Origin of the sequence: Lentzea sp. NPDC042327 (assembly GCF_040647275.1) — a bacterium.
GTDB lineage: Bacteria > Actinomycetota > Actinomycetes > Mycobacteriales > Pseudonocardiaceae > Lentzea.
The window spans coordinates 741,718-857,060 of sequence record NZ_JBEZBX010000001.1 but is presented as its reverse complement, the minus strand read 5'-3'; the positions used below and the strand labels follow the sequence as shown (position 1 = coordinate 857,060).

The following is a 115,343-nucleotide window of genomic DNA, read 5'->3' as shown; positions in this document are numbered from 1 at the left end:
GGTCGTGGAGGACAACGTGGTCCGCTGCGTGGAGCAGTTCGAGCCTCCCGGTGCCGGCTTGCTGTCCGGTCCGGTCGACTTCGGCCGGTCGTGGTCCGCGCTGGAGACCGCCGCCGGAAAGGCGGTGCTGACGCTGAAGGCGCATCGGAGCTCCTCCGGCCGGCCCGCCTCCCGGGTCGCGCACGACGACGGGGTCACTCACCGGGGTCTGCGCACCTCGGCCGTGCCGGTCGTCGCGGACGGCCCCCTGTTCGCCGCGGTGTCGGTGACCGGGCCGCAGGCGTTCGTCGCGCGGGGGGAGGTCCAGACCGCGCTGGCGCACGTGGCGCGCTTGTACGAGCCGTTGTGCGCAGGTCTGGCGAGCTGAGCCAGGCCTCAGCCGAGGTCGCGCAGCACGGCGCAGACGATCCTGGTGAGGTGCTCGACCAGGGGGTCGACGGGATCGGTCAACCCCCTGGTCACCCATTCGGTCACCACCTGGGAGATCCCGGAGACGAGCGCCAGCGAGGCCCGCTGGAACAGCACCCGGTCGTGCTGGGGGCCGACGACCCCGCGGACCAGGCGGCCGAAGAACTCCGCCTGCCTGCGCATGGACTCCCGGCGCAGTGACTCGAGGCGCGGCACGTCGATGTAGATGATCCGCGCCCGCTGCGGGTGTTCCGACAGCATGGTGACCAGCGCCTTCATCATCGGGAAGATGAGCTCGCGCGGACCGGACGGGTTGCGCGGCGAGGCCTCGACCATGCCTTCGAGCAGCCACCTGTTCTGCTCGGTGTGCACCTGGAACACCAGGTCACCGCGATCGGTGAAGTGCTCGTAGAAGTAGCGCTTCGACACCTGCGCGCGAACGCACACGTCCGCGACCGTGACGTCGTCGTACGCGCGCGCCGAGAACAGCTCCAACGTGGCCTCGACCAGTCGTTCCCGTCGCTGAGCTGACCGTTCGAGGCGGGACCTTCCGCCGTAGGAGTCTCCTCGTGGCTTCATCGGCGCGGTGCCCGGTGTCCTTCCCGGCTCGAAGTGGTCCTCACGCTCAGTACCTATCACCGGCGGCGAATCTGCGCCACCCGCGTTCCGGACCGCGGAGCCGCGCGCGGTCGTCGCACTGCGTCATCAGTCGGGAACGTCGGCGTTCTGGTTTCTTGCTGCAACGGGGTTCTGGATCGGAATCTTGATAGCCCTAAAGGGTGAATCTCCGTGTCAATTGGAATCAGCGTAACGCCTGGACCAGGCAGTTCAATCAAGAACGTTCACGTTCCAGACCTTGCGCAGCCCTCCGGTGGCGGACATACTGTCGTGAACCGGCAACCGGAGGGTGAGTGAAACCGACGGTCGCGTTTTTGGCGACCGGTGATGTCGTCGAATGCGAAGGTGTCGATTTCGGCCAGCCCGGTGCCGCGACGTGAATGGTGGTCTTCGTGGGCAACAGGGTGGAGCTCAGGCATCTGCGATATTTCGCCGCGGTGGCCGAGACGTGTCATTTCGGTCAGGCCGCGAAACGGCTCAACATGGCCCAGCCCGCGCTGTCGAACGCGATCAAACAATTGGAGGACGAACTCGGCGTCAGCCTCCTGGTCCGCACCACGCGGCGGGTGGAGCTCACCGAGGCCGGCAAGTTCTTCCTCGACGAGGCGCTGCACACGCTGGGGCGCGTCGACGCCGGCATCCACGGTGTCAGGCTGCTGAACGAGGGGCAGTCCGGACTCGTGCGCATCGGGCTCACCTGCTCGGTCACCTTCGCGCACATGCCGTTCCTGATCCAGTCGATCCGCAGGGAGCTGCCCGGCGTCGAGTTCGAGGTGCACTCGGACCTCTCGACCGAGGAGCAGTGCGTCCGGCTCCGTGACCAGACGCTCGACCTCGGGGTCGTGCACCCGCCGGTTCCCGACGGCGTGGAACTGATCCCGATCTGCGAGGAGCCCTTGATCGTCGTCCTCCCGCTCGACCACCCGCTCGCGGAGAAGAAGTCGGTCGGCATCGCGGACCTGCGGGACGAGTCCTTCATCACCGGGGCGAAGCCGGAGACGGGCATAGCCAACGCGGTGATGAAGATGTGCCTGAACGCCGACTTCAGCCTGCGGAAGAAGCACGTGGTCTCGAACATGCCGACTCTCCTCGCACTGGTCGCCTCCGGTCTCGGGATCGGCGTGGTGCCGGACGCCGCCCGCTCGGTCCCCGTCCCGGGCGTGACGTTCCGCCCGCTCAGCGAAGCGCCGATGGTGCCGGTGGCCCTGGCGTGGCTCAGGTCGAAGCAGTCCCCGGTGCTCGCCGACGTGGTGAGGACGTTCGAGGGCCTTCTGTCGAAGGTGTAGTCCCGGACTCGACCTCACTTTCGTTCTCCGGCAAGGCTTTCCTCCCCGCTCGTCGGCGGGCGGGAGAGCTGTGCGGTGACCGCTGCGGAGAAGGTGCGGTGCGGCTCGGTCTCTATTTCATTTCACGTTTCCCTCGTGTCCAAGTCCGGTTTTCGACCGGTTTATCGATGTTGCATCATTCGGATTTTAATTCATGAGTGTGCTGCTGTGGTGCTGCAGAGCGGATGTTTGACCGCGAATAATCTGCGCCGGTCTGCGCTGTCGATGCTCCGAACGGCTGGTCTGCTGATGCGCTCGTCACAGGTGTGTCATCTGTCGAGGTCGGCCGCTTGCCGGGCGGTGCACCGAATTGAGAGCGCTAACATTCTCCAGCGGTTGCGGCACCCGGTCGAAGTGGACATACTGTTGCTGGCTGACAACTGAACGTCATCGTTTGGAAGGGCTCGCACCGCAGTTGCGCGGGCGGTTCGAGACTTTCGAACAGGCTGTTTTGTTGCCGGTCGTGGAGTGCGAAGTCGGCGAGCCGTTGTTGTGGCCGGGTGATTGAGGTTGTTGATGGCGAGCAGGGTGGAACTCCGGCACCTCAGGTACTTCGCCGCAGTTGCCGAAACCTGTCATTTCGGTCAGGCGGCCGAAAAGCTGAACATGGCCCAGCCTGCTCTGTCACACGCCATTCGGCAGTTGGAGGACGAGCTCGGCGTGTGCCTTCTGGCGCGGACGACGCGACGGGTGGAGCTCACCGAGGCGGGCCGGTTCTTCCTCGACGAGACCCTGAACACGCTGAGCCGGATCGATGCCGGGGTCGACGGCGTCCGGCTGCTGGGAGAAGGTCAGACGGGACTGCTCCGGATCGCGCTCACGGGATCGGCCGCCTTGGCGCACATGCCGTTCCTCGTCCAGACGATCCGGAAGCGGTTGCCCGGCGTCGAGTTCGAGGTGCACTCGGACCTCTCGACAGAGGAGCAGTGCGTCAGGCTCCGGGAGGAGACGCTCGACCTCGGGGTCGTGCACCCGCCGGTGCACTGCGAGGACGTGGAACTGTTCCCCGTCCGCGACGAGCGGTTGGTCGTCGTCCTCCCCGTCGACCACCCGCTCGCGGAGAGGCAGTCGCTGAGCGTCGCGGCCCTCCGCGACGAAGCCTTCATCACCGAGGTGAAGCCGGAGGCAGGGATTGCCAAGGCGGTGCTGCAGATGTGCCTGAAGGCCGGCTTCAGCCCGAAGCGCAAGCACGTGGTCTCGAACATGCCGACGCTCCTCGCGCTGGTCGCAGCCGGGCTCGGAATCGGTGTGGTGCCGGAGTCCGCCCGTTCCATCCCCTTGTCGGGCATCACGGTCCGGTCCCTCGAGGACGGGGCGAACGTGGGGATCGCCCTGGCGTGGCACAGGTCGCAGTGTTCGCCCCTGATGACCAACGTGCTCAAGGCCTTCGGCGCGCACTGGCCGCAGCGCGAGCAGTGCGATGACACGCGGGCGGCCGGCTGAGCACCGGACAGAAGCCTTGTCCGCCCCCTTCCCCTTCGTTGCTGCCCAGGCGTCTGCAAGTACCACCAACACTTGATCAAACCGCCGCTAACCCTCCGGTCAGTCGCGTCGAGGCCGCTCTACACCACGAAGTCGTTTTCCCGCAACGGTTGTTCGTCGACGAACGCCCTGCGGTCGACAGGCGACGGCGGGAAGTGCCGCGCGGAAGTCGCTTGTGGACAGTGTCGGCCCGTTGCGGCTCGCGGTCGTCGTTCCGGTAGCTGGAATGTCCGGTTGTGCGACGGCTCCGCGGCTACATACTTGCGACGAAAATCGTTACGCGGACAGGGTGAGAGTGCTTCTCGAGGTGGGAAGTCGCTTCGCCGGCGGCCCACCTCTTCCGGTGAACAGCGCGACCACTTCGGACGGCCGCTGACCTGACCAACGTGGCTGATGACGAGCTCCAACCCACTTCGGCCGAACTAGGGGCGATGACACGATGAGCCCGATTGATTCCGCGACCACCACCCTCGATCTCTCGGCTCCCGTGGAGCTGGCCCACCTGGAGGCCGCGGCTCGGCCGATGCGCATCACGTTGCCCGCACAGGTCGTGGCGGACGTCGAGCGCGGGCGGCGCTTCGTCGAGGCGACCCTGGCGCGGTCCGAACGCCCGGTTTACGGTGCCACCACGGGATTCGGGCCGCTGGTCGTCTTCGACGGCCGGGAGAGCAGCACCGCGCAGTGCGACAACGTGTTGCAGCACCTCACCGTCGGACAGGGGCCCGACCTGCCGGTCCCCGTCGCCCGCGCGGCGGTGCTCGTGCGTGCGCGGTCCCTGGCCCGCGGCTTGTCCGGCGCGTCGATGTCCACGGTGAACGCACTGGCCCGGATGCTCGACAGCGGCTTCGCCCCCGCCATACCGACCTGGGGCTCGGTCGGAGCCAGCGGAGACCTGGTTCCCCTGGCGCACGCCGTGCAGAGCCTGCGCGGGCACGGGTACGCCTACTTCGACGGCGATCGGATGCCCGCGGGCGACGCCCTGCGCGCGGCGGGCCTGGCCCCGCTCGAGCTGGACGGCCGGGACGCGCTGGCGCTGGTCAACGGGACGTCGGTGACGACGGCGGCCGCCGGGCTTGCGGTGCTGTCGGCGCAACGTTCCCTGAAGGTCGCGGTCGCGCTGACGGCGGCACTGGCCGACCTGCTCGGTGCGACGCCCGCGTTCCTGGCACCGTCCCTGCTGGAGGCGTTCGGTCATCCCGAGGCCGAAGCGGCCGGCCGTGAGCTGTCGTGGTGGCTCGGGGGAACCACGCCGGTGGCGGGGCGGCCGCTGCAGGAGCCCTACAGCATCAGGTGCGCGCCGCAGCTGCTCGGCGCTGCCCGGTCGGCGGCCGGGTGGTCGGCCCGGACCGTCGCCGACGACCTGCGCGGGGTCAGCGACAACCCGCTGTTCTTCCCGGACGAAGACCTCGTTGCGCACGGGGGGAACTTCTTCGGCCAGCCCGCCGCCTTCGCCGCCGACCTGCTGTCCTCGGCGATGACCCAGGTCGGCAACCTCGCGGAGCGGCAGGTCGACCTGCTGGTGGACCCCGGCCGCAACGGAGGGCGGCCCCCGATGCTCGCGGCCGAGCCGGGCAAGCAGCACGCGGTCCAGGGCTTGCAGGTGCTGGCGACGTCGGTCGTCGTGGCGATGCGCCGGGCGTGCACGCCCGCGGCGATGCAGAGCATTCCCACCAACCTGCACAACCAGGACGTCGTCCCCTTCGGCACCCAAGCCGCGCTGACCGCCTACGAGCAGGCCAACCTCCTGCGGCTGCTGCACGGCTGCCTCGGCGTCGCGGTGCGCCAAGCCGCCCACATCGGTGATCGCGAGCCGACCGCGCCGCACTGCGCGGGCCTGGTCGCGGCGCTGGCCGAGCGGGTCGCGCCGATCACCCACGACCGTCCGCTCGACGAGGACATCCGCGCGGCTGCCGATGCGCTGGACGAGCACGTCGCGGAGGTGCTGTCGTGACCGCTCCGCCGCTGCCCCGGCTCACCGTTCCGCTTCCGCAGAACCCGCTCGCCCCGTGTGCCTGGCACCCCGGTGACGTCGACGAACCCGTCGGCCCGCCGCCGTCCGACAGCGAGGCGGAGTTCGCCTGGTACCGCTGGTTGCTGGGCCACCACGGTGCCTTCTGCGTGTGGCGGCTGCTCTCGGCCGCGCTCGGCCGCGGTGACCTCGACGAGGCCGCCGTCCTGCACGACACCTACTCGGCGCTGCTGCTCTACTCGGGCAGCTGCCGCCCCGAGGTCTACCTCTCGGTCATCCGGCCGCGGATGGCGGCGCGGCACCCGGCGCTGAGCGGGACGTGGGCGCGCGACCACCGCCACGCCGCTGCGCTGCTCGCCGGAGCACGGCCCGCACCGGGGTCGGCGCTGAGGGCGGCGGTGAAGTTCAACCGCCTCGTGCACATGACGGTGGCCGCCCGGCTCGTGCCGGTCGGCGGGTCGCTGCTGCGCGATGCCGGGCGGGACGTCCACCAGGCGCCCACCGAGGACGAGCAGGCGCTGCTCGACGACTTCTTCCTCGTCGACCGGGCCCAGGTCTGCGCGCACGTCTTCACCGCCGCGCTGCGGGCGCGGGTGGCGGCGCTGCTGGCGGACCTCGCGACGCAGCCGGTGCACGCGATCTACGACCGCGACGCGGTGAACCACTTCCAGACCGACCTGCCGGTGCACATCGCCCGCCTCGTCCCGATCGCCGAGGCGGCTCTCGCGGACGGAGCCCACGCATGACGACAACAGCGGAACAGCCCGACAAGGCGGTGCTGCTCACCCCGCAGGTGCTCGAGTACGTCCGGGGTCAGCTCCCGCCGTTCACCGACGTCCAGCGCGAACTGATCGACGCCACGCTCGCCCTCGGCCAGGTGGCCGAGATGCAGGTGCCGCCGGAACAGGGAGCGCTGCTCACGTTGCTGGCCCGGCTGACCGGCGCCCGCGTGGCGGTCGAGGTGGGGACGTTCACCGGGTACTCGACGCTCGCGCTGGCCGAGGGCGTGGGGCCGACCGGTCGGGTGATCACCTGCGACGTGACCGACCGCTGGGCGGGGATCGCCACCGCCGCCTGGGCCAGGGCCGGTGTCGCCGAGCGGGTGGAACCGCTGCTCGGCCCTGCCGCCGACACCCTGCGCGGCCTTCCGGAAGAGCCGTTCATCGACTTGGCCTTCCTCGACGCCGACAAGGCCGGCTACCGCACCTACTGGGAAGAGCTCGTGCCCCGGCTGCGCCCCAACGGCCTGATCGTGGCCGACAACGTGCTCTACGCCGGCGAGGCAGCCTCACCCGGCGCGGAAGGAAACGCCCGCGCCATCCGCGAGTTCAACGAGCACGTCCGCAACGACGACCGCGTCGAGTCGGTCCTGCTGACCGTCGCGGACGGACTCACCCTGGCTCGCAAGAAGGGCCCGGGGGAGCGGTGAGGACCGGACGGGGAGCCGCTGAAGTGCCGGTGCGGCCGTGACGGCGGCCTGGGAGGTGCCCGCCGACGCACACCTCGGCGACTACGTGCTGCGGCCGGGCGCCGCGGACGACGACCGGGTCGCGGTGGTGGACCGCTCGCGGGGCGGGCGTCTCGAATGGACGTACGGACGGCTGCGCGCGGCCGTCGCCGGACTCGCGGCCTGGTTGCGCCGGTCGGGGGTCGGCGATGACGACACCGTGGTGGTGCTCGCCGAGAACAGCGCCGAGTTCGTGGTCGCCTACCACGGCATCCTCGCGGCCGGTGCCGCGGTGCTCGCGCTCGACCCGCGGGACACCGCCGAGCGGTGGCGTGCCGCGATCGACGGCACCGGTGCCAAGGCACTGGTCGCGGAGACGGCCCTCGGACCGCCGGAGGTCTTGCTGCCGACCGTCTGCGTCGGCGCCCCCACACCGAACGGCACGCCGTGGGACGAGGCAGTGGCCACGCCACCTTTGCCGCTGTCTCCGCGCGGAGGCGACCGCACGGCAGTGCTGATGAGTTCCAGCGGCACGCTGGGCGCACCGAAGCTCGTGCCGGTGTCGCACCGCAACCTGACCGCCAACCTCGGGCAGATCGCCCACCTGCACCGGGTGCGCGACGACGACGTGGTCCTGTCGGTGCCGCCGCTGCGGCACGTCTACGGGATGCAGATGGCGATGAACCCGGTGCTGCGGGCGGGCGCCACCCTGGTCATCGGCGCGACCCCGTTCTCGGCCGCCGACTTCACCCGCGACGTCACCGAGGACGGCGTGTCGCTGGCGTACCTGGTGCCGAGCGTGGTGACCGAGCTCGGTGCGACCGGCCAGCCGCTGCCGTCGCTGCGACTGGTCGTCTCCGGTGGTGCACCGCTGCCCTCGGTGGACGCCGACCGCTGCGCCGCGGTCCTCGGTGTCCCGGTGGTGCAGGGGTTCGGGATGACCGAGGCGGGGTGCGTGAGCTTCAGCCCGGACGGCGTCGAGGTGCCGCCCGGCTCCACCGGCGTGCTCGTCCCGGGCACCGAGGTGCGGTTCACCGGCGGCACGGAGCCGGAGTCGGGCGAGCTGTGGCTGCGCGGGCCGCAGATCGCCCGCACGTCGGCGGACGCGGACGGCTGGCTGCGCACCGGCGACCTGGTGAGCCGGGACGCGCACGGCTTCCTGCGGATCACCGGCCGGGCGAAGTCGCTGATCAAGTACAAGGGCCACCAGGTGTCGCCGGCCGCGCTGGAGGAAGTGCTCACCGGCCACCCCGCGGTGGCCGAAGCCTGCGTCGTGGGCGTGCCCGACCCGGTCGCAGGGGAGGTCCCGAAGGCCTACGTCGTGCTGGCCGAGCCGGTGCCCCTCGCGGACATCACGGCCCACGTCGCGGACCGCGTCGCACCGCACGAACGGGTGCGGGCCATCGAGCGGGTACGGGCGATCCCGCGTTCCTCGACCGGCAAGCGGTTGCGGCCTCCGGCGCTGCGGGTGCTGGTCACCGGCGGCGGACGCGGGCTGGGACGGACGTTCGCGCAGGCGCTGGCCGCCGCCGGGCTGTCCGTCGCCGTCGCGGGCCGCGACCGGGACGCCCTGGAGGAGACCGCCGACGGAATCCGGCGAGCCGGTGGAACCGCGACCTGGGTGTGCCTGGACGTGACGGACGACGATTCGGTGGCCCGCGGGGTCGACCAGGTCGTGGCCGAGCTGGGTGGCCTCGACGTGCTGGTGAACAACGCGGGTGTGGCAGGGCCGATCGGTCCGTTGTGGACGGTGGATGAAGCTGAGTGGCGGCAGACCTCCGAAGTCGGGTTCTTCGGGTCGGTGCGGGTGACGCGGGCCGTGCTGCCCTCGCTCACCGGACGCGTGGTGAACGTGGTGAGCCGGGCCGGCGCGGTCGGCTGGCCGCACGCCAGCGCCTACGCGGCCGCCAAGGCGGGGTTGATCTCGGTGACAGCGAGCCTGGCCGGGGAGCTGGCCTGCTCCGCACGGGTTGCGGTGGCGTTCGACCCCGGCCTGGTCGACGCCGGCATGACCCGGTCCCACCTCGACCGCGGCCGGACGGGGAACCGCTGGGAGGACGACATCCTGACGTGGACGTTGCAGGCCCGGCGGTCAGGGCGTTTCACGGCCGCCGAGGACGCCGCAGCCGCGCTGGTCTCCGTCGTCACGGGCGCGGCGGACCACCTGTCGGGCCGGTACGTCCGGACGGACGACGTGCTGCCGGGAGGGCCGGGTTCGATCAGGTCAAGCCGACGAGAGGTGTGCTCATGAGGGCTGCGGTCCTGCGCGGAAAGCACGAGCTGACCGTGGAGGCAGTCCCCGACGCGGCGCTCCGGGCCCCCGGTGACGCGGTCGTCCGCGTTGTCGTCGCCGGGATCTGCGGCACGGACCTGCACGGCTACCACGGGCTTCCCGGTCCGGTCACCGGTCCTCGCTGCGGGCACGAGTTCGTCGGCGTGGTCGAAGACGTCGGCACCGAGGTCGCCACACTCCGCCCCGGGATGATGGTCGTCGCCCCGTTCAACTTCGCCGACGGAACCTGCTCGGCGTGCCAGGCCGGTGTGCACAGCGCCTGCGCCGCGGGTGGCATGTTCGGTGTGGACGGTGACGGCGCACAGGCCGAAGCGGTCCGCGTCCCCTTCGCCGACGCCACCCTGGTGGCGGTGCCGGTGGACGAGGACGACGAACGGCTGCCCTCGCTCCTCGCCCTCACCGACACGATGGCGACCGGCTTGCACGCCGTCCGGACGGGCCGGGTCACGCCGGGCTCGTCGGTCGCCGTCCTCGGTGACGGGCCGGTCGGGATGTGCGCCGTGCTCGCGGCGAGGGAAGCGGGAGCAGGCCGGATCATCCTCGTGGGCAGGCACGAATCCCGGTTGGGCAAGGGCCGCGACTTCGGTGCGACGGACACCTTCCTGGCCCGAGGACCCGAAAGCGTTGCCGAATCCATCGATTTCGTTCGCGCGGCCACGCAAGGGCTCGGCGCCGATGTGGTGGTGGAGTGCGGTGGTGGTCCGCAGGCGCAGAACACGGCTTTCGCGCTGTGCCGGACCGGCGGCACAGCCTGCGTGATGGGCAGCCCGCCGATCGGCGACGTGACGCCGGTCTTCTTCCGCGGAATCACCCTCACCGGCGGTCTCACACCGGCCCGCGCCTACCTCCCCGAACTCGCCGAACGGGTGCTGGCCGGCACGCTCGACCCCGGTTCGATCTTCGACAAGGCGGTGAGCCTGGACGACATCGCGTCCGGCTACGAGGCGATGGCCGCACGCACGGCCACCAAGGTGCTCGTGCGGCCCTAGCGCAGTCACATCTTCCACAATCGCAGGAAGCGAGAACCAAGATGCCGAAAAGGACCTACCGATCCCGGACCCGCTGGCGTGCGGTGGTGCCGGTCATCCTCTCCGTCACCGTGATCGCCGCCTTCAACCCGGCCGTCACCGCCGCACCCACCCAGCACCGGCAAGGCGCGTTCGAGTCGATCGCCACCCCGAAGGAAAGGGCGAACAGGGCGGTCGTCCTCGGCCTCTACTCCGCGCTGAACCGCGGGGACCTCGGCCACCTCGACAGGGTGGTGCGCCCCGACCTCGTCCAGCACTACCCGGCGATCGCAGACGGCCGGGCCGCGTTCCGGGCGTACCACGCGGGCCTGCGGAACCAGAACCCGAACCTCCGTTTCACCGTGAAGCGGACCATCGCCCAGAACGACCTGGTCGTGGTGCACAGCCACTTCGCAGGGAAGCCCGGCGACGCGGGTGTCGCCAAGATCAACCTCTTCCGCCTCGACCGGGGCAGGATCGCCGAGCACTGGGAGGTCAACGAGGCGGTCCGGCCGGTGAGCATCGGCAACGACATGTTCTCCACGCTCAGCTCGCCGAAGATCTCCCAGTCGCTGCCGTTCGCCACGGACGCCGAAAGCGAACGCCTCGGCCGGGCCGCCTTCTCCGAGATCGTCAACCAGCCCGATGACGAGCTCCGCCTCCGGGCGCTGGACCGCTACATCGGGGACAACACCTACTACCAGCACTTCCCGGACGTCCCGAACGGAACCGAGGCACTGCAGCAGTTCCTGCACGCCGCGTACGCCGCGCAGCCGGACTACCGCGCCAACGTGAAGACCGTCGTCGCAGAGGGAGACCTGGTCGCGGTCTTCGTCCACCTGGAGAAGCTGTTCGACATGGAGAACGGCGTAGGTGTCGACCTGTACCGCGTCCGTGGCGGGAAACTGCTGGAACACTGGGCCGTCCTGCAGCCGATTCCGCCGACTTCGGCCAACCCCAACACGATGTACTGATCCGAAGGACGCGGGCGGGAAAGGCGGCTCCATGCAGGACGAACTCGCACTCCGGCCCGCGTCCTCGTCATCATCGGGCCGTGGCCGGCCCACGACTCCACTGGCTCTGCTCGCGATCGTCCTCGCGGCGGTCGTCGCCTGGCAGATCCGGGACTGGTCGTCCTACTTGGACGTCAGGCCGCGGCAGTCGTCCCTCCTGCCGGCCGGTGCCGGGCACCACGCGGGAACAGGGGGCGGGGCCCTCGCCCCACCTCCCGCCATCGTTGCGCACGCCGTCCCCAACTTCGTCGGCATCACGCTGCTCGCCGCGCACGTGACGATGGCGATCGTGGTGCTGGCCGGCGCCGCCACCCGGCGGTGGGCGGCGACCAGGCGCATCACCGCCGCGCTGGTCTTCGCGGCGACGGCGGCCGTCCTCAGCGCCTCGGTGACGATCCCCCTGGCGGGACTCACCGTCGGCAACGCGATCTCACGCGGCAACACGATGTCCGCGGCGATCACCGTGTTGCAGCACTCGTTCGTGCTCTCCCTGCTGGCCGCGGTCGCCCTCCACCCGCGGATCGCCCCCCGACTCCCTGAAGGTGATCGACGTGCTGAACAGAAGAGATGCGATCAAACTCGGTTCCGTCGTCGGCGCGGCCCTGGTCTTCCCGGCGAAGCAGCTGGCCTCCGCGTTCTCTGACGATCCGCCGGAGGTGCCGCCCTTCTCACTGCCGCTGTCGATCCCCCCGGTGCTGAAGCCCACGCGGAGCACGGCGGACACCGACTTCTACGACATGCGGATCGCGGAGACCGAGCTGGAGGTCCTCCCCGGCATCCGGACCAGGACGCTCACCTTCAACGGGAGCTTCCCCGGCCCCACCCTCCGCGCCCGGCGCGGTCGCGCCGTCGTGGTCCGGCAGTTCAACGGCCTGTCCGGCCCCGCCACCGTCCACCTGCACGGCGCGGACGTCCCGGCGTCGAGTGACGGGCATCCGATGGACCCGATCGCGCCCGGCCGGTCCAGGGAGTACCGGTACCCGAACGACCAACGGGCCGCGACGCTCTGGTACCACGACCACACGCACCACCTCGAAGCTGAACGGGTCTACCGCGGCCTTTCCGGCGCGTACCTGCTGTCGGACCCCGTGGACGCGCTGCTTCCATTGCCCAGTGGCGAGTTCGACGTTCCCCTCATGCTCAGGGACGCGAAGTTCGACAGCAGGGGCCAGCTCGTCTTCGTGCCGGACGACTTCCTGAACCGGCCGACGGTGCTCGTCAACGGACGGCCGCAGCCCTACTTCGAGGTCAAGCGGAAGCTGTACCGCCTCAGGCTGATCAACGGCTCGAACCTGGAGATGTTCAAGTTCCGGCTTTCCACCGGAGCGCCGTTCCTGCAGATCGCGTCCGATGGCGGCTTCCTGCGCGTGCCTGCGGCGCGGCAGGAGGTCGACGTCTGGCCGGCGGAGCGCGCCGAGGTCCTGGTGGACTTCCGGTCGGTTCCGCCGGGCACCGCCATCGCGCTGCAGAACGTGGCGGCCCTGTCCGAGGACAAGCGCGACGTCCTGCAGTTCCGGGTCGGCGACGGGGGTGCGTGGGCCAAGCCGGAGATCGCCATCCCCGGCTGGTCCCGCGCGCGGGTTCCGTCGGTGGGGGGACAGATCCCGGGATGGCCGGCGCACGACCCGCTGCGCGGCCGGGTCACGAGAACCCGCCGTTTCGTCCTGCGGCTCGACCTCGAGCGCGGCCAGTTCGTCATCAACGACCAGGGGTTCGACCCGGACCGCGTGGACGCGACGATCGAGCACGGCTCGACCGAGATCTGGGAGGTCGTGAACGACGACGCCGCTCTCGGCATCCAGCACACGCTGCACCTGCACCTCGTGCAGTTCAGGGTCCTCGACCGGAACGGCAAGCCCGAGCCCGCCTACGACTCATACCCGAAGGACACCGTCCGCCTGTTCCCCGGCGACGTGGTCCGCATCCAGGCGACGTTCGACTCCCACCTCGGCCGGTACCCGTTCCACTGCCACTTCCTCGACCACGCGACCCACTCGATGATGGGCCAGTTCGAGGTCGTGCCGAGACGATGAGGGAGCTGGACGCGGGTGGCGACCGCACTGCCGGTCACCACCCGCGTCCAGCTCGACGTGGGAGCTCAGTCCGACCTGTCCGGACGGTTGCGCCCCAGTGACTCGTGCGCGGAGACGAACTCGTTCGCGCACTGGGCGACCGCGCAACCGACCTCGCCCGCCAGCAACACCGCGGCGATGATCTCGGCGAGCTTGGCCACCTTGCCGGCGCCGGCGCAGCCGACCATTCCCAGCGTCGCCTGGAAGGCCGGCAGGCCGGTCCCGCCACCGACCGTCCCCACGACGAGCGTCGGCAGCGTCAGGGAGACCTCCCAGTCGCCACTGCTCGTCACGCGCGAGTCCACGATTCCCTTCGCGCACTCGCCCAGGTAGGCCATGTCCTGCCCGAACGCCTGGAACAGGCCGGCCATGCCGTTGGCGACGTGGATGTTGAGCGATGAGCTGCCGTGCAGCGCGAGCGTGCTCCGGTAGGCCTGGACGTACCGGTCCAGCCGCAGCACGTCCGTCCGCCCCTGCGAAGCCACGACGTCCGCCGGGAGAACCGCCCGAGCGGTCACCGACTTGCCCTTCAGGCGTGCCGGGATGGGCTTCTTGTCCTCCGGGTACGGCAGGAACTCCTCCAGCTCGATGCCGCTGTGCCGGACGACGTGCTCCGAGACCGCGGCGATCGCCTTGCTCGCCATGTTGCTGCCCATGGCGTCACCGGTGGTGAACTCGACGGAGACCAGCACGGTGGAGCCGGCGTGGTCGAAGCTGAGGCGCTGCGCACGCAGATGACCGCTGGTGCTCTCCGCCACGGCGAGCAGCACCTGCTCCTGGGTCCGGCACCACGTCACGAGGTCCTGCGCCGCGCGGAGGCTGCTCACCCGGTAGTGGATGCCCCGCAGGAAGCGGTCGGCCGTCACGACGACCTCGCAGCCCCCCGACGCCTTGAGCATCTTCGCACCGCGGCTGTAGGAGGCCACGAGGGTGCCCTCCAGCGTTGCCATGGGGACCACGAACTCGCCTGCGGCGTGTTGCCCGTTGACCAGCACGGGACCGCAAAGCCCGAGGGGTACCGGTACGGCGCCGACGAAGTTCTCGACGTTGCCCGCGACGTCGCTCTCGGTGAGCGTCGTCTCCAACGCCGTGATCAGCTCCTTGTCGTCGGAGAGCAGTTCCGCCAGCAAGTTCTGCCGGTGACGCTCGCTGGTGCGCGAGATGTGCATCTTCACATGCCGTTCTGCTGAGTGTCGGTAGGCCTCACCTGGTGCGCCGGTCCCGCGCGAACGTTCCCGGCGTCCCGCAGGTCAGGAGTGGAGGAGATCGCCGACCGGACCGGTTTCCTGAGAAATCGGGGATTTACCCGCACTGTCGACGATCTCGGTGATGGTGCGAAGCGCGTCGTACTCCGCGTACTCGGCTTGCAGCCGTTGCGCGGCGGCGCGGTAGCTGTTGTCGCGCAGCACCTCGTTCACCGCTGCGCCGATGTCAGAGGCGCGCGGCCGGCCCGTCGCGAGGTTGATGGCCGCGCCGGTCCACGCGGCGTGCGCGGTGGCGTCCTTCTTCTCCTCGGTCTCGCCCGCCAGGACGAGCGGCACACCGCGGCTGAGGGCCATCTGCATCCCGCCGAACCCGCCGTTGCTGACGAACACGTCGATGTGCGGGAGCAGTTGCGTGTACGGGATGTACTCCGCGGCACGCACGTTGTCCGGCAGGGCGCCGAGGTCGCTCACCGGACGGCCGCCGGTGGTGGCGATCACGAGGCAGTCCTGGCCGGCCAGGGCCTCGATCGTGGGCAGCATCAGTTCGGAGTAGTCGTCATTGCTGACGGTGCCCTGCGAAACGAGCACCACCTTGTCGGCGTTGAGCACGTCGTCCCACCACTGCGGCAGCGGCACGTCCTGGTGGTCGGCCTCCCACGGCACGCCCACGAAGCGAACCGAACCGGGGAGGTCGCTGCGCGGGTACTCCAGGGAGGGGATGGACAGGTGCAGGCACTCGTCGGGCACCACGACCTGGGCGTCGAAGTAGGACGGCAGCGTGCCGGTGCCGCCGCAGTCGCGGACCAGCTGCTCCGCGAGGCTTTGCGCTGAGGAGAACGCCGCGCGCACCTCCGCGTTGAGCCGGGCGTTGCGCTCCCGTCCGCTCGGCGACGCGTCGGGCGGCAGACCCATCCCGAAAGGCGCCGTGTCCACGCTGTACAGGGGAAGCACCGTGACACCGAGACCGAGCACCCGCGCGGGCCGGATGCCCGGCGCGCCCAGCTGGATCGGCCACAGGCCGGTGAAGTACATCTCGTGCAGCACGACCGTGGGCGTGTCCGGTTGCTGGGCAAGAACTTCCTGGATCGCCTCGTGCTGCTCCCGCATGGGCTTGGCCAGCACCTCGGTGAGGTAGACGGAGATCTGCTCGACACCGGGCGCGGCGGCGACGAGCTGCGGGAAGGTCTGGTACACGTTCGGGCCGTCGTAGTCGGCGTGCCCCTTGAGCGGGTGGAAGGTGGCGCCCGTGCTGAGAACCGCGTCGCGCAGGTTGGTGCCGGTGACGAAGGTGACGTCGTACCCCCGGGCCACGAGGTGGGCGGCGATGGGGCGCAGCGGGTTCACGTGTCCGGGAAAGGGAATCGCTGCCATGACCACGCGCGTCATACCTTGACCTCCGGAGGTGTGTTTCGGGGAGAAGCCCGTCGGCGGACGGTGCCGGAATCTCGGTCGCCGACTCGTGCAGGGCGCCCGGGAGATGACCGCCGTGACCGGCGAAGAGAAACCGGGTCGGCGCTTTGCTGGTTCACAAAACTCCCTCATCGGTGTGCTCTCCGAATATTGCCCTCGCGTCAGTGGTGAACAAGGCGTCATTCCGCCTTGTGGAACAACAAGACCGTCAATTTTGACGTGATACGAGTGGCGTGGGCTGTTCTCAGGTGAAGTCGACGACGGCGCGATAGCGCACGTTGCCCTTGCGAACCCGGTCGAGTGCCTGTTCGAAGTCGGTCAGCGCGAACGTCTCCACTTCAGGACGGATGGCGTGGCGGGCCGCGAAGTCGAGCATCTGCCGGGTCTCCGTCACCGTCCCGACGATGCCTCCGGTGATCTCCTTCGCCTCGGACACCAATCCCAGGGCCGACACGGAGATGGGCCGCTCCGGCACCCCCGCGATGCAGAGACGGCCTTGTGGAGCAAGGATTCCCAGGTAGTCGTCCCAGGGCAGGTCACCGGAGACGGTGGACAGCACGAAGTCGAACGAGCCGGCCGCCGCCCGCAGGGCTCCTGGCTCCCGGGAGGCGATGAAGTCCGTGGCGCCGAAGCGTTCGGCGTCGGCCTGCTTGTCCTTGGTGGTCGAGATGGCGGTGACCGCGCAACCCCACCTGGTCAAGAACTGGAGCGCGAGGTGGCCGAGGCCGCCGATGCCCACGACGGCGACGCGGTGCGTCGGGAGTACCCGGTTGGCGAGCAGCGGTGAGAACACCGTGGTGCCGGCGCACATCAGCGGTGCGGCGTGTTCGGACGGCATCGAGTCGGGGATCGGGTGGACGTGGCGCCAATCGCTCGCCCTGACGTGGTGGGCGAAGCCGCCGCGGTCGCCGCGGAGCACCAGGGCGTCGCGACGTGGGCACAGGTTGGTGCGCCCGCTGAGGCACGACTCGCACCGGAAGCACGACCCGGCGAGTGCGCCGACGCCGACGCGCCGCCCGATCGGCAACGCCGCCTCGTCGACGGCGGAGCCGATGGCGACCACCTCGCCCACGACCTCATGTCCGGCCACGGCCGGGAACCGCGCAAGGCCCCACTCGTCGTCGATGGCGGCGAGATCGGTGTGGCAGATGCCGCCGTGTGTCACGCGCACGTCGACCTCGTTGGGCCCCAGCGGTCCCGAGTCGTACTCGTAGGGCTGCAAGGCGCCGCCGGCGGTGCGGGCCGCATAGGCGATGACCTTCATGGTGAATTCCTCTCAGGACAGCCGATGGCGACCGATCACCCGTGCGGTGATCGGTGGAACTGGTGGACGTGCTCTCTGCGGAGCCGGGATCAGCCTTGTTCGCGGGTGATCGCAGCGAGGACGACGTGCTGCACCGCGTGGACGGTCATGGGAAGTGCGCCGGGGTCCCTGCTGATCCGGTGGATGCCGGCGCGGACGGCGCCGGTCAGGAGGTCGACGGTGAGCGAGACGTCGTCGACCGCACGGAACTCGCCGGTGCCGATGCCGTCGCGGACGACGTTCTCCACCTCGGTCACAAGGGCGGTGAACGGGTTCTCCCGCCCTGCTGGGAGCTCGGCGACCAGCGGTGTGGAGTTGGGGAGGAACATCAGGCGCATGGCGTGGTTCGTGGAGGCCGACAGGATCGCTTCGATGATCGTGAGCATCCTGCCGGCAGCCGGTTCCGCGGAGCGTGCGGCGATCGCGGACACCTGGTGCGCCAGCGGGCGGCCGGCCCGCCGGGCCAGTTCGAGGACCAGCTCGCGCTTGTCGCCGGCGTAGTTGTAGAGGGTGTTGCGCGCGAGTCCTGCCTGCGCGGCGATGTGGCCCATGGTGATGGAGTCGTAGTCGCGTTCGAGCAGCAGCTGCCGCACCGCCTCGGTGAGGTCGGCCCACACCACCTCGTGGTGTTCCTCGATGGTGGCGGCTTTGATCCGCGGCATCTGCTCGTTCTCCTCGGAAAGCCGGCTCCGGCCGGATGACCTCGTCCTACGCCGTCGGCACGGCGTCCGGCAGCCGGGGCTGGTTCTCCTGGTGGATCGCGGTCAGCGTGACGTGCGTGAGCCGCCAGCCCTCCGGCGTGCGGATCGCCTCGTTGTCGTAGAAGCCGACCACCAGCCACGGACCGGCGCCATCGGCGGTGAGCTCGTCCGGCAGCCAATGCTCGGCGCGGACGTGGGCGTGAATCCTGGCCTTGTCGCCGTCGATCTCGATGACATGACCGGTGATGGCGTGGTGCGTCGCCTTGAACGCCGCGAAGCTCGCACGGAGGACCTCCACGTACTGGCTCAAGGCGATCGTCATCGGCGGAGTGCCCGTGACGGACGAGAAGTCGAACGAGACCTCGTCGGTGTAGACCCGGCCGGGCAGCGCGTCGAACTCCTTCAGGTCTGCGATGTCGGCGTAGTGGCTCATCACTTCGATGAGCTCGGCCCGATCGTTCAGCGTGGTCATGTGTGTGTCCCCGTTCCCGTGGTCTGCATGTTTACGACGATCTGTCGCAAACATTACGACAGTCTGTCGCAAACAGCAACCTGGGGAGGACGGGAGAGCGTGGTTCGACCGGAGCGTGCGCCCGTTTGTCTGTTGTGGACGGACGATCAGCACCGCTCGACGACGAGCGCGGTCGCGGTGAACCCGGCGCCGAGGCCGATGAGCAGGGCGCAGTCGCCGATGGCCAACCCGTCGAGGCGGAGGAGGTCGTCCAGGTTGGCGATCGTGTCGCCTGCACCGAGGTGACCTGTGGTGTCCCCGAACACCACGAGACGGTCGCGCACGGCTTCGGGCAACACCGGGAGCACGGTGTACCTGATGGTGTCCGGACGCAACCGCGCTGTGCAGACGACTTGGATGCGATCGGCGTCGTGCAGGTCGGCGTCGGACAGCGCTCGCTGCACCGCTGTGGCGACGGTGGTGCGGATTTCCTGGGCGGTCGTGCGGAACTCCAGCAGGGCGGCGCTGTTGTCGAGCGGGGGTGGCAGCGGCCGGAAGGGGTGGAACCGGGGGAAGGCGCTTTCCAGCCGGGGGTTGCCGGCCCGGCCGGTGGCCAGCACGGCCAGCGGGCCCCGGTCGCGGTGCAGGAGCGCGGCGGTGCCCCCGTCGCCCAGCACCACCTCCGGCGCGGTGCGCCAGCGGTCGTAGGGCAGCTCGCGGGTGTCGGTGCCGGTGCACGCGAGAGCGTGGTGGGTGTCGGGTTCGGTGAGCAGGGTGGTGATGGCGGCGTGCAGCGCCGCGTCGCCGCCGCTGGACATCTGGCTCAGGCCGACGGCGACGGCGTGGGTGGTCCCCAGCGCGGCGGCGAGCCGGTGTGCCGGGGACGCGGGTTCCTCGTCGGTCGCGGACATGCCCGCGTAGGCGAGGAAACCGATCTCCTCCGGCGTGATCCCGGCGGTGGGGAGCACGTCTCGGCAGGCGGTCAGGCCGAGTTGCCACGCCTGCTGCCCGTCGGCGACCGCGACCTCGTGGCAGACGGCCGACCGGGCGTCGATGTCGCTGAGCGTGCCCGCCGTGACCGCATCAGCGGCGCGGGACCGTCCTGCGGGCAGCCAGGTCGTGGCGGCGGAGATGCGCACCCGTCCGGACACCCTCATGCGCGCACACCGCCGAGGTCGACGGGCATCGACTCCAGCCTGCGGTCGAACACCATGTCGCTCCAGCACAGCTCGTGCGGGTCGACGGCGAGCCGCAGCCGCGGGAAGCGGAGGAACAGCGAGCGGACCGCGACGGTGATCTCCATGCGGGCCAGTGGCGCGCCGATGCAGCGGTGCACGCCGCTGCCGAACGACAGGTGGCTGGGCTCACCGTCGCGGTGGGAACGGACCACGTCGGGATCGTCGTAGACACGAGGATCGCGGTTGGCAGCGGCGAGCGACAGCAGCACGGTCGCGTCCTTCGGGATGACGACGTCGCCGACGCGGACGTCGGCGGTGGCGAACCGCCAGATCGCGAACTGGAACGGCGGGTGGTGGCGCAGCAGCTCCTCCACGATCCGCGCGGTGGACGCCTCGCTGCCCAGGGCCTCAGCACGCAGGTCCGGCCTGGCGCCGAGCGTGGCGGCGCCGTGGGCGATGGCGGTGGCGGTGGTGGGTGGTCCTCCCACGAACAGCGCCATGACCGTGCTGAGCAGGTCGCGCACCCCGACGGACTCCGACCGGGCGAGCAGCATGGAGATCAGGTCGTCGCCGGGGTCGTTCCTGCGGTGTTCGACCGTGGCGAGGACGAGGTCGACGAGCTCGTGGTAATAGCCGATCATCTCGGGGCTGTCGGTGGGCTTGCTGGACAGCAGCTCGCGCAGCAGCGCGGCGGCGACCGGCGTGTCCGCGGGGCGCAGGCCGAGCACGGTGCTGATCACCGTGACGGGGACCTGGTTGGCGAAGGCGGTCATCAGGTTGACCGGCCCGCCACCCGCGGCGGCGCCTTGGTGCTCGAGGTGGTCGAGCTGCTCGTGCACGATGCGGTCGACGGTCGCGCGCCAGCGACCCACGGCACCGCTGGAGAGCTCGGCGTTGACCAGCGACCGCAGCCTGCGGTGCTCGGCCCCGTCGGTGTTGAGCATGTGCCGTCCCGTGGAGCTGAGGGTGTCCTCGGGAACGCGCCGTCCGCCGAACTTGTGCTCGGGCGAGCTCAGCAGCCGGGGGTCGACAGCGAGCCGCTCGTCGCGCAGGCAGGCCCGCACGTCGTCGTACCTGGTCACGAGCCAGATCGGGAACCCGTTGGGCAGCTGCACCCGCTGCACGGATGCGGCTTCACGCAGTCGCGCGTAGTAGGCGGTGTTGGTGTCGTCGTCAGGCAGCGAGACCAGGGTGGGCAAGCTCATGACCGGTCCCCCTCCACAGCCGCGGCCTCGGCGGACTCGACCAGTGCCGCGAGCTGCGCCACCGTCCGCGCGGTCACCAGGTCGTCCTCGCTGAGCTTGACGCGGCTCGTGTTCTCCACGGCGGTGATCGCGTCCAGCAGCCGCAGCGAGTCGACGTTGGGCAGGTAGGCGAGCCGGTCGTCCGGCGACAACTGGTCGGCGGGGATCTCCAGCACCCTGGCGAGCTCCTGGACCACCACGGCCAGCGCGGAGGACTCGTTGCCGTGCACCGGTCCGGTCATGCCGCGTTCTCCTCTCCGAACAGGCGGCGGCGGAGCTCGTCGCGCTTCCACTTGCCGCTGGTGGTGCGGGGCAGCCAGCGGCGGTCGACGGTGCGCACGTCGGCGTCGGTGATGCCGAGGCGTTCACCGACGGCTCGCCGCACGCCCTCGGCCACCGCCGCCCGGTCGGTTTCGACGGTTTCCACGACCACGACCACCCGCTCTCTTTCCTGGTCGGCCACCGCGACGCAGTGGCGCTGGTAGACGCCCGGCACGTGCCGGGCGACGTGCTCGACCTCCTCGGCGTGGACGTTGCGGCCACGCACGATGATCATGTTCTTGTGCCTGCCCGCGACGTGCACCTCCCCGCCCAGCAGGAAGCCCCGGTCGCCGGTGCGCAGCCAGCCGTCGTCCAAGACGCCGGAGGTGGCCGCGGGGTCATCGGTGAGGTAGGCGTCCATGAGGCTGGGGCCACGCACCTGGAGCTCGCCGACACCGGCCTCGGGCAGGACGGTGCCTCCGGCGTCGACGACCCTCACTTCGGTGCCGGGCAACGGGGGACCCTGCGACACGATCGTCCAGCCGGAGTCCCCGGTGACGGGCACGACCCGGCCGTCGGTGGCCGCGGCCCGGTCGAGCGTGATGGTGCGAGGTGCGAGCGCCGGCAGGTCGATGGTGATGCCGGCGCAGTACTCGGCCATGCCGTAAGCCGGGGTCATCGCGCCGGCCGGCAGGCCGTGCCGGCCCAGCACCTCGGTGACGGCGCGGACCGTGGCCGGGGAGACCGGTTCACCGCCGTTGAGCGCCAGGCGCCAGCGTCCGAGGTCGAGCCCGTCGAGCTCCGCGGTGCGGGCGGCTTCGGCCAGCCGGTCGTAGGCGAAGTTCGGTCCTGTGCAGATCGTGACGCCGTGCTCGCCGAGGTAGCGCAACGCGTCCACCGGGCGCCGGATGAACGCCGCCGGTGAGACGAGGTGGGTGTCGAACCCGGCACACAGCGAGATCAGCAGACCGATCATGCCGAAGTCGTGGAACAGCGGCAGCCACTGGTAGCCGACGTCGGCCGGGGTGAGCTCGCAGCGTGCGACCGGGGCGAGGACGCCGTTGAGGACGGCGCGGTGGGACAGCACGACGCCCTGCGGCCGGGCGGTGGTGCCGGAGGTGAACTGCACGACGGCGCGGTCATCCGGTCCGGGGGTGTGCGTGGTCGGGACGCGGGTGGCCGGCGGGCACCGGTCGGCGTTGACGACGCGCAGTCCGGGGCACCGGCGCTGCAGCGGTTCGAGCGCGGCGGCGAAGAGGTCACCGGTCACGACGTGCCGGATGCCGACGGTGCGGATGAACGCGGCGAGGTCGTCGGCCATGCTGTCGACGTCGTGGGCGACGGCGGGCAGCGGTAGCACGCTGACGGCGGCGCCGGTGGTGAGCACGCCGAGCAGCGCCGGCGGGAAGGACGGAACAGCGGGCAGCAGCACGCCGACCACCTCGCCGGGTCCGGCACCGGCGGCGAGCAGTGCGGCGGCGACGCCGTTGGCCCTGGGGCCGAGTTCGGCACGGGTCAGGACGGTCGTGGACTCCGGGAAGAACATCCGACCGCGGTCACCGGGTGCGCAGTTGATCGCGTCCACGAGCGTGCCGGAAATGTCGATCGCCATGCGTTGTCCCTGTTGTCGCGGTGCGGTGTCAAGTCGTGCAACCGGTGCTGACCGGTGACAGGCGAATCTGTTTTCACGAAGCTTCCAGTGCGGCGGTGAAGCCGTCGCTCAACTTCGAGCGAGTGTAGGGGCAGCGCAATGTCGTGTGACTGTGGACATCCACAGCGCCGCTGCGGTCCGCAGGTCCGCCACGCCGCAGGTCACCGGTTCCCCGGTGCTGCGGAAGGCCGCAGTTCGGTCACCTGAACCTCGGCATTCGCGGCTCGCGCGGGAGCCTGCGTTCACATTTGGCGCACATCGTGAAGAGCTGGTGCGCGAATCCGGGACAGGTTCCGCACACCGGAACGTCTCATTGACGCTGATTTCCGCTCAAACTAGCGTGGAAATCCTGAAAGCACGAAATCATCATTCAGGGATTCCCGAGATCACCTGCCGGTGAGTGGCGCTTCGACGCCCCTGTGACATGAGCAAGAAGGGTTCTGAGAATGCCTGATGTGGATTCCTCGCCTTGGGAGTGGGCTGAATGGCAATGGCGATCCGCGGTGGACGAGGTGGGCGCGGGTGCCCGGTTGGCCCCGGGGAACTGGCCGCAGAACGCGAGGGTGGCCGTCGCGATCTCGGTCGACGTCGACAACGAGACGCTTCCCCTTTCCCGTGGTGAGACCGGACCCGGCCTTCTCTCGCAGGGCCAGTACGGTGCGCGTGTGGGCCTGCCGCGCGTTCTCGAAACGCTCCGCCGGCATTCCGCACCTGCGACGTTCTTCTACCCGGTCGTCTCGACCCTGCTGGATCCCGCCGGGCTCGCCGCGGTGCGGGCGGACGGGCACGAGATCGGTCTGCACGGCTGGATCCACGAGAAGTGCGGTGACCTGACCGCGGAACAGGAACGGGAGTTGGCTCTGCGCAGCGCGGACGGGCTGGAGGCCGCAACCGGCGTCCGTCCGGTCGGTCTGCGCACGCCGTACTGGGACTTCACCGTGCACACGCTGCCGATCATCAGGGAGCTCGGGCTCGAGTACGACTCCTCCCTCATGGCCGATGACCAGCCCTACGAGCTCCTGCACCGGGGTGAGGCGACCGGGGTGACCGAGATCCCGGTGTCCTGGATCCGGGACGACGCCCCCTACTTCCCCGACGACGCTCTGGGGAAGCAGGTCTTGGCGCCGCGTGAAGTGCTGCGGACGTGGCAGGACGAGTTCGACGCGGCCTACGCCGAAGGCGGGTTGTTCACCCTCGCGCTCCACCCGCACATCATCGGGCACCGCTCCCGCGTCAAGGTGCTGGACGAGCTGCTGGCGCACATCGCTGCCCGCACCGGCGTCTGGTGGGCCACCTGTGCCGAGATCGCGCGACACGCGGCGGCACACCGTTCGCCCGCAGCGAGTTGAGCCCCGCCCGTTCGTCGCGAACCGAGAGGACAGAGCACCCGTGTCGATGATCAACGCGGTTCACGAGGACCAGGCCGAGTCCCTGGTCGAGGTCTACGCCCGAGCCTTCCACGACGACCCCGTGTTCTCCTGGATCTTCCCGGACCCGGACCGCCGCATGGACGCCAACCGGGAGTTCTTCACCGTCATCGTGGAAACGACGTTCGCCGGCGGTGGACTCGCGCTCCAGGTCGAGGACTTCAGCGCGGTCTCGTTGTTCTACCCGCCGTCCGTGCTGCCCACCGCGGAGGACCACGCCGAGGTCGTCAGGCGGTTGACGGAGCGGCTGGGCGACCAGGCTGAGCGGGCGGTGGCCTTCGTGGACCTGCTGAACGACAACCACCCGCGGAACGTGCCACCGCACCTGTACGGCACCTTCCTCTCGACAGTCCCTGCGTGGCAGGGCAAAGGGCTCGGAACCGTGCTCAAGAACGCCCAGTTCGCCATCGCCGACGATGCGGACGCGGGCGTGTACGGCGAAGCGAGCTGCCTGCGCAACCTCGCGTTGTACGAACGGCTCGGGCAGGTGCGGCTGGGCGAGCCCATCACCTTGCGAGGTGGTCCGTCGCTGTACCCGATCTGGCGGCCGCAGGCGAGCAAGCGCGGCGCGAAGCCCTGAGGCGGCGAGGGCGTGGCATGGCCGGCGGTGGAACTCCAGGAGGGCCTGTGAGCCGGTGGGGCATCACCGTTCCCCTGCCCGGGATGTCTCTCGCGCTCCACCGGAAGATCGTCGAGGAGCTCCCGGACCTCGGGTACACCGATGTCTGGACGTCCGAGAAGGCGGGCACCGACGCCTTCACCCCTCTGGCGCTCGTCTCCCAGTGGGCGGAGCAACTGCGCCTGGGCACCGCGGTGGCATCCGTGTACACCCGCGGTCCGGCGCTCCTCGCGATGAACGCGGCGACCCTCGCAGGATTGGCCCCCGGCCGGTTCGTGCTGGGGATCGGCGCCTCGTCGCGGGTGATCGTGCAGCAGTGGAACGGCGCGGAGTACACCACCCCTCTCCGCAGAGTCAGGGACACGCTGCGGTTCCTGCGGGCCGCGCTGGGCGGTGAGAAGGTGACCGAGGCGTATGAGACGTTCTCCGTCAGTGGTTTCCGCCTGCAGAACGCGGTCGATCCGCCGCCTCCCATCGCGCTCGCCGCCCTGAGGCCGGAAATGCTGCGGCTGGCCGCGGAGGAGGCCGATGGTGTGATCACCAACTGGCTCGCTCCCGGTGACGTGCGCCGGGTGCGCGAAGAGGTCGGCCAGGGCGTCGAGCTGGCCGCCAGGATCTTCGTCTGCCCCACCGCGGACAGGGCGCTGGCACGCAGGCTCGGCCGCCGACTCGTCGCGGAGTACCTGACCGTGCCCGCCTATGCGGCGTTCCAGGACTGGCTCGGCCGCGGCGAGGCGCTCAAGCCGGTGCACGACGCCTGGAACCGCGGTGACCGGCGTGAGGCGCTGGAGCTGGTTCCCGACGAGGTCGTGGACGACCTCGTCGTGCACGGCGCGCCCGAAGACTGCCGCGAGCGAATTCGATCCTATGTGGACAACGGCCTGACGACACCGATCATCGCACTGGTCCCGACCGGTGACGATCCTGCTGGGCACGTCAGGAGCCTGGGTCCCGCTTGACGGTTCACCGGGTCCCGGTCGACCCCGGCGCCGTTGCGTGGTTTTCCAGGCAGGACAACGATTTCCGCGCCGAGCGGAATGACCGGCCCGGTCGGGCTGCCGCGTTCCGGTACGCGGGACGGTTCGTTGACCGAGTCATGATCCACTTCCAGAGTGGATCACGCGGGAAGTGTCTGCGACTCATCGAGAGCTGAGGAACCGAGCGATGTCCTCCGACTTGGAAATTTCCGCCACCGCAGTCGAAGAGCGGCTCGTGGAACGCCTTTCAGAGCTCACGGGCACACCCGCTCAGTTCGTCGACGTGGACGAACGGATCAACCGCTACCTCCGCGACTCGGTGCAGATGGTCCGGCTCCTGACCGATCTCGGGACCGAGCTGGGCAGGCCGTTGCGGCCCACGATGATGTGGGAGAACCCCACCGTCAGGTCACTCGCCCAGGCGGTGAGCGCCTCCGTGCGGCACGGGGAGCCGAGCCCGGCTCCCGCTCCGGCCACGCGCGGTGCCCGCTCCGACGAGGCCATCGCCGTCGTCGGCATGTCCTGCCGGTTCCCGGGGGCCGGAGATCTCGACGCGTACTGGTCGCTGCTGTCGAACGGGGTCGACGCCGTCGGCACCGTGCCGTCGGAGCGGTGGCACGCGGGCGACGCTCCGGCCGGGACCGACGGCTGGCGGGGTGGTTTCCTGGACCGGGTCGATGGTTTCGACCCGCAGTTCTTCGGCATCTCACCGCGTGAGGCGGCCGAGATGGACCCACAGCAGCGGCTGGCGATGGAGCTGTCGTGGGAGGCGCTCGACGACGCGGGCATAGCGCCCCACAGCCTCCGGGACACCCGGACCGGCGTCTTCTTCGGCGCCATGTGGCACGACTACGCCCAGTTGGCCGCAGGTGACCTCGCCGGAACCACGCAGCACACCGCGACGGGGCAGGACCTCAGCATCATCCCCGCCAGGATCTCCTACTTCCTCGGGCTGCGCGGACCCGCCATCACCCTGAACACCGCCTGTTCGTCCGCGCTGGTCGCCATCCACCAGGCACGGCAGAGCCTCCTGCTCGGCGAGTCGTCGCTCGCACTGGCCGGCGGGGTCAACCTGATCCTCGCGCTGGACAGCATGGTCGCGATGGACCGGTTCGGCGCGATGGCGCCCGACGGGCGGTGCAAGGCGTTCGACAGCAGGGCGAACGGGTACGTGCGGGGTGAGGGCGGCGGTGTGGTGGTGCTCAAACCGCTGTCCCGCGCGCTGGCCGACGGCAACCCCGTCCACTGCGTCATCCGGGGGAGCGCGATCAACAACGACGGCTTCAGCAACGGCATGACCGCCCCCAGCCCGGCCGCCCAGGTGGAGGTCCTGCGCGACGCCTGCGCCGACGCCGGGATCGACCCCGCGCACGTCGACTACGTCGAGGCGCACGGCACCGGGACGATGCTCGGCGACCCGATCGAGGCGGGAGCGCTGGGCGCGGTGCACGGGGCGGGGCGCCCGGCCGACCGACCACTGCTGCTCGGCTCGGCGAAGACCAACATCGGCCACCTCGAAGCGGCCGCGGGGATGGCGGGCTTCATCAAGACCGTTCTGGCGCTGAGCCACCGTTCCATCCCGCCGAGCCTGCACTTCGAGACCCCGAACCCGCACATCGACTTCGACGGCCTGCGGCTGCGGGTCGCTGCACGACGCACGCCGTGGCCGCGGCGGAACCGTCCCGGGCTCGCCGGGGTGAGCGCCTTCGGTTTCGGCGGCACCAACTGCCACGTGGTCCTGGAGGAAGCGGGCACGGGCGGGCCGCACCTGGTGCCGCTGTCGGCCCGTGACGAGGACGGGCTGCGCGCTGCGGCGGCAGAGCTGCTCGAAGCGTGCGAGCGACCCGGTGCGACGATGCCGGCGCTGCGTTCCGGTGCCGTGGCACGGGGAGTGGGGGAAGGACAGCGGCTGGCGGTCACCGCGGAGGGCCCCGCCGATCTGGCGAGGCGGCTCACCGCGCACCTCGACGGCCGTCCCCTGCCCGGCACGGTGACCGGCCTCGTGGAAGCGGATCGCGGCAACCCCGTCTTCCTGTTCGCCGGTCAGGGATCGCAGTGGCTCGGCATGGGCAGGGACCTGGTGCTCGAACCGGCCTTCCTGGCCGCGATGCGGCGCTGCGACCGCGCGATGCGCCCCTACCTCGACGTGTCGGTGCTGGACGTGGTGCTCGCGGACGACCCGGCCTGGCTGGAGGACCTGAGGCTGGTGCAACCGGCGATCTTCGCCGTGCAGGTCGCCCTCGCCGCTCTGTGGCGCTCCTGGGGAGTGCACCCCGGCGCGGTCGCCGGGCAGAGCCTGGGAGAGATCGCGGCAGCCCACGTGGCGGGGTGCCTGAGCCTGGAGGACGCGGTGCGGATCGTCTGCGTCCGCAGCACGATCGTGCACGGCGCCGCGTCCGGCTCGGGCGCGATGGCCGTGGTCGACCTGCCGGTCGAGGAGGCTCGCCGGGTGATCGCGAGCCGCGCGGACGAGATCTCGATCGCCGTCAGCAGCGGTCCGAACGCGACGGTGATCTCCGGAGCTGCTGACGCCGTGCGGGACCTCTCGTCCGAGCTCGCGCGGTCGGGCGTCACGCTGCGGCCGATCCAGGTGGACTACGCGTCGCACTCACCGCAGATGGACCCGCTGCTACCCGAGCTGCGGTCGGCGCTGAGCGGTGTGCGTCCCCACCGCGGTGTCATCCCCTTCTACTCCACGGTCGTCGGCCAGGACGTGGCCGGTGACGAGCTGGATGCCGAGTACTGGTGCGACAACCTGCGTGAGCCGGTCCTCTTCGCGGAGGTGGTGCGGCTGCTCGTCGCCGAAGGGCGGCGTGACTTCATCGATGTGAACCCGCACCCGCTCCTCGTGCACAACGTGACCGAGTGCCTGGCGGAGGCGGGCCGCGAAGGTCACGTGCTGCCGTCCTCCCGGCGGGCGGAGCCGAGCCGCCCGGTGCTGCTCGACTCCCTCGGCCGCCTGTACTGCCTGGGGCAGGACGTGAACTGGTCCCGTGTGCACGCCCGGACCGGCCGAGAGCCGGCGGAACACCCGCACGCACCGGACGGGCAGGAGCGGGAACCGGTGGTGCTGCCCCTGTCCGCGCACACCCCGGCCGCGCTCGCCGAGGGAGCCACGGCACTCGCCGAGGTCGTGCGGACCGCCGCTGACCTCGGGGACATCGCCCACACGGCCGCCCGCCGCTCTCCGCACGCGCGACGACTGGCCGTCGCAGGTGCTTCGCGGACCGAGCTGGCCGATGCACTCGAAGGAGCCGCGGAACGGCCGTTGGCACCGACGTGGAAGAAACCGTCCGTCGTGTTCGTCTTTCCAGGCCACGGCGCCGCCTGGGCGGGCATGGGCCTGGAGCTCGCCGCGACGGAGCCGGTGTTCAGGGATGCGCTGGAGGACTGCGCCGCGGCGATCCGGCGGGTCAGCGGGTTCTCCGTCCTCGACTACCTGCGGCGGGAGAACGGGGAAGCGGACATCCCGTTGATCGAGGAGGTGCAGCCGGCCCTGTTCGCGATGGAGATCGCGCTGACGGCCCTGTGGAGGTCCTGGGGCGTCGAACCGGCCGCCGTCGTGGGGCAGAGCATGGGGGAGATCGCCGCGGCACACGCCGCCGGCGCACTGTCCCTCGAGGACGCCGCACTCGTGATCTGCCGCCGCAGCACGCTCCTGGCGTCGATCCGCGGGCAGGGTGCGATGGCGCTGGTCGAGCTCGGCCTGGAGGAGTCGCGGAAGCTCATCGGCCGGTGGGACGGCCAGGTCGAGGTCGCGGCGAGCAACAGCCCGTCCTCGACACTGCTGGCCGGGAGTCCCGAGGCGGTGGAAGAGGTGCTGGGCGAGCTCGAGCGCACGGAGGTGTTCGCACGGCGCATGGTCGTCGACGTGGCCGGGCACAGCCGGCAGGTGGAGCCACTGCTCGGCGAGCTCCGCGCCGAGCTGCGCGGAGTCTGGCCCGCCGCGACCTCGGTGCCGTTCTGCTCCAGCGTCACCGGTGCGCTGAGCGCGGGCGAGGAGCTGGGGACGTCGTACTGGCTGCGGAACCTGCGTGAACCGGTGATGCTCTGCCCGGCCGTCGCCCTGCTCGCCGAGCAGGGGCACCAGGTGTTCCTGGAGATCAGCCCGCACTCCGTGCTCGGCCCGGCGATCGACGCGACGCTCCACTCGGTCGGCGCGACGGCCACCACGGTCGCCAAGGCGCACAGGAAGCGCGGTGAGCGGACAGGCCTGCTGGAAGCCGTCGCGGCGCTCTACACGGCGGGGTGCGAGGTCGACTGGGACCGGGTGCAGCCCGCCGGTGGCCGCACGGTTCCGCTGCCCGCCTACCCCTGGCAGCGCGAGCGGTACTGGCTCGACCGCGTACGTGGCACTCGCCGCGAGATGACGAGCGCGATCGACGACGGGTCGCGCTCGGAGCCGGAGGAAGTCGTCCCGCAGGAGGCCGCGAGCAGCTCCGACGACGGTGCGGCCTTCGAGGACCGGCTGGCGAACCGGGTGGCCAGGGTGCTGCGCCTGCGGCAGGACGAGGTCCAGCGCGACGTCCAGCTGAGCAAGCTGGGCATGACCTCCCTGATGGCGATGGAACTCCGCAACCTGGTCCTGCGTGATCTGGCCGTGGAGATCCCGGTCTCACGCGTGCTGCGGGCGGACGGGGTCTCCGCACTCGCGGCCGAGGCCCAGCCGTCGACCGGTGCCGGCCAGCCGGCGCCCGGCGCGGCGGCTCTCGTGGGATCGATGGACTGGATGGAGCTGTGAACGCGATGACCTCACTGGTGGAACTGCTGAGGCGGGGCGTGCAGCTGACGCCGGCCGGTGACCGGCTGCGGTTGCGGGCTGCTCCGGGAACCCTCGACCCCGCCGAGCGGGATGCGGTGCGGGAGCACAGGTCCGAGCTGCTGGAGCTGCTCGGCGGGCGCTCGGCCTGCCGGCTGACCGGTGTGCAGAACCGCATCTGGTTCCTCGACAGGCTCGACCCGACGGGAGTGGCGTACACGTTCACCGTCACCTACCGGATCGAGGGGCCGGTCGACGCGCCGGCGCTCGCCACCGCACTGGAGACCGTCTGGCGCCGCCACCCCGGTCTGCGGGCGACCTTCGAGGAGATCGGGGGAGTGCCGGTCCAGTTCATCGACCCGGAGTCGGCACCCGTGCTGAGGAGTGCCGATCTCCTCGGCGCCGATGCCGAGGAAGTCGACCGGGAGCTGCGAGCGGCCCTGATCGCGCCGTTCGACCTCGCTCGTGGCCCGTTGGCGCGTTCGGTGCTCGTGCGCACCGGGGAGCGGGAACACGTGTGGGGGCTGACCCTGCACCACCTGGTCGCCGACGGGTGGACCACCGGGCTCGTCGTGCGGGAGGTCTCCGAGATCCTCAACGGCGAGAGCGGTGCGGACGCGGGCTTGGACTACACCGACTACGCCGAGTGGGAACGCACACACGCCGACAGCCCCGCCTCGGCCGGGAACCTGAACCACTGGGTGGGTGCGTTGTCGGGAAGCACCCCGCTGGAGCTGCCGCAGGACCACCCGCGCCCGCCCCGGCGCGGCCACGTCGGCGCGCGGGTCGACTTCGTCCTGCGACCGGAGCTCACCACCGGGCTCACGGAGCTCGGCAGGGAGGAAGCGGCAACCCGGTTCGCCACGCTGCTCGCCGTGTACCTCGTGCTGCTGTGGCACTCCACCGAGCGCGAGGACATCTCGATCGGCACGCCGTGCGCCAACCGGCTGGACCCCGGCTTCGAGCGGACCGCGGGGTGCTTCGTCAGCACCCTGGTGCTGCGCGTCGGCCTGTCCGCCGAGCTGAGCTTCCGCGAGCTGGTGCGCAGGACCGCCGCCGTGTGCGCCGACGCCTGGGACCACCAGAACTACTCGTACGAGAAGCTGGTGAGCGAGGTGGCCGGAAGCCGCGACCTCAGCCGCAGTCCGCTGTTCCAGGCGTTCTTCGCCTTCCAGGACGCGTTCCACCCGCTGAGGCTGCCCGGCGCCACGGCCGAGCTGCGCCCGTTCGACACCGGCAGCGTCCAGTTCGACCTCGAACTGCACTTCCACCCCGACGCCGGCGAACGGGGACTGCTGGGGAGCTTCTACTACGACACGGCACTGTTCGAGCGGTCGACGGTCGAGGCCATGGCCCGCCGCTGGCAGCACCTCGCCGCGTTGCTGGTCGGCTCCCCGGACCTGCCGATCGGCGACGTCTCCCTGATGACCGAGCTGGAGCGCCGGAACCTCCGCAGGCGCAACAGCACCGCATCGGACCACGCACGGGACACGACGGTCGACCGGCTCGTGGCGGCGTGGGCCGAAGCCGACCCCGAGCGCGTCGCCGTCCGCTGCGACGGCCGTGAGCTCGGCTACGCGGAACTCGACCGCGCGGTGTCGGCGCTGGCCTGCCGCATCGATGCCGCGGGCGGTCGTGGCCGGCGACTCGGGATCTTCCTGGACCGCAGTCCCGACATGGTGGTGGCGGTGCTGGCAGCGGTCCGCGCGGGAGCGGTCTTCGTCCCGCTGGCCACCGATCTGCCCGAGGAGCGGATGGCCTGGATCGTCGAGGACACCGGCATGTCCCTGGCGGTCACGCGATCGGACCTCGCCGCCCGCCTGCCCGAGCGGGTCCGGCCGCTGCTGGTCGACGGGTCACCGGACGCGACGCCGCACCGGCCGCTCGATCCGCCCGCAGCCGGCAGTCCCGCCTACGTGCTGCACACCTCCGGGTCGACGGGCCGGCCCAAGGGTGTCGAGGTGCGGCACGACAACCTGCTGAACCTGCTGCACGCGATGGCGGTGAAGCCGGGAATCCGGCAGGACGACGTGTTCCTCGCGGTGACCAGCCTGTCGTTCGACATCTCGCTGCTGGAGCTGCTGCTCCCGCTGGTCACCGGTGCGGTGGTCGTCGTCGCCACCGCGGGGGAGGCGGCGGACCCTGCTCGCCTGGCCGACCTGCTGGACACGAGTGGTGCCACCGTCATGCAGGCGACGCCCTCCACGTGGCGGATGCTGTTCGACTCCGGGTGGAAGGGGCTCTCCCGGCTCACCGCGCTGTGCGGCGGAGAGGCCATGAGCCGCGACCTGGCCGACCAGCTCCTGGCCGGGTGCCGGGAGGTGTGGAACCTCTACGGTCCGACCGAGACGACCATCTGGTCCGCCCGCTGGAAGGTCGACGCGACCGGTCCCGTGCGCATCGGGGAACCGATCGAGAACACCCGGTTCTACGTCGTCAACGGACGCGGCCTGCTCGTGCCGCCCGGAGTGCCGGGCGAGCTGTGCATCGCAGGGGAGGGCGTCGCGAACGGCTACCTGAACCGGCCGGAGGAGACCGAGCAGCGATTCACGGACCTGGCGGGGGTGGCCGACGCGCCCGAGCGCGTCTACCGCACCGGTGACCTGGTCCGCGAGTCGGCGGACGGCACGCTGACCTTCCTGGGCAGGACGGACCAGCAGCTCAAGGTGCGCGGTCACCGCGTCGAGGCCGCCGAGGTCGAACACGCGCTGCGCCGGCACCCCGCGGTCGTCGACGCCGCGGTCACCCTGGCGGCGGACGGAGTGCTCGTCGCCCACCTGGCCGCGCATGACGGCGACACCGTCTCCGCGGGTCGGCTCAAAGAGCTGCTCGCTCCTGTCCTCCCCGCCTACATGGTGCCGCAGCGCTTCGTCCTGCACACCGCGCTTCCGATGACTCCCAACGGCAAGGTCGACCGCACGGCGCTGTCGTCGATGGTCGCGGAGCCGGCTCCGAGCGCCACCGCGCACGAACCGCCGGCCGGCGGGACCGAGGCGGTCGTCGCGGAGATCTACGGCGACCTCCTCGGCCGGACCGGGGTCGGCAGGCACGACAGCTTCTTCGACCTGGGCGGGCACTCCCTGCTGGCCACCAGGGCGCTGTTCCAGGTCGAGGAGCGCTTCGGCGCGCGGGTGGAGCTGCAGAACCTCTTCGCGCACCCCACGGTGTCGGCGCTCGCCGCACGGATCGACGACGACCTCACCCGCGGTGTCCGGGACGACCTCGCCATCAGCGCCGCGCTCGACCAGCTCGAGTCGATGTCGGACGAGGACGTCGCCCGCCTGCTCGACGGCCTCCACTGACCAACCAGCGAACCAGCGAACCAGCGAACCAGGAGACAGTGTGAACACGACCGACCGGCTCCAGCAGCTGTCCGACACCAAGCGACTGGCGCTGTTGCGGCTGCTGGAGAACAAGAACATCGGGAACGACCGGCTGCTCACCCTGGAGGGGTCGAACGTCAAGGTGCTGCGGGAGGGCACCCCGATCCTGTTCCTCTACCCGGCCACGGACGGCAGCGTGAGCTACATGAACAACTACCTGCCGCACATCCCCGAGACCTGGGGCGTGTATGCCCTGCAGACCCCGGGAATGGACGGTGAGCAGGCGCCGTACCGCACGGTCGAGGAGCTGGCCGCCCACGGCATCCGCCAGATGCGCCGCGTCCAGCCGGAGGGCCCCTACTACGTCGCGGGGAACTGCATGGGCGGACTGCCCGCGTACGAGACGGCCCGCCAGCTCCACGAGCAGGGTGAACGCACCGGTCTCGTCCTGCACCTGATGCCGAACTTCAACCGCCCCTGGAAGGAGCTGCCGGTCGACAGCGCCTCGTTGCAGCAGCGGGCGATCATGGACTACGTCTACATCATCGAACGCCTGCTGGCCGTGCGGATCGACCTGCCGTGGGACGAGCTGAACGAGCTCGACGAGGACGCACAGGTCGAGTTCGTCGTCCGCTACGTCGACGAGCACGACCTGCTGTCCGGAATGGACCTCGACGTCTTCCGCAACCGGATGGCCATCTACAAGGCGAACCTCTCGGCGATGCTCACCTACGACCCGCCGACCGGCTTCGAGGGCAGCATCACGATCCTCGCCGTCGGCGAGGCCAGCCGGCAGGAGACCGCGATCCACGCGATGTCGCCCTACGCCGCACCGCTGCGGTCGATCCACCGCGACCGGATCACCACCGTCTTCGTGGACGCCGACGGCGGCGCGCTGTTCGACGGTGCCGAGCCGGACATCGGCAAGATCGGCCGCGAGCTGCGCGAGATCGTCTCCGCGGCGGGCGAAGGCACCAGGGCGTGACCACCGAGGAACAGGACCGGTATCCGCACCTGTTCTCCCCGTTGCGGGTGGGCAACGCGCGGCTGAAGAACCGGATCGTGTTTCCGGCGATCATGAACAACTACGCGCGCCAGGGGCTGGTGACCGACCGCACGGTCACCTTCTACGCCGAGCGCGCGGCCGGTGGCGCGGCGATGGTGGTGTCCGAGGCGCTGTTCGTCCACCCGAGCTCGGTGCCCCCGCAGACGGGTCTCGCGGCGTACGAACCCGCCAACACCGCGGGCTTCGAGCGCCTCGCGGCCGCGGTCGAGGAACACGACTGCCGGATGGTCGGTCAGCTCCTGCACTCGGGCAGGCAGCAGGTGCGAGGTCCGGTGTCGGACAGTTCGATCGGGGTGTCGCCCCTGCCGGACCCGTACAGCTGGACGGTTCCGCACGTGATGTCCACGTCGGAGGTCCGGATGATCGCCGAGTCGTTCGTGGCTTCGGCCGCCGTCCTGCAGCGTGCGGGGTTCTCCGGCGTCGAGGTGCACGCGGCGCACGGTCACCTGATCACGCAGTTCCTGTCGCCGTGGTCGAACACCAGGCAGGACGAGTACGGCGGCGACCTGGACGGGCGGACCAGGTTCCTGCGCGAGGTCCTGGCCGGCATCCGGTCGGTGTGCGGGACGGATTTCCTGCTGGGCTTGAAGATGCCGGGTGACGAGCTGGTGCGGGGAGGCATCACCGCGGAGGAGTCGGCTCGCATCGCGAACCGGGTGGGCCAGGAGACTCCGCTGGACTACCTCGCGTTCGGCCAGGGCAACTCCTCGCTCAGCTTCGGCGACCACGTGCCCGACATGCACTACCCGCCCGGCCCGTACCTCGGGATCCAGCGCGACCTCAGGGCAGCGGTGGACGTCCCGGTCGTGGCGTTCGGCCGCATCACCTCCGCTGCCGAAGCCGAGGCCGTGGTCAGGGACGGGGTCGGTGACCTGGTCGGCCTGGGACGTCTCCTGGTGGCCGATCCCGGCTTCCCGGCCAAGGTGCGGGCGGGCCGCGAGCAGGAGGTGCGGCCGTGCCTCTACTGCAACGTCTGCTGGGGAGAGGTCACCAGTGGCCGCACGATCGCCTGTGTGGTCAACCCCGACCTCGGCACCGGTGGTGAAGCCGCCGGCCGGGTGCGCGGGTCGTCGACGAAGCGTGCGGTGACCGTGGTCGGCGCCGGTGTGGCAGGTCTTCGGGCCGCCGCGGCGGCGGCCGAACGAGGGCACCGGGTGACCTTGCTGGCCGGACCGCACCTCGGCGGCAAGGCGAGGGTGGAGTCGCTGTTGCCGGGACGTGCTGACATCGCCACCACGCTGGAGCACCACCTGTGGCTGGTGGAACGCAACGGCGTGCGCGTCGAGCGGAGTGCGCGCGTGACGGAGGAGATGGTCCTCGCGACCGGTCCCGACGTCGTCGTCCTCGCCACCGGGGCGCGGATGATGCGACCGCCCACCCTGGCCGCCCACGGCGAGGACGGCGTCAGCGTGCGCGACCACCTGGTCCACGGCGACGGCGGAGGCAGCGACGGCACAGCGGTGCTGTTCGACTTCGACCACTCGGCCGGGACCTACGCGGTGGCCGACCTCCTGGCGCGGCGGTACCGCGACGTGGTGCTCATGACGCCCAGGGCGTCCCTGGGCGACGCGGTGCCGTACGTGAGCCGCCTTGGTGTCCACCGGAGACTGCACGAGGCGGGCGTGCGCATCGAGTTGTCGACCGAACCGCTGCTGTACGAGGACCGCGTGCTGCGCTGTGCGAACGTCTTCACCGGGCGGCTCACCGAGATCGAGGACGTGGCCCTGTTCACCTGGTCGACCCCGCGTCAGCCGGTCGACGAGCTGTCGGGTCCGCTGTCGGCGAGCGGGGTGCCAGTCCACGTCATCGGGGACGCGTACGCGCCGGGAACCATGCTCACGTCGATCCGGGAGGCCGAGGTGCTCGGCAGGCGGCTGTGAGCGCGCCTCAGCGGTTGTTCCTCCGGGCTTCCGGTTCACCCAGCCAACTCCGTGGAGATGAGATGCTGAACAGCAGCACGGGTCGTTGCCCTGTGCAAGGGCGGTTCGACCCGCTGGCTCCCGACTACCTCGCCGACCCGTACCCGGCGCTCGCCACCCTGCGCGAGGAAAGCCCGGTCTTCTACGAACCGCAGCTCGACATGTGGCCGGTGACCCGGCACGAGGACGTCAAGCGCGTCCTCACCGATCACGAGAGCTTCTCCGGTGCGATCACCCAGACGCCCTTCTACCCGCTTGCGCAGGAAGCGAAGGAGATCCTCGACGCCGGGTTCCACGCCACCCCGACCGTCTCCAACTGCGACCCGCCCAAGCACACCAGGGTGCGCGCCTTCAACGTCAAGGCGTTCTCCGCCAGGAGGATCGCGGGGCTCGAACCGGTCATCCGCGCCTGCACCACCGAACTGCTCGACGGTGCCGCCTCGAAGTCGCGGTTCGACCTGGTGCACGAGCTGACGGCACCACTGCCCGCCAAGATCGTGTTCAGCCTGATCGGCTTTCCCGAGTCGGACTCGGAAGCGCTCAAGGCGCTCGCCCTCAACCGCATGGCCTTCACCTGGGGACGGTCCACACCGGACGAACAGGTCAGGATCGCGGAAAGGATGGTCGAGTACTGGCGGTACTGCACGGACTTCGTCGCCGCGCGCAAGGAGGACCTGCGGGACGACTTCACCAGCGACCTGCTCCGCTCGCACCTCGCGGATCCCGCCGCGCTGTCGGTCGAGGAGATCGTCAACGTCATCCACGCGGTGAGCTTCGCCGGCCACGAGACCACCACCAACGCGTCGTCGAGCACGCTGCAGCGGCTGCTCACGCACCGGGAGCAGTGGGAGGCGATCTGCGCCGACCCGTCGCTGATCCCGAACGCGGTCGAGGAGGGTCTGCGCTTCGACCCGAGCCTGCACACCTGGCGCAAGATCACCACCAGGCAGGTCGACATCGGCGGGGTCACCGTCCCGGCGGGGGCCAAGCTCCTGCTCCTCATCGGTTCCGCGAACCACGACCCGGCACGGTTCGCCGACCCGGACCGGTTCGACGTCCACCGGTCGAACCCCCAGCAGCACCTCACCTTCGGCAGGGGAATCCACGCCTGCTTCGGTGCCCCGCTGGCTCGGCTGGAGATGCGGGTCGTGCTGGAGGAGCTGACGGCACGCCTGCCCCACCTCCGGCTCGCGGACGGTGAAGTCGTGCGCTACCACGAGAACGCGTGCTTCCGCGGCCCCGTGCGGCTGTGGGTGGACAACCCGGCTGCGGCCTGAGCCACCACGACCCACGCGCCCGGATGCGGGCGAGCTGCGAACCGACTCGACCTAGGAGAACTGCACTGAGGTACTGGGAACGTCACGTCGCACTGCCGGCCGATCCTCTTCGCGTGGCTGCCACGCTCGCGGCGACGTCGACCGAGGACAACGTGCTCTACGAGAACCAAGGTTCGATCTGCTGGGGTGAGGGCGCCCATGCGACCGTCACCACGCGGGCGGGCGAACCGCTGTCGGCGCTCGCCACCCGGCTCGCGGAGGTCGACGTCGACAACTGGCGCGCTTACGGCTGGGCCACCTTCGAGCTGTCCTACGCGTTGTACGGACTGGACGACGCGCCGACGACCGACACGGTCACCTTGATGATCCCGCGGCGTGAGGTGCGCTTCGAGAACGGCATCGCCCTCCTGCGCGCACTCACCGCGGCGGACGTGAACGCGCTGGAGTCGCGGCTCGCGGCTGCCGTGCTGACCGGCGGGGTCGAGCCGGCGGAGGCGCGCGTCGAGGTCGATGTCGACGGCCACGACGCGGAGAGCTACCGGGCCGCGGTCGCGGCGGGCATCGCGGAGATCCGCTCCGGCGCGCTGGACAAGGTGATCCTCTCCCGTGTGGTACCGGTGCAGGAAGACATCGACATGCCCACGACGTACCTCACCGGCCGTCTTGCCAACAACCCGGCGCGATCGTTCCTCCTGCGCCTTCAAGGCTGGGAGGTCCTCGGGTTCAGCCCGGAGATCGTGATCAGCGTGAGCTCCAAGGGCGAGGTGGTCACCCAGCCGCTGGCCGGCACGCGCGCCTTCTTCGGTGATCACGAAGCCGACCGGGTGCGGCGTGACGAGCTCTACCGCGACGCCAAGGAGGTCTTCGAACACGCGATCTCGGTGCGCCTGGCCGCGACCGAGCTGTCGACCGTGTGCAGACCGTCGACCGTCCGCGTCGAGGAGTTCATGAGCGTGAAGGAACGCGGCAGCGTGCAACACCTCGCCTCCCAGCTCTCGGGTTCGCTCGCACCGGACCGCACCGGCTGGGACGCGTTCGCCGCCCTCTTCCCCGCGGTCACGGCGTCCGGCATCCCCAAGGCCTCCGCGTGCGAGCTGATCCGGCGCGCCGAGACGCAGCCGCGCGGCCTCTACAGCGGCGCCGTGCTGACCGTCGACCAGGACGGCGCCATCGACGCGGCTCTCGTCCTCCGCAGCGTGTTCCGCCGCGACGGCGACATCTGGCTGCGGGCAGGCGCGGGCATCGTCGCCCAGTCCACCCCTGAACGGGAACTGGAGGAGACGCGGGAGAAGCTGCGCAGCGTGTCCCGCTTCCTCGTGCCGTCCGCGGAGTGAGCCGAGCCGGCGGAGAACCCGCGTTCCACCCCGTGGAACTCAGCGATCTGGGTCACACCCTTTTCGACTACATTCATTGCCATCGTTCAACAAAGCCAGCGGGGGATTTCACCAGGAGTGACCATGAGCGTTCAAGAGCAGTTGCGCGGCGGTGCACCGGATCTCGACGACTTCCCCACGCTGTGCAGTGTTCCGCTGCGGCCGGAATGGTTCGACGACGAGGAAGAAAACCCGGCAGCGGGGGTCGTCCGGGGTACGGACTGATCAGCAGGAGATCAGCTGCTGGTGCAGCGAACCTACCCGTAGTAGGTTCGCCTGCATGACCCCGGACGCCACCGCGCACGTCGATGTCGCCGCCTCACCGCAGCGAGTGTTCGAACTGGTCAGTGACCTGCGAAACCTGAGCGGCGTCGCCGAGGAGTACGCGGGCGGTAAGTGGCTGGACGGCTCCGGCCCGTCGGTCGGCGCGCGGTTCCGCGGCGTCAACCGGCGCGGACGGCGGGTGTGGCCGACGACCTCCACGGTGACGGACTGCTCCGTGACCCGGTTCGCGTTCGAGGTGAGGTCGCTGGGGCTTGCGGTGGCGCGCTGGCAGTACGACATCGAGCCGACCGCCGGCGGGTGCCGGGTGACCGAGTCGACCTGGGACCGCCGGCCGGGGTGGTACGTGCCGATCACGCGGCTGGCCACCGGCGTCAAGGACCGGGCGGTGACGAACCAGCGGAACATCGAGGCGACGCTGGAGCGGTTGAAGAAGGTCGCGGAGTCGGGCTGACCGCGCAGAATTCCACGGACCTTAAACCGATTTAAAACCCTTTGCCCACAACCGAATTCTGAACCCGCCCCGTGATCTCCCCGTAGTCATCGGTACAACACCGATCCACCCCGAGGAGACACAGGATGGGCGCTCGACACCGCAAGCCCGCCATGATCGGCGCGGGCGCTGTGCTCGCGGTCGCCGCTGTCGCCGGTGGCATCTTCGCCTTCGGCGGCACCAACTCGAACGCGGCCGAGGACTGCGGCGGACTGGACCAGGCGCTGCGGAACAACCTCACCTTCATCGCCGGTCAGCAGGCGAACCCCGACGCCCAGTCGGACGCCCGCATCGCGAACCGCCAGGCGGTCGTGAACCTCATCAACCAGCGACGTGCTGCCGCCGGTTGTGGTGGCAACGTCCAGGCGCAACCCGAGAAGGGCCAGGCCGCCACGTCCGGTGAGGACTGCGGCGGGCTCGCCAAGGCGTTGCAGAACAACCTGACCTTCATCGCGGGCCAGAAGGCGAACCCGGACGCGCAGTCCGAGGCGCGCATCGCGAACCGGCAGGCCGTGGTCAACCTCATCCAGCAGCGGCGCAAGGCGGCGGGCTGCGCGGGTGACGGTGGCGCGGGCAACGCCGACCAGGGCCAGGCGACGGCCCAGCCCGCTCCCCAGCAGCCCGGCACCGGTCAGGGCAACGGTGGCGCGTCCGGGCAGCAGGTCTGCGCCGGCTCGACCGTCACGCTGTCCGGCGAGGGTGGCGCGCCCGCCGCGTCCAGCGGTGAGTTCCCGATCGGCACCACGCTCAAGGTGACGAACCTGGACAACGACAAGTCCACCACCGTGAAGGTCGCGTCGGTGTCCGGCAGCTGCGCGCTGCTGAACAACGCCGCCTTCGAACAGGTGCGGGAGCCCGGCAAGTTCCTGATCCGCAGGGCACTGATCGAGAAGATCGGCTGAGAGTCCACACCGGACGGTCGACGCAGGACGGCTGTTCTCCCGAGGCACGGGGGAACAGCCGTTCCGCGCGTTCGGCGATGTCGCGCTAGGACCACGACCAGCTGAACCCGCGCACACCGGGCCGCACGTTCAAAGCCACGTCCAGCAACGTGCGCCCGGGAGCCACCTCGGACCCGTCCGCGAGCTGGACGGCGGAGGCGGGAGGGGCACCCTCGAACGTCACCTCGAGCACGTACTCCCGCGTCGGCAGGCGGAACTTGCGCTCGTAGCTCGTCGCGGGAGGACAGGGCGCCTGGTTCACGATCTCGTGCTCGACCACGACGCTCTCACCCTTGCGCAGCGGCCGTTCGAACAGCAGCTCCGCGACCAGCAACCCCTCGGCCGGCTCCTGGACGACCCGTCCGACCGTGCAATTCTTCAAGGCCTTGACCAGCGGCGGCGGGCGGTCGCGGTCGTCGGCGTGCAGGATCACGACCCACCGGTCGGGCCCGTTCATCAACGCCGACAGCACCTGCCGGGAGCGGAAGACCCGTTCGGTGCGGTCCGCTCCGATCGTCACGAAGTCCTGCTGGCTCACGCGCAGGAGCTGGTCGTCCCACTGCGTGTCCAGGTCGTGCAGGGCGTGCTCGACGGGCGCGGGGACCGGCCAGAACGCCGACACCGGCGCCGGCGCCCCGCGCAGCCAGCGGCCGCGTGAGCGCGGGGGGTCGAGCAGCTCCGACAGGTGGCCGGGAGGCACCCGCAGGATGTGCTCGAGGTGGACGACGGCCTGCAGCGACTTCTGCCGCTCTGGCCGCCTGCGACCGGTCTGCCAGCAGCTCAGCGTCGCCATCGAGACGGAGACGCCGTTGTGCGAGAGGTGCTCGCGCAGGCGCTCCAGACCGAGACCGCGATTCGTGATCGCCGTCCGGAGAGCCTGCGCGAACTCGTCCACGCCGGTCACGCTAACGCACTCACCTGCCCGGCTGAAGTGGCTGGTGAGGCCGGTAGGTCACGCGACCGTCGACCACCACCACGTCGACCTCGACGGGAGCTCCGGTGTGCTCGCCCATCGGTGCCAGCACCAGCGGTGCGGTGCCCGTGCCCTGGTGGACCACCAAGGTCGTGCCCAGCCGGGTGGCGATCAGGTGGCCGAGCAGGTCGCGCGCGTTCCCCGCACCGGTGTTCTCGTTCGCGTCGGGGTGCAGCGCCCAGTTGGCGTTCTCGACGAGCGCACCGGTCAGGTGTCCGGTGTGAGCCGGCCTGAACGAGGTGAAGTCCGCGACCGCCCGGCTCACCGCCGCGGTGGTGGCGGCCTGGTTCAGCACCTGCGCGCGCAGGGCTGCCGGGTCCTGGCGCACCACCTCCGCGACCGCCGCGTACAGGCCGTCCGAGGTGACGGGCGGGGGAGCGGGCCGGTTGAGCACGTCGAACGCCAGGTGCCGCAGGTGCCGCCGCGTGCTGCTGACGTGTTCCTCGTACTCGCTGAGCCGGCTCGACGGGGCGGCCTCCGCCACCTCGGGCTGTTCGGGTCCTCCGGAACCGGTCGGCGCGACCTGGCCGTCGGCGTCGGCGAGCGGTGGCACCGGGTCGGCGAGCGGGGGCACCGAGTCGACGCGCGGTGACACCGGGTCGGCGAGCACCAGGGATGCCGACCGGCCAGGGCTGAACCGGACCAGCGGTTCCTCGGTCACGTGCCTGTTGACGATCGTGTCGAAGATCTTCCGGTCGAAGTCGGTGGCCGGGTCCCAGTACAGGTGTGCTCCGTGCTGGACCCCCACGTTGCGGTTGACCAGCAGGAAGACCATGCTCTCGTAGTCCTCCTCGCCGAGCCGGTTGCCCTCCGGGTCGTACATGCCGTACATGTCGGCGTCACCGGTCATCCAGATGAGGTCGCCCCGCGAGTTCGACCCGTGGACGACACCGTCGATGACCTTGAACTTGCCCTCCTGCTCGTACTGCTCCATCGTGCCGATCAGCTCGGCGAACTCGGCGGTGCGCTCGTGGAAGCGCTTGGCGACCTTGTCCCGCATCGCAGGGTCGACGCCGGAGAGGTCCGGGTTCGGGTCCGGCTGGAAGAACCCGACGAGCCCGACGTGCTCCGCGTCGGCACCGAGCAGCACGTCGGCCTGGTTGATGGTCTTCGCCTTGATGTCCTTGGGCTTCGGCATCGCGCCGTCGTGGAGCCAGCGAACGGAGTCCGGGTTCGTGGGACGGACGTCCAGCACGATGTTGAAGCGGTCGACGAAGTTCTGGAACCGCTCCTGGTTGCGCTTGGGGATGCCGAACTCCCCTTCGAGCCGGTCAGGGGTGAGCGGCGCGGCGTCGTCCGGAACCCGCCACTGCACGGAGTCCCGCGGTTGCGCGGGACGCGGCGCGGCGGACGTCTTGGCGTCGATCTCGTCGAAGAGGTCCTCGACGAACGGCTTGCCGAGGTCCGGTTCCGGCAGCTGCGGCTCGACCGGTTTACCTGGGGTCGTCCGCTCACCCGCACCACCGGCACGGCTGGACCCGGTTGCGTCCTGGTCCGCCGGGGGACCGGTGAGCGCGCTGCTGACCGCCGCGGCGCCGGCTTCCTGCTCCGGCGTCGTTGCCGCGCCGGGTTCGGTGGTCTTGCGCGGTGGTTCGCTTGGGCCGGCGTGCGGGTTGTCGGGCACGGTTTGCGGCTCGGCCTCGATCTCGGCCTCGGGTTTTTGCTCCGGTGTCGTCGCCACGCCGGGTTCGGTGATCTCGCGTCGCGGTTCGCTTGGGCCGGCGTGTGGGTTGTCGGTGGTGTCAGGAGTCGACGTGGCTGGTGGTGCCTCGTTCGTCTTGGGGTCTGGGGTCGCGGTCTCGGGCTCGTTGTGGAGCACGGTCTGCGGCTCAGCCTCGACCTCGACCTCGACCTCGACCTCGGCCTCGGCGGAAGCGGTCGTTGCCGCGCCGGGTTCGGTGGTCTCGCGTGGCGGTTCGCTTGGGCCGGCGTGCGGGTTGTCGGTGGTGTCAGGAGTCGACGTGGCTGGTGGTGCTTCGTTCGTCCTGGGGTCCGTGGTTGCGGCCTCGGGCTCGTTGTCGAGCATGGCCTGCGGCTCAGCCTCGACCTCGGCCTTGGCCTCGGCGGAAGCGGTCGTCGAGTGCACGGTGGGGCTCGGCGCCGCGGGCTGGACGTCCGCAGGGCCCGTGATCACCGTGGTCTGTCGCGGAAGTGACGCCTCGGCGTTGCTGCGGGTGGCCGGTGCGGCGACCTGAGGACTGGGTGTGCCCGTCTCCGCACTGCTGCGGCTGCCTTCGTTGCCCGCAGACGACTCCGCGGGCGGCGAAGGCGGCGTGGGCAGCGGCTTCTGGCTCGCACCCGCCGCGGTGTTGGTGACGTCGGCGGGTGGGGTGTTGGTGGCCGCGCCGGTGGGAGGCGTGTCCGTGGTCGCGTCGCGGGCAGGCGTGCTCGTGGTCGCGTTGCCGAGAGGCGTGTTCGTGGCCGCGCCGGTGGGAGGCGTGTTCGTGGTCGCGTCGCGGGCAGGTGTGTTCGTAGTCGCGTTGCCGGGAGGCGTGTCCGTGGTCGCGTCGCGGCCAGGCGTGCCCGTGGTCGCGTTGCCGGGAGGCGTGCTCGTGCTCGCGTCGCCAGGTGACGCGGACGGGGCCGGCGGGGCGGGCGGGCCCGACGGTGCGGGCGGTGCCGACGGCGCCGGTGGGGTCGGCGGTGCGGGCGGGGTCGAGTTGTAGAGGTCGACCTGGCGGTCCGCCTCCGCCTTCGCGTCCCACCACTTCTTCTGCTCCGCGTCCGCGGCCCTGCGGGCGTCGTCGAGCTTGGTCTCCGCTTCCTTGATCTTGTTCTCGGCCGCGGCGCGCTCGGCCGAGAGCGCCTTGTGGGCTTCCTCGGCGGTGGTGCGGGCGGTTTCGGCGTCGGCGACGGCCTTCTGCTGCGCCTGGAGCTCCGCACGGGCGTCGACGGCGGCCTTGCGTTGCACGTCGAGCTGCGCGTGGGCGTCGGTGAGCTGCTGCTGGGCGTCGGTCAACGCGGTGTGCGCCGCGTCGGCCTCCTGGCCCAGCCGGTCCAGCTCAGCCTTCGGCGCTCCGCTGATCTGGGCGTCGTCCAGGGCGTCCTTGGTCGTGAGCGCGTCCTGGCTGAGCGACGAGATCTGCGGCGTCAGGTCCTGGATCGCCGCGCGGGTCTGCGCGACGTCCGCCACGGCGGTGTCGAACGCCGTCTGCCGCGTCCGGAGCTCGGCCTCGGCGTTGACGTGGTTCTCGATCGCCGTGTTCAGCTTCGTCGCGGCGTCACCCAGCGGCTGGTCGGTCCTCGCCAGCACCGCGGCCGCGGAGTTGATGACCTCCTGGGCCTCGTGCCGGGCCTCGTCGACCTTCTTCTCCGCCTCGCGCCAGTCGTCGGCCGTCTTCTTGACCTCGGTCTGGGCGTCCTTCAACGAGTCGCTGAAGTTCTGGTTCAGCATCGACTCGACCTCGGTGGCGGGCATGCGCACGCCGGCCGAGCCGGGCACCGTCAGGTCGACGACGCCGGTCTTGCCGCCGACCGTCGCGACGACGCGGTACTCGACGTCGAACTGCACGAGACCGGTGCGCGACGGGTCCTTGGGCTTCACACCGCCGCCCTGCGCCTGCGCCGGGCCGCCGGAGACCGCGGACGACTCCTCGTTCGCGTGCCTCAGCTCGACGCCACCGGAGCCGACGTTGACGGTGTCCGCGGGGTCGCCCTGCTTGACCGCCGCGCTGCCCTGGGCGAGGCCCACGGCCACGTCGGAGGAGTCGGCGACCTTGGCCTCGCTGGAGACGTCGGTCGTCTTGGTGATCAGCGGGGTCTCGATCTTGACGCCGTCGCTGAGCGAGCCCAGCTGCGGGTTCACGAGCTTCGCGTAGACCTTGACGTCGGCGTCCTGGCCGAACGTCAGCGCCGCCTCCTTGAGGCCGGGCACGTCGAGCGGTCCGGACAGCATCGCGGGCAGGTGCGGCTGCAGGTTCTCCGGGCTGAGGGTCGAGAGCAGGCTGTTGAGCGAGCCCGTGCCCTTGCCGGTGAGGCCCTTGCCCGCACCGGCCTCCGTCATCGCCTTCACGGCGGCGTCGCGCAGGTCGCCCGCGCCGCGCAGGTTCTCCACCGACGCGGTCGCCGGCAGCTGGGTGGCCCGGCTGTCCTGCTGGAACGCGTAGGTCGCGTCCGGCGTGCCGAACTCGCTGCCACGCCTGCTCGCCGCCGACATGTAGGGCTGCGGGGCGCCGCGACCGGTCGTCGGCGCCGAGACCTTCTGGTTGTCCGCGTGCGTGCGGACGACCATGTCCTGCTCGGCGCTGCGGACCTTCGCGACCTCCTTGGCGCCCTTCTCCACGACGAGCTCGAACTCGACCGGCACGGTGTAGCGCGCCGCCGGACCGCTCGCCGTGCGGTTGTGACCGAACGCCGTGCTGGTCGAGGTCGTCACCGACGTGCTCTCGGCGGAGCCGACGTTCGCGATCGCGCTGAGACCCGCGGTGCCGGAGACGTTCGGGTTCGCGCTCCCCGGCGCGGCGAGGCCGGGCGCCCGCAGGCCGAGGCCCCAGCCGGTGCCGCGGCCCTCGCCGTCGCCGTCCTTGCGGGAGCCGCCGTCGTTGTGGGACATGTCGACGCCGTCGTTGACGACCTGGTCGAACTTCGGCTCGCCCGTCTTCGCCCGCAGCGTGACCTGGTAGGAGTCCTTGCCGAACGTGCCGGGCTGGTGGACCAGCAGCGGCACGCCGCCGTCCAGGGCGCTGTCGATCATCGCCTTGACGCTCGACGGCGAGTTGAGGTCGACGATGCGCTGCAGGTTGCTCATCGAGTCCTTGAGCACCGAGTCCGGGATCAGCGGGGCGCTGCCGAACTTCTTGGTGTTCGTGGACAGCTTCGTCGTGAGCTCGTTGACCGCCGCGGAGAGGTCGGGGACCTTCTCCACGTTGGACAGCCCGAGCGCGCCGGGCTCGCCCGGAGCCACCGTCGACGGCGGCGCCATCTTCGGGAACTCGGGCTTGGGGACGTTCGGCGCCACCTTCGGCAGCACGCCCATCTCCCGCGCGACGTCCTCGGACACCCGCACGAAGACGGACTTCGGCAGGTCCACCTTCACGCCCTCGGCGTTCGGCGTGCCGCCGTGCACGAAGTTCTCGGCGCGGCTCTCACCGACGATCGTGAACTCGGCGTCGACCTGGACCAGCACGGTCCTGGCGTCGTCCGGTGTGGTCCGGCCGCGGTCGACGTTGCCGCCGATCTCGTTCGACGTGGTCTTGTTGTCCGACCACGGCGTCCACCTGCCGGTGACCGCGACACCGCCGGACCCGCTGGGGTTCGACGGCTGGCCGGCGGGCGGCGGGGTGACGTTGGGACGCACCGGGACGTTGATGCCGGCGACGAGGTCGACCGACCGGCTCGTCGTGGACGACCCACCGGCCTTGTACCCACCGCTGACCGAGTTGTCGGTGCCGGTGGCGTCCGAGATGGACACCAGCTTCGCCGCACCGAGCTTGACCGACATGCCGATCGCGCCGGAGCGGTCGGTGACGCGGCGGTCGTACTTGAGGCCCTGCTCCTGCACACCGGTCTCGATGAGCCGCTGCAGGTTCGCCTTGATGTTCTCCGGGGCGAACATCTTGTCGATCTGCGCCCGTGACGCCGTGCCCGGCGTGGTGAGCGCCGAGTCGCCCTTGGCCGCGCGGTTGAGCGCGTCGATCGCCTGGTCCCGCAGCTCCGTCGTGTTGGCGACCGCCTCCACGTGGAGGAACTCCGGCGACTTCTGCCGGGCTTCTCCCGGGTTCAGCAGGTCCTTGACGGTCGGGGAGTTGCCGATCGGCGTGGCCTTCGGATCACCCGGCTTGAAACCGTCACCGGGGTCGTCCTTCAGCGTCGAGGAGTCCGACACCCACAGGTTGACCTTGCCGTCGATCTTGCTCAGGCCGGCGCCGGTCTTGGCGACGGTCTTCACGTCCGGCGCGTGCTGACCGGGCGCGCCCGGCACGATCGTGCGGACCCACGTCCGGGGCCGCGTGAACGTGGTGATCTCGACCTCGAACTCCACGTCGCCCTGGAACACCTGCGCGTCCGCGCTGCCGGGGTTCGACGAGGTGGCGCTCACCGCCGGTCCCGCCGAGGTCTTGTCCGTCCACGAGTGGCTGTAGGACACACCGGCCTGCGGCATCGGGGTCAGCGAGGCGACGCCGGTCTTCACCGGGATGTTGGCCCTGCCGGTGATGCCACCGGTCCAGCCCTTGGTGGTGCTGGTGTTGGCGTCGAGCTTCGGGCCGCTCGTGGTGGAGTCGCTGACCGCGCGCCCCTCGGCCTTGCCGAGGTGCTTCGGGTTGGTCAGCTTCGCCTTGACCGTGACGTTGACGTAGGTGTTCGTCGTCTTGCCGGAGTTCTTCAGCTGCACCTGGACGCCCGGACCGAGCAGGCTGTCCATGTTCGCCTTCAGCGCGGCCGGGGACAGGCTGGCGTCCAGCTTGCGCTGGTTCGCGAGCTGCACGGCCACGTCACCGAACCCCTGGCCCTTGCTGGAGCGGGGGTTCGCGTCCGGGTTGTTCCACTTCGGCAGGAACTTCTCGAACCCGGGCAGCTCGCGCAGCTTCGTCTCGACCTGGCCCTGCACCTGCGTCGCGGGCACGAACTCACCCACCTTCGCGTTGCCCGCGGCGAGCGTGTCGGCGACGTAGGGCGGCAGGAACCTGGTGTCCGCGGTCGCCGGGTCGGTCGTGGTGTTGAGGGCGCTGCCCACGGTCGGCAGGCCCACCGAGCCGGCCTCGCCCAGACCCATGCGCATGTGGGTCGTGACCTCCATGGTCACCGGCTTGCCCGCGGGTCCCTGGACCTCGACCTCGGCGGTGACCTCGTACAGACCGGTCTCGGCCTTGACCCCTATGCCGGACTTGCGGCTGGAGCTCGTCCCCGCGTTGACGCCCTCCGCGGTGCGCGCGGAGTACCCGCCGGTCGCGCCGACGGTGCCGCCGACCTGGCCGGGGACACCGATGTTGCCCCCGAAGCCGGCAGTGACGTCGAACCCGGTCTTGCTGGCCGCGGACACGCTGCTGCCCCAGGAGAAGGTGTCCTTGAGGTCCAGCGCCGCGTCGGCGTGCGTGCCGACGAGCTTCGCGTCCTTGAGCGTCGCCTTCATCTGCACCGCGGCGCCCTTGCCGGCGTGCGGGCTGATGAGGTCCGGCGAGGTGACGAAGCCGCCGAGCATGGCGGGCAGGTTGTTGCGGATCGAGGTCGGGCTCAGGAAGTTCTGCAGCGCCTCGCGCCCCGGCGAACCGATCTTGGTGATCGACGGGTGCAGGTTCTCCGCGACGTCGTTGAACAGCTTCCCGGAGTCCTTGACCACCACGGCTTCCGGCACGACGTTCTCCGCCTTGACGCCCCACGCCGCGTCGGACGGCGTGACCGCCGCGGAGGACTTGCCGGAGTCGACGATCGTGCTGAGGTCCGTCGGCACCTGCAGCGTCACGTCGGGGCCGGTGCTGAGCGTCGAGAACAGCGTGGGGTTGCCCGACGCGTCGTACAGCGTGATCTCGTACGAGACCGGCACGGTGATCTTCTTGGACCCGGAGTCCGATCCCTTGATCGCACGCTGCTCGGTGACGGAGGTGCTGGTGGCCTGCGACACCGCGGGTGTCGCGAGCGCGGCCTTGCCACCCAGCGAGCCGTACGGTCCCATCGCCACGCCGGCCGTCACCGCACCGCCGACGTCGTTGGACGTCGAGATGCTGTTCGTCGTCGTGGACGCGGCGGCGGCCTGGTAGTTCTTGTCGACCTTCGTGGTCGCGGCGTCGGTGGTGCTGCTCCCGTCCGCGTGCATCTCGGCGCGGACGTTCGCCTCGAACCAGGCGTTGCCGATCTTCACCTGGAAGTTGCGGCCGTCGCCGAGGAACGTCTCGAAGTCGTTCTCGATCGCGTTCTTGATGCGGGCGGCGTCGTCGGGCTTCAGCCCGTTGATCTCCCGCACCACCGCGTCCGCGCCGCGCACGTCGGTCGGCACGATCGAGCCGAGCGCCTTGTTGTCCTGGAAGAAGCTCGGCAGGTTCGTGTCCGGGAGCTGGCCGACCGGCTGTGGCGCCATCGTCGTCATCGGGATGACGGGGTTGGGCGTCGGCCTGGGCGGCGCGGGACGGGTGTCCGGTTCGGGCGCGGGACGGGTGTCCGCGTCCTCGTTCTGACGCGTCTCCTGGAGCTCGGTGGTGAAGTCGAGGAAGGCTTCGAGGTGAGCGGTGTTGTGCCCACCCGCCTGCGCGTCCCGGATCTGCTGGTCGACGTGGTTCCGCACGGCCGCGAGGTCGGCGTCGCCGAAGTGCCGCCAGGCCGGCGCGTCCACGTCGGCCGGCAGCTGCAGCGCGTGCGTGGTGAGAGCGGCGTCGCGGTTGTTCGTGAGCTGGTCGACCCGCTGCTGGTAGTACTCGACCTGGCGGTCCGCTGCCGCCCGCCTGGCCGCCTGCTCGTCGAGCATCGCCTGGGTCTTGAGGCGGTCGGGCACCAGGTCCGATGCGTTCCACCGGTCGCGGGCCGTCTTCATCTCGTCGAGGCGCTGCTCGGCGATCTGCGTGCGCTGGTCGTGGATCGCGGGCGGGCCCGCCTGCCGGGACACCTCGATCATGTGCTCGATCGCCGCCGAGCGCGCGGCGTCACGGCCGTACGTCTGCTGCAGGTCCCGCAGCGCCGCGGTGTCCAGGCCGTACAGCGACGCCTCGAACGACCGCTGCGGCGTGCCCTCGTGGACGGGGCCGAAGCCACCGGGCACGACGAGGTCCATGTCCGGGGCCGCGGACCGTGCCGACGGGTCCTGCATGAACGGCCGCGGCTCGGCCGCGGGGGCGGCCTGCTCCTGCCGGGCCTCGACCGGCGGGACGGTGTCGCTGTCCCGCGCGTCGGTGTCCGAACCAGCTGACGAGGGGTCGTCCGATCGGACGGACGCCGAGTCGTCCACCTCGGCCGTCGGCGTGTCGGGCCGGGACGGCACCGGCGTGTCGGGCCGGGACGGCGACGGCGTCTCCATCATCCGGATTTCCCGGATCTGGTCGTACAGGCGGTCGAGCTCCGGGGTCGGGAGACCGCCGATGCGCGCGTCACGGATCAGGTCGGTGACGCGGTTCTCGATGATCTCGGCGTCGGCCGGTGTCACCGCCTGCCACTCGGGTGCCGTCGTGTCGGCGGGCAGGTTGAGCGCGTAGGTGGTCAGCGCGTCGGTGCGGTCGTACTGCAGCCGCATGAGCTCCTGGTCGAGCTGGCGTGCGTGGTCGGTGAGCCGCTGCTGCTCCGCCTGCCGCTGCGCCTGGTCCGTGCGCATCAGCTCGGACTTGAACACGTCCGGCAGGGCGTCGGTGGTCCGCTTGAGGTCACGGGCCTCCTCGCGGGTCTGGCGGATCTCGCTCTGCAGGTCCCGCAGGTGCTGCTGGAGGCCGCCTTCCTTGTGGGCGATCTCCTGGTAGCGGGACATCTGCTCGATCTCGAACGAGCGGTCCGGGTGGGTGCTGTGCTGCGCGGCCAGATCGGCGAGCTCGGCCTGCGACTTCCCGTACAGCGAGGCCCGGAACGCCGCGTGCTCGTGCCGCGGGGTCAGCACGCGGTTGTCCGGCCGCGCGTCCACGTCGGACTGCGCATCGGCGTCGGACCGTGCGTCGACATCCGACTGCGTGTCGAAACCGGGAGCGCTGTAAATGCTTGCGGTGTCCCGCTGCGTGCGTTGCTCTTCGAGAGCGCGGGCGAGCTGGCGTGCTTGGAACTCGCGAGTCCTGACCCCGAGATCGCGCAGGCGTTCCGCACGCGCATCGAGCTCGGCGTTGAACCGCTCCAACCGCTGCATCGTCGCCTGCAGCTGCGCGTACTTCTCCGCGGCCTTCTCGAAGCGGTTGCCGTAGTCGGGATCATTCGTGAACGCCAGGTTGCGCTCTGCCTGCTGCACCAGGGCTTCGGCTTGGGCGATCTTCTGGTCGAAGTCGACGGAGGTGTCGACCTCGTGCCCGAGCATCTGGTTCAGGAAGCCCTGGACACCCGTGGTCGACGACTTGCCGTCGCGGTAGTTCTGCAACGCCTCCTTGGCGTCCTCCAACTGGGCGCTCAGGCCGTCCAGGCCACGCGTGGAGGCGTGGTTGATCACGATGCGCACGTCCGCCTCGTTGCGCACCCGCTCCTGCAACACCTTCAGGTCCGAGGCGTCGAACCCGGCGTTCTCGGCCGCCGTGATCTGCGCGGTCAGCTGGTTGTCGAGCCGGGGGAGCACGTCAGCGGGGACGTGTTCGAGCTTGTCCGCGTTCGGTCCCGCGACGAACTTGTCGATGAGGTGCGTGGTGCCCAGCGCGGGCCCCTGCGCGGCAATGGTCTCGATCTGGCTGTTGGTGCTGTCGAGGAGGTCGGTGAGGGTTTTGACCTGCGCGTCGATCTGCGCCAGCTGTGCGGTGTGCTGCGGCGTCTTCCACAGGCTGGGCTGGCGGGGTGCCTGGGACTTCACCTCCGCGATGCGGTTCTCGAGGGTCGAGGCCCGTTCCCGCAGGGCGTTCACGAACGCCTGCGGGCCACCGGGGTGCGCGGCCGCGCGCTTGACGAGCTGGACCGTCTGCGCGGCCTTGTAGAGACCCTCGTCCTGGCGGCCCTTGTAGAGATCGGCGATGGTCTGGTTGACCTCCGCCGAGGACTTGCCCGCGAGCCACGCCTCCATGCCGGCGCGGACCTCCTGGGCCGACGGGGCACCGAGCGCGCCGAAGGTGCCGTTCTGCGAGCTGATCTGCACCTGCGTCGCGCCGCCCGGGCCGTGCACGGTCTGCACGCCGTTGTTGTCGACGACGAGCTGCACGTCCAACGCCTGCGCGATCGACGCCGGCAGGTGGGAGCCGACGTGGGAGTCGGCCCACGACGGCGTCTGCAGCGCCTTGTCCACCAGGTCGGCGGGCGACGGCAACGCGCCGTTCGCTTTCAGCTGCTGGGTCAGGTGGTTGATCACCTCGACGTCGCCGGGGTTCGTGCCGGCGGCCTTGGGACCGGCGTTCACGACGTCCCAGCGCCTCGACGACCCGTTCGCCAGGTCGTCGGCGAGGTTCGCCCGCCACTGGTCGGCCTTGGCGTCGGCGGTGAGGCCGGGGAGGTTCGGCTCCAGGTCGGGGTGGAACTTCGCCAGGGTCTCCTGGCTGACCTGGTTCGCCACCCACTTCGCCAGAGCGGGCGGGGTCAGACCGGAGTGGTTGTGGTTGCGCGGGTTCTGCCGGACATCGCCGAGCACTGTGTCCACAGTGGACTTGACGTCGGTGGAACCGACCAGCGGCGAGGCGTTCGGGACCGGCGCGTTCTGGAACGCCGCACTGCGCAGCACCGACTCGACCAGACCGACGCGGTCCAGGTTCGGCAGGTGCGTCTGGTTCGGACGGGCGGCGGCGGCGGCGTCGACAGCGACGTCGACGTCGACGTCGCTGTCCGAGTCGAAGAACCGGCCGGGCATGGTCGCCGGCCTGGTTTCGAGGTCGAGGTCGGTGTCGAGGCTCGAATCCGAGTCCGTCCCGGTGTCGACGGTGCCGTCGGTGCCGGGCGCGGACACCGGGCCGTCGCTCGACGGTGGCTTGGGCGTCCAGCCCGCGGGCGGCGGCACGGTGGCGGGACCGGGCGGTTCCAGCCTCGTGTCCGGGACCATGACCTGGCTGTTCGCGGTGCGTTCGATCAGCCAGAGGTGACGGGGCAGGATGCCGGGGTCGGGCAGGTGGACGGCGGAGCCCATGAGGCCGCCGTCGTTCTCGTGCACGCCGGAGTTCGTCTCGTGCTGCTGCAGGACCCGGGTCGTGTCCTTGTACTCGTCCGGGATGCCGAGGTAGTGCAGGGTTTCATGGGCCAGGACCTCGGGACTGGTGTCGGGGTTCCAGTGGTCCTGGTTGACCTTCGGGTCGTTCGGGTCGACCTGGACGGTGGTGTGGGCGTCGGCCTTGTTGTCGGTGAACTCCAGGTTGACGTGGAACTGGTCGCCGCTGGGCAGCCGGAAACCCTGGTTGAGCAGGTTGTTGACGCCGTTGGTGGCGTTGTCCCTGATCTGCGCGAGCTGTTCGGCGGTGGTCTTGCCGGTTGGTTCGAGGTGGACCTTGACGGTGTATTCCTGCACGAACTTGCCGGGGCTGGTCTCGATGCGCCGCAGATCGTAGTTGATCAGGCCCTTGTAGGCCTCGATCTTCGACGGCGTGCTGTCGGTGCGCACGTCGCGGACGTCGAGGTCGACGGTGCGGACGTCGGTGTCGTTGCGGCGATCGGCCCACGTGCTGCGGTCAGCCGGGCTGTCCGGTTCGGACCACTCCGCGGTCCGGGCGGGGTCGTGCCGCCACGACTCGTCGGACAGCACGTCCTTGCCCTGGTGCGACTCCGGAGTGGGCGGCGTCATCCGCGGCGGCGCGCCACCGCCGCGGACCTTCTTCGGCTCCGTGGAAGTCTCCGGAGCAGCACCGGGCGTGTTCGTCCCCGCACCGCCCTGACTGCTCTCCGCCGCGGACGGCTTCGCGGGCAGCGGAGGCGGCGTGGGCACGGACTTCCCACTGCCGTCCGCTGTGGTGTTCGTGGCCGTGCCGGCGGATGACGTGGACGGGACCGGCGGCACACCGCCGTCGCGGCCCTGACCCGGGACTCCGGTGTTGGCCGGAGCAGGCCTGAGTGCGTTCGTGTCCGCACCGCCACGGCTGCTCTCCGCCGCGAACGCCTCCGCGGGCAGCGGGGGCAGCGGTTTCTCCCTGATGTCCGCCGCGGTGTTCGTGGCGTCGGCAACGGGGATGTCGCGGGGGGCCGACTGTCGATCGGCAGTCGTGGTGTCCGGGATGACCACTTCCGCGCGGACGTTGCGGCGATCGGTTTTGGGGTTCTTCGAGTCCGGAGGGACCTCGCGACCGTGCGAGATCGGATCGACGCGGATCTGCCCGGCATCCAGCCGCCGCTCGGGCGGCACGTCGCGTTGCAGCTCGTCCAGCAGACGCGCGACCTCGGACCTGGTCCACGCGGCGGCCACATCAGCGCGTTGCTGACTTGCCGCGTCGCTGTTGAGGAGGTTGTTGCTGTAGCCGTGCAACTGGATCTCAGGCAGGGGCATTCCGTTGCGATGCCGCCACAGCGCCGCTTCGACTGTCTGCTGCGCCAGACCGGTCAGCATGCTGGTCGCGTTTCCGGGCAACTTCTGCACGCCGGCCGCGACCTGCTCCGCGTCCAGGTCCTTGGTCTCGCCCATCGGCACCTGGTAGCTCGTCGTGTTCTGGTGAGACGTCGTGACAGCCACCAACGGGTTCGCCAACTGCATTGGCGTGTTCACGTCGTCGACATGGCCCCACTTGTCGAAGAACGACTGGCCGGGCTGCTTGCTGTAGTCGTTGAAGAACCACATCTCACCCGGCTGCGGCAGCTGAGGTCCCGCGATCTTGTTGATCGCCAGCCGCGCCTGGAACGTGGCCTGGTTCAGCGTGGTCTCCGCGCTCTGGCGATCGCCGCCCTGGACCGAGGGGTCGGCGAGGGCCGCACGGCTGTCCTGGATCTTCGTGAGCGCCTCGGCGAGCATGAGTTCCGCGTCCACCGTCCCCGGTGGCTGCTTGCGAAGTTCCGCCTCGATACCGGGAAGTTCGTGTTGGTGCCTGCGCAGGTTCTCACCGATCGCCTGGTTCAGCAGCTCCTTGCGGTAACCGCCCTGCCGAACGGTTTCGACGCTGATCTGCATGTCGTCCGCGGCGCTGTTCACCACGACCGAACCGAGGTGGTAGCCCCACACCTGCGGAAGCTGCTGCCCGTCACCCGTGCGGGTGTAGTTCAGACCGTAGTTGGCGCCAGCCGGATCGGGGGCCGCGATCGACTGGATCATGTACGCCTCGCCCGGCTTGGCCCAGGCGAACTGGTTGACACCCAGCTGTTCGGCCGCCTCGTCGAGCTTGGCCCGCTGCTCGGTGCCCGGCATCAGCGCGGAGCCGTACTGAGCACCCACCGGCGGTGGGTTCGTCGAGGGGGCGACCATGGCGTCGGCCACCTGCTGCGGGGCGAGCGTGGTGGACGGTGACGAGGGTTGCCTCGCCGCGTGGGCGAGCGCGAAGGCCATCTCGTGCATTCCGTTGAACTTCAGCGGACCGCCGTTGCCGACCTTGGCGACGACCGGCGCACCATCCGGTGGCCGCATGACCGCCTGGCTGTGCGTGCCACCGATGATGCCTTGGGAGAACTCGCTGCACACTCCGGGCGGCCTGCTCGCGAAGTGCGGCTTGACCATGAGCAGCGTTGTGTCCCCATGACGCACCGTGTTGCCGGGTGCCACCTTCAGTTCGAGCTTGCTGCCCACCTCCTTCAACCGCGCCTGAGCGTCCGCGATCACCTCCGGTGTCGCGTAGAACTCCCTGAACTGGTTGCCGCCACGAGCAAGCGGCAGAGCGAGGCTGCTGTCCGAGGAGAACATCATCTCCGGCTTCGCCGCCACGCCCGTCTCCACCACCGGCACCACGGACGGGAACTGACCCGGACGCGGTTCCAGCACCACCTTCGTGCCCTGCCAGACGAACTGCGGCTCGACACCGTCACTGGCGAACTCGTAGTCCCGCGTCGTCACCGGGCCGGTGTAGTCGTCGATGATCGAGTCGAGCAGGTCGTAGGCCGATTCGCGGTTGGCGAGGTGGTCCACCATCGCGTCGTGGTCCGGGCCGGCGATGCCCTCCGCCACGGCGATCTCGTGGTCGTAGCCGATCACTATGTCCCCGTAGTCGGCCAACGCCTGCGGGTCTGCGGAGCCCATCTGCGGGTTGTGCCTCGTGGGGCGGCTGAAGTTGATGGGAGCCGGCGTCTGCGGCTGTGCAGGGCCCATCTGCGGGTTGTGCCTCGTCGGGCGGCTGAAGTTGATCGGCGCCGCCGTCTGCTGCTCCACGGGACCCGTCTGCGGGTTGTGCCTCGTGGGGCGGCTGAAGTTGATCGGCGCCGGGACCTGTTGTCCCGCGGGACCCGCCTCCGGGTTCTGCGGCGTCGGGCGGCTGAAGTTGACCGGTGCACGACGGGGCTGCGCGTCCTCGGGCCTGCCGCGTCCGGAGTCGGTGGCGGGATTCGGGGTCACGGCCGCGGCAGGAGCTGGAGTCACGCCGGTGGGAGGCGGGGGAGCCGGTCGCGTCTGTGCGGGTGGCGGCGTGGTCGTCGGAGCGCTGGTCTCGGGCTTCGGCGTGGTCGCAGCCGCCGGGGTGTTGACCGGTGGGGTGTTGACCGGCGGGGTGTTGACCGGCGGTGCGCTGGTCGGTGGTGCGGGGCGCGTCTGCGCGGGCGGCTGTGTCGACGACGTCGTGTCCGGGCGCGGTGCCGGGGTGTTGGCCGGCGGCACGGTGGTCGCCGGGTTCGGCGAGGGAGCGTTGGCCGCAGGCGTTGTGACCGGCGGTGCGCTGGTCAGTGGCGCCGGGCGCGTCTGCGCGGGCGGTGCGTCGGAACGCGGCGGCTGTGCGGCCGGGGTGGCGTCCGGGCGCGGCGACGGCACGGTGGTGTTGGGCGCGGGCGACGCCGGCGGGGACGACACGGGCGGCGTGCCCGGCCGGGACTGGGCGGGCGGCGCGGTGTTCGGGTTCGCCGCCGGGGAAGCGGACGGCGTGCTGGAGGGAGGCGGGGTCGTCGGCGTCGGCTTCGGTGCCGGAGGCGGCGTCGAGGGCGACGTTCCCGGTGCCTTGGTGATGGTGTTGTCGGGCGTGGGGGACTTGGGCGCGTCGAACACGCCCTTCGAACCGCTGATCGGAACCTTGCTGCCGCCGCGTTCACCGCCGGTCGCGCCGGGGGTTCCGCCTGGTGCCATCGGCGGGGCCACGGGGGGTGCGCCCGCAGCGGGAGGCGTCACGCTCGGGGCCGTGCCGCCACGCGAGCCCGTGCTCTGCGGTGGGGTGCTGACGGCGCTCTGCGAGCCGGGGGTGTTGCCGGGGTCCTTGTAGCCGGGCGCGGACGGCGTGAACGCCGCGGGAGCCTTGGCGCCGCCACCGGGGTTCGCTCCGCCACCGGGGTTCGCTCCGCCCGGAGTCGAACCTCCAGGGGTGGAGCCGGGCGTCGAACCGGGCGTCAGCGGGATGTTGGCGTTGGGCTTCGGCGCCGGTGGCGGGGTCGAGGGGGACGTTCCCGGTGCCTTGGTGATGGTGTTGTCGGGCGTGGAGGGCTTGGGCGCGTCGAACACGCCCTTCTGACCGCTGATCGGAACCTTGCTGCCGCCGCGCTCGCCGCCGGTCGCACCCGGCGTCGCGCCACCCGCCGGCGGGGCCATGCCGGGCGCCATCGGGGGAGGCGTCGCGCCGCCGCGCGGAGGTGACGTCACCGCGCCCTGCGAGCCGGGAACGCCCGTGGACGGCTTGGTGCCCGCCGCGCCACCGGGGTCCTTGTAGCCGGGCGCTGATGGCGTGAACGCCGCGGGGGCCTTCGCGCCACCGCCGGGGGTGGAGCCGCCGGGAGTGGAGCCACCCTTGGTCCCGCTGCCGCCGGGAGTGGAGCCGGGGGTCGCGCCAGGCGTCGCACCGCCCTTGCCGCCGGCGCTGCCGGGAGCGGAGGGCGTGAAGGCCGCCGGGCTCTTGACGCCGGACCCGCCGCCCTTCGAACCGGAGGCGCCGGGAGCACCGGGCGTGCCACCGACGACCGGCGGCGCACCGGCCGCGGGACCGCCCGGCGACTTGCCGAGGCTCGGCGTGAAGTTCGCGCCGCCCTTGGGGCCTTGCGTGGGGCTGACCTTGCCGCCGCCGGCCGGCGTGGGGCCGACGCTGGGCGTGAAACCCGCGCCGCCGCCCTTGGGGCCCTGGGTGGGGCTGACCTTGCTGCCACCCGCCGGAGCGGCACCGGCGGTCGGCGTGAAGCCGGCACCGCCCTTGGGACCCTGGACGTCGCCGACCTTGCCGCCGCCCGGTGCCGAGCCGAGGGTGGGCGTGAAGTTCGCGCCGCCCTTGGGGGCCTGGGTGGGGGAGACCTTGCCGCCGCCGCCCTGCGAGTTGGGGGTGGAGCCGGGGTTGGTGCCACCGCCCTTGGGACCCTGGACGTCGCCGACCTTGCCACCACCCGGCGCCGAGCCGAGGGTCGGCGTGAAGTTCGCGCCCCCCTTGGGACCCTGGGTGGGGGTGACCTTGCCGCCGCCCTGCGGGCCGGGGGTGGAACTGGGGTTGACGCCACCGCCCTTGACCGCGCCGGGACCGGACACCTTCGGGCCGCTCTGCCCGTTCGGGCCCGGCGTGGAGCTGCCGCCTCCCTTGACCGACCCCGGGTCGCTGACCTTGCCACCCGACGTGCTCGGACCGGAGGGCGGCGGCGCGGTCGTGCCGGCCGGCGGCTTCGCGTTGGTGCTCGTGTCGATCGAGCGGAGGTTGGAGCTCTGGTTGGTGTCCGTCGTGGTCGACGTCTGGTGCGTGGCCTTCAGGCCGGACTGGACGTCGGTGAACGCCTTGGCGCCCCTGTCCGCCTGCGCGACCGCGTTGTCGTTGGACGCGTTGAGCGCGGGCACCGCGAACAGGCCGATGGGGCCGAGCGCGTTGCCGCTGAAGCTCAGGCCGCGCAGGCCGCTCGAGATGCTCGCCAGGCGGGACCCGAGGTCGCCTGCCTTGTTCTGCAACCCCTGCATCGAGGAGTCGCTCATGGAGTAACCGCTGTTGCCGGTGGGACCACCACCCGTACCGGTGCCGGCCGGTGGCGCCGAGGGGGGCGGGTTCGCTCCCGGGTTCGGCGACGGGTTGGGATTGACGTTCCCCTTGGCCATGGGCGGTGCTTCTCCAGTACTGCGTCAGAACAAGGCGGGACCTCGGATCCCGGCTGTTGGCTGGACTTACTCGGTCGGCCGGACGGAACGCTGGAACGTCGGCTGCACCGGCTCCGCCGCAGCACCGCTGGCCTGAGCGTCCACCTCGTAGGCGGCGACCGCGCGCAACGGCTCGTTCGCCACGAGCGGGTTGACGTTCTCGTAGACGGCGGACTCGGCCTCGATGCCCGTGACGTAGTAGGCCTCACGCGGCTGCGACGGTTCGAGACCGTCGTACGCGTGCGACACCTGCGTGCGCGCGAGCGGTTCATAGGCCGTGGTCTGCTGCAACGGCTCGGACTGCGTGTCCGCGCTCGTGTAGGCCTCACGCGCCTGCATCGGCTGCACGGCCTCGTGCAGCGAGCCGCCCGAGGTCATGCTGACGCCGGACACCATCGTGGAGTCCGAAGCGACGCCACGGGAGAACGCCACAGGAGCCTCCACGGCCTCCGCGCGCTGGAACGCCATCGGGGCCTGGACCGCTTCGGCGCGCTGGAACGCCATGGGCGCTGCGACGGCCTCGCCGCGCTGGAACGCCATGGGCGCCTGCACGGCCTCGGCGCGCTGCATGGGCTGCAACGGCTGAACCGCCTCGGTGCGGTGCACGGCCTGCATCGGCTCGACGGCGTGCATCGCCTCAACGCGCTGCAGGGGCTGCATCGGCTCGGCGTGCTGGAACGGCTGCAACGGCTGCAACGGCTCCGCCTGCATGGCCCGCACGGCGTGAGTCGGCTGCAACGGCTCCGCCTGCATGGCCCGCACGGCGTGAGTCGCCTGGAGCGGTTCCGCCTGCATCGCCCGCACGGCATGGGTCGGCTGCAACTGCTCTGCCTGGTGCACCGCCATGCGGGCCTGCGTCGGCTCGGCGTCGGCGAGGCGCACCGAGTTCTGCAGCGTCGCCGTGGCGGTGCCGGTCGTGCCCGTGGTGGTCTCACCGGTGGTGGCACCCGGAGCCGTGCCGCTGCCACCGCCCTGCTTGTTCTGGAGCGCCTCGTCGATCTTGTCGTTGACGCCGTCCTGGGCCTTGTAGCCCTCGTAGGTGATCTCGGCGGCGTCGGCGGAGTTCTCGAACCGCTCCCAGCCCTTGCTGACCTTCTTCATGATCTCGTCGAGGTCGCCGATGCGCTTCATCTGACGGGCGAGCGCGGCGACGACGCGGGCGACGCGCGAGGCGATGTTGACGCCGAGCGCGACGGCCTTGCCGACGGCGAAGCCGATGAAGATCGGGATCGAGGCGCCGAACGTCGGGATCATCGCGGCGGCGGCGAGGATCGCGCCACCGATCAGCGAACCGATCAGCTGGGCGATCAGGTCGCGCACGATGTCGCGCAGCACCGTGACCAGCATGCCCATGATCGCGGTGATCTTGGCCTTGGTCTCGACGGCGTTGGCCAGGTCGTCGAGCTCCTGGTACATGGAGTCCATGGACGTCTTGAAGCGCTCGGAGGACTGACCGGTCCAGCCGTCGAACGTCGCGAGACCGCTCTTGTGGTCCTCGGCCAGCACGCGCAGCTCGGCGGCACGGGCCTTGGTCGCCTCGACGTTGGCCTGGATCTCCTCCGGGTTGCCCATCAGCTGGTTCAGGGCGTCGCGCAGGAACGACACGTGTTCGATCAGCCAGCCGACGCCGGCACCGATGATGCTGCCCAGCGGGTCGATCGCGAGCATCACCGTGGCGGAGGCGGCGCCGATGGCGTTGAACGTGATGTCCAGGGCCTTCTCGGTCTCGCTCTCGGCGTCCTTGCTGATGCCGTCGATCAGGCTGCCGTAGGCCTCGATGAACAGCGAGCCCTTGAGCTTGTTCTCCTCGGTGATGTTCATCCCGGGAGGAGACGGGAGTGGAGTTTCCGGCGCGGTCATCGCTGTTCCTTACCAGGGCTGGTTGTCGTCGTCATCGTCGTCGTCCGCGCGGCGCCTGCCGCGGACGGGCGGCGGCTGGGGAGCCGCCGCGGGCCGGGACGCCGGCGGTGCCGCAGGGGCCGGTTCCGGGTCGTCGTCGATCTCGTCATAGGTGTCGCCGGTGTCTTCGGCTTCGTCGTCGTCCGGGATGGAATCCGAGACCATCTGGTAGGCCTCGGTGCCCTCGCCGAGCGGTTTGAAGAGCTCCAGGACCTGCAACGCCGCCTGCTTCTGGGCCTGCCGCGCCGTCTCCAGGATCGCCGCGGTGAGCCGGGCGGCGCCCAGCTCGACCGCGCGGTGCCCGAGCTGCAGGTTCTGCAGGCCTCCGTTCGGGCCCACCGTGACGGTCACCGAGCCGTCCTTGGACGACACGGTGGCGGAGGCGGCCGCGAAGTTCTCCGTGAGGTCCTCCGACTTCTTCTTCAGGTCGGCCAGCTTGGCCTCGTACTCTTCGACCCACTGGGTGGGGTTCGCGGGGTTCACACGGTCCTCCGGCGGCGGCGGTTCAACTGAGACGCGTCAGATCACGCGAGCACAGCGTTGATACGGGTTGCGATGCGGTCGTTGTCGGTCGGCGAGAGGCTCAGCCAGCCGTCCGAGTTGACCATGAGGTAGCGGCCCTGGTGGGTGTCGAACCAGTTGATGACGACACCCGACCGCTCCCGGCCGAGGGTGACGCCGAACTGGCCACCCGCGACGCGGTTCGAGGCCAGCTCGTCGAACTGCTTGGCGTCCTGGGCGGACAGACCGGCCTGCCGCAGCGCCTCCTGGTCGTCCACCCCGCCCTCGCCGAACAGGTCGTCCGCGGACTTGGCCCCTTCGGTCTCCTGCAGCGCCACGGCGTCCTGCAGCGACTGGACCCGCACGTTCACCGCCGTGCCCGGACCGGGCACGGCGTCGGGCAGGACCTTGACGATCTCGCGGGCGATGCCGGTCTCCCGGATTCCGAGCAGCCCCACCCGGTCGTCGTCGATGATCGCGAGCGCGGCGCGCTCGCCGTTCGAGACGGCGAGCGCCCGCACCGTGCGGTCGAGTCCGGCCACGGCGTCCACGGACACCCGGTGGTCGTCGAGCAGCCGCAGATGACCTTCGAGGCGCTCGTTGTCGACGAGACCGCGCGAGCGCAGGTCCTCGAGCGTCCTCTCGGTCAGCACACGGCGTTCCTGCTCCGTCGCGCCCTCGCTGGGCACGTCCAGCGGGTAGGGCACGCTGCCGAGGTCCAGCGCGTGCCACAGGACGTCGAACTCGCGCGGCGTGAGCAGGAACTCAGGCGTGATCACGCGGGCTCTGCCCCCTTCGGCTTCTTGACCTTCGCGGCACCGATCACCGACGGGGGCAGGTTCTCACCGGGGACCTCGAACAGGTCGCCGCCCATGATGAAGCTGGCGGAGCGGTGTTCCTTGTCCTCTTCGCCCCTGCCGCCGCCGCCCGGAGCGCCACCCATCGGCGCGCCCGCACCCATGCCGGCACCGGCCGCCGCGGCGCCACCGGGACCCATGCCCATCGGCATGCCGCCGCGGGCCGCGTTCTGGACACCCGCCGCGCCACCGGACTGCATCGCGCCACCGGCACCCGCGGTACCACCCGCGCCACCGCCGAACGCACCGCCGCCGGCGCCACCACCGCCACCCGCGCCCATCTGCGGGGTGTACGGCATCGGGCCGCCCTTCATGCCGCCACCGCCACCGGCTCCGCCGCCACCGCCGGCTCCACCGCCCGCACCGCCGGGGCCGTTGTAGCCGGGCGCGGTGGGCGTGTACGCCGCGGGACCCTTGGGGTTCTGCGGCGTGTAGCCGGGGTTCTGCGGGGTGTAGTTCGGGTTCGCGATGTCCCTGCCGACCACCGGGGTCCTGGGGATGTTCTGGTTCTGGCCGCCGCCGGGCCTGGCGGTGCCGGTGCCGCCGAGCTGCGGCGTGTAGCCCGGCGCGGTCGGGGTGTAGCTGCCGCCGCCACCACCGCTGCCGCTCGGGTACGTGTTGCCGGAGTTGCCACCCAGCTGCGGGGTGTAGCCCGGCGCGGTCGGCGTGTACGCCGCCGAGGTGTTGGTGCTCGTGTTGCCGGGGTTGTAGCCGGGCATCTGCGGCGTGTAGTTCGCGCCGGCGCCACCGCCACCGCCGTTTCCGGCACCGGTGTAGCCGGGCGCGGTCGGCGTGTAGGCCGCCGCGGCGGGCTGGGTCCCGGTCGTGGTGCCGGCTCCGGTTCCGGCACCCGCGGGGGACGGGGGAGCGGCCACACCGGCGCCGCTCTGCGCGTGCGTCGCCGTGAGAGCGTCCGCGTTGCCGTTGAGCGTGGGCACGTCTCCCATGCGCCGCACCGCCATCACCGGCTGCTCGACCTGGCCGGTGTTCGGGTTGAACGGCGGCTTGAAGGTCGGGGTCGTCGAGTCGATCTGACGGGAGTTGTTCTCCATGTCCGTCATCACGGTGACGGCCTGCTCGTGCGCCGCGCGCGAGGCGGCGTTGGCCAGCGCGATGTCCGCTGAGGCCAGCACGAACGCGGGCGTGCCCGGCTGCGACAGCGCGGCCGCCGCCTTGTTCCAGTCGAACTGGACGGGCTGGGGCATCTGCGCGCGGGCGTTCTCCATGACGCGGCCCTGGTCCGCGACCTTGGCGCCGACCTCGACCGCGGTGCGAGCGGTCTCGTCGACCCAGTCCCCGAGCTTCTTCATCGCGGCTCGGGCGGCCTCGGCGGCGTCACCGGTCCACCTGGACTCCGACGCCGCGATGACCGAGTTGATGGTGCGCGACGCCTCGGTCAGCTCGGTGCCGTACTTGCCCCAGTCGGAGCTGATCTGGCCGGCTTGACCGGGGTCGTTGTTGTTGTGCACCGCGGCGTACAGCTCTTGGTGCGAACGAGACGCCCAGTTCTGCGGGTCCGTGAGGACCGGGACGTTCTCGATGTCGCTCGGGACGGTCTCGGGGGGCATGACCGGCTCGCCTCTCACGTCGTTGGGTCAACTGGCCACAAGATCAGCTGTTGCCCATGTGCTTCTTCAGTTCGGCCTGCTGGTCCTCGTCGAGGCGGGTGAAGTTCTCGATCGCCTCGACGATCGAGTTCTTCGTCTGCTCGAGAACCGTGCGGTACGCGGTCATGACGCTGACGAACGAGTACTGCTCGCCGTCCGCGCGGTGGGTGAACTTGTCGCGCATCTTGTCGCCGACCGGGTTCGCTCCGAGCGGAGCCGGGCGGGCGATGCTGCTGGTCGCGCGTTCGATCCAGGAGTCGACCTGGTCTATCTGGGCCTGGAACTGCTTGCGGAGCTCCTCACCCGCTGCCGGGTCGAGCTGAACCTGCCCCGAGGAGACGGTCTCGCCGAGCGGGACAGCCTCTTTGTCACCGACGATGTACATGCGGGCAGTATCGGGGGTCTTTTCGCACATCGCGCGTTCCGTTCCAGGCCTGTCCCAATTGAGACTTGTCCGCGCAAAGCGTTGCAGTGGAGGGAAACCGCCGGCTCCAGATGAACGGACTGTAACAAGCATGTCGTTTCCGCAGGTTGTGGAAGCGCTCTCGGGACGTTGCCCGCTCGGGCTTTCGATCTCCGTCCACGCCATCGGATCTGCCCTCGACAGGGCCGGTGTGACCGAAGTCACAGTAGTCTGAATGTGTGATTTAGGGCTGTCTTGAGGTTAGCGGAACGCGGGCGTTCCCGTGGAAGCCCGACTTGCCCGATCCGATCAGGCCGCGGCCGGTCACGTCAGCACGGAGTCGATCCGCATGGCGATCCGGTCGTTGTCGGTGGGGGACAGGCTGAGCCACCCGTCGGAGCGGACCATGAGGTAGCGGCCCTGGTGGGTGTCGAACCAGTTGATCACCACGTCGGCGCGGTGCCGGCCGTGCGTCACGCCGAACTGGCCGCCTGCCACGCGGTTCGCCGCGAGCTCGTCCATCTGGCGCGCGTCCTGCGCGGACAACCCCGCCCTGAGCAGTGCCTGGCGGTCGTCGAGCTCGTCGTCCGCCGCACCCCACGGGTCCTCGGACTCCTCGTCCTGCTCGGCTTCCTGCAGCGCCACGGCCTGCTGCAACGTCTCCAGTCGCACCGACAGCGCGCTGCCGGGTCCGGCGACGCCGTGGGGCAGGACCCGCACGATCTCGCGGGCCAGCGCGGTGGGCCTGATCTCGGACAGGCCGACGGCGTCACCGTCGATCACGGCCAGCACGCCCTCGTTGCCGTCGGAGGCGGCCAGCGCCCGCACGGTCCGGTCGAGCCCGGCGACGGCGTCCACGGACACGTCGTGCTCGCCGAGCAGGCGCATCAGGTCCTCGAGCCGCGCGTCATCGGCGAGCCCGCGCCTCCGCAGGTCCGCGATCGTCCGTTCCTGCAACGCTGTGAGCTCGCTCGCGGTAGCTCCTTCGCTGGGCACGTCGAGCGGGTACGGCATTCTGCCGAGCCGCAGCGTCTGCCACAGCACCTCGAACTCGCGGGTCGACAGCAAGTACTCGGGCGTGATCACGAGTGCTCGGAACCTTTCTGCTCTGCCTGCGTTGCGCGCAGTATCGAGCAGGAACGCGTCGGGCGTTCATCATTGTGGGGTTGCGTACCCGGTTGAGACGGAATGTTCACGATCCGCCGCACTGCCCGCATTCGGCCCGCTTCCGTGTCGCCAGGCCTGGGAAGCCCGCGTGAGACCAGGGTCGGGGAGCGCTGCCAAGTCGCGCTCCGTGTCGACGCGGACTGGTTGCTCGTCGATTCCGGCGGGGTGCTTCAGATGAGTCGTAGTGATGCAAATCACATCCATTTGGGGGGTCGCCGATACGAACCCGTTAGCGACTTCGGGGGTGCCCGAATCTCATTTCTCGTGCGTTTGATGATTTCAGCGCAAACCGAAGGTGTTGTCCTGGCGGTCGGCGACCCGCACCCGCAGGTGTGAAGATCGGAGCGTGACCGTCTCCGCGTGGGCGCCCCTGCGCCGCAGCGCCTTCCGGGCCCTGTGGCTGGCCCAGTTCGCCAGCAACATCGGAACGTGGGCGCAGACCGTCGGCGCCCAGTGGCTCATGGGCGACCTGGGCGGCAGCGCACTGCAGGTCGCGCTCGTCCAGACGGCCACCACCCTGCCGGTGTTCCTGCTGGTGGTGCCCTCCGGCGCGCTCGGCGACATCCTCGACCGCCGCCGGGTCCTGCTCGCGGGCCAGGCGCTCATGCTGGCCGGCGCCGCCGGGTTGATGCTGCTCACCGGCACCGACCGGGCGACCCCGTCGAGCCTGCTCGCGCTGCTCGCACTGATGGCGATGGGCCAGGCGCTGTCGATGCCGTCGTTCCAGGCGATCCAGCCGGAGCTGGTCAGCCGCGAGGAGATCCCGCAGGCCGCGCTGCTCAACGGCGTCAACATGAACGTCGGCCGCGCCATCGGCCCCGCGCTCGGCGGTCTGCTGATCGCCTTGGCCGGTCCGGAGGCGACGTTCGCGTTCAACACCGTGTCGTTCCTGGGCGTGCTGATCGTCCTGGCCCGCTGGCGCCGCCCGTCCGACCACCGTCCACTCGGGACCGAGCACATCGCCACCGCCGTGCGCACCGGTGCCCGTTACGTGGCCAGCTCACCGCTGTTCCGCCGGGTGCTCACCCGGCTGCTGGTGTTCATCGTCTTCGGCAGCGGGCTGTGGGCCCTGCTGCCCGCCATCGCCCGCGGCCCCCTGGGTCTCGACGCCGGCGGCTACGGCGTCCTGCTCGGCAGCGTCGGCGCGGGGGCGATCGGTGGTGCCTTCGTCGTGCCGAAACTGTTGCAGCGCATGAGCAAGAACAGCATGGTGCTGGGCGCCACGCTGGTCTACGCGCTGGCCACGAGCACCTCGGTGCTGGTCGGCAGCTTCCCGCTGGTCATCGTCGCGATGCTGCTGACCGGTGCCTGCTGGATCGCCACCCTGTCGACCTTCAACGCCATCGCCCAGGTCCTGCTCCCCGCCTGGACCAGGGCTCGCGCGCTCGCCTACTACCAGCTGATCCTGATGGGCGGCCAGGCCCTCGGCGCCGTCCTGTGGGGCACCGTCGCCGACGTCTACGGCCTGCACCCCGCCATGATCGTCCCCGCGGTGGCGATGGCCGTGCTGGCACTGGTCGCCACCCGCTGGTGGCCCCTGATCGACCGCCCGCTCGACGTCACCCCCGCCACCTACTGGAACGAACCGCCCCAGCTCGACGACACCGACGCGGGTCCGGTCCTGGTCACCGTCGAATGGCCCGTCGCCCCCGAGAACCACGACCGGTTCGTCGACGCCATGCAGAAGGTCGGCCGCGCCCGCCGCCGCACCGGGGCGACGATGTGGGGGCTGTTCCGCGACACCGAGCAGCCGGACGTGTTCCTGGAGACGTTCACCGTGGCCACCTGGCAGGAGCACCTGCGGCAGCACCTGGAGCGCGGGACCGTCGTGGACCAGCAGAACCAGGGGATCGCCCGTGAGCTGGCGCGCGAGGAGCCGCGGGTGCGGCACCTGCTGTTCGCGCAGCCCACGAAGCCGGAGTGAGACGCTCCCATAGTGGCAGGCTATGCCGAGTAGGGATGCTCCCCGGCCTGCGGGCGGTGTGACGCTACCGAACACCTCACACCCCTGCGGAGGACCTCGATGCGATCAGCCGCCCTCGTGCGCGTTGAGCAGTACGGCTGGCTCAGCTCGCTGTGAGGGCCGCGCCGCGTTCCTCCCACCACGGCCGGAACGCCGGGCTGGCCAGCGCGGCGGCGGCGTACGCCTCCAGCACGTCGGTGAACATGCGGCTGGCCTGGTCCCAGGTCAGCCGCTCCCGCCGCCAGCAGAACACGACCCTCAGCCGCATCGGCGCCCCCGCCAGCGGCCGCACGGTCACGCCCTGTCCGCCCCGCGAGGTCGGCTCGACCAGCTGCACCGCCTTGCCCGCCGCGATCAGCTGCCGCCCGGCACCGCTGGGCACCTCGAACCGGATCTTCGGCACGAACCCGACGGCCCGGCAGGCCGCGCGCAACGCCGTCAGCGACCCGTCCTCGGCACCCGGCGGCCCCACCCACGCCTCACCGGCGAGGTCCGCCAGCTCGACTTCGGACCGAGAGGCCAACGGGTGGGAGGCGGGCAATGCGATGTGCACGGGCACCCACGGCACCACGACCCGTTGCGCCACGCCGCGTGGCAAGCCCAGGTCGCCGTCCTCGTCGACCGCGATCACGGCGGCGTCGAGGTGGCCGTTGGCCAACGCCAGCGCAAGGCCCGTGGACGACGGATCGACGTGCAGCGTGACGTCCTCCAGCGCTTCCTCCAGGCGCGTGTACAACCTCGTGACGCACTCCATGTGCACGGAACCGAACCGCACCGGCCCGCCACGACCGGCCACGGACGCACCGAACGCGTCCAGCTCCACCAGCAGCAACCGCGCGCGTTGCAGCATCTGCGCACCCAGCGGTGTGGGCTCCGCGCCGGCCCGTCCTCGGTCGAACAACCGGCCTCCGACCAGGCGTTCCACCCGTTGCAGCAGGGTGGTGAGGGACGGCTGGGAGATGCCGAGCTGGGTCGCCGCGCGGGAGAGGCTGCCCGCGTCGCCGATGGCGCAGATGGCCCGCAGGTGGCGGATCTCCAGTTCCATAGGACGAGGCTATCTCCAAGTCGGATGGGCGGAAGCCCTCCGTTCGGCGGAGGCTGTGGGAAAACAGACCCCCGGAAGGACGAGAATTGGCCCGCACACGCCGTGACATGGCGAAACTGGTGGACGCGGACGGTTTCCGCACCTACATCCGCGACGGCTGGGGCGAGTGGGACAACCCCATCGACCTCCCGGCGGGCGCGAAGGAGGCCGCGGCGCAGCACCGGGCCAAGCTCGCCGCGCAGCTCCCCGGCCGGCGCATCGCCCTCGCCGCCGGACGCGCCCACGTGCGTTCGAACGACACGTTCCACGAGTTCCGCGCGGACAGCGACTTCGTGTGGCTGACCGGCTGCCAGGTCGAGGGCGCGGTCGTCGTGGTCGAGAACGACGACGCCACGCTGTTCGTGCCGACGCCGTCCGAGCCGCACACCGTGGACTTCTTCGGTGACGCGGACCGCAGCCCGTTCTGGATCGGTGCCGCGGCGGGCACGAAGGAGTGGTCCGAGGCCCTCGACCTCACCGTGCGCCCGATCGAGGACCTGCCGCGCGCGCTCCAGGGCCGCCACCCCGAGACGCTCACCGCCAAGGGCGTCGACCCGCTGCTGGACGCGCTCACCGGCTCGCACAGCGACGAGCTGCGGACCGTGCTGTCCGAGCTGCGGCGGATCAAGGACGACTGGGAGGTCGACCAGCTCCGCCAGGCCGTGGACGCCACGGTCAGGGGCTTCCTCGACGTCGCGGGCGAGCTCGGCCAGGCCGTGCGCGGCGGGGGAGAGCGCTGGTTGCAGGGCACGTTCGACCGCCGTGCGCGCACGGAGGGCAACGGGCCCGGATACACCTCCATCGTCGCGTCCGGACCGCACGCACCGGTGCTGCACTGGACCCGCTGCGACGGCAAGGTGAGCGACGCCGACCTGCTGCTGCTCGACGCCGGCGTGGAGACCAAGACCCTCTACACCGCCGACGTCACCCGCACGCTGCCGGTCGGCGGCGAGTTCAGCGCGGCCCAGCGCCAGGTGTACGACCTCGTGCTCAGGTCGCACGTCGCCGCGCTCGCGGAAGTCAAGCCGGGCAACGACTACAGCGCTTTCCACCACACCGCCATGCGCGTGCTCGCCGAGGGCCTGCACGACTGGGGCCTGCTGCCGGTGAGCGTCGACAAGGCGCTCGACCCGTCCGGCCAGCACCACCGCCGCTACATCGTCTGCGGCACCGGGCACTTCCTCGGCCTGGACGTGCACGACTGCGCCGACGCCCGTCAGGAGACCTACCAGCAGGGCATCCTCGAACGCGGCATGGCGCTGACCGTCGAGCCGGGCCTGTACTTCCACCCGAACGACGAGACGCTGCCGCCGGAGCTGCGCGGCATCGGCGTGCGGCTGGAGGACGACCTGGTCGTGACCGGCGACGGCGCCGACGTCCTGTCGGACGCGCTGCCGATCGACGCGGACGAGATCGCGGCCTGGGTGCGGTCAAACCGCGCCTAGCCCCCTGCTGTTGGAGCATCTGCAAGTACTACCAACGTGGTGGTTGGCAGTACTTGCAGATGCCTAAGCGGACGGGGTCGAGCGGGCCCAGGCGAACGTCAGTTCCACGGCCCGCTTCCAGTTCGCGTACTCGTTCTCCCGGTGCGCCGCGTCCATCACGGGGTTCCACCGCGCGGCCAGGTGCCAGTTGCGCCGCAACCCCTCCAGGTCCGGCCAGTAGCCGGAGGCGAGCCCGGCGGCGTAGGCCGCGCCCAGCGACACGGTCTCGGCCACCAGCGGCCGCATCACCGGGATGTCCAGCACGTCCGCGAGGAACTGCATCAGCAGGTGGTCGGCGGTCATGCCACCGTCCACCTTGAGCACCGGCGTGGGCGCGCCCAGGTCGGCGTTCATCGCGTCGACCACCTCACGCGTCTGCCACCCGGTCGCCTCCAGCACCGCCCGCGCCAGGTGCCCCTTGTTGATGTACGACGTCAAGCCGACGACGATCCCACGTGCCTGCGCGAGCCAGTGCGGCGCGAACAACCCGGAGAACGCCGGCACGATGTAGCAGCCGCCGTTGTCCTTCACCGTGCGGGCCAGCGTTTCGATCTCCGGCGCGGAGTGGATCAGGCCGAGGTTGTCGCGGAACCACTGCACGAGCGATCCGGCGACGGCGATCGAGCCCTCCAGCGCGTACGTCGGCTCACCACCGATCTGGTACCCGATCGTGGTCAGCAGGCCGTGCTTCGACCGCACCAGCTCGGTGCCGGTGTTCATCAGCAGGAACCCACCGGTGCCGTACGTGCCCTTGATCGAGCCCTTCTCGAAGCACGTCTGCCCGAACAGCGCCGCGTGCTGGTCGCCCAGCGCCGCCGTGATCGGGATGCCCGGCACCACCCGCGCCGTCACACCGGAGATCTCCGACGACGGCCGGATCTCCGGCAGCATCGCCGCGGGCACGCCGAAGAAGTCCAGCAGCATCGGGTCCCACTGGCGGGTGCTGAGGTTCATCAGCATCGTGCGGGACGCGTTGGTCACGTCGGTGACGTGCAGGCCGCCGTTCACACCGCCGGTGAGGTTCCAGATCAGCCAGGTGTCCATCGTCCCGAACAGCACGTCACCGCGGGACGCCCGCTCGCGCACGCCCGGCACGGTGTCGAGCAGCCACCGCAGCGACGGCGCCGAGAAGTAGGTCGCGAGCGGCAGGCCGCAGCGTTCGCGGACCTCCTCGATGCCCGGCTGCCCCTCCAGTCGCGCGACGAGCTCCTCGGTGCGGATGTCCTCCCACACGATCGCGCGTCCCACCGGGACACCGGTGTGCCGGTCCCACGCCACGAACGTCTCGCGCTGGTTCGTGATGCCCAGCGCCACGACCTGGTCGGCGGTGATCCCCGCCTGCCGCAACGCCTGCGGCATGATCCGGTCGACGTTGCGCCAGATCTCCACGGCGTCCTGCTCGACCCAGCCCGGCCGCGGGCGGTACTGGCGGTGCTCGCGCTGGGCGACCGCGACCAGGCGGGCGTTCTGGTCGAACACGATGCACCGGGTCGACGTCGTGCCCTGGTCGATCGCCATCACGAAGCGTTGCACGCCGGTCCTCTCAGTTCTCGTCGACCAGTGAGGTGGTGACCGCGTCGGCGGCCTGCACGACCTGGCGCACCAGCGCCGTGCGCGGCCGGCCGGTGGAGTCGCAGAGCCGGTCCACGGCGCCGGAGATGCCGATCGCGCCGACCACGAGGCCGCCGGGGATGCGGATCGGCGCGGCGATGCTCGCCTCACCCGGCATGTACTCCTCCGCCTCGCCCGCCCAGCCCTGCGCGCGCACCTCGGTCAGCACCCGCTCCAACGCCTGCGTGCGCGTGATCGTGCGGCGGGTCAGCGACGTCAGCTCCCGTTTGCGCGCTGCCGCCGACAGGTCCGGGTCGTAGGCGAGCAGCACCTTGCCCAGCGCGGTCGCGTGCAACGGCAGCATCGCGCCGATGCCGAGCGTCTGCACCGAGTCGTCCGGGCGGAACACGTGGTGCACGACGAGCACGGCGCCGTCGTGGTGCATGCCGATCCGCACCTCCTGACCCGAGCGCGCGGCGAGCGTGTCGGCCCAGTTGATCGATCGGGAACGCAGCTCGTTCGCGTCGAGGTAGCTCGTCCCGAGGTGCAGCAGGGCGGCACCGAGGCGGTAGCGGCCGGTCGCGGAGTCCTGCTCGACGAACTCGACCCGTTGCAGCGTGCGGAGAATCCCGTGCGCGGTGCCGCGGGCCAGACCGAGCGAGGCGGCTATCTCCGTGAGACCGTGGTGGCCGGACCCGCGCGCGAGAAGCCGCAGCACGGCTGCGGCGCGTTCGATCGACTGGATGGGTCCCGGCACGCGAGCAACGTAATTGAGACGACCCGTGTCGGCAATGTCGAACGGCTACGACCCGCGTCACCGCTGGACACGCGCCTGAAACACCTTGTCTGAGCGCAGCGTGACCGGTCGGTCACAGCAGTGCACCCGGTCGGTGTCGACATTGTCGAACAGCACCCGTTGAGCAGGCGTGACGCGGGTCATTACGTTCCGCGGCAGTCACCACGGGGTGATCAGCCGTTCAAGGACGAATGGGAGGCCAGCGTGGGTCTCGGGACAGTGTTCCTCAGCGAGGTGCTCGGTACGGGCATCCTGCTGTTGCTGGGTGCGGGCGTGGTGGCCAACGTGCTGCTCGCCAAGTCGAAGGGGTTCGACGGCGGCTGGCTGTTGATCAACTTCGGGTGGGGTCTCGCGGTCTTCGCCGGTGTGTACATCGCGTACAAGTCGGGGGCGCACCTCAACCCCGCCGTGACGGTCGGCATCCTCACCAGCGGTGCGGCCGAGTTCGCGCCCGGTGTGCCGGTCGGCGTCGGCTCGACGCTCGTCTACTTCGCCGGCGAGATGCTCGGCGCGTTCCTCGGTGCCGTCCTCGCGTGGCTGGCCTACAAGCCGCACTTCGACGAGACGCCCGACGAGGGCCTCAAGCTCGCCGTCTTCTCCACGGGCCCGGCGATCCGCAGCTACGCCTGGAACCTGGTGTGCGAGATCATCGGCACGTTCGTCCTGGTCTTCGTGATCCTCGCACTGGGCAAGACCCCGACCCAGCTCGGCCCGCTGGCCGTCGCGATGCTGGTCGTCGGCATCGGTGCCTCCCTCGGCGGTCCGACCGGTTACGCCATCAACCCGGCCCGTGACCTCGGCCCGCGCATCGCGCACGCCATCCTGCCGCTGTCCTACAAGGGCACCGACGGTGAGGCCGTCGGCAAGAAGGACTCCGACTGGGCGTACGCCTGGGTGCCGGTCGTCGGCCCGCTCCTCGGCGGCGCGCTCGCCGGTGTCGTCGCCGCTCTCGCGTTCTGACCGTGTTCTGACCATCCCGAAAGGACAGTTTCGATGACGCAGTACGTCCTCGCCGTCGACCAGGGCACGACCAGCACCAGGGCGATCATCTTCGACCACAGCGGTTCCATCGTCTCCGTGGGCCAGAAGGAGCACGAGCAGATCTTCCCGCGGGCCGGCTGGGTCGAGCACAACCCGGTGGAGATCTCCGAGAACACCCGGTTCGTGATCGGCCAGGCGCTTGCCACGGCCGACCTCAACACGAGCGACATCGCCGCGGTCGGCATCACCAACCAGCGCGAGACCGCCGTCGTGTGGGACAAGAACACCGGGCAGCCGGTCTACAACGCGATCGTCTGGCAGGACACCCGCACCCAGGCCATCGTGGACGAGCTCGGCCGGCTCGGCGGCGGTGGTGACCGCTACAAGGCCAAGGTCGGCCTGCCGCTCGCCACCTACTTCTCCGGCCCGAAGATCCGCTGGATCCTCGACAACGTCGAGGGTGCCCGCGAGCGCGCCGAGGCCGGCGACCTGCTGTTCGGCAACACCGACACGTGGACGCTGTGGAACCTCACCGGCGGCCCCAACGGCGGCGTGCACGCCACCGACGTCACCAACGCGTCGCGGACCATGCTCATGGACCTCGACACGCTGCAGTGGGACGCCACGATCGCCGAGGAGATGGGCATCCCGCTGTCCATGCTCCCGGAGATCAAGTCCTCTTCGGAGGTCTACGGCCACGGCGGCCCCGGCGGCGTCCTCAAGGGCGTGCCGATCGCCGGCATCCTGGGCGACCAGCAGGCCGCCACGTTCGGCCAGGCCTGCTACGAGCCGGGCACCGCGAAGAACACCTACGGCACCGGCAACTTCATGCTCCTCAACACGGGCACGGAGAAGGTCGCGTCGAAGAACGGCCTGCTGACCACGGTCTGCTACAAGATCGGCGACGAGGCCCCGGTCTACGCCCTGGAGGGCTCGATCGCGGTCACCGGTTCGCTGGTGCAGTGGCTGCGCGACAACCTCGGCATCATCGGCTCGGCGCCGGAGATCGAGACGCTCGCGAAGTCGGTCGAGGACAACGGTGGCGCGTACTTCGTGCCCGCGTTCTCCGGCCTGTTCGCGCCGTACTGGCGCTCCGACGCCCGCGGTGCGGTCGTCGGCCTCACCCGGTTCGTCAACAAGGGCCACATCGCCCGCGCCGTCCTGGAGGCCACCGCCTTCCAGACGCGCGAGGTCCTCGACGCCATGAACGCCGACTCCGGCGTGCCGCTGACCGAGTTGAAGGTCGACGGCGGCATGGTGGCCAACGAGCTGCTGATGCAGTTCCAGGCCGACGTGCTGGACGTGCCGGTGATCCGGCCGGTCGTCGCCGAGACCACCGCGCTGGGCGCCGCCTACGCCGCCGGTCTCGCGGTGGGCTACTGGTCCTCGCTCGACGAGCTGCGCGCCAACTGGTCCGAGGACAAGCGCTGGGCGCCCGAGATGGACGCCGACGAGCGCGAGCGCCAGTACCGCAACTGGAAGAAGGCCGTGACCAAGTCGTTCGACTGGGTCGACGCCGACGTCCGCTGATTTTCTGCTGAGGGAGTTGAAGGTGTTCGCAAGGCTGGATCCGGCTCGACGTGCCGACTCGCTGGCTGCCCTGGACGGCACCGAGTTCGACGTGCTCGTCGTCGGTGGAGGTGTCGTCGGTGCGGGTGCCGCGTTGGACGCGGCGTCGAGAGGTCTCTCGGTCGCACTGGTCGAGGCCCACGACTGGGCGGCGGGGACGTCGAGCCGGTCCAGCAAGCTCGTCCACGGCGGGCTGCGCTACCTGGAGCAGCTGGAGTTCAAGCTGGTCCGCGAAGCGCTGAAGGAACGCGGGTTGCTGCTGCGCCGGCTCGCACCGCACCTGGTGCGGCCGGTGCCGTTCCTCTTCCCGCTGGAGAAGCAGTGGGAACGCGCCTACGTCGGCGCGGGCGTGCTGCTGTACGACTCGATCGGCGGTGCCGGTGCGGTCCCGATGCACCGGCACCTGTCCCGCAGGCGGATGGCCGAGGTCGCGCCCTCGCTCGACACCTCGGCGTTCGCCGGCGCCATCCGCTACTACGACGCGCAGGTGGACGACGCCCGCCTCGTCACCACGCTGGTGCGCACGGCGGCGCAGCACGGCGCCACCGTGCTGTCCCGCGCCAAGGTCACCTCCTTGCTGCGCAACGGCGGCCGCGTCGCCGGCGCGTCCGTGCGCGACGAGCTGACCGGTGTGACGCACGTGGTGCGCGCGCGGCGCGTGATCAGTGCGACCGGCGTGTGGACCGACTCGCTGAACTCGATGAGCCCCGGCACCCCGCCGTTCCACGTGCGGATGTCGAAGGGCGTCCACGTCCTCGTGCCGCGCGACCGGATCCAGCTCGACGGCGGCCTGATCACGCGCACCGAGAAGAGCGTGCTGTTCGTGATCCCGTGGGGCGCGTACTGGATCATCGGCACCACGGACACGCCCTACGACGGCGACCCGGCCGCGGTGTCGGCGTCCCCCGAGGACGTGTCCTACATCCTCGACCACGTCAACGCCGTGCTGCGCGACAGCGTGTCGGTCGACGACGTCGTCGGCATGTACGCGGGTCTGCGCCCGCTGCTCGACGGCGCGTCCGGCGACACCGCGAAGCTGTCGCGCGAACACGCCGTGGCCCAGCCGGAACCGGGCTTCTTCGTGATCGCGGGCGGCAAGTACACGACCTACCGCGTGATGGCCGCCGACGTCGTCAACGCCGCCGTCGCGGGTCTGGGCAAGGCCGTCGCGCCGTCGCTGACCGCGCGCCTGCCGCTGTGCGGAGCCGTTGGCTTCCAAGAGCTGTGGGCAGACCGGACCCGTGTCGCCGCCGAGTCCGGCCTGTCCGCATCCACTGTGGAGCGACTGCTGCGCCGCTACGGTTCGGCGATCTCCGACGTGCTCGCGCTGGTCTCCCGGGACCCGGCGCTCACCGAGGACGTGGCCGGCCACCTCGCCGCCGAGGTCGTCTACGCCGTGACGCACGAGGGAGCGCTTTCGCTCGACGACGTCCTTGCCAGGCGGACGCGAATCGCGGTGGAACACCTCGACGGCGGCGCCTCGGTCGTCGACCGGGTGGCCGATCTGGTCGCTGGTCCGCTCGGGTGGACCACGGCCGAACGTGATGACGCCGTGCGCGCTTATCGGGAGAGTGCAGAGTTGGCCGCCCACTAGGCGTAGGAGATGTGACGGTGCGATGCAGAGCACGGAGCTGATCGAGAGGTTGCGCCGGGAGGGTGGCTTCCGGCTGTTGCCACTGCTCGGGAACACCGGACAGGTCGCAGGGGTGCACCTGACCCGGTTCCTGCCCGGCGGCCACCTCGACGTGATCCAGGCGTGGGACGAGCACTGGGCGGTCTACGCCCGGCTGCCCGACGTGCTCGACGCCGCCGCACCGTTCGCGGTGCCGACCGGCGCGACGGCCCAGAGCGGGCCGTTCGCGCGGGTCGTCGCACCGCTGCTGCCGCTGCAGCCGGGTCTCACGGCCCGCTGAGCGGACTACTCGGCGACCCAGCCGACCAGGGCGCGCCAGGCGGGACCGGAGAACGTCAGTTCGGCACCGGTGTTCTTCGAGTCCCGCACGAGCGCGTCCTGGGTCAGCGCGACCTCCACGCAGTCCGTGTTGCCGTTGCCGCCGCTGTAAGTGCTCTTACGCCACGTCCGGTCCTGGGTCATCGGAGTCCTTTCGAAGAGCGCTGATGTACTCCGTCAGCATGCTCTTCGATTGTTCCTCATCCAAGGCGATGGCATCCAGATGGCTGAACAGCTGCCGTGCGCGCGCGACCGCCGCCTTGTCTTGTGCGAACACCTGCACCAGGTCCGATTCGCTGTAGGTGGTCGGGTCGGCCTTGTCGAACTCGAACAACGTGGTCTTTCCCTGTAGTGCGACGGCCCGATAGCGGTCGGGCACGATTCGCATGATGTGGGTGTTGAACAGCAGACGCAGGTACTGGTCCTCCATGAGCTGTGCGTCGCCCAGGATTAGTTGCAATGCAAGCTCGTGGACGTAGAACAAGCATTCCGGGCGGAAGGGGCGTCGGAGGATCGTCTGCCGTTCGATGCGGAGGTCGACGAATTTTTCGATGTCCGCCGGTTCGTGGAACGAGGTGTCGAGGAGGAGCTGGCGCGCGTACTCCCGCGTCTGGAGCAGGCCGGGCGCCTTCAGGACCTCGAAGCTCGTGATCTTCGTGGCCAGGGACTCGGTCATGGCCAGCGTGCGCAGGTTGTCGGCGACCTGGGCGTAGTACGGGTCGAAGGCGTTGGCGTAGCGGCGGCGGAAGGTCTCGATGAAGTCCAGGCTCTGGCCACAGGCCGTGAGGAACTGGACGAGGTCGATCTCGCTCGCCCGCGCCTTGCCGTTCTCGACGTTGGAGACCTTGCTCGGGTCCCACCCCAGCTGGGTCGCGAGCGCGCGGCCCGTCATCGTCGTGTACTTTTCCCGGAGTCGGCGCAGTTCGTCGCCGAGGTCTCGGCTGTAGGCCGTAGAGGTCATCGCGGTCATGCCAAATACGCTATGGCTTGTTTTTGGAACAAGTAATAGCCACATTCGGGTGAAAACAGCGGGCTAGTGATCAAGCCATGCTTTCGCGGCGACCACTAGTGCTTCAACGCCGGTTTTCACCGTTGGTTCGATATCGGGTGCGAAGGCGGGGGAGTGGTTCATCGGCACGGGGTCGGGCGTGCGCGCGTTGAAGTCGATTCCACCGAGGAACCAGAAGACCGTCGGTGCGCCGGCGGCCGTGCCGAACACGCCGACGTCCTCGCTGGCGCTGACGACCGCACCGGGGATCAAGCGCTCGGTGCCGAAGTGCTCGGTGAACGCGGCCACGGTCCGTGCGGTGGCGTCCGGGTCCGACACGAGCGGCGGCATGGCGTCCCGCCACTCGAACTCGGGCTCCTGCGGCGCACCGGAGGCCGCGGCCTCGGCGCGCACGATCCGTTCGACGGCGTCGCGGATGATGCCGCTCGTGTGGTCGTTGAACGTCCGGATGTTGATGCCCAGCTCGGCGGTGTCCGGGATGATGTTCTCCTTGGTCCCGGCGTGGATCTGGCCGACCGTGACCACCGCACGTTCGCTGGGGGAGATCTCGCGCGCGACGATCCCTTGCAGCCGCACGACGACGTGCGCGGCCATCAGCACGGGGTCGACAGCGGTCTCCGGCGACGAACCGTGACCGCCGCGGCCGAAGAGGGTGACGTTCACGGTGTCGCTGGCCGCCATCAACGGGCCGCTGCCGTGAGCGAGCATCCCGGCGGGCAGGGGAGCGACGTGCTGGGCGAGCACGACGTCCGGCGTGCCGAACCGCTCGAACAGCCCGTCCTCGACCATGTCCCGGGCGCCCCGGCCGAGCTCCTCGGCGGGCTGGCCGACCACGAGCAGCGTGCCGGACCACTCGTCACGGGTGTTCGCGAGCGCTTCGGCCGCGCCGACCAGACAGGTGACGTGCATGTCATGGCCGCACGCGTGCGCCACGGGCTGTTCGTCGCCGTTGGCGTCCACCGCGCGCGCTGTGCTGGCGTAGGGCAGCCCGGTCTCCTCGCGCACCGGCAGGGCGTCCATGTCGGCCCTCAGCAGGACGGTGGGCCCGTCACCGTTGCGCAGCACGCCGACCACACCGGTGCCACCGACCCCGGTCGTGACGGCGTAGCCCAGGGGGCGCAGTGCGTCGGCGAGGACTCCGGCGGTGCGGAACTCCTGCAACGACAGCTCGGGGTGCCGGTGCAGGTCGCGGTAGAGCGCGGCGAGGTCGAGGGTCACGCCACAGTTCCAACCCAGTTCTAGTCGAGCAGCTTGCGGAGCTCGGCGTCGAAGTCGAAGTGGTCGGTCTCGCGACCGGGCGCGACGACGTCGTAGGTGGAGTTCAGGAACTCCTGCAGCTCGGTCGAGCGCACGTGGAACACCGCGTGCGAGACGTCGGACTGCAGTTCGAGCACGGCGGTCGTGGAGTTGTGCGGGCGCAGCCGCACGTCACCGGCGCCGGCCGAGGTGATGAGGCCGTCGGCGAGCAGGTCGCGGCTGACGAGCCAGACCGTCTCCTGGCGTCCCATGCGGAACGTCATCGTCACGGCGTGCGGGTCGTCGGCGCGGTAGCCCAGCTCGACCTCGACGGGCATGGGGCGCCCGGACGGTGCGATGAAGGCGAAGACCGACTCGGCGCCCACTCGTGTCACGTTCGTCATGCCTCCTAAGACGTGCGACATCCTCCCTGGATGCCTCCATCAGGAAAATCGATGACAACGCGACTTTCAAGCGGTCCGAATATGACTTTTGACATTGGTCACGACGGGTTGCCGCGCGGGCGCAGACGGCCACCGGGCAGCGGAGGCGCAGGCAGGCGGCTTCCGGCATAGCCCTCGACACGGCCGAACCGGTCCGTCTCCGCCTGCCATTCCTCGCGATAGGCGGCGATCTCGTCGTGGGTGCGGCCGACGAAGTTCCACCACATGACGATCTCTTCCCCGAATGGCGTGCCACCCAGCAGAACTACCCTCGCACCGGCCTCCGTCGTGAGGGTGAGGGTGCTCCGACCAGTGCCGACGTACCCGAGCTGCCCCGGCGTGAGAGCGGTCTCGTCGATCTTCACGTCGCCGGTGTCGAGCAGCACGCCGTGCTCGAAGTCGGTCTTGGTACCAAGAGTGATCTTGCTGTTCGGTGCGAGAACGATCTCCGCGCCCAGCAGCGGGGTGAACGTGTGAACGGGAGATTTCGAACCCGCCAACTCGCCGAGGAACACCTTGACGGTGGCGTTGTCCAGCTGAACGGCGGGTGGCACGTAGTGTTGGAAATCACGTGCCGCATCTCGGTTGGAATCGGGTAGTGCGAGCCACAGCTGGACACCGTGCAACACCGTCGACGCCGCCGTGGACACCTCGGAATGGCAGATGCCCCGGCCGCCGGTCATCAGGTTGAGCTCACCGGGCCGCACGTAGGCATGCACGCCGTGGCTGTCGCGGTGCTCGATCTCGCCCGTGAACAACCAGCTGACCGTTTGCAGCCCAGTGTGTGGGTGCGGCGCCACGTCCATCTTGTGGTTGTCGGGCCCGTAGTGGTCGCAGAAGCACCACGCGCCGATGAACGACCGCTGCTTCTGCGGCAGCGTCCGGCGCACTGACATCGCCCGCGGGCCGCCCAACGGCACGTCGCGCGGCTGGAGGACCTCGACCCCGCCCGGCGTGGGCGTGCAGGTGACTTCGGCGGGCTCGACCTCGACGTTGCTCACGCCGGTGATCGTAGGCGTGGTTCAGCGAGCACGTGGCTCCTGAGCCGAGCCCCCCGGCGGGCTCGGCGTCCGGCCGGTGGGGGCAGCATGGGAGCAGACAGGTGAGAGCTGGGGGCAGCGGTGGCGGAACTTCGGGACGGGTTGTTCGCGCGCGTGGCGAGCAGCGGGTACGAGCTGGACGAGGCGCAGGCGCGGGCGGTCGAGCGGCTCGCAGGGCTGGGGGAGCGGCGCCGGGGCGTCTACCTGCACGGGCCGGTCGGGCGGGGCAAGAGCTTCCTCGCCGACGCGTTCTTCGACGTGCTGCCCGTGCGGCACAAACGGCGCGTGCACTTCCACGCGTTCTTCCACGAGTTGCACGCCCGGATCTCGTCACGGCTGCACGAACGCGGTGCGGTGGCCCACGCGCTGAAGGAGCTCATCGGCCGGTGTGACGTGCTCGCGTTCGACGAGTTCCACCTGCACGACGTCGGCGATGCGATGCTGATGACGCGGCTGCTGGAGGAGCTGCGGGCACGCCGGGTGATGATCATCGCCACCTCGAACTACCCGCCGGACGGCCTGCTGCCCAACCCGCTCTACCACGACCACTTCCTGCCGGGCATCGCGCTCGTGGAGGAGCTGATGGACACCGTCGAGCTCGACGGCCCGACCGACTACCGGCACCTGCGCGGACGGGCCCGCTCGCGGTTCGAGACCGGGGCGGTCGTGCGTGCGGTGGAGCTGCCGGCCGTCCCGGTGGTGCTCGACGTGGGCGGCCGGGCGATCACCGCGCTCGGTGTCGACGGGCGGCGGATCTGGTTCGACTTCGGCGACCTGTGCGAGAAGCCGACGTCCACAGCGGACTACCTGGCGCTCGCCGACCGCCACGACGACTGGGTGGTCGTGGGCGTGCCGCGGCTGGAGACGTGCGACCGGGAGGCGCAGCAGCGGTTCGCGAACGTCGTGGACGTCCTCGTCGACCGCGACGCCCGGCTGACCCTGGTGAGCGACCACCCGTTGGCCGAGATCGTCGGCGGCCGGGCCCTCGACCTCGCCCGCACCGCCAGCCGGCTGGAGCTGATCAACTCCATCGGGTGAACAGTGGAGCGCCTCCACCGCCGATAGCACCCAAAACCCCTGTGCTAGGAGCGAGCAAGTGAAGATGGTGCGCGCCCGTGTCGCGTCGGCAGTGGAGAGCAACCGGTTCCAGGCGTTCATCGTCGCGGTGATCGTCGTCAACGCGCTGGCGCTGGGCGCGGAGACGACGACGGTGCTGCACGCGGAGCTGGGTCCCGTGCTGACGTTCGTCGACCGCCTGGCGCTGATGATCTTCACCCTGGAGCTCGGCGCGCGGCTGTACGCGTTCGGCTGGAGGTTCTTCCGCGACCCGTGGAACGTGTTCGACTTCGTGATCGTGGCCATCGCGCTGATCCCGTCCGCGGGCCCGTTGTCGGTCTTGCGCGCGTTGCGGATCTTGCGCGCGTTGCGCCTCGTCGCGATGGTGCCGAGCATGCGCCGCGTCGTCACGGCGCTGGTGCGGTCGATCCCGGGCCTGGTGTCGCTGTCGGGTCTGCTGGTGCTGCTCGTCTACGTGGGCGGCGTGATCGCGAGCAACCTGTTCGGCGACACCGGTGACCCGCGATTCTCCGGGCTCGGATCGACGTTGCTGACGCTGTTCCAGATCACCACCGGTGACGGGTGGTCCGACGTGATGCGCGACCTGATGGAGCAGAAGCCGTACGCGTGGATCTTCTTCCTGGTCTACCTGCTGGTCGGCACGTTCACGATGCTCAACCTGTTCATCGCGGTGGTGTGCAGCGCGATGCAGGAGGAGGTCACGCTGCCCGCACCCCGTTCCGGCGCACACGACGACCTGCTGTTGCAGGAGGTGCGCGCGCTGCGCGACGAGGTGCGAGCGTTGAAGGCGAACGTGTGACCCCCGCCTGAGAGCCGCGACGTGGTCCGGCCGGTGACGCCGCCGTGCACCGGCCGGACCACCTCAACCCCGGGTCACGGGGTGACCGGGATGTTCGTGAGGCCCTTCGTCGCGCGGGAGACCGTGTTCGAGGCGTGCACGACGTTCGGGTTGTCCTTGCACTTCGACGTCGAGCTGACGTGGACGCCGTACTCACCGACGCCGCCGAGGTCGGAACGGTTGCCGCGCCACACGTTGCCGCAGCCGTTGCCGAACGACGGCGTGGTGCTCGGGTTGTGCGTCTCGTAGCCGTTCTTGAACGTGCCGGGTGCGGTGAACGTGCCGGTGTTGTTCTCGATCCGGTAGCCGGAGCCCTTCACGTCGACCCACGAGTCCGCGGAGTTCGCGCCGCTGATGCCGGTGCCGTCGAAGGTGTTGCCGGCGATCAGGCCGCCCTGCGTGCCCTCCTTGACGTCGACGTGCTCGGCGGAGACGTTCGGGCCGATCCGGTTGTCCAGCACCTGCACGCGGTCGGAGCGGTCGACGCCGCCGGAGTTGCCGTGGCACTTCCAGTTCGAGTTCGCGGAGCCGATGTACACGCCCTCGCCGTAGTCCTTCGTCACGACACCGGCGTCGGTGATCGTCGAGCCCTTGAGCACGCCGTCCGCGGAGGAACGGCGGAAGTGCACGCCCTCCTCGTCGGTCCTCCGCACGGTGACGCCGTCGATCGTCACGTGGTGGGAGTTGTCGAGGACGATGCCCTTCTTGGACTCCGCGACGGTGATGCCCCTGATGGTCCAGTGCGGCGCGTCGAACAACCACAGGCCGTAACCGGAGTCCCAGCCCGCTGCCGGCACCGGGCAGGGGGTCGGTGCCGTGCCGGACGGGCCGTCGTTGACCAGCACCGCGGAGGACGGGCCGGTGAGCGTGATCGGGTTGCTCGCGGTACCGGCCTTCTGCGCGACGAACGAACCCCGGTAGGTGCCGGGCGCCAGGCTGATGACGTCACCGGGCCGGGCGTTCGCCAGTGCGGCCTGGAGCTGGCCGGCGGTCGACACCGGGACCATGCCCGCCGGTTCCTCGACGGGTGTGGTCGAGTCGGGGACGTTCTTGAGGAACAACGACTTCGCCGCGTCGGTCCTGGTCGCGTCCACGCCGTGGCCGCCGGTGTAGTCGCGCTGCTCGTTCTTCGCCCAGTCGGTGATCGGCGTGCCGTTCACGTCGAGGTGCCGGTACCCGCTGCCGTTCCAGCCGAACTGGTAGACGCGCCGGCGGTCGGCGTAGAACGGCTCGTAGCCACCGTCGGCGGACAGCTGCTTGGTCATGGCGTTGTTGAAGAAGACGTTGCGCGGACCGGAGGCGCCCGACCACTTCACGGCCTTCTGACCCGCGCCCCACCAGATCGGGAACCAGTTCGAGTCGTCGGGACCGCCGCCGCCCTCCTCACCGCAGTTCGCGCGGCAGTTGCCGGAGCGGTGGGCGTGGGGGACGCGGACCGTGTTGTTCTCGAACAGGTTGTTGCGCTCCCAGCCGCCGTGCAGGTTCAGGTCGGAGTCGAAGTCGTTGCCGATCACCACGTTGCCCGAGGCCGACCACTGGAAGGTGAAGTGGCGCAGGTTGCGGGAGGTGTTGCCCGCGTAGAGCGAGTCCCACACCCGCGAGCCGCGGAAGTAGCCGTTGCCGCCCTTGCCCTTGTTCCACGCGCCGTCGAGGACGTTGTCGACGATCTGCAGGTTCTTGGCCTCCTCGGTGACGATCGGGTGCGACCCGGTCATCTCCGCGCGGATGCCGCGCACCCACGAGTTCGCCGCCCACTTGAACACGATGCCGTGCATCTCGTCGGCCGGCGCCATGTTGCCGTAGTCGTGGACGGCCGCAGCGGGGTCCAGACCAGGTATCTCCTGCGTGAAGCCGAAGTTCTCGAACCCGACGCCGAGGACCGGGTCCACCAGCGGCGAGACCTTCGAGTCGTACGTCGTCCCGTCGATCGCGGGCGAACCGTCCGAGGTGGAGTTGACCGGGACGTCGAACTCCAGCGGCTTGTCCAGCGTCACCGTCGTGCCCGAGACGGACGCGACGGTGAAGATCTGCTGCCGCATGTGCATGTTCAGCAACGGGTGCGGGGTGCCGGTGGCGTTCTGCTGCTCGTAGAACTTCACCGAGTTCGCCGCGCGCACGTTGACGAGCGACCCGGCCGTGATGTTCGTGGTGGACGCCACCTTCACCGTGCGGTCACCGGTCTTCGCGGCGGCGCTGACCTTCGTGCCGGCCTTCCAGTGCACGTTCACCGTGCCTTCGAAGATGTCCTTGCGGTTCTCCGGGGCCTGGGAGTGGTCGCTCGCGTAGCCGGGGTGAACGCCGCGCGACTGCACGCGGAACAGGCCGCGGCCCGGCCACAGCCAGCCGCCCTTGCCCTGCCCGAACGTCATCCCGTCCTCGTCCCAGTCCGAGCCGTCCGGGGTCAGCGCGTCGTAGCGGGTGGTCGCGTCCGGGGTGTAGACGATCTTCGTCGCGGTCGCGCCCGCGCCCCTGATGACCAGGTGGTCGGCATCGACGTGGAGCTCCTTCGACACCTTCAGCACCCCGGCGGGCAGGGTGATCAGGCTCAGCCTGGAGTAGCTCGCGCCCGGTGAGCACGACGTGCGGACGAAGTCGATCGCGGCCTGCAGCCCGGCGGTGTCGTCGGCCGCGTCATCGGGCCGGACGCCGAACTGGGAAGCCAGTTCCGCAGCCGTGATCCGGCAGCTCGCGCTCGGGTTCACGTCATTGTCGCCGGGCAGCACGCCGGTGCCGCGATAACCGGCTTTCGACCAGTCGTAGAGGCCGGGAATGGCGGCCCGCCGGTTGCCGGACGAGACGTCCAGGCCGGTCGCCGCAGGTGTGGCCGTCGCGGTCACGGGTAGGGCGAGACCGGCTATCACAACCGCGGACAGCAGAGCTATCGGAGTTCGCATCTTTGCGGGAACCCTTCGGCAGGGCGGGGCGAAATCTTTGTAGCCGACAGCTGCGGAATGTGTCAAACATTCACGTGACTGAAATTGTCTTCCTGCAAAGGGTTTCAATTACTGAATTCCGAAACCGCCCGCGGGCACCGCCAGCTCACGCTGCTGAATCGAGCGAGCGGTCGGCCGGGCTCAGGCTCCGGTGTGGGTGAACGCCGCCCAGATCCGCGCCGGATACCGGTCGCGCAGCTCGCAGACGACGGCGTGCAGCGCCCTCGCGGGCAGGCTCAGGCCGTGGTCGAGCAGGGCCGAGTGGAACGCGACGCTCACGTCCGCCGCCGCTTGCTCGCCGACCTCCCACAGGGTGTCGACGACGCTCGGGTAGCCGGCGAGCAGGAACGCACCGGCGAGGTGCCCGCACGACAGCACCGCGAGCCGGGCGGCCGGCAGTCCCAGCCGGGCGACGTCGAGCGCGGTCAACGGCCCGTCGTGCAACCGCAGCTCGCTGCGCGCCGGGTTGTCGTCGGGGGAGCCGGAGCAGGCGAAGTGGACGTACGGGTGGTGCTCCAGCGCCGCCAGCACGTTCTCCCGCGTTGCGAGCGGGCCCTCCAGCGCGGCGGCCTCCCACAGCTCGGCCAGCACCGCGACCTCGTACGGCGCGTCGGCAGGCGCGACCACGACCATGCTCGGCGCGCCCACGGGTGCGGCGGCGCGGGCACGGGCCCAGGTGAGCGCGCGCACCGTCGGCGTGTAGGAGGACACCACGCGGTCCAGCACGGTCCGCCCGTCCCGCCCGGCCGCGTGCAGCGGCAGCCCGGCGAGCGGGCCGGTCGGCGACCACCAGACGTGCGTGTGCTCGGGCACGCCTTCGAGCACCGGCTCGGTCACGGTGTCCCACAACCACTCCAGCGTCTCGGCGAACGCCCGGTCGTCGCTGCCGAAGTGCTCGGCGTGCGCGACCGCGTCGTCGTAGCGCAGCCGCGGCAACGGCAGCAGCTCCACCCGGCCCGGCCACAGCGTGAGCGCGTCGCAGCGCAGCCGGCTCACGTTGACCAGCACCACCGGACCGTCCACCGCGGACTGCTGCAGGTCGCCGACGGACGGGAACGCCACCTGCCGGTCGTCCTCGAACACGCGCGCCAGCAACAGGTCCCTGCCGTACTCCAGCCACTGCGCCGCCAGCGCCAGCTGTCCGGCCTGCACCGCGCACGCCGCCGCGTCGGCCACCAGCCCGGTCAGCTCGGCCAGCCCGTTCTCGACGTCGGCCCGCCGGAGCCGCAGCAGCAACGCCATCGCCCGCTCGGCACCGCGCAGCGCCTGTTCCCAGTCGTTGATCCCCGCCGACGTCATCGACGCCGTGTGCGCGGCCAGCACCCGCGTCACCGGGTCGAGCGCCTCGCTCGCCGCCGCCTCCGCCAGCGCCCGCGCCGCCGCGCGCAACCGGCCCGAGTCACCGGCCTGCTCGGCCTGGCGCAGCAGCAACCGGGCGAAGCAGTGCTGGTAGGAGGCCTGCTGCGGGTCGGCGCGCGCGGCTCTGCCGTAGTAGATGACCGCCTCGTTCAACGTCTCCGGCGTGCCGGTGAGCTCGTAGATCTGCTGCCAGAACCCGCCGAGGTTCGCGAGCGCCCGCGGGTGCAGCGGGTCCTTGGCCGGGCGCTGCCGCAGCACCTGTTCGAACAGCTCGCCCGCCTCGATCAGCGCCTCGCGGGCGTCGGTCACGTCGAACCGCATCCGCAGCGCGACGGCGAGCATCTCGTTCGCGTCGGCGCTGGGCGTCGCGGCCACCAGGGCCCGTGCGGCGTTGACGGCGTCGGTGACCAGCTCGGGGAACCGCTCGGCCATCTCGGTCGACGCGCGCGTCAGGCTGGTCGCGGCCGCGGTGTGCGCGTGCGGGTCGACGGCCGCCGCCACCGCGTCGCGCAGGACCCGCACCGCCTCGCGCAACGAGTCCACGTCACCGAGGTGCCGGTAGCGCAGCCGCAGCGCGTTGCCCAGGCTCGTCAGGTGCTCGGCGGTCGGCGGCGTGCGGCGCAGCACCTCGATCGCCTCGTCCAGCGCCCCCGGCTCCCCGGCCTGCTCGAACCGCTGCAGCAGCGCACCGGCAAGGCTGTCGAGCCGGGTGCCGAGCGACTCCGGGTCGCGCGCGGACTCCACGGACCTGCGCAACGCCCCGATGCCGTCGGTCAGCACGTCGGTGTCGCGGTTGAGCTGGGCGCGGAACTGCGCCAGCGCGCCGATCAGCCACTCGGCGTTGCCGCGTTCGGGGTCCGTCTTGGGCAGGGCGGCGAGCGCACCGCCGACCATCGCCTCCGCCTCCTCCAACATCGACAGGTCGCCGGTCGCCGCGATCCGGGCGCGCAACGTGGCCGCGAGGTTCAGCAGCATGCCCGGCCGGAGCTCGTCACGGGCGTTGTCGGCGGCGATGCGGTGCGCGGCGATCGCGCCTTCGAGGTCGGTGAGGTGGCGGGTGCGGTCGTAGCGCTCGGCCAGCGCCAACCCGAGCAGGTGCTGCATCAGGTCGTAGTCGCGCTGGCCGGGACCGGTCTGGCCGACCACGCCCTGCGCGAGCGCGATCGCCTCGTTCAGGCTGCTCAGGTCGCCGTCGCGCTCGTAGCGGTGGCGCTGGATGCGGACGATCTCGGTGGCCTGGGTGAGGTTCACGCCCGGCCCGTCGACCAGGCGGGTCAGCAGGTCCATCGCCTCGTCGAGGTCGGCCGGGTCGTGCGCGGTCTCGTAGCGGTGCAGCAACGACGACGCGAGGGTGCTGATCGTCTCGGTGAGACCGCCCAGCCGCAACGCGTCGCGCAGCACCGACACGCCCTCGTCGAGCAGGCGGTGGTCGCCCGTGCGTTGGTACTGCTCGATCAGCGCACCGCCCTGGTTGTGCACGGCGACCGCGTCCGCCATCGGTTCTCCTAGAGTCATCCGCTCACAGCCTGGTGCGCCGACCGGGCGCCGTGTGGTGCTTTGCCGTTGTTTCCCCCGTTTGGTGCTGTCAGGTCGCGTGGAATAACGCGGAGCGTTGTCATGCGAACGGGTGCAGCAAACCATCAGAAGCGGGGCTTCCGTACCTGAAGTGTGCGTTAAGGCACCTACCCGCGCGATCAACCGACCGACACGTTCGCGGCCCAAACAACCCTGAACGGTGTATCGCCGACTGCTGCGAAAGGTGCAAGGGTCAGTTGCTGTTCGGCAGTGAGCGTTCCAACGAACAGGAGCACCCGCGTCGCCGTAGGAGAACAGGCTGCCCTGATGCCCGACACCATCCCGTACCGGGAGCTGCGGGCGCAGTCGAACGTCGCGACCGGTGTCGACGAGCCGTTTCGAGGCCGGGCACCGGGCGCTGCTGGCGGTGCCGTCGGTGGAGCTGCACCGGTTCCTCAGGGGGGTGAAGGCCTGGATGGGTGGCGGGTTCGAGTGGCACACCACGCACCCGCGCTACCGGTAGCGGCCGGCGATCGCGGCGGCCCGGTCGTGCAGCGCGGTGCGCAGCCACGGCGGTGACAGGGCCTCCGCGCTCGTGGCGAGCTGCCACAGCGCCCATTCGGCGTGCCAGGCGTCCTGGAACGAGGCTTCCACGCGCAGCCGGCCGTCGGCCTCGGTGTGTTCGGAGTGGACGGTCAGCGCGGTGTCGGCGAGCTGCTGCCGCCGCGCCGGGTCGAGCAGGAGCAGGACCGTGGTCTGCTCGCCGCCGGTGCGGAACCGGGTGCCGCGCTCCTGCCAGGTCTTGCCGAGGTCGACGTGGTCCGGGCGGTCGGCGGGGGCGTCGAGCTCCTCCGCCGCCCTGATGCGCGCCAGCCGGTAGGTGCGGTCGGCACCGTCCGCCGTGGCCAGCAGGTAGCCCTGGCCCCGCACGGTGACCAGCCCGATCGGGTCGACCGTCCGCCACCGCGGCTGCTGGTCACGGGCGGCGTAGTGGATCTTGAGCTTGTGCCCGGCGAACACCGCGCGCCGGACCTCGGTCACGAGCGCGTCGGACAGCTCCTCGGTCGCGGTGCGGCGTTCCAGCAGGTCCGTGTCGGGGTCGACGAGCAGCCGACGAGCGGCACCGGCCGCGAGGTCGCGGTGGCCCGCCGGCAACGCGTCGGCCACCTTCAGCACGGCCGAGGCGAGCGCCGAGCCGAGCCCGAACACCTGCGCGCCCCGCCGTGAGCCCGCGATCAGCAGGGCGAGCGCCTCGTCGTGGCCGAGCCCGGTGAGCTCGGTGCGGAAGCCGGGCAGCAACGCGAACCCGCCGTTGCGCCCGCGTTCGGCGTAAACGGGGACGCCCGCGGTCGACAACGCCTCGACGTCACGCAGAACCGTGCGCGTGGAGACCTCGAGCTCGCGGGCGATCGTGGTGGCGGAGAGCCGTCCGCGTTGGCGCAGCAGCAGCACCAGCTTCACCAGGCGATCGGCGCGCATGCCCGAACCGTACGGCAATACATGACACAGGGTGTCGTGTATTGCTTGCGAAGCTCCTTTTCGGATTCGACGAATGGAGCTGGAAGTGGCAGTGGAACGGACCGCCGTCAACCCGTGGGAGTGGTCGGTGGAGCTGGGGTACAACCAGGGCGAGGTCGTGTCGGGGCAGACCCGGACGCTGTACTGCTCCGGGCAGGCCGCGATGAACGCCTCCGGTGAGCCCGAGCACGCCGGTGACGTGGGCGCGCAGCTGGCGTTGAGCCTGGACAACCTGGAGGCGGTACTGGCCGCCGCGGGGATGGCGCTCGCGAACCTCGTTCGCCTGACCGTGTACACGACCGACGTGGACGCGCTGTTCGCGCACTACGGCGTGCTGGCCGGCCGGTTGGGCGCCGCGGGCGTGGCGCCGGCGACGACGATGCTCGGCGTGTCGCGGCTGGCGGTGCCGGGGCTGGTGGTGGAGCTGGAGGGGACCGCGGTGGCGTGACGTGGACGGGCTGCTCGTGCCCTCGTGCGGCACGAGCAGCCCGGGTGCCCCACACGGCTGGTCAGGTGAGGCGGCGGCGCAGCTCCGGGAGGAACTCCGGGTCCTCGGCCACCAGGCGGGCGGCGTCCAGCTCGTGCGGGACCGACGTGTTCGGCTCGCGGTCGAGCAGGTAGTGGATGATCTCGCTGACGAGGACGGGCTCGTCGGGCTCGACCAGTGCGAGGTCGTCGAAGAACCCCTCGGACAGCACCACGTGGTGCCGGGTCGTCTCGGTGCCCTCGCGCACCTCGGCGGCGTACTCGTGGGCGGCCATCGGCATGACTCGAACATCCGTGCTCATGTCGCTCGGCTACCCGTGCGGTGACCCCGAAAACCTGTGCGGGGATTGCGACGGGGCTGTGCGGGTACGCCTTTGTCGTGCAGACCTTCTTGCCCTACGAGGACTTCACCTTCACGGCCCGCGTGCTGGACCAGCGCAGGCTCGGCAAACAACGCGTCGAGACCCTGCAGGTGCAGCGCGCGTTGGTCGTGCCGGGTCACGGCTGGCGGAACCACCCGGCCGTGCGGATGTGGGCGGGCTACGAGGAAGCACTCGTGCGGTACGGCATCGAGATCTGCGCGCAGTGGCGCGCGGGCGGGTACCGCGACACGTGCGAGACCACCATGCGCGCGGACCTGGCGCGGGCCAAGGAGATCACGGTCGTGCGCACCCAGGAGCAGCTGGCGGCGGACGGCGACCTGCCGTGGTGGCTGGGTGACGAGGGACTGCACCGCAGCCACCGGTCGGCCCTGGTGCGCAAGGACCCGCAGTTCTACCGGCGGTTCTTCCCGGACGTCCCGGACGACCTGCCGTACGTGTGGCCGAGGTCGGACCGGGAGGTCCGGGTCTGAACGGGCCCCGGCGGTCAGTCCGGGGGTTCGGGGGCGTCGGGGTTCTCCTGCGGGACCTCGGGCTCGGTGTCGGCGCCATCCTGCGTGACATCGGGTTCCGGCGTGTCGAGGTCGTCCAGGTCGGGGGTGCCCGGCGAGTGCGGGGCCTCCGGGTTCACGGGATCGGTCATGCCGCGCGGTTACCCCGCGGGCCGGGCGCTATGCCGCCCGCGGGGAAGTTCACACCGCCGCGAGGCTGGCCCGCGGACGGTCGCACCCTCAGCCCGCCGTGAAGTTGTCCGCCACCTCGGCCTCCAGCGCGCGCAACGCGCCGTCGCCGTCGGTGTCGTCCGGAATCCGCAGCTCGACCTCGCTCGTGCCCGCGCCGCCGGGCGCCACGCGCAGGTAGGCCTGCTGCACGTCGTCGCGCCGCCATTCCAGGGCTCGTTCCTCCGTGTGCACGACGGTCTCGCAGGTGCGCAGCGACGGCGGCAGCCAGGCCAGGGCGCGGGTGTCGTCCGACGCGGTGTTGAACACGATGTCTGCGTCGGCTTGCATCGTGCGGGTGGTGGCAGTCATGAGCTCGGGGTACCCGCAACGGGCGGATTATTGATGCTCTCCGCTGAGAATCCGCCCACTTGTCAGCGGTCCTCGGGAACGGCATCGCCCAGCGACGCCGCGGCACGCGTCTGGCCGGCACCGGTCGTGCCCCGCTGCCCGAAGCCGCGGCTACAGCACGCGGCGCAGCCACTCGATCCTGGCCGCGCGGGCCCGGCGGGACAGCACGGCGTCCGGCACCAGCTGGTCGAAGCCGTGGCAGCCGCCGGGCCACACGTGCAGCTCGGCGTCACCGCCCGCGCGCCAGATCCGGGCCGCGTAGTCGACCGCCTCGTCGCGGAAGACGTCCACCGAGCCGACGTCCACGTACGTCGGCGGCAGGCCGGAGAGGTCGGTGGCACGGGCCGGTGCGGCGTACGGCGACACGTCCGGGCCGCCGCGGGCCGCGCCGAGCAACGCCGTCCAGCCGGTCAGGTTCGACGCGCGGACCCATGTCGTCCCCGAGAGGAACTGGTGGCTGGACGGGGTCTCGCACCGGTCGTCGAGCATCGGGCACATCAGCAGCTGACCGCGGACGGCCGGGCCGCCGCGGTCGCGGGCCATGAGCGTCACCGCCGCCGCGAGACCGCCGCCCGCCGACGTTCCGGCGACCACCGGTGGGGCGAAACCCGCGCGGTCCATCCAGGTCAGCGCCCGGTAGCAGTCCCGCACGGGTACCGGGTGCGGGTGCTCGGGCGCCAGCCGGTACTCGGGGGAGACCAGCGTGACGCCCAGCTCCTCCACCCACTCGGCCAGCACGTGCAGGTCGGAGCGGCGGGTGCCCGCGACCATCCCGCCGCCGTGCAGGTGCAGCACGGGCGGCCCGTCACCGCCGGTGGGCCGCAGCACGAGCACGGGCACCCCGTCCGCGTCCTCCTCGGAGAACGCCACCGCACCGCCCCGCGTGAGCTCCGCGTCGGTCACCACCCGGCCGGTGCGGCGCCGCTCCGGGATGCCACCGGGCGTCAGCGGCGGCCGGGAGAGGTCGGCGGCGGCCGCGATCTCCCGGTCGATCACCCCTTCACGCCCGTGTGCGCGAGGCCCTCGATGAACTGCCGTTGTGCCAGCACGAACACGATGAGGATCGGCACGGCGGTCATCGTCGCGGCGGCCAGCTGCACGTTCCACATCGGACCGCCGTAGATGTCGACGAACTGGGTCAGCGCCTGCGGCAGCGTGAACATGTCCGGTGTGGACAGGTACACGATCGGTTCCAGGTAGAGGTTCCACGAGTGCAGGAACGTGAAGATCGCGACCGCGCCCAGCGCCGGCCGCGACAGCGGCAGCGCGACCCGGTAGAAGATGCCGGCCCTGCCCAGGCCGTCCATGCGGGCGGCCTCCTCCAGCTCGGCGGGCAGGGCGATGAAGAACTGGCGCATGATGAAGATCGCCAGCACGCACGGCGCCCCGAAGATCGGCACGATGATCAGCGGCCAGTGCGTGTTGGTGAGGCCGAGCTGCTGGAAGAGCTGGAACAGCGGCACGATGGTGACCTCGCTCGGGATGAGCAGGCCGACGAGCACCACCACGAACAGCGCGTTCTGGCCGGGGAAGCGGATGCGGGCGAACGCGTACCCGGCCATCGCCGCCACCACCATCGTGCCGATCGTGACGACCACCGCGATGTAGAGGCTGTTCCAGTACTGCTGCCCGAACGGTTGCAGCTCGAAGACCTGCGAGTACGTCGAGAACGTCCAGTCGGACGGCAGCAGCGACACGGAGAAGATCTCGCCGATCGGCTTCATCGACGAGGTGACCATCCACCACGTCGGGAACACGAACGGCACGCACAGCAGGCACAGCAACCCGTACAGCCAGACCTTACGACTCATGGAGCACCCACTTCCGGCGCATCCGCCACTGCACCAGCGTCAGCACGGCGACGATGGCGAACAGCAGCACCGAGATCGTCGCGCCGTAGCCGAAGTGGTGGAACTGGAACGCCTGCTGGTACAGGTAGTAGATCAGCACGGTGGTCGAGGTGCCGGGCCCGCCCTGGGTGAGCACGGCGATCTGCGCGAACACCTGCAACGAGCCGACGATCGTGATGATCGAGGTGAGCAGGATGGTCGGGCTGATCAACGGGATCGTGATCCGCAGGAACCGCGTCCACGCCCCGGCGCCGTCGAGCTTCGCGGCCTCGTACAGCGGCGCCGGGACACCTTGCAGCGCCGCCAGGAACAGCACCATGTTCAGGCCGACGTTCTTGACGACCTGCACGACGATGACCGACACCATCGCCGTGGACTCGCCGCGCAGCCAGTTCGGCCCGTCCACCCCGAAGAACCCGAGCAGACCGTTCACGCTGCCCTCCGGTTGCAGCATCAGCTGCCACACCAGCGTCCACGCCACCAGCGACACCAGCACCGGTGAGAAGAACAGCGTGCGGAACAACGTGGTGCCGCGCAGCTTCTGGTTCAGCAGCACCGCGAGCAGCAGCGCGAGCGACAGGTTCAGCACCACCAGCCCGCCGGCGAACCACGCCGTGGCCACCAGCGAGTCGCGCAGCTTCTCGTCGGCGAGGAGGCGTTCGTAGTTCTCCGCGCCGATGAACTCGAAGGTGCCGCCGAGCACGTTCCACTCGTTCAGGCTGTACCAGCCGACCAGGGCCAGCGGGACCAGCACGAACGCGATGCTGCCGAGGAGTGCGGGCGCGACGAACAGGTAGCCGACCAGGTTGTCGCGCCTGCGGTAGGTCCAGAACGTCACGGGCGCTCCAGCAGCGGCTTGATCTTCGCGCACACCCCGTCGAGCACCTGGCCGACGTTCGCGTCGGGCTTCCACAGCGGGTCGAGCGCCGCCCGGATCGTCTGGTTCAGCTCCTCCTGGCCCTGGTGGCTGGGCTTGACGACACCCTTGTTGATGCCGTCGATGACGACCGACTGCAGCTGTTCGGGCTTGAGCAGCGGGTTGGACTTGGCCAGCGTGTCGGCGTTGAGCAGCGACTGCCTGGCCGGCGGGAAGAACTGGGCGAGCTTCGCGGAGTTGGTGGGGTTGGTGAGGAACCCGAGGAAGTCCGCGGCGGCGTCGGCGTTCTTCGAGCGCTTCAGCACGCCGACGCCGGCCTGGCCGATCACCGCGTAGTCGCCCTTCGGGCCCTGGGGCAGCGGCAGCAGCGTCCAGCCGAACTTGGCGTCCTTCAACGCACCGGCGCGCGAGATCTGGCTGACGGCCATCGCCGCGTTGCCCGCGAAGAAGTCGACGGTCGTGCCCGGTCCGGGGATCGCCTTGTCCGTGAAGATCGCCTTGTGCACGAACGCCATGGCATCCTTCATCTCCTGGCCGGCGAACCCGCAGCTCTTGCCGTCCTCGCTCCAGGCGTTGGCGCCCCAGCCGCGCCAGATGGTCGACAGCACGGCCCAGTTCTGGTACTTGAAGTCCGGCAGCACGAGGTTCTTGCCCGCCGACGCCGCCACGGCCTGCTCCCAGGTCGTGGGCAGCTCCTTCACCAGGTCGGTGTTGACGAACAGGCCGAACGGCGAGGTGGAGAACGGGTAGGCGTACAGCTCGCCGTCCTTCTCCCACAGCTTGGTCGCGGACGGCACCAGCTCGTCGGCCTTCTCCACCTTGCCGCGGATCGGGGCGAGCGCGCCGGAGGAGACGAAGTCCGGCGCGGACTCCTCCAGCAGCCAGGCCAGGTCCGGTGCGTTGCCGCCGGCGATCTGGGTGGTGAGCGTGGTGGTGTAGCCGTCGGCCGGCACCGAGTCGAACTTGATCTCGGTGACGTCCGGGTGCGCGGCCTTGTACTCGGTGGCGATCTCGGTGAGCAGCTTGAGATGTGCCTCGTTGGCGGTCCACACGGTCATGCGCAGCGTCTTCGGACCGGACTGGGCCGAGGAGCCGCCGCAGGCGGTGAGGGCGAGCAGTGCGGTGCAGATGAGGGCGAGCAGTCGGGACATCGTTGTCTCCCTGGACTAGTAACCGGACACGTCCGGCCAGCGGAGCTCGACGCCGTCGCGGTCCAGCCGGTGCTGGAAGTCCGCGAGCAGGCCGGGGGTGTTGCGCACAGCACGGGGGGTGGTGTTGTGCGCGAGGCAGAAGTCCGCGAGCGCGCCCGCGACCTCGCCGACGTTCCACTCGACCGGGTGCAGCCGGTGGGAACCGTTGGTGATGTGGGTGGTGCCGATGTTCTTGCCCGCGGGCAGGAGGTTCTCCACCCGCTGCGGGATGAGCGCGCCGAGCGGGATCTCGAACGGGCAGCTCGCGACGTCGAGGTAGTTGTCGCCACCGGTCGAGGGGTGCAGGTCGATGCGGTACATGCCGACCCCGACGGCGTCGTGGTGCTGGACCGCGCCCTTGTCGCCGCGCACGGCCAGCGACAGGTCCTGCTCGACGATCGTGTACTCGGCCCTGATCCGGCGCGACTCGCGGATGTAGGGCGCCTGGGCGAGGCCGTCGGCGCCGCCGCCGGTGACGTCACCGCGCAGCCGCAGGCCGGGGAAGCCGGTGCCGCCGTCCGGGCGCGGTGCCTCGGTCTGCAGCCAGTAGAGGACGGACCTGGACAGCTCCCGTGCCGCCGCGATGTGGTGGTCGGCGTCCGGCACGTCGATCACCGGCGACTCGAAGTAGTCGATCATCGGCCAGTTCACCAGGCAGATGTCGCTGTCGTAGGCGCCCTCGACGAAGTTGCGCCGCGCGGCGATCCGGCGGAACGTCCACAGGTTGCTGTCGCCCGCGCTGAGCCGCTGGTCCGACAGCACGGACAGCGGATCGTCGTCCGGGTTCGGCGTGAACGTGCGCTCGGCGGTGGTGAGCGTGCGCGGGTCGGGGGAGCGGAACGACAGCATCCGGTCGCCCCAGTAGTCCGGCTGGTACTCGCGCCAGAAGTCGTAGCGCGCGGGCTTGTCGATCGTGTGGTCGCCATCGACGTGGTCGATCGCGAAGCACACCGACATCGCCTGCATGTTCGCCGGCTGCGCCACCTCCGGTGCGCTCGGCTCACCGGTGTCCAGTGTGGACTCGAATCCGGTCACGTACTCGGTGCCGGTCAACGGGAGCAGCTCGCCGGTCTCGGTGGCGTCGAGGATGTACGGCGCGGACAGCTCGACCTCGCTGCCGTGGTGCTCCACGGTGACGGACACGACCCGGTCGCCGTCGGTGCGGGCGCTGACCGGCCGCGCCGGCTGCAGGACCGTGAGCCGGCCGCTGCCGCGGTAGGGCGCGAGCATCTCGTCGATCACCGCCACGGCGACGCGCGGCTCGTGGCACAACCGGCTGACGTTGCCCGCGCCGGGGTTGAGCTCGCGCCACGCCCGTGCCCGCGGGGTCAGCGGGTAGTTGCGGCGGTAGTGGTCGCGGATGCCCTCGCGCAGGGCGCGGTACGAAGCCGTGACGCCGAAGCGTTCGACCCAGCTGTGCTCGTCCGGCGGCACGGCCTGGCTGGTGAGCTGCCCGCCGAGCCAGTCGAACTCCTCGGTGAGCACGACCCGGCGGCCGGCGCGCAGCAGTGCGAGCGCCGCGGCGACTCCGCCGAGTCCGCCGCCGATGACGACGACGTCCGTGTGGTGCGGCAAAGCTTCCTCCTCAGTGGTCCACCGGTGCGCCGAGCGTCGAACCCTCGACGAACGCGCACGGCAGCAGTTCCCGCGGTGTGGTGCCGTGTTCGAGCACCTCGGTCAGCGCCTGCACCGCCCTGCGCCCCATCTCGCGGCGGGGGATGCGGAACCCGGTCAGGTCGACGTCGCCCGGTGCGGGCCGGGTGGCCGCGCCGAGCATGAGCACGGACAGGTCGCCGGGCACCGACAGGCCGTGCTCGCGGGCGGCGAGCACGAGCGCGGCACCGTCGGAGACCTCCTCGGCGAGCACGGCCGTGACGCCCGCGCCGCGCACGTGGCCGAGCGTGGTGGCCGGCAGGTGCGTGCCCTCGACCCCATGGGCCGCGACGGCGTCGCGGAACCCGCGCAACCGGTCGGCGGACGACTCGGCACCGGTGCCCGGTCCGACGTAGGCGATCCTGCGGTGGCCGTGGGCGACGGCCCGGTCGACCAGGTCGCGCACGGCGGCCCGGTAGTCGGCACCCACGCACGGCACGGCCGCGCCGGCATCGTCGCGGCGGCCGATCGACACGAACGGGATGCCCTCGGCGAGCATCTGGGCCAGGTCGTCGCGGTCGACCGTGCGGCCGATCAGCAGGCACCCGTCGGCCAGCCGCACCCGGCTGTCGTCGCTGAAGATCCGCCGCTGCCCGCCGACGGCCTTGGCGCCGGTGAACAGCAGCAGGTCGCAGCCGACCGCCTCGGCCTGCTCCTCGATGCCCTCCAGGAACGGCTGGTAGAAGTCGGCGCGGGTGCTCGGGAAGACCGCCTCGTAGGTGAACACGCCGAGGATCTGGTTGCGCCGGTCGTGCAGCCTGCGCGCGATCGGGTTCGCGACGTAGCCGGTCCTGCGGATCACCTCCAGCACCCGTGCGCGGGTCTCCGGCGCGATCCGGACGCCGCCGTCCTGGCGGTTGTTGAGCACCAGCGACACCGTGGCCTGGCTGACGCCTGCCATCCTGGCGATGTCCTGCTGGGTGAGCCGCTTGGCCATGACCACCTGCCAATTCGAATTGGCACGGATTGTGCTGCGGCGGCCCAGGTGTCGTCAACCCCTTGTAATAATTCGAATTAGCACGCTGACGGGTGCGGTGGGTGGCCCAGCTTGCCGGTACGCTGGGGCCACTCCGGTGAACGTGGAAGCGGGCTGCGGCTAAGTACCTGTGTGATGACCGTGATCAACCGCAGTTCGCGGGACGGAGTCCCCCCAGACGACGAGCGCTCGGCGGAGCACTCGGACGGGGAGGACTTCACAGCTCTGTTCACCCGCCACGCCGACGAGTTGCACCGCTACCTGGCCCGCTGGGTGCCGATGGCGGCCGACGACCTCGTCGGGGACGTGTTCGTCTCGGCGATCCGCAGCCGTGCCCGCTTCGACCCCTCGCGCGGATCGGCGCGAGCGTGGCTCTTCGGCATCGCGACCAACCTGCTGCACACCCACCTGCGCGGGCGCCGGCGGGAACGCGAGGCGTACGCGCGCCTCGTGCACGGGCGGGAGAGCGACAGCCACGAGAGCCGCGTCGTGGACACCGTGGACGCCGAGGTCCGGGCACGCCAGTTCGCCGTGGCGGTGCAACGGCTCGAACCGCGTGACCGCGACGTGCTGCTGCTCACCGGCTGGGCGGGGCTGGACTCCGCCGAGGTCGCACAGGCGCTCGACATCCCCGTCGGCACCGTGCGGTCCCGGCTCCACCGCGTGCGGCGGCAGCTGCGCACCGCGTGTCCCGACATCGTCCTGGAGAACAACGATGACTGAGAAGATGTGGACCGACGACGAGCTCGACCAGGCGATCGCCGACCAGCCGGCCGGTCCGGCGTTCAGCGCGGCGGCGCGGGAACGGGCGCTCGCCCGCATGCTGGCGGCGGAGGCGCCGCGGCCCGGCAGGAAGCGCTGGCTGGTCGCCGCGGCGGCGGTCACGCTCGTCGTCGGCGCCCTCGTCGCCGTCCCCCCGCTGTGGTCGGACGACTCGGGTCCCGCCGCGAGCGCCGCGGAGACGTTGCGCCGCGCCGCCGCGGCCACGACCGCGCACACCGCGCCGTCGGAGGGCCAGTACCGTTACGTGGCAACGCATTCCTGGGACGTGGGCAGTGCGACGACCAGAACGGGCAAGCCCCTCTCGGCACTGATCCACACCCTCGTCGAGGTCTGGGTCCCGGCCGACCGCACCGGCGAGTGGCTGGAACGCCGCTCCACGCTGGGCAGCCGGTGGCTGGTCGGCAGTGACGAGCTCGTCGCGGCCGAGGGCGACGGGGGGCTGTTCGCGGGCAACCCGCCGGTGCAAGAGCGCCGCGGACCGTGCGGCGACTACCCCGACGTGAACGAGGAGCTCGGCGGAGATCCGGACTGGGGCAAGCCGTGCACCGAGCGCGCGGGCAGCTGGTACCGGCCCAACCCCCGGTTCCTCACCTCGCTGCCGACCGCTCCGCAGGCGCTGTACGACCGACTGTGGGCCGATGCGCGCAACGACGCCGCGAACGCGTTGTCCCACGCCGCAACGGTTCTGGCGGCACCCGACGCGTCGCCGGAGCTGAGGTCCGCGCTCTACCAGGCGCTGCAGCACCTGCCGGACCTGCGGGTCACCGAGGAGACGGCGAACCTGGACGGCAAGGCCGGCACCGCCCTCGGCCTGGCGCGCGCCGACGCCCGCGAGGACATCATCATCGACCCGGCGACCGGCCGGTACATCGGCACGCGGTGGGTGTTGCTTCGCTCCGGCACCGGCGCGTGGGAGGGCCTGGAGCCGGGCACCGAGGTCTCCTCCTCCGCGGTGGACTTCGCCGTGGTCGACCGCGCGGGTGACGCGCCGAAGTGATCGCGTCGAGGGGTGATCTTGTGCGGCACAGCGGTGTCCCCGCCGTGACTTTGTCCACTTAGGACACTTGTTTCACTCTTATGCAGCAACGTTTGCGCGCATGTTCGCGCAGCTCGCGGGGTAATCAGTGATTCCAAACCCCGGTCCCCCCGCCCCGGCGATTGCCCGGATGCGTGCGGCCCTGTTCGGTCGTGAGGAGTGGTTGTGATGGCACACGTGCGTCGGCTGGTAGACGTCCACACGGGTGACGAGTTCGATCAGCCGGTTCCTTTCGGTCTGGTGTACCCGATCTGCGCGGCGGACGGGTCCGCCCCGCCGAGCCAGCGCGGCCGCACGTGGAGCGACCTGGTGGCGAGTGATCGGGACCTGCGGCCGGCTTCGTGAGCGTTGAGTGGCGGTGGGAGGGCTGGCTCGTCGCGCCGAGGCCGTGCTCCCGCAGGCGTACCGGCGCGGTCGCAGGGACACGGCGCGCGGCCACGTGCCGGCCGAGACCTCGACCGGGGTCGTGGCCGAGCAACAGGCGCCCGCGACCGGTCCCGCCTCCCCGGTTCTCGGCGACGTCACACCGCCGGTGACCCGCCGCCCGCTCGACGAGCTCTGACCCTCGCTCCCCAAGGGCGCCCTCCTCGGAGGGCGCCCTTTCGTTGCGCACGCAGGTAGCCCTCGCGCGCGGGCATCGCACGAAAGGTCCCCGCGTGCGACAGGAGCGCACGAAAGGGCCCCGCGTGCGGTCAAGCGGGGGTTGGGGAGGGAGGGGTGGCGGGTAGGACGAGTGTCATGGGTGTGGGCAAGCTGGCAGACGGCCATCAGTCGCATGTCGGGCCAGGAGATGGGCTCACCACGCCATGGCGTGCTGTGCTCACGCCGGTTCGCCACCACCGCAACCCGTCACCGTGACCGAATCGGGTGAAGTCGTGGTTTGAGGTGGATCAGGCCGGGTATTCGCGTCCGGCGCGTCAAGCAGTCGGCGCGATACCTTCGGCTGTTCAAAGGCGGCGATGACCGTGCATCTCGACGATGCCGTTACCTCGGCACTCACCCACCTCCGCACCGGGGCACCCGGACCGGCCGTCCAGGACCTGCGGGAGGCGTTGTCCCTGGCAGGAGCGGTGCCGCCGCAGGCGTTGGCCTGTGTGAGGGCAGCCGACGACCACCTCGCGCACGGCGAGCTGATGGAAGCGCGGACGCTGCTGACGGTGGCCCACCGGCTGCTGGCGCAGTCCGGCACCGGGCAGCCCGCGGTGGTGCTGCCGAGCCAGGCCGTGCCGCCCACCACCCCGATCCGGGTGTGAACCGGCGTCCCCTCGGGTATCTCGAACGGGCGTTCGAGTGAAAGGGGACGATCGTGAACCGCACACCGGAGAAGGACCCGCAGGACTGGACGACCGGTGACGAGCCGATGACCGGGCCGCAGGAGTCGTACCTGCACACCCTCGCGCAGGAGGCGGGCGAGGAGGTGCCGGGCGAGCTCACGAAGGTCGAGGCGTCGCAGCTCATCGACCGGTTGCAGGAGAAGACCGGCCGGGGCACCTGACCTGCCCCGGCCGTTGTCGTGCGTCAGCAGGACAGGCGGGCGTCCGCCCAGTCGGCGTGGTCGAAGTCGCGGCCGTCGCCACCGTCGGTGACCCGCAGGCCCAGCATCCGGACCCCGGTCGTGTCCACCGAGACCGGCCGGGCCGGGTCGCCGCCGCGCACGACACCGCTGTCGTGCAGCAACCGCCCGTCGCCGAACACCTGGAAGCTCACCGAACCGGGTGACGTCGTCTCGTCGTCGAGGCCGGCCAGCGCGTCGAACGCCCGGCACCCGCGACCCAGGTAGAGGGTGACCTCAGCCGGGGCGTGCGTGCCGAGGCCCTTGGCGTAGGTGACGCCGCGATCTGCAACGGCCGCCCGTCACCGGCGCCGGTCTCACCGTTGGACCGGTCCCGCTCCACCGGACCCCAGCCGTTCGACTCGCTGACGAACGGCAGGTCGCTCGCGAACGGTGTCCCGCTCGGCACCGGCGGCGGCACGAACGCACGCACCGCCCGTTCCACGTGCACGGTCTGATGCGCGCGGAACTCCGCGAACACCGGCACGTCCGTGAACCCCACCGGGCCGCCCGCCCGCACCGTCCAGGTGCCGGTCACCGTCTCGCCCGCCCGCAGCTTCGTCCTGGTCACCGGCGCACCGGTGACCATCCAGCCCGCGGGAGGGGCCGCCGTCAGCACCACGTCGGACACGTCCGCGGTGCTCGTGAACGTCCCGGACACCTCGAACGACGCACCCCGCGCGACGTCCACCTCGGTCGGCGTGATCGTCAACGACGTCGCCGGCACCTGCGGAATCACCTGGTCACAGGTCTGCAGACCGGGCCGGTAACGGCACGCGACCGCCGCGAACCCGCCGTTGCGCTGCACCGCCTGCGCCAGCGTCTGAGCCGACGACACCACCTGCCGGTCACGCGTGACGTCACCGCGGACAGCCGGGTCCCGGACCGTCTCGACCAGCCACTGCCCGCCACTGAGGAACGACAGCGGCACGTCGAGCGTGCGCGCGTCGGCCGAGATCGCACCGATGAACCAACGCGCGCCGTTGCGCCGTGCGACAACCGCGTGCGTGTCGGGGTCACCGCTGATGAGCCGCGTCTCGTCCCACGTGGTCGGCACCTGGTTGAGGAACCGCAACGCCTGCGGATGCCGTTCGTAGGCTTCGGGCTTGTCGGCGAAGTGCGTCCAGCCCGACTCGTAGACCACCGGCAACGCCACCTCGTGCGCGACCGACGCCTCCCGCGTGCCGACCTCCAGCGACACCGGCGTGTAGTCCATCGAGCCGACGACGTTGCGGGTGAAGAACTGCACGGGGTTGTTGCCCGCGGGCGGCGAGTTCTCCGCTCCTCGCACACCCTCCATGGTCATGATGTGCGGCCATGTCCGCGCGAGCCCGTGCGGGATCGTCGAGCCGTGGAAGTTCACCATCAGCCGCAGCTCCGCGGTCTTGGCGAGCACCGCGTCGTACCACTGGTACCGCGCCTGCGAGTCGGACTCCATGAAGTCGAGCTTCACGCCCTTCACGCCCCACTGCCTGAAGCGGGGGAGCAGGGTGTCGCGCTCTTCGGCGGTGTCGAGGTCGGTCCAGTGCAGCCACAGCAGGACCTCGACCCCCTTGGCGCGGGCGTACCGGACCAGCTCCGGCACCCACTGCGCGCTCCACCCCTCGTCGACCAGCGCGTACGGCCAGCCGGACCGGGCGGCGAAGTCCACGTACTGCTTCTGCCGCTCGAACGACCGCGGGCTGTCGTGCTCGCTCAGCCACGACCACGCGACCTTGCCGGGTTTCACCCACGACGTGTCGGCGAGCTTGGACGGTGAGGCGAGGTCGTCGACGAGCGTGGACGTCGAGACGGTCGCGAGGTCACCGATGACCGCCGTGCGCCACGGCGTCCTGGTCAGCGTCACCTGCGCGTCGGCGAGCACGACCTCGTAGTCGCCGGTGGTGCGCCGCAACCGGCTGCCCGAGTGCCGTCCATCCACATCGGACTCGGTGAGCAGCACGTACGCGCCGTCCGCCCGGAACAGCGACGGGTAGCCGAACTCACCGGTGGCCGCGCCCGCCGTCGTGCGCACCCTGTTCTGCTCGTACCACGCGTTGTAGGGGAGCAGCCAGGCCGGCGCGTCCGCGGGCAGCCGGAACGCGGACGCCTCGCCGGTGACGGTGTGGGCGGCCGGGAGCACGTACCGGTAGGCCACGCCGTCCGGGGCCACCCGCACGACCAGGTCGAACCGGCCCGCGCCCTCGAACGTCAGCGTCGTCTCGGTCATGGTCGTGGACCGCTGCCGCTCCTTGCCGGTCGTCATCGAGTAGCGCTCGGTGACCGTCCGGTCCTTCCTGGCGGTCAGGCGCAGGCCGGTGGTGAGGTCGGCGGTCGTGGTCCGGAGACCGATCGGAGCGGGGGCGAGGACGGGGACGCCGTTGCGGGTGACGCCCAGCGTCGGCGAGCCGTTGGTCAGTTCCACCGTGGCGGTGAGCGCGGAGTGGCCGTGGACCTGCCATCTGGACGAGGGTGCGGCGGTGGCGGGGGTCGGAGCGAGCAGGAGGGCGGTCGTGAGGGCGGCCAGCAGCCTTGACATCGTTGTCAGCTCCCCGGAGTCCGGCGGTGAGAACGTTCTCACCTTGGCGCGGGGTAGGAGGAGCGGTCAACGCCGGCGGCGGTGTCGGGCAGGACAGGAATTGTCCGGTGGAGGGGCGGCTCGCGCCGCGAGCGAGCCGTGCCGCGAACGAGCCGCGTCGCGAACGCGGTGGCGCCGCGAACCCGAGCCACGCCAGCCGCCGCGAGCCGTCCCAGCTACCGCAAGCCGCGTCTTCCACGCAGGTCGTCGCCGCCACCGCGAGCCGCTACCGGCGCGGTCGCCCTCAGCGCGAGCCGCCCACTTCCCCCGGCGTCAGCCCCGTGCCACCACCCGCACAGTCTCCAGCTCCGAGTCGGCCGGGTCCGGCAGCTCCATCCCCGCCGCCAGCCCGCTCCGCAGGTAGGCCAGCACCTCCTCGCTGATGACCTCACCCGGCAGCACCGCGGGCGCCCCCGGCGGGTAGGGCGTGATCATCTCGGCGGCCACCCGGCCGGCGGCCTTGTCGACCGGCACCTGTTCCACCTCGGCGAAGAACGCGTCGCGCGGCAGCATCGCCGTCTCCAGCTGCAGGTCGTCGGGGGAGGGGAGGTCGACCGGCTTCGGCGTGGGCAGGTCGGCCCGCGTCAGCGCCTGCAGCGACTCGACCAGGATGTCGGCGGTGCGCTGGTCGTCGGCGTGGGTGAACTGGGCGACGATGCGGCGGTGGTCGGACAGGCCGACCGTGACGCGCTGTTCGGCGCGCAGCCAGTCCGCGGCCTGGTAGCCGCTGATGTGGAGGCCGGACACGTCGATGACCATCTTGAGCGGGTCGGTGGAGTGGGTGAGGCCGGTGAAGTCCACGACCTGGAGACCGGGGAGTGCGGAGATCGCGGAACGGGTCGCGCCGGCCAGTGCCAGTGCGGCCGTCAGCAGGTACTCGCCCTGCTCGACCATGTGCCGGCGCCAGCCGTCGAGGGTGGCGTAGACCAGGGAGGTCGGGCTGGTCGTGCCGAGCAGGTCCTCGCGGGACTTCAGCACCGCGGGGTCGACGAGGTCGCCTTGGAGGTGGAACACCGAGCTCTGCTCCACGGCGGCGCCGGACTTGTGGACGCTCGTCACCACCACGTCCGCGCCGGCGTCCATGCCCCAGGGCGGCAGGTCGGCGTGGAACGGCAGGTGCGCGCCCCAGGCCTCGTCGACGATCAGCGGTTTGCCGAACGAGTGGCACACGTCGGCGATGGCCTTGATGTCACCGCAGGTGCCGTAGTCGGTGGGGGTCACCAGCAGCACGCCCTTGGCGTCGGGCTCCGCCTCCAGCAGGGCGCGCACCTCGTCGGGGCCCGGCGGGTGCGACAGGTGCAGGTCGGCGTCCCAGCGCGGGCTCAGCCACACCGGCCTGACGCCGCTCAGCACGAGGCCGGACACCACCGACTTGTGCGCGTGCCGGGGGACGATGAGCTTCTCGTGCGGGCCGGCCACCGAGAGCATCGCGCTCTTGACCGACAACGAGCTGCCGCACGTGGAGAAGAACGCGTGGTCGGCGTGCACGGCGTCGGCCATGAGCTGCTGGGCCTCCTCGATCACCCCGCCGCTCATCAGCCGGTCGTCCAGGCCGTTCAGCGCGACCACGTCGGCGGTGAACACCTGTTCGCCGAGCACGTCGAGCACGCGCGGGTCGACGCCGCGGCCCTGGCGGTGGCCGGGTGGGGTGAACGGCACGAAGCCGCGTGAGCGGAAGTCCTGCAGCGCTTCGAGCACCGGTGCCTTGCTGTGGTCCATGGACGGGGAGTAGCCCGTCCGGCCGAGGCTCGAACCTCAGGCGCGCAGCAGCGGGCGGACGAGGGCCTGGGTGTGGTCCGACGGTTCGAGGCCGAGCTCGGTGCGCGGCCGGCGGCGGTAGCTCGGCCTGGTGTTTGCGCGGCGCCCGGACCGGTTAGTCGTAGACCGTGACTCCTGAGGCTGGAACGACGGAACCGGCGACCACCCCCGTGCCTGTGCCTGCTCAGCCGGCGGCGCGGTCGAGCCTGCTCGCGAGCTTCTCCGACTACGCGGAGGCCCAGCGGCTGGTGGACCGGATGTCCGACGACGGGTTCCCGGTCGAGCACGTGCGGATCATCGGCGACGGTGTGCGCACGGTCGAGCAGGTGACCGGCCGGATGACGCGCGCGAAGGCCGCGGTCTCCGGTGCGGCCGGCGGCGCCTGGTTCGGCGTGCTCATCGGGTTGCTGTTCGGGCTGTTCACCTCCGGTGTGGCCTGGGTGTGGATGCTGGTGCTCAGCCTGGTGATCGGTGCCTTCTGGGGAGCCGTGTTCGGGTTCGCCGCGCACTGGACCACCCGCGGCAAGCGCGACTTCTCCAGCGTCATGACCCTGGAGGCGAAGCGCTACGACGTGCTGGTCGACGGCGAGCACGCGAGCCGGGCGGGCAAGTACGTGCTCTGACGAAATTCGGTTCCGGCGCACGGGACCTGCTTGCCACACTGGCGCCGTGACGTTCTTGGGACAGGGCTGGGACAGCACGGCGACGCTCGTCGACGGGCGCTGGGTGGAACGGCGGCCGCAGCGCCCCGCGATCGAGGCGGTGCTGCGGCGCGAGACGGTCGTGATGCCGTGGCTCGCGCCGTTGCTGCCGCTGCCCGTCCCGGTGCCGGAGCTGGTCTCGGTGGACCCGTTCGTGGTGCGGCACGAGCTCGTGCCCGGTGCTGAGCTCGCGACGCTGAACGCGGTGCAGGGCGAGCAGCTGGGGGAGTTCCTGCTGGCGTTGCACGCGGTCCCGGTGGCCGGGGCGGTCGCGCGCGGCGTGGGGACACCGCCGGTGCCGCTCGACCGGTTCCGCGCGGAGGTGCTGCCGCTCGTGCCCGACCAGGCCGACCTGCTCGACGCGGTCGCGGCCGCACCGGCGGACGTGCTGGTGCACGGCGACCTCGGCCCCGAGCACGTGCTGGGCCGCGACGGCGTGCTGACCGGCGTGATCGACTTCGGTGACGTGCACGTCGGCGACCCGGCGATCGACCTGGCGTGGGCGCTGCACTCGACGCCGCCGGAGTTCGCCGGCGCGCTGGCGGCGACCTACGGCGTCACGCCGGAGCTGCGGGAGCGTTCGCTGCTGTGGCACCGGATCGGGCCGTGGTACGAGGTGCTCTTCGGCAACGACAACGGCGACCCGGCGATGGCCGCCAGCGGCCTGGAAGGCATCAAGAACCGGAGTAGCTGGTTCTGACTTCGGGTATTCCCGGTGCAACGAAACGCTGGGAGGAAAAATGCCTTGGGTTCAGCGGCACCGACGTCGCACGCCGTACAGCTGGTTCCGCTCCACCACGGTCCGCAGCCACTACCGCAGGCGCCCGCTCAACGCGTGGTTGCCGATCGCCGTCGTGGTCCTGTTCATCATCCTGCTCATCGCCGTCTTCTGACCCGCCGCCGGTCCGAGCGGTATGGTCGGGGCATGGGTCAGTTGGGTGAGTTGTTCCCCGGACGCAAGCTCCGCAGCGAAGCAGGCGACTCCGGTACCGGTGAGGACTTCGAGGAGACCGGTCCCCTCGACCTCACCACCGGAGTCGTCCAGCTGAGGCCCCGCCCCAAGCCGCAGCCCGCTCCCGAGGAGGCCGAGGGCGCCGAGAGGCCCCTGCCCGAGAGCGGCGCGTGATCACGGGTACTACCCTTGGCCGGTGCTGGTAGGTCTGCTCGTCGTAATCCCCGCCTTGTTCTTCCTCGTCGGAGTGGTCCGTGACCGGCGCAGGCTGAGCAACGCCATCTGGCTCGGCATCACGCTGGTGCTGTTCCTGCTGCTGCTCGCCGAAGCGGGGCGGGACAACCCGGCGGTGAGCCTGCCGCTGCTGCTCGCGTTCGCGCTGGCGGTGTTCGGGCTGTTGCTGCTGCCGCTCGCGTTGCTGGCCAACGGCCTGGTGATGATCCGCCGCGAGGGCCGGTCGCTGGGCAACCTCCTGTCGTTCCTCGCTGGTCTCGCGCTGCTCGGCGAGATGGCCTACTTCTTCTGGGGCATCACCCAGCCCAACGACTGGGTCCGCGGCAGCGCGATCGGGTTGTTCCTCGTCTCCGCCTACATCGCGTTCCTGTTCGTGAGCCTGCTGCTGTACTCGGTGATCTACGGCCGCACGGGCCGGCGCAGCGGGTTCGACGGCATCGTCGTGCTCGGCGCCGGGCTGGTCGGTTCCCAGGTGCCCCCGCTGCTCGCGAGCCGGCTCAACCGCGCCCTGCGCCTCTACCTGCGGGAACGCTCAGCCGGACGCACGCCGGTGATCGTCGTGACCGGCGGCAGGGGTCCTGACGAGGACGTGTCCGAGGCGCTCGCCATGAAGCGGTACCTGCTGGAGCGCGAGGTGCCGGAGGACGACGTCGTGCTGGAGGACCAGGCCGGCACGACCGACGAGAACCTGCGCTACAGCAAGGAACTGCTCGTCGAACGCGGGCTCACCGGGTCGGTCGTGGCGGTGACGAACAACTACCACGTGTTCCGCACCGCCGTGCTGTCCCGCTCGCACGGACTGCGGATGCAGGTGATCGGCGCGCCGACGGCGTGGTACTTCGTGCCGAGCGCGTTCATCCGCGAGTTCGTGGCGCTGCTGGCGCAGAACCCGGGCGTGCACGCGCTGGCGTGCACGGTGCTGATGGCGGGCGGGCTGGCGCTGACCCAGATCGGCTAGCGCGAGCAGTCAAACGTGATGACGTCCGCGGCGTTGTTCGCGGCTGAGTTCTCCGCGCCTTGTGGACGGTGCCGTGTGGACGGGACTCGGCAGTTCCCGAGCACGCAGAGAGCCGTGAGGAGGCGCCTCGTCGTGTGAGCCACCGTACCCGTCCGCCGCCTTGATACCCATACCCCCTAGGGGTACCGTTCGGCGCTGACGGAGGAGGACGAGATGGACCACGCACCCGTGAGCCTGACCCGCCAGGCGGTCTCGGCGACGCTGCACTGCCTCACCGGCTGTGCGATCGGCGAGGTGCTCGGCATGGTCGTCGGCACCGCGCTGGGCTGGGGCAACCTGGCCACCGTCGTGCTGGCCGTGGCGCTGGCGTTCTTGTTCGGCTACTCGCTCACCATCCGCCCGGTCCTGCGCTCCGGCCTCGCCCTCAAGGCGGCCGTGGGCGTCGCGCTGGCCGCCGACACCGTGTCGATCGCCGTGATGGAGGTCGTCGACAACGCGGTGATGCTGCTGGTGCCGGGCGCGATGGACGCGGGACTGGCGGACTGGGTGTTCTGGGCGGCGCTGGTGTTCTCGCTGGCGGTCGCGTTCGCGGTGACGGTGCCGGTGAACCGGTGGATGATCGCGCGCGGCAAGGGGCACGCGGTCGTGCACCGGCACCACCACTGAGCCGGGTGGGGCGCGGGACGCCGGGTACCCGCCCCGGCGTCCCGCGCTCCTCGCCGGTCAGGCCGGTTCGAAGCGCATGACCCAGTTCTCCTGCCAGGTGTCGCCGCCGTCGTAGGAGAACGACTGCCGCCACACCGGTGCCGGGCCCGCCGTCCAGTCGAACCGCACCGCCACCGCGTGCCCGCCGACGACGTCCTCGCCGAGGAACACGCCGTGCCCGTCGGTGAACCGGCCCTCCAGCGGCGGGTCCAACTGGCCCGGCGCGCGGGTCGAGGCCCACCAGATGCGCCAGAGGCCGGCGGCCGGGTCGTACTGCCGCAGGGTCATGCCCTCCCAGTCGCCGGCGTCGAAGGTGTCGACGTTCGCCGCGCCGCCCAGCACCGGCCGCACGTCGGCCCGCGCGCCGAACTCGACCCACTCGGTGCCGCGCCCGGCGATGTCGGCGATCTTGCGGTTGGCGACCCGCCAGCGCCCGTGGAGGAAGTCGAAATCGTTTGCAGTCATGGTGGAGATGCTGAACCGATACCGCTGACACCTCTTGTCAGTGATCGACTATTGACGCAAAGGTCTGGACCATTTTACGGTTCGGGGCAGTGGCCGCCGCCCTAGCCAGGAGGTCCTTCCCTTGCGCCTGCTCGCCAGAGTGGTCCCGGTGCTAGCCCTGCTAGCCGGGACCCTGATAGCCGTGACGAACGCGCCCATCGCAGCCGCAGCCCACGAGGACTGCCGGCCGGACGGGCTGTACAAGACGCCGGGCGTCGACGTGCCCTACTGCACCGTCTACGACACCGCCGGCCGCGAGAACATGGGGACCGACAAGTCCCGCCGGGTGATCGGGTACTTCACCAGCTGGCGCACCGGCAAGAACGGCCAGCCGGGCTACCTCGCCAAGGACGTCCCCTGGACCAAGGTCACCCACCTCAACTACGCGTTCGCCCACATCGACGCGCAGAACAAGATCTCCGTGGGTGCGCCGGACGCGAACAACTCCTCGATCGGCATGGAGTGGCCGGGCGTCGCGGGTGCCGAGATGGACCCGTCGCTGCCCTACAAGGGCCACTTCAACCAGCTGACGAAGTACAAGAAGCAGCACCCGAACGTCAAGACGCTGATCTCGGTCGGCGGCTGGGCCGAGACCGGTGGCTTCTTCAACGCCGACGGCACCCGCAACGCCTCCGGCGGCTTCTACAAGCTCGGCCAGTCACAGGCGGCGATCGACACGTTCGCCGACAGCGTGGTCGCGTTCCTGCGCCAGTACGGGTTCAACGGCGCCGACATCGACTACGAGTACGCGACGTCGAACAACCACGCCGGCAACCCGGACGACTTCTGGATCTCCAACGCCAACCGCGGCACGCTGTGGGCCGGCTACCAGGCGATCATGAAGACGCTGCGCGAGAAGCTCGACCGCGCCGGTGCCGCCGACGGCAAGCACTACCTGCTGACCGCCGCCGTGCCCGCCTCCGGCTGGCTGCTGCGCGGCCAGGAGACCTACCAGGTCGTCAAGTACCTCGACTACCTCAACGTCATGAGCTACGACCTGCACGGCTCGTGGAACCACTTCGTGGGCCCGAACGCGGCGCTGTACGACGACGGCAAGGACGGTGAGCTCGCGGCCGGTGGCGTGTACACGGCACCGCAGTACGAGGGCATGGGCTACCTGAACACCGACTGGTCCTACCACTACTACCGCGGTGCCATGCAGGCCGGCCGGATCAACGTCGGCGTGCCCTTCTACTCGCGCGGCTGGCAGGGCGTCACCGGTGGCACCAACGGGTTGTGGGGCCGCGCGGCCCTGCCCAACCAGTCGCAGTGCCCGCCCGGCACCGGCACGTCGGTCGGCTCGACCACGCCGTGCGGCAACGGCGCGACCGGCATCGACAACCTCTGGCACGACGTCACCGCCGGTGGTGCCGAGGTCCCGTCGGGCGTGAACCCGTTGTGGCACACGAAGAACCTGGAGAACAAGATCACCGGTTCGTACTCGGCGCAGTACGGCCTCGACCCGGTGAACGACCCGACCGACCGGCTCACCGGCACCTACTCGCCGTTCTACGACACCACCATGCAGTCGCCGTGGCTGTGGAACAACGACAAGAAGGTGTTCCTCTCCACCGAGAACGAGCAGTCGATCGCGGCCAAGGCCAAGTACGTCCGCGACAAGGGCCTCGGTGGCATCATGATCTGGGAGCTCGCCGGTGACTACCGGTACGACCCGGTCAAGAAGGAGTACTTCATCGGCGACACGCTGCTGTCGACGATCGACACCGGCCTGAACGGCGCGGCGCCCTACGGTGCGGCGAAGGCCACGACCCAGCAGTCACAGGTGCTCGCGGTCGACGTCGACATCCACGGCTTCGCGTTGGGCGACAACAACTACCCGATCACGCCGAAGATCAAGTTCACCAACCGCTCGAACGTCACCATCCCCGGTGGCACGAAGATCGCGTTCGACTACGGCACCAGCGCGCCGGGCAGCATGGCCGACCAGTCCGGGTTCGGGCTCAAGGTCGTGTCGAAGGGGCACAGCGGGCCGAACGTCGGCGGCCTCAAGGGCGACTTCCAGAAGGCGGAGCTCGCGCTGCCGTCGTGGCAGTCGCTCGCACCGGGCGCGTCGATCGAGCTGACCGTCAGCTACCAGCTGCCGATCTCGACGCCGTCGAACTTCGTGTTCACCTTCGGTGGCCAGTCCTACGCCATCTCCGCCGACCACCCGCGGATCGGCGGCGGCACCCCGCCCACCTCGACCACCACGACAACGACCACCACCACGACCACCTCCAACCCGCCGGTGTGCGCGCTGCCGGCGTGGGAGCGGGGCAAGGTCTACAACGGCGGCAACGACGTCTCGCACAAGGGCCGCAAGTGGCGGGCCCAGTGGTGGACGCAGGGCGAGGAGCCCGGCACCACCGGTGAGTGGGGCGTCTGGCGCGACCAGGGCGCCTGCTAGCAGGCGGTGATCGTCAGGACGCGGGTCTTGGGCGGGTGTGACCGCTCGGGACCCGCGTTCTGCTTCAGGGGCTCTCGCAGTACCGGTGACAGCAGGGTCTCCCGAACTCCCCAGGACGTCTGTCAGCGTGTCGGGGCAGCTGACTCAAGGGAGACGGAAACCAATGGCGGACAACAGGTTCACCACTCACGCGGAGCTCTTCGACCTGAGCGGGAAGCACGCGCTCGTCACCGGCGGCACCAGGGGCATCGGAATGATGATGGCGCGCGGCCTCCTGCAGGCGGGCGCCCGCGTCGTCATCAGCTCGCGCAACGAGGACGCGTGCGCGGAGGCCCAGCGCCGGCTGTCCGAGTTCGGCGACGTCCGGGCGATTCCCGCCGACCTGTCCCGGCACGACGAGTGCCGGCGTCTCGCGGATCTCGTGCAGGCCGGCTCGGAACGCCTGGACGTCCTCGTGAACAACGCGGGCGCGATGTGGCGCGAGCCGCTGGAGACGTTCCCGGACGAGGGCTGGGACACCGTGCTCGACCTCAACGTGAAGTCGCCGTTCTGGCTGGTGCAGGCACTGCTCCCGGCACTGCGCAGGGCAGGCACCGCCGATGACCCCGCACGGGTCGTCAACGTGGGCAGCATCGCCGCCATCCACGTCGCCGAGGCGCCCAACTACTCCTACGCCAGCAGCAAGGCGGCGCTCCACCAGCTCACCAGGGTGCTCGCCAGGGAGCTGGGCCCGCAGCACATCACGGTGAACGCGGTGGCGCCGGGACCGTTCCCGTCGCAGATGATGGCGTCCACGATCGAGACCGCCGGCGACCGGATCGCGGCGAAGGCCCCGCTGCGCCGGCTGGGCCGCGACGACGACATGGCGGGAACCGCCGTGTTCCTCGCCAGCCGGGCCGCGTCCTACCTCACCGGCGCCGTCATCCCGGTGGACGGCGGCATCGCGACGACCGCGTCGGGCACGTAGTGCGGGGTACCGGCAGGACCTCCCTCGCCGTCTGGCCAACGCCTATGGTGAGGGGATGGCGACGACCGACCTCCGCACCGAGATCAAGGAGTTCCTGAGCTCGCGTCGCGCGCGGCTCACGCCGGAACGGGCAGGACTGCCCGCCCACGGCGGCGGCAACCGCCGGGTCCGAGGTCTGCGGCGCGAAGAGGTGGCTGTGCTGGCCGGGGTGTCGGTCGACTACTACGTGCGGATGGAGCGCGGTGGCCTCGCCGGCGCCTCCGACGGGGTGCTCGACGCGGTCGCCGCCGCCCTGCGGCTCGACGAGGCCGAGCGCGAACACCTGTTCCGCCTCGCGCGGCAGTCCAGGACACCCGGCGGTCCACGCCGCCGGCGCCCCGCCGTGACGGTGCGTCCGGCGCTCCAGCAGGTGCTCGACGCCATCACCGACGCGCCGGCTTGGATCTGCAACGGCCGGTACGACGTCCTGGCCACGAACCAGCTCGCCCGCGCGTTGTACGCACCGCTGCCGGCGGATGCGCGACGGCCGGCGAACACCGCGCGGTTCGTGTACCTGGAACCCGAGGCGGCGAGGGCGTTCTTCGTGGACTACGACCGGATCGTCGGCGACGTGGCCGCGAAGCTGCGGCTGGAGGCCGGGCGCAGTCCCCACGACGAGGAGCTGGTCGCCCTGGTCGGTGAGCTGTCGACGCGCAGTGAACCGTTCCGGCAGCGGTGGGCGACCCAGGACGTCCGGCACCACCGGTCCGGCCGGAAGCGCCTGCACCACCCGGTGGTGGGCCGGCTGGACCTGGACGTCGAGTCGATGGAGCTGCCCGCCGAACCCGGCCTGCTCCTCACCGT

The 115,343-nt window shown here is 70.6% G+C and carries 89 protein-coding genes and 1 pseudogene (2 of these 90 only partly in view); 48 read left to right on the top strand and 42 right to left on the bottom strand.

Translation table 11 applies throughout. The features are described from left to right. Positions 1 to 367, top strand: partial view of a helix-turn-helix domain-containing protein gene (locus tag AB0A63_RS03490; RefSeq protein WP_360384839.1) — the 3' portion only. 362 nt of this gene lie to the left of the window's left edge; 367 of the gene's 729 nt are visible here — the last part of the coding sequence; the start codon falls outside the window, past its left edge; the stop codon is at positions 365 to 367. Between the two features lie 8 nt (positions 368 to 375). Here AB0A63_RS03490 and AB0A63_RS03485 read toward each other — a convergent pair whose 3' ends face one another. Next, a complete protein-coding gene (locus AB0A63_RS03485) occupies positions 376 to 987 on the bottom strand; it encodes a TetR/AcrR family transcriptional regulator (protein ID WP_360384837.1) in 612 nt (203 codons plus the stop codon). A 431-nt stretch (positions 988 to 1,418) separates the two neighbouring features. On the opposite strand from AB0A63_RS03485, the gene AB0A63_RS03480 reads away from it, so the two are divergent. From AB0A63_RS03480 to AB0A63_RS03435, 10 genes are all read left to right on the top strand, one after another. Continuing rightward, on the top strand, positions 1,419 to 2,312 hold the full coding sequence (locus AB0A63_RS03480) for a LysR substrate-binding domain-containing protein (RefSeq protein WP_360384835.1): 894 nt from the start codon (positions 1,419 to 1,421) through the stop codon (positions 2,310 to 2,312). 555 nt (positions 2,313 to 2,867) lie between these two features. Further along, the gene (locus tag AB0A63_RS03475; protein ID WP_360384833.1) at positions 2,868 to 3,794 is read left to right on the top strand and encodes a LysR substrate-binding domain-containing protein; all 927 of its coding nucleotides are present in this window, start codon (positions 2,868 to 2,870) and stop codon (positions 3,792 to 3,794) included. 478 nt (positions 3,795 to 4,272) lie between these two features. Continuing rightward, positions 4,273 to 5,784: an aromatic amino acid ammonia-lyase gene (locus tag AB0A63_RS03470; protein ID WP_360384831.1), complete on the top strand. Its 1,512-nt coding sequence runs from the start codon at positions 4,273 to 4,275 to the stop codon at positions 5,782 to 5,784. Then, positions 5,781 to 6,548 carry an L-tyrosine 3-hydroxylase gene (locus tag AB0A63_RS03465; protein ID WP_360384829.1) on the top strand — a complete coding sequence of 256 codons (768 nt, stop codon included), beginning with the start codon at positions 5,781 to 5,783 and terminating at the stop codon, positions 6,546 to 6,548. Before AB0A63_RS03470 ends, AB0A63_RS03465 begins: the two co-directional genes overlap by 4 nt. Next, positions 6,545 to 7,231, top strand: coding sequence for an O-methyltransferase (locus AB0A63_RS03460; RefSeq protein WP_360384827.1), 687 nt, complete (start codon positions 6,545 to 6,547; stop codon positions 7,229 to 7,231). The genes AB0A63_RS03465 and AB0A63_RS03460 overlap by 4 nt, the downstream gene beginning before the upstream one ends. Before the next feature lie 37 nt (positions 7,232 to 7,268). After that, positions 7,269 to 9,500 carry an SDR family NAD(P)-dependent oxidoreductase gene (locus tag AB0A63_RS03455; RefSeq protein WP_360384825.1) on the top strand — a complete coding sequence of 744 codons (2,232 nt, stop codon included), beginning with the start codon at positions 7,269 to 7,271 and terminating at the stop codon, positions 9,498 to 9,500. Beyond that, positions 9,497 to 10,531, top strand: coding sequence for an alcohol dehydrogenase catalytic domain-containing protein (locus AB0A63_RS03450; RefSeq protein WP_360384823.1), 1,035 nt, complete (start codon positions 9,497 to 9,499; stop codon positions 10,529 to 10,531). The genes AB0A63_RS03455 and AB0A63_RS03450 overlap by 4 nt, the downstream gene beginning before the upstream one ends. Positions 10,532 to 10,617: 86 nt before the next feature. Beyond that, positions 10,618 to 11,523, top strand: coding sequence for a nuclear transport factor 2 family protein (locus tag AB0A63_RS03445; protein WP_360384821.1), 906 nt, complete (start codon positions 10,618 to 10,620; stop codon positions 11,521 to 11,523). A gap of 31 nt (positions 11,524 to 11,554) precedes the next feature. Continuing rightward, positions 11,555 to 12,205, top strand: coding sequence for a hypothetical protein (locus AB0A63_RS03440; protein WP_360384819.1), 651 nt, complete (start codon positions 11,555 to 11,557; stop codon positions 12,203 to 12,205). After that, positions 12,114 to 13,595, top strand: coding sequence for a multicopper oxidase domain-containing protein (locus tag AB0A63_RS03435; RefSeq protein WP_360384817.1), 1,482 nt, complete (start codon positions 12,114 to 12,116; stop codon positions 13,593 to 13,595). Before AB0A63_RS03440 ends, AB0A63_RS03435 begins: the two co-directional genes overlap by 92 nt. Positions 13,596 to 13,660: 65 nt before the next feature. Here the strand turns inward: AB0A63_RS03435 and AB0A63_RS03430 are convergent, their stop codons facing one another. The 9 genes from AB0A63_RS03430 to AB0A63_RS03390 all read right to left on the bottom strand — a co-directional run bounded on the left by AB0A63_RS03430 (position 13,661) and on the right by AB0A63_RS03390 (position 22,999). Continuing rightward, on the bottom strand, positions 13,661 to 14,803 hold the full coding sequence (locus tag AB0A63_RS03430; protein ID WP_360384815.1) for a hypothetical protein: 1,143 nt from the start codon (positions 14,801 to 14,803) through the stop codon (positions 13,661 to 13,663). Positions 14,804 to 14,884: 81 nt separating this feature from the next. Continuing rightward, positions 14,885 to 16,225, bottom strand: a complete 1,341-nt coding sequence (locus AB0A63_RS03425; RefSeq protein ID WP_360384813.1) for a glycosyltransferase — start codon at positions 16,223 to 16,225, stop codon at positions 14,885 to 14,887. A gap of 268 nt (positions 16,226 to 16,493) precedes the next feature. Continuing rightward, on the bottom strand, positions 16,494 to 17,513 hold the full coding sequence (locus AB0A63_RS03420; RefSeq protein ID WP_360384811.1) for an NAD(P)-dependent alcohol dehydrogenase: 1,020 nt from the start codon (positions 17,511 to 17,513) through the stop codon (positions 16,494 to 16,496). An 89-nt stretch (positions 17,514 to 17,602) separates the two neighbouring features. Beyond that, positions 17,603 to 18,214, bottom strand: coding sequence for a TetR/AcrR family transcriptional regulator (locus tag AB0A63_RS03415; protein WP_360384809.1), 612 nt, complete (start codon positions 18,212 to 18,214; stop codon positions 17,603 to 17,605). A 46-nt stretch (positions 18,215 to 18,260) separates the two neighbouring features. Then, positions 18,261 to 18,725: a nuclear transport factor 2 family protein gene (locus AB0A63_RS03410; RefSeq protein WP_360384807.1), complete on the bottom strand. Its 465-nt coding sequence runs from the start codon at positions 18,723 to 18,725 to the stop codon at positions 18,261 to 18,263. Positions 18,726 to 18,871: 146 nt separating this feature from the next. Beyond that, on the bottom strand, positions 18,872 to 19,861 hold the full coding sequence (locus tag AB0A63_RS03405) for a hypothetical protein (protein WP_360384805.1): 990 nt from the start codon (positions 19,859 to 19,861) through the stop codon (positions 18,872 to 18,874). Then, positions 19,858 to 21,087 (bottom strand): cytochrome P450, encoded by a 1,230-nt coding sequence (locus AB0A63_RS03400; protein WP_360384803.1) that lies wholly within the window; start codon positions 21,085 to 21,087, stop codon positions 19,858 to 19,860. The genes AB0A63_RS03405 and AB0A63_RS03400 overlap by 4 nt, the downstream gene beginning before the upstream one ends. Continuing rightward, on the bottom strand, positions 21,084 to 21,368 hold the full coding sequence (locus AB0A63_RS03395; RefSeq protein ID WP_360384801.1) for an acyl carrier protein: 285 nt from the start codon (positions 21,366 to 21,368) through the stop codon (positions 21,084 to 21,086). Before AB0A63_RS03395 ends, AB0A63_RS03400 begins: the two co-directional genes overlap by 4 nt. Next, on the bottom strand, positions 21,365 to 22,999 hold the full coding sequence (locus AB0A63_RS03390) for an AMP-binding protein (protein ID WP_360384799.1): 1,635 nt from the start codon (positions 22,997 to 22,999) through the stop codon (positions 21,365 to 21,367). The genes AB0A63_RS03395 and AB0A63_RS03390 overlap by 4 nt, the downstream gene beginning before the upstream one ends. A 602-nt stretch (positions 23,000 to 23,601) precedes the next feature. Between AB0A63_RS03390 and AB0A63_RS03385 the strand changes: the two genes are divergently transcribed. From AB0A63_RS03385 to AB0A63_RS03330, 12 genes are all read left to right on the top strand, one after another. Continuing rightward, positions 23,602 to 24,387 (top strand): polysaccharide deacetylase, encoded by a 786-nt coding sequence (locus AB0A63_RS03385; RefSeq protein ID WP_360384797.1) that lies wholly within the window; start codon positions 23,602 to 23,604, stop codon positions 24,385 to 24,387. 46 nt (positions 24,388 to 24,433) lie between these two features. Then, positions 24,434 to 25,045, top strand: a complete 612-nt coding sequence (locus AB0A63_RS03380; RefSeq protein ID WP_360384795.1) for a hypothetical protein — start codon at positions 24,434 to 24,436, stop codon at positions 25,043 to 25,045. Positions 25,046 to 25,092: 47 nt separating this feature from the next. Further along, a complete protein-coding gene (locus AB0A63_RS03375) occupies positions 25,093 to 26,043 on the top strand; it encodes an LLM class F420-dependent oxidoreductase (protein WP_360384793.1) in 951 nt (316 codons plus the stop codon). 253 nt (positions 26,044 to 26,296) lie between these two features. After that, the gene (locus tag AB0A63_RS03370) at positions 26,297 to 30,802 is read left to right on the top strand and encodes an acyltransferase domain-containing protein (protein ID WP_360384791.1); all 4,506 of its coding nucleotides are present in this window, start codon (positions 26,297 to 26,299) and stop codon (positions 30,800 to 30,802) included. A gap of 5 nt (positions 30,803 to 30,807) precedes the next feature. Further along, complete coding sequence (locus AB0A63_RS03365; RefSeq protein ID WP_360384789.1) at positions 30,808 to 34,122, top strand: amino acid adenylation domain-containing protein; 3,315 nt, start codon at positions 30,808 to 30,810, stop codon at positions 34,120 to 34,122. A 40-nt stretch (positions 34,123 to 34,162) separates the two neighbouring features. Continuing rightward, a complete protein-coding gene (locus AB0A63_RS03360; RefSeq protein WP_360384787.1) occupies positions 34,163 to 35,128 on the top strand; it encodes a thioesterase domain-containing protein in 966 nt (321 codons plus the stop codon). Next, on the top strand, positions 35,125 to 37,089 hold the full coding sequence (locus AB0A63_RS03355) for an FAD-dependent oxidoreductase (protein WP_360384785.1): 1,965 nt from the start codon (positions 35,125 to 35,127) through the stop codon (positions 37,087 to 37,089). Before AB0A63_RS03360 ends, AB0A63_RS03355 begins: the two co-directional genes overlap by 4 nt. A 62-nt stretch (positions 37,090 to 37,151) precedes the next feature. Continuing rightward, positions 37,152 to 38,405, top strand: a complete 1,254-nt coding sequence (locus tag AB0A63_RS03350; protein WP_360384783.1) for a cytochrome P450 — start codon at positions 37,152 to 37,154, stop codon at positions 38,403 to 38,405. Between the two features lie 113 nt (positions 38,406 to 38,518). Beyond that, positions 38,519 to 39,739 (top strand): salicylate synthase, encoded by a 1,221-nt coding sequence (locus AB0A63_RS03345; RefSeq protein WP_360384781.1) that lies wholly within the window; start codon positions 38,519 to 38,521, stop codon positions 39,737 to 39,739. A 123-nt stretch (positions 39,740 to 39,862) separates the two neighbouring features. Then, complete coding sequence (locus AB0A63_RS03340) at positions 39,863 to 40,003, top strand: hypothetical protein (protein ID WP_360384779.1); 141 nt, start codon at positions 39,863 to 39,865, stop codon at positions 40,001 to 40,003. A 55-nt stretch (positions 40,004 to 40,058) separates the two neighbouring features. Next, entirely contained in the window at positions 40,059 to 40,514 is a 456-nt protein-coding gene (locus AB0A63_RS03335; RefSeq protein ID WP_360384777.1) for an SRPBCC family protein, read from the top strand. 359 nt (positions 40,515 to 40,873) lie between these two features. Further along, the gene (locus AB0A63_RS03330; RefSeq protein WP_360384998.1) at positions 40,874 to 41,455 is read left to right on the top strand and encodes a hypothetical protein; all 582 of its coding nucleotides are present in this window, start codon (positions 40,874 to 40,876) and stop codon (positions 41,453 to 41,455) included. Positions 41,456 to 41,540: 85 nt separating this feature from the next. Here AB0A63_RS03330 and AB0A63_RS03325 read toward each other — a convergent pair whose 3' ends face one another. The 8 genes from AB0A63_RS03325 to AB0A63_RS03290 form a co-directional block, all read right to left on the bottom strand. Next, on the bottom strand, positions 41,541 to 42,389 hold the full coding sequence (locus AB0A63_RS03325; protein ID WP_360384775.1) for an XRE family transcriptional regulator: 849 nt from the start codon (positions 42,387 to 42,389) through the stop codon (positions 41,541 to 41,543). 19 nt (positions 42,390 to 42,408) lie between these two features. Further along, complete coding sequence (locus AB0A63_RS03320; protein ID WP_360384773.1) at positions 42,409 to 59,964, bottom strand: hypothetical protein; 17,556 nt, start codon at positions 59,962 to 59,964, stop codon at positions 42,409 to 42,411. A gap of 186 nt (positions 59,965 to 60,150) precedes the next feature. After that, the gene (locus AB0A63_RS03315; RefSeq protein ID WP_360384771.1) at positions 60,151 to 61,944 is read right to left on the bottom strand and encodes a hypothetical protein; all 1,794 of its coding nucleotides are present in this window, start codon (positions 61,942 to 61,944) and stop codon (positions 60,151 to 60,153) included. Positions 61,945 to 61,992: 48 nt separating this feature from the next. Beyond that, complete coding sequence (locus AB0A63_RS03310) at positions 61,993 to 62,505, bottom strand: YbaB/EbfC family nucleoid-associated protein (RefSeq protein ID WP_360384769.1); 513 nt, start codon at positions 62,503 to 62,505, stop codon at positions 61,993 to 61,995. A 41-nt stretch (positions 62,506 to 62,546) separates the two neighbouring features. Then, positions 62,547 to 63,302, bottom strand: a complete 756-nt coding sequence (locus AB0A63_RS03305) for an ESX secretion-associated protein EspG (protein ID WP_360384767.1) — start codon at positions 63,300 to 63,302, stop codon at positions 62,547 to 62,549. Then, positions 63,299 to 64,948 (bottom strand): PPE domain-containing protein, encoded by a 1,650-nt coding sequence (locus tag AB0A63_RS03300; RefSeq protein ID WP_360384765.1) that lies wholly within the window; start codon positions 64,946 to 64,948, stop codon positions 63,299 to 63,301. Before AB0A63_RS03300 ends, AB0A63_RS03305 begins: the two co-directional genes overlap by 4 nt. A 43-nt stretch (positions 64,949 to 64,991) precedes the next feature. Continuing rightward, complete coding sequence (locus AB0A63_RS03295; protein WP_360384763.1) at positions 64,992 to 65,372, bottom strand: hypothetical protein; 381 nt, start codon at positions 65,370 to 65,372, stop codon at positions 64,992 to 64,994. A gap of 342 nt (positions 65,373 to 65,714) precedes the next feature. Beyond that, positions 65,715 to 66,476, bottom strand: a complete 762-nt coding sequence (locus AB0A63_RS03290; protein ID WP_360384761.1) for an ESX secretion-associated protein EspG — start codon at positions 66,474 to 66,476, stop codon at positions 65,715 to 65,717. Between the two features lie 427 nt (positions 66,477 to 66,903). On the opposite strand from AB0A63_RS03290, the gene AB0A63_RS03285 reads away from it, so the two are divergent. After that, positions 66,904 to 68,481, top strand: a complete 1,578-nt coding sequence (locus AB0A63_RS03285) for an MFS transporter (protein WP_360384759.1) — start codon at positions 66,904 to 66,906, stop codon at positions 68,479 to 68,481. A gap of 142 nt (positions 68,482 to 68,623) precedes the next feature. Here the strand turns inward: AB0A63_RS03285 and AB0A63_RS03280 are convergent, their stop codons facing one another. Beyond that, positions 68,624 to 69,565, bottom strand: a complete 942-nt coding sequence (locus AB0A63_RS03280) for a LysR family transcriptional regulator (RefSeq protein WP_360384757.1) — start codon at positions 69,563 to 69,565, stop codon at positions 68,624 to 68,626. A 107-nt stretch (positions 69,566 to 69,672) separates the two neighbouring features. Here AB0A63_RS03280 and AB0A63_RS03275 point away from each other — a divergent pair, with 107 nt between their 5' ends. Further along, entirely contained in the window at positions 69,673 to 71,049 is a 1,377-nt protein-coding gene (locus AB0A63_RS03275) for an aminopeptidase P family protein (RefSeq protein ID WP_360384755.1), read from the top strand. Between the two features lie 63 nt (positions 71,050 to 71,112). Here AB0A63_RS03275 and glpK (AB0A63_RS03270) read toward each other — a convergent pair whose 3' ends face one another. Beyond that, positions 71,113 to 72,606: a glycerol kinase GlpK gene (glpK, locus tag AB0A63_RS03270; RefSeq protein WP_360384996.1), complete on the bottom strand. Its 1,494-nt coding sequence runs from the start codon at positions 72,604 to 72,606 to the stop codon at positions 71,113 to 71,115. 25 nt (positions 72,607 to 72,631) lie between these two features. Further along, on the bottom strand, positions 72,632 to 73,396 hold the full coding sequence (locus tag AB0A63_RS03265) for an IclR family transcriptional regulator (RefSeq protein WP_360384753.1): 765 nt from the start codon (positions 73,394 to 73,396) through the stop codon (positions 72,632 to 72,634). Positions 73,397 to 73,639: 243 nt separating this feature from the next. On the opposite strand from AB0A63_RS03265, the gene AB0A63_RS03260 reads away from it, so the two are divergent. Genes AB0A63_RS03260 through AB0A63_RS03245 form a run of 4 tightly spaced genes read left to right on the top strand, consistent with a single transcriptional unit; the run spans position 73,640 to position 77,898 of the window. Continuing rightward, positions 73,640 to 74,395 (top strand): MIP/aquaporin family protein, encoded by a 756-nt coding sequence (locus AB0A63_RS03260; RefSeq protein ID WP_360384751.1) that lies wholly within the window; start codon positions 73,640 to 73,642, stop codon positions 74,393 to 74,395. Between the two features lie 33 nt (positions 74,396 to 74,428). Further along, positions 74,429 to 75,946, top strand: a complete 1,518-nt coding sequence (gene glpK / locus AB0A63_RS03255) for a glycerol kinase GlpK (protein ID WP_360384749.1) — start codon at positions 74,429 to 74,431, stop codon at positions 75,944 to 75,946. A 22-nt stretch (positions 75,947 to 75,968) separates the two neighbouring features. Further along, complete coding sequence (gene glpD, locus AB0A63_RS03250) at positions 75,969 to 77,579, top strand: glycerol-3-phosphate dehydrogenase (protein WP_360384747.1); 1,611 nt, start codon at positions 75,969 to 75,971, stop codon at positions 77,577 to 77,579. A gap of 22 nt (positions 77,580 to 77,601) precedes the next feature. Further along, on the top strand, positions 77,602 to 77,898 hold the full coding sequence (locus tag AB0A63_RS03245) for a hypothetical protein (RefSeq protein WP_360384745.1): 297 nt from the start codon (positions 77,602 to 77,604) through the stop codon (positions 77,896 to 77,898). A gap of 5 nt (positions 77,899 to 77,903) precedes the next feature. Here the strand turns inward: AB0A63_RS03245 and AB0A63_RS03240 are convergent, their stop codons facing one another. The 5 genes from AB0A63_RS03240 to AB0A63_RS03220 form a co-directional block, all read right to left on the bottom strand. Further along, entirely contained in the window at positions 77,904 to 78,080 is a 177-nt protein-coding gene (locus AB0A63_RS03240; RefSeq protein ID WP_360384743.1) for a DUF397 domain-containing protein, read from the bottom strand. Beyond that, positions 78,055 to 78,906 carry a helix-turn-helix transcriptional regulator gene (locus tag AB0A63_RS03235; protein ID WP_360384741.1) on the bottom strand — a complete coding sequence of 284 codons (852 nt, stop codon included), beginning with the start codon at positions 78,904 to 78,906 and terminating at the stop codon, positions 78,055 to 78,057. The genes AB0A63_RS03240 and AB0A63_RS03235 overlap by 26 nt, the downstream gene beginning before the upstream one ends. A gap of 63 nt (positions 78,907 to 78,969) precedes the next feature. Beyond that, entirely contained in the window at positions 78,970 to 80,163 is a 1,194-nt protein-coding gene (locus AB0A63_RS03230; protein WP_360384739.1) for an amidohydrolase, read from the bottom strand. Between the two features lie 20 nt (positions 80,164 to 80,183). Continuing rightward, complete coding sequence (locus AB0A63_RS03225; RefSeq protein ID WP_360384737.1) at positions 80,184 to 80,585, bottom strand: SsgA family sporulation/cell division regulator; 402 nt, start codon at positions 80,583 to 80,585, stop codon at positions 80,184 to 80,186. 98 nt (positions 80,586 to 80,683) lie between these two features. Further along, a complete protein-coding gene (locus AB0A63_RS03220) occupies positions 80,684 to 81,625 on the bottom strand; it encodes a pirin family protein (protein WP_360384735.1) in 942 nt (313 codons plus the stop codon). 120 nt (positions 81,626 to 81,745) lie between these two features. Between AB0A63_RS03220 and zapE the strand changes: the two genes are divergently transcribed. Continuing rightward, positions 81,746 to 82,702, top strand: a complete 957-nt coding sequence (zapE, locus tag AB0A63_RS03215; protein ID WP_360384733.1) for a cell division protein ZapE — start codon at positions 81,746 to 81,748, stop codon at positions 82,700 to 82,702. Positions 82,703 to 82,766: 64 nt separating this feature from the next. Further along, a complete protein-coding gene (locus AB0A63_RS03210) occupies positions 82,767 to 83,540 on the top strand; it encodes an ion transporter (RefSeq protein ID WP_360384994.1) in 774 nt (257 codons plus the stop codon). 74 nt (positions 83,541 to 83,614) lie between these two features. On the opposite strand, the gene AB0A63_RS03205 is transcribed toward AB0A63_RS03210, so the two are convergent. Next, on the bottom strand, positions 83,615 to 86,416 hold the full coding sequence (locus AB0A63_RS03205) for a right-handed parallel beta-helix repeat-containing protein (protein ID WP_360384731.1): 2,802 nt from the start codon (positions 86,414 to 86,416) through the stop codon (positions 83,615 to 83,617). 237 nt (positions 86,417 to 86,653) lie between these two features. After that, complete coding sequence (locus AB0A63_RS03200) at positions 86,654 to 89,368, bottom strand: CHAT domain-containing protein (protein WP_360384729.1); 2,715 nt, start codon at positions 89,366 to 89,368, stop codon at positions 86,654 to 86,656. Between the two features lie 415 nt (positions 89,369 to 89,783). Between AB0A63_RS03200 and AB0A63_RS03195 the strand changes: the two are divergent. Further along, a pseudogene (locus AB0A63_RS03195) lies at positions 89,784 to 89,909 on the top strand (terpene synthase); the annotation flags it as partial. Here the strand turns inward: AB0A63_RS03195 and AB0A63_RS03190 are convergent. Next, positions 89,900 to 90,865, bottom strand: a complete 966-nt coding sequence (locus AB0A63_RS03190; protein ID WP_360384727.1) for a WYL domain-containing protein — start codon at positions 90,863 to 90,865, stop codon at positions 89,900 to 89,902. The pseudogene AB0A63_RS03195 and the gene AB0A63_RS03190 sit on opposite strands and share 10 nt — an antisense overlap. Positions 90,866 to 90,956: 91 nt before the next feature. Here AB0A63_RS03190 and AB0A63_RS03185 point away from each other — a divergent pair, with 91 nt between their 5' ends. Beyond that, positions 90,957 to 91,352, top strand: a complete 396-nt coding sequence (locus AB0A63_RS03185) for a RidA family protein (protein WP_360384992.1) — start codon at positions 90,957 to 90,959, stop codon at positions 91,350 to 91,352. Positions 91,353 to 91,413: 61 nt separating this feature from the next. On the opposite strand, the gene AB0A63_RS03180 is transcribed toward AB0A63_RS03185, so the two are convergent. Further along, on the bottom strand, positions 91,414 to 91,692 hold the full coding sequence (locus AB0A63_RS03180) for a hypothetical protein (protein ID WP_360384725.1): 279 nt from the start codon (positions 91,690 to 91,692) through the stop codon (positions 91,414 to 91,416). 77 nt (positions 91,693 to 91,769) lie between these two features. On the opposite strand from AB0A63_RS03180, the gene AB0A63_RS03175 reads away from it, so the two are divergent. Continuing rightward, positions 91,770 to 92,243, top strand: a complete 474-nt coding sequence (locus AB0A63_RS03175) for an MSMEG_6728 family protein (protein WP_360384723.1) — start codon at positions 91,770 to 91,772, stop codon at positions 92,241 to 92,243. 14 nt (positions 92,244 to 92,257) lie between these two features. On the opposite strand, the gene AB0A63_RS03170 is transcribed toward AB0A63_RS03175, so the two are convergent. The 8 genes from AB0A63_RS03170 to AB0A63_RS03135 form a co-directional block, all read right to left on the bottom strand. Continuing rightward, positions 92,258 to 92,413 (bottom strand): hypothetical protein, encoded by a 156-nt coding sequence (locus AB0A63_RS03170; protein WP_360384721.1) that lies wholly within the window; start codon positions 92,411 to 92,413, stop codon positions 92,258 to 92,260. Positions 92,414 to 92,501: 88 nt separating this feature from the next. Then, positions 92,502 to 92,801 carry a hypothetical protein gene (locus tag AB0A63_RS03165; RefSeq protein ID WP_360384719.1) on the bottom strand — a complete coding sequence of 100 codons (300 nt, stop codon included), beginning with the start codon at positions 92,799 to 92,801 and terminating at the stop codon, positions 92,502 to 92,504. A gap of 150 nt (positions 92,802 to 92,951) precedes the next feature. Continuing rightward, a complete protein-coding gene (locus AB0A63_RS03160) occupies positions 92,952 to 93,836 on the bottom strand; it encodes an alpha/beta hydrolase (protein ID WP_360384717.1) in 885 nt (294 codons plus the stop codon). Next, positions 93,833 to 94,651 (bottom strand): carbohydrate ABC transporter permease, encoded by an 819-nt coding sequence (locus AB0A63_RS03155; protein ID WP_360384715.1) that lies wholly within the window; start codon positions 94,649 to 94,651, stop codon positions 93,833 to 93,835. Before AB0A63_RS03155 ends, AB0A63_RS03160 begins: the two co-directional genes overlap by 4 nt. Then, positions 94,641 to 95,528, bottom strand: coding sequence for a sugar ABC transporter permease (locus AB0A63_RS03150; protein WP_360384713.1), 888 nt, complete (start codon positions 95,526 to 95,528; stop codon positions 94,641 to 94,643). The genes AB0A63_RS03155 and AB0A63_RS03150 overlap by 11 nt, the downstream gene beginning before the upstream one ends. Further along, positions 95,525 to 96,718 (bottom strand): sugar ABC transporter substrate-binding protein, encoded by a 1,194-nt coding sequence (locus tag AB0A63_RS03145; RefSeq protein WP_360384711.1) that lies wholly within the window; start codon positions 96,716 to 96,718, stop codon positions 95,525 to 95,527. The genes AB0A63_RS03150 and AB0A63_RS03145 overlap by 4 nt, the downstream gene beginning before the upstream one ends. A gap of 15 nt (positions 96,719 to 96,733) precedes the next feature. Beyond that, positions 96,734 to 98,332 (bottom strand): FAD-dependent oxidoreductase, encoded by a 1,599-nt coding sequence (locus AB0A63_RS03140; protein ID WP_360384709.1) that lies wholly within the window; start codon positions 98,330 to 98,332, stop codon positions 96,734 to 96,736. Positions 98,333 to 98,342: 10 nt separating this feature from the next. Beyond that, positions 98,343 to 99,347 carry a LacI family DNA-binding transcriptional regulator gene (locus tag AB0A63_RS03135; RefSeq protein WP_360384707.1) on the bottom strand — a complete coding sequence of 335 codons (1,005 nt, stop codon included), beginning with the start codon at positions 99,345 to 99,347 and terminating at the stop codon, positions 98,343 to 98,345. Positions 99,348 to 99,521: 174 nt separating this feature from the next. Between AB0A63_RS03135 and AB0A63_RS03130 the strand changes: the two genes are divergently transcribed. The 5 genes from AB0A63_RS03130 to AB0A63_RS03110 all read left to right on the top strand — a co-directional run bounded on the left by AB0A63_RS03130 (position 99,522) and on the right by AB0A63_RS03110 (position 102,700). After that, entirely contained in the window at positions 99,522 to 100,109 is a 588-nt protein-coding gene (locus AB0A63_RS03130) for an RNA polymerase sigma factor (RefSeq protein WP_360384705.1), read from the top strand. Further along, positions 100,102 to 101,166, top strand: a complete 1,065-nt coding sequence (locus AB0A63_RS03125; protein ID WP_360384703.1) for a CU044_5270 family protein — start codon at positions 100,102 to 100,104, stop codon at positions 101,164 to 101,166. The genes AB0A63_RS03130 and AB0A63_RS03125 overlap by 8 nt, the downstream gene beginning before the upstream one ends. Before the next feature lie 397 nt (positions 101,167 to 101,563). Next, positions 101,564 to 101,767, top strand: a complete 204-nt coding sequence (locus AB0A63_RS03120) for a hypothetical protein (RefSeq protein WP_360384701.1) — start codon at positions 101,564 to 101,566, stop codon at positions 101,765 to 101,767. A 397-nt stretch (positions 101,768 to 102,164) separates the two neighbouring features. Next, the gene (locus tag AB0A63_RS03115) at positions 102,165 to 102,458 is read left to right on the top strand and encodes a hypothetical protein (RefSeq protein ID WP_360384699.1); all 294 of its coding nucleotides are present in this window, start codon (positions 102,165 to 102,167) and stop codon (positions 102,456 to 102,458) included. A gap of 53 nt (positions 102,459 to 102,511) precedes the next feature. Next, entirely contained in the window at positions 102,512 to 102,700 is a 189-nt protein-coding gene (locus tag AB0A63_RS03110) for a DUF3072 domain-containing protein (protein ID WP_360384697.1), read from the top strand. A 23-nt stretch (positions 102,701 to 102,723) separates the two neighbouring features. Here AB0A63_RS03110 and AB0A63_RS03105 read toward each other — a convergent pair whose 3' ends face one another. From AB0A63_RS03105 to AB0A63_RS03095, 3 genes are all read right to left on the bottom strand, one after another. Further along, the gene (locus tag AB0A63_RS03105; protein ID WP_360384990.1) at positions 102,724 to 102,981 is read right to left on the bottom strand and encodes an NPCBM/NEW2 domain-containing protein; all 258 of its coding nucleotides are present in this window, start codon (positions 102,979 to 102,981) and stop codon (positions 102,724 to 102,726) included. After that, positions 102,909 to 105,275: a glycoside hydrolase family 97 catalytic domain-containing protein gene (locus AB0A63_RS03100; protein ID WP_360384695.1), complete on the bottom strand. Its 2,367-nt coding sequence runs from the start codon at positions 105,273 to 105,275 to the stop codon at positions 102,909 to 102,911. The genes AB0A63_RS03105 and AB0A63_RS03100 overlap by 73 nt, the downstream gene beginning before the upstream one ends. Positions 105,276 to 105,587: 312 nt before the next feature. Beyond that, on the bottom strand, positions 105,588 to 107,033 hold the full coding sequence (locus AB0A63_RS03095; protein ID WP_360384693.1) for an ornithine decarboxylase: 1,446 nt from the start codon (positions 107,031 to 107,033) through the stop codon (positions 105,588 to 105,590). Between the two features lie 215 nt (positions 107,034 to 107,248). Between AB0A63_RS03095 and AB0A63_RS03090 the strand changes: the two genes are divergently transcribed. The 6 genes from AB0A63_RS03090 to AB0A63_RS03065 all read left to right on the top strand — a co-directional run bounded on the left by AB0A63_RS03090 (position 107,249) and on the right by AB0A63_RS03065 (position 110,583). Further along, complete coding sequence (locus AB0A63_RS03090; protein WP_360384691.1) at positions 107,249 to 107,695, top strand: general stress protein; 447 nt, start codon at positions 107,249 to 107,251, stop codon at positions 107,693 to 107,695. Between the two features lie 46 nt (positions 107,696 to 107,741). After that, on the top strand, positions 107,742 to 108,473 hold the full coding sequence (locus tag AB0A63_RS03085) for an aminoglycoside phosphotransferase family protein (RefSeq protein ID WP_360384689.1): 732 nt from the start codon (positions 107,742 to 107,744) through the stop codon (positions 108,471 to 108,473). Between the two features lie 40 nt (positions 108,474 to 108,513). Beyond that, on the top strand, positions 108,514 to 108,666 hold the full coding sequence (locus AB0A63_RS03080; RefSeq protein ID WP_360384687.1) for a hypothetical protein: 153 nt from the start codon (positions 108,514 to 108,516) through the stop codon (positions 108,664 to 108,666). Positions 108,667 to 108,698: 32 nt separating this feature from the next. Then, on the top strand, positions 108,699 to 108,899 hold the full coding sequence (locus AB0A63_RS03075; RefSeq protein WP_360384685.1) for a hypothetical protein: 201 nt from the start codon (positions 108,699 to 108,701) through the stop codon (positions 108,897 to 108,899). Positions 108,900 to 108,921: 22 nt separating this feature from the next. After that, positions 108,922 to 109,917, top strand: a complete 996-nt coding sequence (locus tag AB0A63_RS03070; RefSeq protein WP_360384683.1) for a YdcF family protein — start codon at positions 108,922 to 108,924, stop codon at positions 109,915 to 109,917. A 213-nt stretch (positions 109,918 to 110,130) separates the two neighbouring features. Continuing rightward, positions 110,131 to 110,583 carry a DUF4396 domain-containing protein gene (locus AB0A63_RS03065; RefSeq protein ID WP_360384681.1) on the top strand — a complete coding sequence of 151 codons (453 nt, stop codon included), beginning with the start codon at positions 110,131 to 110,133 and terminating at the stop codon, positions 110,581 to 110,583. A 57-nt stretch (positions 110,584 to 110,640) separates the two neighbouring features. Here the strand turns inward: AB0A63_RS03065 and AB0A63_RS03060 are convergent, their stop codons facing one another. Then, positions 110,641 to 111,087: a hypothetical protein gene (locus tag AB0A63_RS03060; RefSeq protein ID WP_360384679.1), complete on the bottom strand. Its 447-nt coding sequence runs from the start codon at positions 111,085 to 111,087 to the stop codon at positions 110,641 to 110,643. 181 nt (positions 111,088 to 111,268) lie between these two features. Here AB0A63_RS03060 and AB0A63_RS03055 point away from each other — a divergent pair, with 181 nt between their 5' ends. The 3 genes from AB0A63_RS03055 to AB0A63_RS03045 form a co-directional block, all read left to right on the top strand. Beyond that, the gene (locus tag AB0A63_RS03055) at positions 111,269 to 113,533 is read left to right on the top strand and encodes a glycosyl hydrolase family 18 protein (RefSeq protein ID WP_360384677.1); all 2,265 of its coding nucleotides are present in this window, start codon (positions 111,269 to 111,271) and stop codon (positions 113,531 to 113,533) included. 163 nt (positions 113,534 to 113,696) lie between these two features. Next, positions 113,697 to 114,500: an SDR family oxidoreductase gene (locus tag AB0A63_RS03050; protein WP_360384675.1), complete on the top strand. Its 804-nt coding sequence runs from the start codon at positions 113,697 to 113,699 to the stop codon at positions 114,498 to 114,500. A 55-nt stretch (positions 114,501 to 114,555) separates the two neighbouring features. Beyond that, positions 114,556 to 115,343, top strand: partial view of a helix-turn-helix transcriptional regulator gene (locus tag AB0A63_RS03045; protein ID WP_360384673.1) — the 5' portion only. 106 nt of this gene lie beyond the right edge of the window; 788 of the gene's 894 nt are visible here — the first part of the coding sequence; the start codon lies at positions 114,556 to 114,558; the stop codon falls past the right edge of the window.

Excerpts from the sequence above, each read along its gene's own strand:
- AB0A63_RS03050 (WP_360384675.1), top strand. The coding sequence starts at position 113,697 with ATGGCGGACAACAGGTTCACCACTCACGCGGAGCTCTTCGACCTGAGC.
- AB0A63_RS03075 (WP_360384685.1), top strand. The coding sequence starts at position 108,699 with ATGGGTCAGTTGGGTGAGTTGTTCCCCGGACGCAAGCTCCGCAGCGAA.
- AB0A63_RS03095 (WP_360384693.1), bottom strand. The coding sequence starts at position 107,033 with ATGGACCACAGCAAGGCACCGGTGCTCGAAGCGCTGCAGGACTTCCGC.
- AB0A63_RS03300 (WP_360384765.1), bottom strand. The coding sequence starts at position 64,948 with ATGCCCCCCGAGACCGTCCCGAGCGACATCGAGAACGTCCCGGTCCTC.
- AB0A63_RS03210 (WP_360384994.1), top strand. The coding sequence starts at position 82,767 with ATGGTGCGCGCCCGTGTCGCGTCGGCAGTGGAGAGCAACCGGTTCCAG.
- AB0A63_RS03410 (WP_360384807.1), bottom strand. The coding sequence starts at position 18,725 with ATGACCACGCTGAACGATCGGGCCGAGCTCATCGAAGTGATGAGCCAC.
- AB0A63_RS03400 (WP_360384803.1), bottom strand. The coding sequence starts at position 21,087 with ATGAGCTTGCCCACCCTGGTCTCGCTGCCTGACGACGACACCAACACC.
- AB0A63_RS03225 (WP_360384737.1), bottom strand. The coding sequence starts at position 80,585 with ATGACGAACGTGACACGAGTGGGCGCCGAGTCGGTCTTCGCCTTCATC.
- AB0A63_RS03065 (WP_360384681.1), top strand. The coding sequence starts at position 110,131 with ATGGACCACGCACCCGTGAGCCTGACCCGCCAGGCGGTCTCGGCGACG.
- AB0A63_RS03320 (WP_360384773.1), bottom strand. The coding sequence starts at position 59,964 with ATGAGCGACTCCTCGATGCAGGGGTTGCAGAACAAGGCAGGCGACCTC.
- AB0A63_RS03405 (WP_360384805.1), bottom strand. The coding sequence starts at position 19,861 with ATGAGGGTGTCCGGACGGGTGCGCATCTCCGCCGCCACGACCTGGCTG.
- AB0A63_RS03420 (WP_360384811.1), bottom strand. The coding sequence starts at position 17,513 with ATGAAGGTCATCGCCTATGCGGCCCGCACCGCCGGCGGCGCCTTGCAG.
- AB0A63_RS03280 (WP_360384757.1), bottom strand. The coding sequence starts at position 69,565 with ATGGAACTGGAGATCCGCCACCTGCGGGCCATCTGCGCCATCGGCGAC.
- AB0A63_RS03485 (WP_360384837.1), bottom strand. The coding sequence starts at position 987 with ATGAAGCCACGAGGAGACTCCTACGGCGGAAGGTCCCGCCTCGAACGG.
- AB0A63_RS03135 (WP_360384707.1), bottom strand. The coding sequence starts at position 99,347 with ATGGCCAAGCGGCTCACCCAGCAGGACATCGCCAGGATGGCAGGCGTC.
- AB0A63_RS03200 (WP_360384729.1), bottom strand. The coding sequence starts at position 89,368 with ATGGCGGACGCGGTCGCCGTGCACAACCAGGGCGGTGCGCTGATCGAG.
- AB0A63_RS03350 (WP_360384783.1), top strand. The coding sequence starts at position 37,152 with ATGCTGAACAGCAGCACGGGTCGTTGCCCTGTGCAAGGGCGGTTCGAC.
- AB0A63_RS03335 (WP_360384777.1), top strand. The coding sequence starts at position 40,059 with ATGACCCCGGACGCCACCGCGCACGTCGATGTCGCCGCCTCACCGCAG.
- AB0A63_RS03315 (WP_360384771.1), bottom strand. The coding sequence starts at position 61,944 with ATGAACATCACCGAGGAGAACAAGCTCAAGGGCTCGCTGTTCATCGAG.
- AB0A63_RS03100 (WP_360384695.1), bottom strand. The coding sequence starts at position 105,275 with ATGTCAAGGCTGCTGGCCGCCCTCACGACCGCCCTCCTGCTCGCTCCG.
- AB0A63_RS03430 (WP_360384815.1), bottom strand. The coding sequence starts at position 14,803 with ATGCACATCTCGCGCACCAGCGAGCGTCACCGGCAGAACTTGCTGGCG.
- AB0A63_RS03440 (WP_360384819.1), top strand. The coding sequence starts at position 11,555 with ATGCAGGACGAACTCGCACTCCGGCCCGCGTCCTCGTCATCATCGGGC.
- glpK (WP_360384996.1), bottom strand. The coding sequence starts at position 72,606 with ATGGCGATCGACCAGGGCACGACGTCGACCCGGTGCATCGTGTTCGAC.
- AB0A63_RS03415 (WP_360384809.1), bottom strand. The coding sequence starts at position 18,214 with ATGCCGCGGATCAAAGCCGCCACCATCGAGGAACACCACGAGGTGGTG.
- AB0A63_RS03395 (WP_360384801.1), bottom strand. The coding sequence starts at position 21,368 with ATGACCGGACCGGTGCACGGCAACGAGTCCTCCGCGCTGGCCGTGGTG.
- AB0A63_RS03235 (WP_360384741.1), bottom strand. The coding sequence starts at position 78,906 with ATGACCGCGATGACCTCTACGGCCTACAGCCGAGACCTCGGCGACGAA.
- AB0A63_RS03145 (WP_360384711.1), bottom strand. The coding sequence starts at position 96,718 with ATGTCCCGACTGCTCGCCCTCATCTGCACCGCACTGCTCGCCCTCACC.
- AB0A63_RS03460 (WP_360384827.1), top strand. The coding sequence starts at position 6,545 with ATGACGACAACAGCGGAACAGCCCGACAAGGCGGTGCTGCTCACCCCG.
- AB0A63_RS03190 (WP_360384727.1), bottom strand. The coding sequence starts at position 90,865 with ATGCGCGCCGATCGCCTGGTGAAGCTGGTGCTGCTGCTGCGCCAACGC.
- AB0A63_RS03155 (WP_360384715.1), bottom strand. The coding sequence starts at position 94,651 with ATGAGTCGTAAGGTCTGGCTGTACGGGTTGCTGTGCCTGCTGTGCGTG.
- AB0A63_RS03295 (WP_360384763.1), bottom strand. The coding sequence starts at position 65,372 with ATGTACATCGTCGGTGACAAAGAGGCTGTCCCGCTCGGCGAGACCGTC.
- AB0A63_RS03245 (WP_360384745.1), top strand. The coding sequence starts at position 77,602 with ATGCAGAGCACGGAGCTGATCGAGAGGTTGCGCCGGGAGGGTGGCTTC.
- AB0A63_RS03275 (WP_360384755.1), top strand. The coding sequence starts at position 69,673 with ATGGCGAAACTGGTGGACGCGGACGGTTTCCGCACCTACATCCGCGAC.
- AB0A63_RS03115 (WP_360384699.1), top strand. The coding sequence starts at position 102,165 with ATGACCGTGCATCTCGACGATGCCGTTACCTCGGCACTCACCCACCTC.
- AB0A63_RS03425 (WP_360384813.1), bottom strand. The coding sequence starts at position 16,225 with ATGACGCGCGTGGTCATGGCAGCGATTCCCTTTCCCGGACACGTGAAC.
- AB0A63_RS03475 (WP_360384833.1), top strand. The coding sequence starts at position 2,868 with ATGGCGAGCAGGGTGGAACTCCGGCACCTCAGGTACTTCGCCGCAGTT.
- AB0A63_RS03340 (WP_360384779.1), top strand. The coding sequence starts at position 39,863 with ATGAGCGTTCAAGAGCAGTTGCGCGGCGGTGCACCGGATCTCGACGAC.
- AB0A63_RS03450 (WP_360384823.1), top strand. The coding sequence starts at position 9,497 with ATGAGGGCTGCGGTCCTGCGCGGAAAGCACGAGCTGACCGTGGAGGCA.
- AB0A63_RS03060 (WP_360384679.1), bottom strand. The coding sequence starts at position 111,087 with ATGACTGCAAACGATTTCGACTTCCTCCACGGGCGCTGGCGGGTCGCC.
- AB0A63_RS03380 (WP_360384795.1), top strand. The coding sequence starts at position 24,434 with ATGATCAACGCGGTTCACGAGGACCAGGCCGAGTCCCTGGTCGAGGTC.
- AB0A63_RS03080 (WP_360384687.1), top strand. The coding sequence starts at position 108,514 with ATGCCTTGGGTTCAGCGGCACCGACGTCGCACGCCGTACAGCTGGTTC.
- AB0A63_RS03130 (WP_360384705.1), top strand. The coding sequence starts at position 99,522 with ATGACCGTGATCAACCGCAGTTCGCGGGACGGAGTCCCCCCAGACGAC.
- AB0A63_RS03470 (WP_360384831.1), top strand. The coding sequence starts at position 4,273 with ATGAGCCCGATTGATTCCGCGACCACCACCCTCGATCTCTCGGCTCCC.
- AB0A63_RS03125 (WP_360384703.1), top strand. The coding sequence starts at position 100,102 with ATGACTGAGAAGATGTGGACCGACGACGAGCTCGACCAGGCGATCGCC.
- AB0A63_RS03165 (WP_360384719.1), bottom strand. The coding sequence starts at position 92,801 with ATGACTGCCACCACCCGCACGATGCAAGCCGACGCAGACATCGTGTTC.
- AB0A63_RS03390 (WP_360384799.1), bottom strand. The coding sequence starts at position 22,999 with ATGGCGATCGACATTTCCGGCACGCTCGTGGACGCGATCAACTGCGCA.
- AB0A63_RS03180 (WP_360384725.1), bottom strand. The coding sequence starts at position 91,692 with ATGAGCACGGATGTTCGAGTCATGCCGATGGCCGCCCACGAGTACGCC.
- AB0A63_RS03240 (WP_360384743.1), bottom strand. The coding sequence starts at position 78,080 with ATGACCCAGGACCGGACGTGGCGTAAGAGCACTTACAGCGGCGGCAAC.
- AB0A63_RS03365 (WP_360384789.1), top strand. The coding sequence starts at position 30,808 with ATGACCTCACTGGTGGAACTGCTGAGGCGGGGCGTGCAGCTGACGCCG.
- AB0A63_RS03170 (WP_360384721.1), bottom strand. The coding sequence starts at position 92,413 with ATGACCGATCCCGTGAACCCGGAGGCCCCGCACTCGCCGGGCACCCCC.
- glpK (WP_360384749.1), top strand. The coding sequence starts at position 74,429 with ATGACGCAGTACGTCCTCGCCGTCGACCAGGGCACGACCAGCACCAGG.